Source organism: Nocardiopsis sp. NPDC006832 (assembly GCF_040635885.1).
Classification (GTDB): domain Bacteria; phylum Actinomycetota; class Actinomycetes; order Streptosporangiales; family Streptosporangiaceae; genus Nocardiopsis.
Genome location: NZ_JBEYLC010000006.1, coordinates 81790 through 167421, shown reverse-complemented (window position 1 = coordinate 167421; position 85632 = coordinate 81790). Strand labels below are relative to the sequence as shown.

Here is an 85632-nt window from a genome sequence, read left to right as displayed (position 1 = left end):
CTCGGCCATCATGTGCTGCTCACGCTCCAACCGCTCCGCACGCTCACGCAACCGCTCCACCAACTCACGCCGCGTACCGATCCACAAACCGGCGATGGTCGGTAGGACCAGGATGAACGTGGCCGTCATGACGAAGGAGATCACCGCGGAGTTGAACACGCTCGCCACGGCCAGGCACCCCAGGGCGAACCAGCCGGTGAGGACCTTGCGGTCATTGAAGTGGGCCGGGTAGGAGTACAGGCCCACCATCAGCGGGATCGGGTTGCCGTACAGCGCCAACATCAGCAGCCCGGTCAACAGCAGCCACCTCGGGGCACTGCGCCGCCACAACATCGTCAGCGAGGCCAGGACCCCGGGCACCACGAAGGCGAGGACTCCCCCGAGCAGGGTCCACCACATGCTCGGCAGGGAGTCCATGAACCTCCCGTAGACCCCGAACAGCGCCGAGAGGACGCCCAGTCCACCGCCGACCCCGGCCAGCATCGCCAGCCCACTGAAGGGCAGCGTGAACAGGGCGAAACACCAGTCGGCGATGCGCAGCCGACGGTTCCACCACCACATCCCGTTTCGCCGCGCCAGTGTCTTGGCACGGTCCACCTGTTCTCTCAGCGGGGTTCTCACGCGACCGAGTGTAGGCCGGGGCCGGGTCGTCGCCATCAGCCCCTCGGACCGTCGCCCCGTTCACCGGCCGGCGACGTTTCGCCTGCCCATAGGCGATCCGGGGCCGTGACGGTTCACCCGAGCCGACGGAACCCCCGACGAAAGTAGGGGGGACCGCCCCCCACTTAGGCGTCCCGGACCCGTACCAGGACATGCCTTTGGCCCATACCCGGTTCGGCCCGTGGACGGAGGTTTCGAGCGTTTCTCGAACCTAGCGTGACGAGCACGCCCGAACACGACCCCCGCCCCCGGCCGCACAACCCGGCCGCATGATCCAGGAGTCATCTCCGCTATGCTCCGCACCACCCTGGCCGGCCTTCGACTGCACAAGGCCCGCTACGTCACCACCGCCCTCTCCATCCTGCTCGGAGTCATGTTCATCTCCGGCACCATCGTCTTCGCCGACACCCTCGAAGCCGGTTACGACGAGTCCGTGATGGGGTCGGCCACCTCCGTCGACGCCATCGCCGTGCCCGCCCAGAGGCAGGACGAGGCGGGAGCGTTCCTGGAACCCGAACCGCTCACCGAGGAACACCTGGAACAGATCCGCTCCCTGGACGAGGTCGCCGCCGCGGACGGTGTGGTCGACGGCCACACCGTCCTGCTCGACGCCGAGGGACACGCCGTCGGCGCCGTGCCTCCCATGGGCGTCTCCGTGGGCGAGGCCACCCGTTTCACCGCGAAGAAGGGCGTCCTGCCCACCGCCGAGGACGAGGTCGCGCTGGGCACCACCATCGCCTCCGAGACCGGGTTCGAGGTGGGCGACACCGTCACCCTGCTCGACCCCGATAGCCGGGAACAGGAGTTCACCGTCACCGGACTGGTCGACTTCGGCATCGACCCCGAATACGGCTTCGGCGGCACGGTGGTCATGACCGAGGACGTCGCCCGGCGGATGACCGGGGCCGAGGGCTTCGGCGAGATCGACGTCCTGGCCGCCGAGGGCGCCACCGACGAACAGGTCGCCACGAGCGTCGCGGACCTCCTGGGAGACACGGCCCAGGTCCGGACCGGCGTCGCCTACGGGGAGGAGATCTCCGGGCTGGGAGGCGGCGAGAACGTGATCCTGCGCATCTCCCTGCTGTTGTTCGGCGTGATCGCGATGTTCGTCGCCTCCATCGTCATCTACAACACGTTCGCGATCCTCATCGCCCAGCGTCAGCGTGAGATGGCCCTGCTGCGCTGTGTGGGCGCCAAGCGCGGCCAGGTCTTCCGCTCGGTGCTGGTCGAGTCCTTCGTGGTGGGCCTGGTGTCCTCGGCCCTGGGTGTACTGGCCGGGATCGGCGTGGGCTACCTCGGCGCCTGGATCGGCGGTCCTCTGATGGGCGCCGACGTGGTCTCCTCGGTGGTGATCGATCCGAACGCGATCCTGGCCGGCCTGCTGATCGGCACCCTGATGACGGTGTTCTCCGCCTTGGTCCCGGCCCTGCGCGCCACCCGGGTGTCCCCGTTGGCGGCGCTGCGCACGAGCGCCACCGCGACCGGACTGGAGGAGGGCACCGGGTGCCTTCGCGCGGGGTTCGGTGTGCTGACCTTCGTGGTCTCGGGTGTGATGGTCACCGGGGTCCGGCTCATCGGGCCGAACCCGATGAACCTGTTCGTCGTGACCGCTGCGGCGCTGCTCGCCCTCCTCGGCGTGGTCGTACTCGGACCACTGCTGGTGCGCGCCATCGTGCGCGTCCTGGGCTTCCCGCTACGCCGCCTGGGTGTGCCGAGCAGGCTCGCGGTGGACAACTCCAGCCGCAACCCACGTCGCGCCGCCACCGCCATGATCGCCCTCACCGTGGGCGCCACCCTCATCACCGGTTACTCGGTGGTGAGCGCCTCGGTCGAGTCGACCCTGACCCGGTTGTTGGACGACGCGTTCTCGGAGGACTATCATATCGAACACCAGTTCGACCCGAATGCGGCGGCCACGGACGACACGTCGTTCGTACCCGACCAGGTGCGCCTGGACTTGATGGAGGAGCCGACCGTCGCGTCGGTGTTCGGTGTACGTCGCGATTACACCGAGTCCGACGCCGCCATGGAGGGGACCGACGGAACCATCCCGGTCACCGCCTACAGCGGCGCGGAGATGGGTGTGGACATCACCCCCGAACTGGCGGAGGGCGACCTGGCCGATGTGGGCCCGGGCACCGTGGCCATCTCCGAGGAGTTCGCCGGGGACAGGGGCGCGGGCGAGACCATCACTCTGGCCTCCCCCGAAGGCGACCTGGAGTTCGAGATCGTCGCGGTGGCCGAGAACATGCAGGCCGTCTTCGGGGTGGTCGTCACCGTCGAGGAGTACGAACGGATCTTCCCCGAGGGGACCGGTGACTCCTACTTGATGGTCCAGGGCACCCAGGACGCCGACCCCGCCGAACTGCGCGAGGCCGTTTACTCGTCCGTGGACGACCACCCGACGTTGCAGGTCGATTCATTCACCGAGGTCAAGAACCAGTTCTCCCAGATCATCGACACCGCCTTCTACACGATCACGGCGATGCTGGGTCTGGCCATCGTCATCGCGGTGTTCGGCATCTCCAACACGATGGCGCTGTCCGTGCTGGAACGTACGCGTGAATCCGCGATGCTGCGGGCCTTGGGGCTGACCAAGGCCCAATTGCGCCGGATGCTCGGTATCGAGGCCGTGCTTTTGAGCCTGATCGGCGCCGGGGTGGGCATCGTCCTGGGCGTGGTGTTCGGCTGGGCGGCATGCATCGCGGTGCTGCCCAACCTGGTGTTCGCTTTCCCCGGTGCGCAGATCGCGGTGTTCATCGCGGTGGCGATCCTGGCCGGCCTGCTGGCCGCGGTACTGCCGGCCCGCCGGGCCGCGGGCACCTCCATCACCGGCGCGCTCGCGAGCGAATAGCGCCACCGTGTTCGGTTCCGGTCCGATCGGGGCAGGAGGGACCCATGAGTGGATCGGTCTCGACGCCGTCATCCGCGGGGCGAGTGGCCTGGGGTACGCCCGCGGCGCGGTGGATGCTGACGGCCACGGTCCTGGCCTCGGGCATGGCGTTCCTGGACTCGACCGTGGTCACCGTGGCGCTGCCCGCCATCCAACAGGACCTGGACACCGGGTTGTCCGGGCTGCAGTGGATCGTCAACGGGTACATGGTGACGTTGTCGGCGCTGATCCTGCTGAGCGGGTCGCTGGCGGACCGGTTCGGTCGGGTGCGGCTGTTCATGATCGGGGTTGCGGTGTTCGCGCTCGCCTCGGCGCTGTGCACGTTCGCTCCGACGTTGGGGTGGTTGATCGCCGGGAGGGTCGCCCAGGGGGTGGGCGGTGCGCTGCTGACCCCGGGGAGCCTGGCCATCCTGCAGGCGGGTTTCCGGGAGGACGACCGGGCACGGGCGATCGGCGCGTGGTCGGGGCTGACCGGTGTGGCCTCGGCGGTGGGCCCGTTCGTGGGCGGGTGGCTGGTCCAGATCGGCGACTGGCGGTTGATCTTCCTCATCAATCTGCCGCTCGCGGTCGTGGTGCTCCTGATCGCCCACTTCAAGGTGCCCGAATCGCGAGGCGGCTCCGCCACGGGAGGCCTGGACTACGGTGGCGCTCTGCTGGGTGTGATGGCACTGGGCGCGATCACCTACGCGCTGATCCAGTGGGGCGCCGAGGGCGGTACCCCGGCGGTGTGGACCGGCGCGGTCGTCGGTGTGCTGGCGCTCGTCGCGTTCCTCCTGGTGGAGTCCCGAAGGCGCGACCCCATGCTGCCGTTGGACCTGTTCCGGTCGGTGCCGTTCAGCGTGACGAACGCGTCCACGGTGGTGATCTACGCGGCCCTCGGGACACTGCTGTTCCTGATGGTCATCTACCTGCAGGAGGTCGCCGGCTACTCACCGATCGCGGCGGGGGCCGCGTCCCTGCCGTTGACGATCCTGATGCTGACGCTCTCGGCCCGTTCCGGGAAACTGGCCGCGAAGATCGGTCCACGCCCCCAACTGGTGGTGGGTCCGCTGCTGTTGGCGGGTGGGCTGGTGTGGCTGTCGCGGATCGGCGAACCCGCGCCCTACCTGTCCGAGGTCTTCCCCGGTGTGCTGCTGGTGGCGTTGGGCATGTCCACGACGGTGGCGCCGCTGACGGCGACGGTACTGGCCTCGGTTCCCGAACGGCACGCCGGGCTGGCGTCGGGGGTGAACAACACGTTCGCGCGCGGGGCACAGCTGATCGGCGTGGCGGCGATCCCGGCGCTGGCCGGGATCGGCGGCGCGACCGGAGAGGGCGGTGGTTCGGAGGGGACCACGGGGTTGGCCGAGCACTTCGGCACGGCGATGCTGATCCTGGCCGCGTTGGCGGTGGCCGCGGCGTTGTGCGCGCTGGCGTTGCCGCGTGGTCGGATGCCGGCGGCCGTGGAGGCCGCCGCCCGGGGGTCGGTACCCGAGTCCGAGTCGGCCGCGGTGGAGGAGCTTCCCTACGATCGGCCACTGCGCTTTTGTGGTGTGTCGGGGCCGCCGATGCGGTCCTGCCCCGGATCCAGCGCGGGTGTGAGCGGGGATGGGGACCACCCCGGTTCGTCGGGTCAGTCCTCCTCGTAACCCTCGGGTGGCCGGTCGGTGACGGCGTCGGGGTCGGGGACCACGCTCAGGGCCGCCTCCTCCGCGCTGCGCTCACCGCCCCAGCGTTGACGCGGGATGGCCGCCCCCAGGTGTTCGGCGCGAAGACCGTCGGCGATCCCGCTCCGACCACGGCTGTCGTCGGCCACGAAGTCGTAGTCGAGGATGTTGAACTCGGAGTCGAGGACCATGTCGCGTTGGGCGACCTCCGTCGCCTGTGGGTCGTCCCCGAGGTCCAGGTCCACTTCGTAGGGGTGTTCCTTCACTTCGGTCTCCTCCCCCTTCTCCTACACCAGGTGTGACCTCGATCATCGCACCGGTTCCCGCCCGTGTGAAGGGTGGGGACGAGGAAGCGTCGGACCCCGGGTACCCGTGTCGGGGCCCCGGGGTCCGACGTGACCGATCAGGCGTCGGGTTCGTGGGGATCGGCGGGATCGTCCGCGTCCGGAACATAACCCCGCTGGTCCCGGGTCCGGTCCGGGCGCCCGTGGCGGGTCGCCGGCGAGAACTCGTCCCGCACCGCACCGGTCTCGGGGTCCTCGAAACGTCCGTCCCGGACGGCGGCTCCCTCTCCGGTGTCGCCGGCGGAACCGTCGTCGACCACCTGGAGGGCCTCCTCCTCGGTGGTCCGTGTCTCCCCACCCCAGTTCTCCTTGGGGTAGACGTCGCCGCGCTCGTCCCGCACGGCCTCGTCGATACCGCGGCCGCCACGGCTGTCATCATCCTTGAAGTCGTACCGCTGGATGTTGTGGTCGGGTTCGATGCGCCGCTCGATCTCCTCGGTCTGGCTCAGTTCCGGGTCGTCCCCCATGTCGGTGTCCACGTCGTAGTGCTTGTCGACCATCGCGTCCACCTCCTCCTTCTCCTTGGTACCCAGGTTCAGGGAGGTGACAAGGAAATGTGAGGACATCCACCGGACGTCGGCGTATCGACCGATCGTCCCCGGATCAGCGCCGGCGTCTGGAGTTCTCCGCGTGGCGCAGGCGCAGCGGACGCAGGGCCGCCTCCAGGGCCACCGCTCCATCGAGCTTGCTCTCGCCCATCACCCGGTCCTCGAAGTGGATGGGCACCTCCACGATCTTCTGGCCGCGGCGGAACGCCCGGTAGTGCATCTCCACCTGGAAGGCGTAGCCGGTGCTCTGGATGCCGGACAGGTCCAGGGTGCGCAGGGCCGAGGCACGCCAGAGCTTGAAGCCCGCGGTGACGTCGCGCACCGGGATGGCCAGCACCGTCTTGACGTAGGTGTTGGCCCAGCCACTGAGCAGACGGCGGCGCAGCCCCCAGGCCTCGGACAGGCTGGCGCCGGGCACGTAGCGACTGCCGATGACCACGCCGGCGCCGGTGGAGTGCAGGGTGCCCAGCAGTTGGGGGACGTACCCGACCGGGTGGCTGAGGTCGGCGTCCATCTGCACCACGTAGTCGGCGCCGCCGTCCAGCGCTCGGGTCATGCCCTCCACGTAGGCCCGGCCCAGCCCATCCTTCTTGGTGCGGTGCACCACGGTGAGCCTGCCGGTCTCCGCGCCGCCGAGTTCCGCCGCGAGCTTGTCGGCGATCTCCCCGGTGCCGTCCGGGGAGTTGTCGTCGACCACCACGATGCGCAGTTCGGGCAGGTCCAGGGCGACCAGGCGGGCGACCAGGCGGGGAAGGTTCTCGGCCTCGTCATAGGTGGGCACGACCACGGTCAGACGAGAGCTGCGCCAGGGCTCGGGGAGCGCCACGGGTTCGGGTGTGACCCGCACCGGCCCGGGCGGGAGGTGCGTCGGTTCGGAGGGCATGCGCGTCGGCTCCTGGCGTCGTGAGGGTCGTGTGCGGATGTTCTTACCGGCGAGTAAGTGTGTACAGGATCACGCATCGCACCTTCACCGCACAAGTCGGTTCGAATCGCAGGCTATGCGCCCTTCCGGAGGAATCGGACGGGCGCGCGTGCTCGCGCGAGGTCGTCACTGACCCCTTTCGTCGGCGGCCACGACGACGTGCACCAGGGTTCCGATCTCCTCCAACGTCATGATCACCTCAGGGTCGGCGCCCGAGTCGGTGACCAGGTGCGCGATGTTCTCCGGGGCGACGGTGGGCATCATGGTCTCCGCGCCGACCTTGGTGTGGTCGGCCAGGACGATGGTCTCCTCCGCGCAGGCCGACAGGGCCCGGTCGATGCCGGCCACGGCCGGGTTCGGGGTGCTCAGGCCTCGTTCGGCGCTGACGCCGTTGCCGGAGAGAAAGGCCCGGTTGACCCGGAGCCCGGCGAGCGCGCTCTCCGCGGCGGCGCCGACCAACGCCCGCATGGGGGCGTGCACCGTGCCACCGGTCATGACGACCTCCACCCCGTTGGCACCGGCCAGGGCGTCGGCCACCGGCAACGAGTTGGTGACCACCGTCAGGTCGCCGTGGCCGCGCAGCGCGCGGGCCAAGGCCTCGGCGGTACTTCCCGGGCCGATGGTGATGGCGTCGCCCGGACGCGCCAGACGGGCCGCGGCCACGGCGATGGCGGCCTTCTCCGCGGCGCACTGGTCGCGCTTGCCGGTGTAGCTCTGTTCGTGTCCGATCCTGCCGGGCAGGGCGACACCACCGCGGCGGCGGTCGAGCAGCCCTTCGGTCTCCATGGCGCGCACGTCACGACGGATCGTGACCTCCGAGGCCCGCACCTTGATGGCCAGGTCGCGCAGGGACATGCTCCCGTTGGCGCGGACCAGCTCCAGGATGCGCTCTCGACGTTCGGCGCCGAACGTCGGACGGCTCTCCTCGGCCATGTTCATCGGCCCTTCCTCGATCGATCGGTGGTGCGCGGCACGATCGCCGCCCCACCGTCGAACTAGAGTACGGACCGGTCACGCCGCTGCGCGTCCGGGGCCTCCGTCTCCTCCGACTCCCACGTGAGGGGCTTCTCGGTGAGGAGGGTCACCAGGAAGACCACGGTGAGGGCGACGAGCCCGACCAGGGCTCCGGCACCGAACATCATCACGACAGACATCTGAGCCTCCAAAGGGGGCGGGCCGACCTGCCACTTACCGAATGCCCACTTCGACACGGGCGCACACCCCCCAGGAACGGGAAGATCGGCCACAATGGAGGGCATGACCCTTGGTTCCTCGCCCCTAGAGTCCACGGTGTGGTGGGCCCACACCTCCGCCGCGAGCGGCCGTCTGCTCGACCTGCTGGACGAGGGCGAACGCACCCGCAACGCCCGGTTCCGACTTCAGGCCGACCGGGATCGCCATCTGGTCGGGCGGGCACTGACCCGTCTGGTGCTCGCCGAACGTGTCGGTTGCGCCCCCGAGGACGTCGTCTTCGACCTGCGCTGCCGATCGTGTGAGGACAAGGCTCGCACCGGGGCGGGTGGGGAGGACGCCTCCCCGCACGGCAAGCCGGTTCCGATCGGCGCCGCCGACGGCTGGGAGATCTCGGTGAGTCACTCCGGCGAGTGGGTGGTGCTGGCCCTGGCCGAGGGTGTCCCGGTCGGGGTGGACGTGGAGCGGGTGTCGGACTCGCGCGACCTGGACGGACTGGCCGCCTTCACACTGGCCGACACCGAACGTCGAGAGTGGAGCACGCTGCCCGAAGCCGGGAGGGTGGGGGCCTTCTTCGGCTACTGGGCGCGCAAGGAGGCCCTGCTCAAGGCCACCGGACTGGGGTTGTCCGGTGGCCTGCGTCGGGTCTCGGTGAGCCCACCGAACAGCCGGGCGCGACTCCTGGGTTGGGAGGGCGGCGGGGGTCCCGAGGCCGCTTGGCTCCACGACCTGGAGCGCGGCCCCGACTACCGGTCGGCCCTGGCGGTGCTCACCGACCGCGGGGTCGAGCCGACGGTGCACCAGGCGGAGATCGCCCTGGAGCTGCTGCGCCGTTGAGGCGGTGCGGTGCTCAGGCCTCGGCCTCTCGGGCCAGGTGGCGGCCGATCACCAGACGCTGCACCTGGTTGGTGCCCTCCACGATCTGAAGGACCTTGGCCTCGCGCATGAAGCGCTCGACCGGGAAGTCGCGGGTGTAGCCGTAGCCGCCGAACACCTGGACGGCGTCGGTGGTGACCTTCATGGCGGTATCGGTGGCCAGGAGCTTGGCCATGGCGGCCTGCTTGCCGAAGGGGCGTCCGGCGTCACGGAGGCGGGCCGCGGAGAGGTACAGCTCGCGTGAGGCGGCGATCTGGGTGGCCATGTCGGCGAGCATGAAGCCCAGACCCTGGAAGTCGCCGATGGCGGAGCCGAACTGGTGGCGTTCGCGGGAGTAGGCGACGGCGGCGTCCAAGGCGGCCTGGGCCAGGCCCACGGCGCAGGCGGCGATGCCCAGGCGCCCCGAGTCCAGGGCGGACAGGGCGATGGGAAAGCCCCGGTCCTCCTCCCCGACCAGCGCCGAGGTGTCGAGCTCGACGTCGTCGAAGAGCATCCCGGCGGTGGTGGAGGAGCACATGCCCATCTTGCGTTCGGGCGCGGCGGAGCCCAGTCCGGGGGTGTCGGCCGGCACGTGGAAGCAGCTGATGCCGCGGCCACCGGAGTCGGGGGCTCCGGTACGGGCGAAGAGCGCGTAGTAGTCGGCCTGTCCGCCGTGGGTGATCCACGCCTTGGCACCGTTGACCCGGTAGCCGGTCTCGGTGCGTTCGGCGCGGGTGGCCATGGCCGCGGCGTCCGAACCCGAGGTGGTCTCGGACAGGCAGTAGGCGCCGAGGAGTTCCCCGCCGAGCATGTCCGGCAGGAGCGCGGCCTTCTGGTCCTCGGCCCCGTAGGCGGCCAACGGGTAGCAGGACAGGGTGTGGACGCTGACGCCCAGGCCCAGGGCGAGCCAACCGCGAGAGATCTCCTCCACCACCTGGAGGTAGACCTCGTAGGGCTGTCCCCCGCCGCCGTACTCGTCGGGGTAGGGCAGCCCCAGCAGACCGGCGCGGCCCAGGGTGGTGAAGGCATCGCGGGGGAAGACGGAGTTCTCCTCGTCCTCGGCCGCACGCGGGACGATCTCCTTGTCCACGATCTCCCGGGTCAGCTCAAGGAGCTGTTCGGCCTCGGGTGTGTGCAGCGTGCGTTCGACCGCCATGAACTCTCCCACGGTTACGCGCCCTGGTGCGCGTGGGACCCACTTCGCGGACCGCGATTTAGTAGGTCGTCCAACTATATGGTGACGCTGGGCACCTTATCCCAAAGCCCCGCACTTTGGGCACCCCGGGGTTGGACGGTGAACGGCCTCCGAGACGTTCGCCCTGAACACGACGCCCACCACGAGCCTTCGGGTTCGGCCGCCTGTACACGGAGGGGTCATGCGGCTTAGATTCCACGCATGGACCTCGAACTCCGCCACCTTCGCACCGTCTGTCTCCTCGCCGACACCGGCAGCGTCACCAAGGCGGCAGCGGCACTGTCCACCTCGCAACCCGCGCTCACCACCCAGTTGCAACGCATCGAACGCGAGGTCGGCGGGGCGTTGTTCCACCGTGGCCGCTCGGGGGTGCGCCCGACCGAGTTGGGCGAGTTCGTCCTGGTCCGAGCACGTGCCGTGCTGTTGTCCATGGACGACCTGATGCACGACATCAGCGCGCGCGGAGCCTTCCCCACCGCGCTGCGCATCGGCGGGGTCGGCCAACTCACCGTGGAGCTGTCCGGACGACTCTCGGAGGTCTTCCCCGGGGTCCCGGTACACGTACGCACCGAGTACTCCCCCAAGTTGGTCACCGACCTGGTCCGGGCCGGCCGACTCGACCTGGGAACCACCATCGACTACGTGGACCGCGACCTGACCACGGACGGGCCGCTGGCGTGGGCGATGCTCGCGGTGGATCCGTTGCACGTGGCACTGTGGGTGGACCACCCGCTGGCCGAAAAACCGTCCATCCACCTGGAGGACCTGGCGGACAACTCCTGGGCGCTCACTCCCCCCGACGGAACCGGTTGGCCCGAGTGCTTCTACGTCGCCTGCCAACAGGCGGGGTTCAGCCCCGAGGTGCCCTACCGACTGCACGATCGGTCGGAGATCCGCGACCTGATCGCCGACCGCCGGGCGGTGGCACCCTGCCAGTCCGACTTCGACACCGGCCGGGGTGTGGTGGTCCGTCAGTTGGCGGGGGCCCCGATACAGCTTCGGCACCTTCTGGTCTGGCGCCGCGACGGCCCGGTGAGCCAGGTGGCGGACCGGATCGCGCGCGTGGCGCGGGAGATCATCGACCAGAGCGCCGAAAAGGTCTGAGCCGATCGGGAAGAATCACCGACTTCGATCCGCACATTGATCCCATGATCGGACTTTCCACGCGAAACACCCTTGCGCACCACGAAACCGTTACCCCATAAGAGTTTCTCGACAAAGGTGCGCCGACCCGCGCCACCTTTAACGCCGGAGACCCCCGGTCGGGCCTCCGGCCCATTCGCGCGCCTGTGACCTGGGACCGGCCGACTATGTGTTACCAGCGGTCGCAGCACTCGACCCCGTTCGTATGATGTTTACCAGTCGGTAACGTACTGATGAGTAGGAGTCCGCCCCCAGAGCCTTCTCCCGAGCTACGAAGCCGTCTTCCCCCACAGGCCGAAAAGCCTCCCGCTGCGCAGGCACCACCGAAGTTCAGGAAGACCACATGCGAACACTGAGAATCATCGCTTCGACACTCACCGTGGCGATTCTCGCGACCTCGTGCGGCGGCTCCGGGTCGAGTGAGGAAGAGTCCGCCGCGAGCGAGCTCACCACGGGGGTCACCGACGACAGCGTCGTCATCGGAACCCATCAACCTCTCACCGGTGCCGCGTCACCGGGTTTCGTACACGTCTCGACCGGCACGAGGGCCGTCTTCGACTACATCAACGACAACGGTGGCATCCACGGCCGCCAGATCGACTACCGCGTCGAGGACGACGTCTTCGACCCCGCGCAGACCATGGACGTCACGCGCGACCTCATCGACGAGCAGGAGATCTTCGCCATGCTCGGTGGGTTGGGCACGCCCACCCACGAAGCGGTGATCGACGACCTCAACGCCGAGGGAGTCCCCGACCTCTTCGTCTCCTCCGGAGCACTGGCCTGGGACTCACCCGAGCAGTACCCCTACAGCTACGGCTTCCAGGTGGACTACTCCAAGGAGGCGAAGATCCAGGGCGCCTACATCTCGGAGAACTTCCCCGACGACAGCGTCGGTCTGCTCTACCAGAACGACGACGTCGGCCCCTCCTCGCACGCGGGCATCGAGCAGTACCTCATCGACGACATCGTCGCCTGGGAGGACTACGACCCCGGCGTCGCCGAACTCGACGGTCAGATCGAGGCCCTGAAGGACGCCGAGGCCGATGTCGCCGTCTGCTACTGCATTCCGGCCTTCCTCGGTCTGGCCATCCTCCAAGCCCAATCCGTCGGCTACGAGCCGCAGTGGGTGGCCCCCAGTTTCGGTGGTGACGTCGAGGTCGTCACCGAACTGATCACGCGGTACGCCGAGGGAACACCCGCGGAGGACGTGCCGCCGGAGGCCTTCACCGACGGGCTGATCATCACCTCCTTCCTCCCGATGGCCGGCCAGACCGAAGACCCGTGGACCGCGTTCTTCCGTGAGATCCACGATGAGTACAACGAGGGCGCGCCCTTCACCGACACCACGATGTACGGCATGGTGCAGGCCACGCTGATGGCCCAGCTGCTCATGGAGGTCGGCCCCGACCTGGACCGGGAGACCCTGATCCAGACGCTCAACTCCCAGGAGTGGGAGGGCCCGGGGCTGGTGCCGTTCGTCGCCACCGAGGACGACCACAGCGGTTACTCCGGCGTCATGGTCGCCCAGAACCACGCCGGTGAGGAACCGGAGATCCTGCAGGAACCGCGGGTCACCGACAGCGATGGCGGGGAGATCCTCCCCTTCGAACTGGACCGGCCCGACCCCGACGAGGTCGCCCTGCACGACGGCGACCACTAGCGGGGCCCGCTCCGGGCACACCCGGAAGGCACAAGGCGAAGGAGGGCGTGGGTCGCATCGGGCCCGCGCCCTCCTCCCCTTCCGCCACTCCGGGTCAGCGCCGCTCCAGACGGGGGAAGACCACCTTCTTCAGCACCAGGGTGAGCGCTGCCACGGTGGGGATGGCCAACAGCGCCCCGACCAGACCGAGCAGCGCGCCGCCGACCAAGGCGGCGGTGATGTTGGCCGTCGGAGCCACGTCCACGGCGTGCCGCATCACCCGGGGAGAGATCACGTAGCTCTCGATCTGTTGGTAGGCGAGGAAGAAGACGAGGGTGGCCAGTCCCAGCCAGAGGTCGCCCACCCCCACCGCCAGGGCGGCCGCGAGCGCACCGATGCTGGTACCCACCAAAGGGATCAACGCGGTGACGGCGACCACCAGGGCCAGGGTGAGCGCGTAGGCCGAACCGATCGCCCACAGGAAGAAGAACGCCACGACCCCGCCGAAGGCCGCCACCACCAACTGTCCGGCGATGAACGCACCGATGCGTCGAACGATCTCGTCACCGATCTCACGGACCCCGTCGCGGCGCGAACGCGGCACGAACCGGTAGGAGACGTCCATCATGCCGGGCAACGAGGCCATGAAGAACAGGGTCAGGACGAACACCGTGGAGAGGGCGAACAACCAGTTGAACACCACCTGGCCCACCCCGACCAGGCCACCGAAGATCCGCTGTCCGAAGTCGCCGCCGGTGACGACCCCCTCCAGGCGTTCCAACACGTTGTAGCGGTGATCCACCTCGTGGAAGAACGCCGTGTTCCGCAGATGGTCGATGGCGCCGGGCAGCGCGGAGACGAAACCGCTCACCTGCTCGGTCAACGGTGGCACGATGGCCCACGTGAACACCGCCACGAAGGCCAGCAGGGCCAGGCACACGGTGACGATCGCCGCCCAGCGGGGCATCCGCAGCCCGCGGCGCAGTAGTTCGATGACCGGGTTCAGGCCGACCGCGAGGAAGAGCGCCACCAGGATGTAGACGAACACCGCTCGGGCCCCGGTCAGGGCCTCCACCAGCAGCCAGGCGCTGAGGACTCCGAGTGCGCCGACGAACCCGACGACGAAGTAGTTGGGGCGGTGGGCCCCTCCCCCGGAGGGGCGGGTGAGGGGGTCGACTCCGCCTCCCCCGCCGGCGGCCCCCGGCTCACGTTCGGCCTTCGGGTCCTCCTGCGGCCCCCGGGTCGTTGTTCCGGTCGCGCCCGTGGCCGGGGCGTCGACGCTCATGTGCGCTGCTCCGACTCGTCCTCGTCGTCCAGTTCTTCGGGGAGGCGCAGAGTGAACAGGGCACCGCCGAGCAGGTCGCTGTGGCCTGCCACGAGTGTGCCGCCGTAGGCGTGCACGATCTCCCGGGAGATGGCCAGCCCGAGGCCGCTGCCACCCGGGTCGAGCTCCTTGGAGTCGGGCAGTCGGGAGAAGCGTTCGAAGACGCGTTCGCGGTCCTTGACCGGGATCCCCGCGCCGTCGTCGTGTACCTCCAGGACCGCGGCCCCTTTGCCTTGTCCGACGATGATGTCGATACGGCTGTGGGCGTGGCGCTCGGCGTTGGCGACGAGGTTGGTCAACACCCGCACCAGGCGCATTCGGTTGACCACGACGTGGACGGGTTCGGCTGCGTGCACGCGCACCTGCGTGTGTCGGCGCGGGTCGGTGAACTCCTCCCGCACAAGGGAGCCCAGTTCGATACGTTCGCGGATCATGGCCACGTCGGTGTCCATCCGGGCCAGTTCCAGCAGGTCGGAGACGATGTTCTCCAACCGTTCGGTGTCGGAGAGCAGACCGTTGAGCAGGCGTTCGCGGGCGCGCTGGTCGGGTTCGGGATCGGAAAGTTCGACCTCCAGTTTGGTCCGCATACCGGCTATGGGATTGCGCAGTTCGTGGGAGGCGTCGGAGACGAAGCGCCTCTGCCGGACCATCGCCTCCTCCAGCCGGCCGAGGGTGGAGTTGGCGGTGCGGGCCAGGTGGGCGATCTCGTCGTCGCTGCGGGGGACGGGGAGCCTGCGGTGCAGGTCGCTGACCGAGATCCGGTCCATCTCGGCGCTGATCATCTCCACCGGGCGCATCGCCCGTCCCACCCCGTACCAGAGGATCAGGGCGGTGCCGACGAGCAGGACGACCGCCATACCGGTCAGGGCGGATTCGAGCGTGTGCCGCATGAGCACCTGGGGGGTGCGGGTAGCGGCGAGCACGATCACGTCACCATAGGCGGAGTCGGTGACGGTGTAGCCCACCACCTGGAAGCAGTCGTCGGGTTCGATCCCCGCCGCCTCATCACAGACGACCGTGTCCATGCGGAAGTCGTGTTCGGCCGGCGCCCGTTCGGTCAGGGCCGGCAGGCCCCTCACCGCGGCGCTGGAGGCGAGGACCTCAAAGGTCTCCCGGTCAACGATCTGCAACCGCAGGATCGGTTCGGTGGCGGGGATGGAGGAGTCGTAGCGGTCCATCATGATGTGCTCGACGACGGCACGTGCCGCCTCCGCAGCCCGATCGCTCAACTGGTTCTGTACCACTTCCCGGAGGAACAGGAAGGAACCCACGGAGATGACCAGTACGACCAGGGTCAGTATGGTCGTGGCCCAAACCGTCACCCGGGCTCGGATGGAACGGGGGCGGGGCCATCCCCATCTTTTCCGTTGCCGTTCCTGGGGTTCTGACACGCACTCATTGTCACCCAGTGTCATCCCAAAACCGAGAACTGGCGACGGTGTGGCGGGAGCGACGCCCCAACGGGCCGAGAGTCCCGGCCCCTACTCGTAGGGATCGGGCGGGTTGGTGACCTCTTCCATCCCCTCGGTGGCGAACTCGTGCTCGGAGACGTCGTACAGGTCTCCCTCGGGCTCCACCCAGGTGCCCTGGACCGTCCACCAGCTGTCCGCCTCGGGCGCCGGCCGATCGGTGATGAGGACCTTGTTGACCACGGCGTCCGCCGCGCAGCAGGCCATTTGGAGTCGGGCCAGGTACCAGCCCTCGCCCTCTTCGTTGGGAACGGCGAACCCGGTCAGTTCGATCTCGCGGTCGGCCATCTCGCGTTCCTCGTCGATCCAGGCCCGCATCACGAACGCCTGGATATCGAGTCGGACCGTCTCCCCCGGCGCCGCCTCGGAGAGGGCGTCGTTGAACTTGGAGTTCCCACCCTCATCCCGGGGTGGTGGACCCGCCGAACCACTCGTGCTCTCCACCGTGTACGAACCCAGGGCCGGCGGGGCGACCACGAATACCGCCAGCACCGGGAGCAGGAGCAGCCAGGCCACCCAGGGGGCGCGAGAGTGGTCGTGGCCGTGATCGTCGCCCTGTCCCGACGTGTTCGCCTCGGCCGTGGCGGGGGTGGTCTCCTCTTCGTCCGAGTCGTCCCTCTCCCCGCGGACCTCGGCCACGATGACCAGGACGCCGAGCCCGACCATGACGATCCCGGCGGCGATCAGGAAGGGCCCGAAGCCCGCCTTGACCCAGTTCAGGTACAGGTCGGTGGGCACGGTGCTGGTCAGCGCGGCGGCGCCGAGCAGGACGAGGGTGAGTCCCTGCGCGATGCGGTTCACAGGATCAAGGCTCCGATCAGGAACGTACTGAGGAGACCGACCACCAGGCACAGGGGGGCGAAGCGGGCGACGAAGCGCCAGCCGAACACTCCCGCCTGCATCGCGATGAGCTTCAGGTCGACGATGGGGCCGATGACCATGAACGCGAGCTTGGCGGTGGGCGAGAAGTCGGTGAGGCTGACCGCGACGAAGGCGTCGGCCTCCGAACAGATGGACAACAGGATGGCCAGCGCGGCGAGCACCAGCACCGAGACGATGGGTGCCTCGGCCACCGTCAGCAGCCATTCGCGAGGCACCATCACGTTGAGCGTGGCGGCCGCGAGGGCGCCCACCACCAGGTATCCGCCGGCGTGCATGATGTCGTGCAGCATCGACTCGCGAAAGACCCGCCACTTGGAAGCACCCGGGTCATGGGACTGCGCGGGAAGACGCAGCCAATCGGTACGACCGAACCTCACCCAGATCCAACCGATGACCACCGACGCCAGCAGGGAAGCCGTGAAGCGGGCGAGTACCATCTCCGGCTGTCCGGCGAAGGCCACCGCGGTGGCGATCATGACGATCGGGTTGATGGAGGGCGCCGCGAGCAGGAAGGTCAACGCCGCCGCAGGCGCCACCCCCCGTTTGATCAGGCTGCCGGCGATGGGCACGGACGCGCACTCGCACCCTGGCAGCAAGGCGCCTGAGACACCCGCCACGGGGACGGCGTGGCCCGCCTTGCTCGGGATGAACCGCCGGTAGACCGAGGTCGGCACGAAGGCGACAAGGGCGGCGGACAGGGCCACTCCGAAGACCAGGAAGGGCATGGCCTGGAAGCTGATGGCCGTGAAGATGGTGGCCCAGGCCAGGAAGGCCTGGCCGGTCAGGTCGTCGGAGAGCCACGCGTGGCCGAAGGCCATCGCGGTGATGATCAGGGCGAAGAGCCAGACCGTGCCGGTCCTGCGTGCTCCGGGCCGCCTTCCCCAGTCGGCGGGGGGCAGTTCGTCTCCGCGGTCGTCCCAGCCGCCGGCGAGGGAGTCGCCGAGAGAGGAGGACGGGGCGGAGTCGTGTGTGGTCCGTTCGGACACGGGTGTACTCCGTGAGGTTCGGTTGGGAACTACCCGAATGGTAACCGAAAACCGTTTTCGTTCGCGCGAGCAACGGCGAACCTGTGGATGGACGTTCCCGGGCGAAGACCACATGAGCGAGAACGCACGTATGGGTTCCACCCCCATGGTCAGAATGTGATCCAGGTCTCTATCGTTGGCGCCCATGGAACCGAGAACGACGCCGTCCCCCGCGGACGGAAGTGCTCCGAAAACCCCCTTCCACAAGGTCGTCACCGCCAGCCTCATCGGCACCACGATCGAGTGGTACGACTTCTTCCTGTACGGGGCCGCCGCCGCGTTGGTCTTCAACGTGGTCTTCTTCCCCGACTCCGATCCCCTGGTCGGCACCATGCTGGCCTTCAGCACCTACGCCGTCGGGTTCGTGGCCCGGCCCCTGGGCGGTGTGGTCTTCGGACACTACGGCGACCGGATCGGTCGCAAACAGCTCCTGGTGCTGAGTCTGTTGATGATGGGCGGCGCCACCTTCGCGATCGGATTGTTGCCCACCTACGCGGCGATCGGGGTGGGCGCTCCCCTGCTGCTCACCCTGCTACGCGTCATCCAGGGGTTCGCCCTGGGCGGTGAGTGGGGTGGCGCGGTCCTGCTCGTCGCCGAACACGGTAAGCCGCGCAACCGCGGTTTCTGGGCGTCCTGGCCCCAGGCCGGGGTGCCCTGCGGCAATCTGTTGGCCACCGCCGTCCTCGCGGTGCTGGCCGTGGTGATGGCCGACGAGACCTTCCTCGACTGGGGTTGGCGCATCCCGTTCCTGCTGTCCGGGATCCTGGTGTTCATCGGTCTGTGGATCCGGCTCGCGGTCACCGAGTCGGAGGTGTTCAAGGACGCCTCGCGCAAGGTGGGCGAGTCCAAGGGCACCGAGCGCGCCCCGATTCTCGACGTGCTGCGCCATCACTGGCGCGAGACCCTCGTGGCCATGGGCGTGCGGCTGGCCGAGAACGTCTCCTACTACGTGGTCACGGCGTTCATCCTCGTCTACGCCACCCAGCAGGCGGGCCTGTCCAACGAGGCCGTGCTGAACGCGGTGCTGATCGCCTCCGCGGTGCACCTGGTGACCATCCCGGCGTGGGGCGCGCTGTCCGACGTGGTGGGACGGCGGCCGGTCATCGCGGTCGGGGCGGTGGGGGTCTCCCTGTGGTCGTTCGCCTTCTTCCCGCTCATCGACCAGGGCACGTTCGGCTCCGTGACCCTGGCCGCGACCGTCGGGTTGATCCTGCACGGCGCGATGTACGGTCCGCAGGCGGCGTTCTTCTCGGAGTTGTTCAGCACCCGGGTGCGGTACTCGGGTGCCTCCATCGGCTACCAGTTGGCGTCGATCGTGGCCGGTGGTCTGGCCCCACTGATCGCGACGGCGCTGCTGGCGACCTTCGGTTCCAGCCTGCCGATCTCGGTGTACGTGGCGGCGGTCGGTGTCGTCACCGTGGTGGCGGTGGTGTGGTCCAGGGAGACCCGGGGCACCGACCTGGCCGCCGTGCCCAAGGGCGGTGAACCCGCCCCCGGCGCATGATCAGTCCTTCGTCTCCGGGCCCCGGTCGTCCTCACGGCCGGGGTCCTCGTCTTCCTCGGGGGGCCCGTCGCCGCCCTCGGATCCCTGGTCTCCGGCCGCCCGTTCGTCGCCCTCCTCGCCGGGCTCGCGCCGGTCCACCGACTCCCCCGACACCGGACCCCACGCGGTGACGTTCTGCAGGTCCGGCATCTTGGCCAGGGAGAACTGTGGGTCCAGGCCGTATCGCAGCTGTCGGCTGTAGTCGGCGAGCAGCCGGAAGGCGACGGTGGACAACGGGGCGATGGCCAACAGGTTGACCGTGGCCATGACACCCATGGAGATGTCGGCGAGGGTCCAGATGACGGTCAGCGGGGCGACGGAACCGAGGAAGATCGCGACCAGGACCGCCGAACGGAAGTAGGTCATGTGGTTGGGTTCGGCGTCCAGGAACTGCAGGTTGGACTCGCCGTAGTAGTAGTTGCCCAGGACCGACGTCCACGCCAGCAGGAACATGATGATGGTGAGCGCGTGGACGGACCAGCCGCCCAGCGAACTCTCCAGAGCGGTCTGGGCCACCTCGATGGGCGGGATGTCGGGGTTGAACTCGGTCCCGTACAGCAGCACGATGAACGCGGTCACCGAGCAGATCAACCAGGTGTCGAAGTACACGCCCAGGGTCTGGACCAGGCCCTGCTTGGCCGGATGGGACACCGACGCGGCCGCACCGGCGTTGGGCGCCGACCCCAGACCCGCCTCGTTGGAGAACATTCCCCGCCGCATCCCCCACAGGATGGCGGTGCCCACGCCACCCGCAGCGACCTCGCGCAGGCCGAAGGCGTGGCCGAAGATGGCGCCGAAGACGTCCGGGACGGCCTGGATGTTGATGATCACCACGGCGACGCCGAGCAGGATGTAGAGGATCGCCATCAGCGGGACGAGGGCCTGGGCGACGGTGGCGATCCGGCGCACACCACCGAAGATGACCGCGGCGGTGATGGCGACCAGGACCAGACCCACGGCCACGTTCAGGATCCACCCTCCGCCCCCGCCGAGGGCGCCCACCGAGGTGCCGATCGCCCCGGAGATGCTGTTGGACTGCACGGAGTTGAAGACGAGGCTGAACGTCACGGTGATGATGACGGCGAAGAGCGCGCCCATCCACCGTCGGTTCAACCCGTGAAGCATGTAGTAGGCGGGGCCACCACGGAATCCGGTTCCGGTACGCACCTTGTACAGCTGGGCGAGGGTGGACTCCACGAAGGAGGCGGCGCCGAGGACGCCGGCCATCAGCCACATCCAGAACACGGCTCCGGGCCCGCCCAGCATGATCGCCAGGGTGACGCCGACGATGTTGCCGGTACCCACGCGGGAGGCCGCGGAGAGCGCGAAGGCCTGGAAGGAGGAGATCTCCCTACCGCCGTCCGGAGCGGTCCCGGGGCTGCTGCGTATGACGCGGAACATCTCGGGTAGCAGCCGGACCTGGACGAACCCCGAGCGCACCGTGAAGTAGACGGCCAGGATGACCAGCAGCGGGATGACGAAGAAGGTCCAGAAGGCGTCGTTGAGGGCGACGAGAGCGTTGTTGAGGACGGTCACGCGTTCCCCTTCAGGTGGGCGTGGTGGTCCCGAGTGCGACTTCGGGGTTTCCCGCCCACTGTGCTCCTCCGGGTGATCGCGGCTTCTCCGGGACACGCGAAGAGGTGGTAAAGGACCGTAAACACCCATGTTCCGGACCATGACGAAGGGCCCGGGCCGGCGTGTGCCGGTCCGGGCCCCTCCTCAGTTCAGTCCCTAACGCTGGGGAGCGGAGTCGAAGCGCTCACCACGGCGGGGGCCGCCGCCACCGCGACGGTCGCCACGGAAGCCGCCACGGGGGCCACCGCCACCGCGACGGTCGCCGCCGTAGCCGCCCCGACGCTCGCCGCCGCCACGGTAGCCGCCACCCTCGGGACGGTCACCACGGTAACCGCCGCCTTCGGGGCGGTCTCCGCGGTAGCCGCCCTCACGGTCGTTACGGCCACCGCCACGGTAACCACCCTCGGAACGCTCACCGCGGTAACCGCCATCACGGTCGTTACGACCGCCGCCACGGTAGCCGCCGCCCTCGGGACGGTCGCCGCGGTAACCGCCATCACGGTCGTTACGACCGCCGCCACGGTAACCACCCTCGGAACGGTCACCACGGTAACCGCCTCGGTAGCCACCACCGTTACCGCGGTAGCCGCCACCGCGACGGGGGCCGCCACGGCCGCGACGCTCGCGAACGGGCTCCGGCGGCTCGATCCACGGCTCCCAGGAAGGCTCCTTGGCGCCGGTCACCTCGGAGAGCAACTCGTCTCCGGGGTTGACCAGGTGCTGCTTGGCCTCGACGCCGGCGTCGCTGAGCAGGCGGCGGGCCATACGACGCTGGTTGGGCGCCACCAGGGAGACCACCAGGCCGGAGGAACCGGCGCGGGCGGTACGGCCGCCGCGGTGCAGGTAGTCCTTGTGGCCGGTGGGCAGGTCGATGTTGACGACCATGTCGATGCCGTCGACGTGGATACCGCGAGCGGCGACGTCGGTGGCGACCAGGGCCTGGATCTTGCCCTCACGGAACTTGGCCAGGGTGCGGGTACGCACGCTCTGGGTCTTGCCACCGTGCAGGGAGGCGCAGGGCACGCCGGCCTCGATCAGCTGCTCGCTGATGGTGTCGGCGCGGTACTTGCTGCGCACGAACATGATGGTGCGGCCATCGCGCGCGGCGATCTGGGTGACGATCTTGTTCTTGTCGCGGGGCAGCACCTTGAGCAGGTGGTGCTCCATGGTGGTGACCTGGGAGACGGGCGGGTCGACCGAGTGGGTGCGCGGGTCGCTCATGTACCGGCGCACGAGCTTGTCGACGTCACCGTCCAGGGTGGCCGAGAACAGCAGCGTCTGCCCGTCCGGCTTGACCTGGTCCAGGAGCTCGCTGACCTGCGGCATGAAGCCCATGTCGCACATCTGGTCAGCCTCGTCCAGCACCGAGACCTCGACGTCGCCCAGGTCGCAGGCGCCCTGTTCGATCAGGTCGGTCAGGCGGCCGGGGGTGGCGACGAGGACGTCGACGCCGCGGCGCAGTTCGTTGATCTGGCGGGTGTAGGAGCTGCCACCGACCACGTCGCCCACGCGCACGCCCACGACGCGGGCGTAGCCGCGAAGGGAGTCGCGCACCTGGTGGGCGAGCTCACGGGTGGGCACCAGGATCAGGGCCCGGGGGCGGTTGGCGGCGGCGCGGCGCTCGGAGCAGCGCATCAGGACCGGCAGGCCGAAGGCCAGGGTCTTGCCCGATCCGGTGCGGCCACAACCGAGGACGTCGCGGCCCTCGATGGCGTCGGGAATGGTGGCGGCCTGGATCGGGAACGGGGTGGTCACACCGTTCTTGGCCAGCTCCTCGACGATGTCCTTGGGCAGGCCAAGGCTGTCGAAGGCAGGCATTACGGCAGTGTCCGTCGTCAAGTGACGTGTACCTTCCTCATCGTTTGGCGGCGTTTCGAGGAAGGCTTCACACGGTCACAGCGGACCCAGCGAAGAAATCACACAAACGCGCCTGATCACACGCGGAAGCGACCCCGTCTCGTGTGGGGTTCGTGTGCTCTTCGGGTCAAGAGTGACGTCGACCGGGTCGACACGCTCTCCGCGTCTTGGCGGCCCGGCGCGCTCTTATGCGCGCGGCATTGAACGACCGCTTGCAGCAGCGTACTAGAGATCATCTCTGAGCGGGGACGGGACGGGGGCATTTCCCCGGTGATACCGGTCTCCCCGCCCGCCCCGATCACCATCGGCCGTGCTCCGGGATCAGGAACCGGCGGCCATGGCCTTGGCCATGGCCGTGAGGCGACCGGCCTGGGCCTTGCGCTCGGCGGCGCACTGTTCTTCCAGGGTGTTGTCCGCGGCCTGCCACAGGAGCGCCTTGGTCGCGACGGCGGCGTCGGCGTTGACCGCGAGGAGCCCGGCGATGGCGTCGTCAACGGCACCGTCGAGTTCGTCGACGCCCACGACCAGGGTCGCGAGACCGATCTCGCGAGATTCCTCGGCACCGACCTTGCGGGCGGTCAGGCAGATCTCGACGGCGCGATGGACGCCGACGATGTCCACCAGGGGCTTGGTGCCGGTGAGGTCCGGCACCAAGCCCAGGGCGGGTTCCTTCATACAGAACTTGGCGTCGTCGGCGAGGATGCGCAGGTCACACGAGAGGGCCAGCTGGAACCCGGCGCCGATCGCGTGTCCGCGCACGGCGGCGATGGTGACCAGGTCGGGACGGCGCAACCAGCGGAAGCCCTCCTGGAGTTCGGCGATGTAGGCGTCCAGCTCGGCGTCGTCCGTGGTCCCCTCGGCCAGCCCGTCGATGATCGAGCGCTCCCCGTCCACCCCTTCGGGGGTGAACATGTTGAGGTCGATGCCCGCGGAGAAGATGTCGCCCTCCCCGGAGATGACGACGATTCGGACATCCCCGGGGAGCGTCTGGCCGATGTGGGCCATGGTCGTCCAGGTGCGACCGGTCATCGCGTTGCGGCGCTCGGGGCGGGCGATGGTGATGCGGGCGACCGCGCCCTCCACCGACAGCCGCAGTCCCGCGCGGGTCAGCTCCTCCTCGGTGGGCGCCTGCCGCGCGCCGGTCTCCTGCTGGGCCTGGGACATGTGTTCCTCCGTCGGATCGGTGTGACACCCCCGACCCTACTCGCGGGTAACCCCGGCGACGACACCGACCGTCACGCCTTGCGTGTCGCCCCACCACGCCCGCGCAGCTCCACGCCGGCCTCGCCCAACAGACGGTGCACGAAACCGTAGGAACGGCCCGTGGCCGCGGCCAGACCACGAATGCTCTCCCCCTCGTCGTAGCGGCGCTTGAGATCGGCGGCCAGCTCCGCGCGACCTGCACCCGAGACCCGGGCGCCCTTCCTCAACTCGTCACTCACAGTTCTCTCCCGTTCAAGACACTCCGGCACCGTGGGTGCCGGAACCACAGCCATGATCAGGCATGGGCGTCCCGGACCGCCACAACCGACGGTGGACACACCGAGTGACCGGGGTTTCGGAGACACACAAACCCTGTCCGAAAAAGAGGAGGGGTGAACCTCCCAGCCTTCTGGGCGTCCACCCCTTCCCTCACCGTGTTCCCACGGGCCGACTCAGGCCAGGGCGATGAGGTCCTCGAAGTCGGCGTTCCACATGTCCTCGACCCCGTCCGGGAGCATGATGACCCGCTCGGGTTGAAGGGCGGAGACGGCGCCCTCGTCGTGTGTCACCAGGACGATCGCGCCCTTGTAGTTGCGCAGCGCCGAGAGGATCTCCTCGCGGCTGGCCGGGTCCAGGTTGTTCGTGGGCTCGTCGAGCAGCAGCACGTTGGCGCTGGAGACCACCAGTGTGGCCAGGGCCAACCGGGTCTTCTCACCACCGGAGAGCACACCGGCGGGCTTCTCGACGTCGTCGCCGGTGAACAGGAACGATCCCAGGGTCTTGCGCGCCTCCACCTCGGGCAGGTCCGGGGCGGCGCTCATCATGTTCTCCAGAACGCTGCGGCCCACGTCCAGGGTCTCGTGTTCCTGGGCGTAGTACCCGAGTTTGAGACCGTGGCCCGGAACGACCCGACCGGTGTCGGCCTCCTCGACCCCGCCCAAAAGGCGCAGCAGGGTCGTCTTGCCCGCTCCGTTGAGCCCCAGGATGACCACCCGGCTGCCCTTGTCGATGGCCAGGTCCACCCCGGTGAAGATCTCCAGCGAACCGTAGGACTTGGACAGTCCCTCGGCCATGAGCGGGGTGCGACCGCAGGGGGCCGGGTCCGGGAAACGCAGCTTGGCGACCTTGTCGGCCTTGCGAACCCCCTGCACCCCGTCCACGATCTTGTCGGCGCGGTTGAGCATCTGCTGGGCCGCGCGGGCCTTGGTGGCCTTGTAGCGGAAACGCTCGGCCTGCTTGCGCAGGGTGTCGGCCTTCTTCTCCGCGTTGGCCAACTCGCTGCGGCGTCGACGCTCGTCGTCCTCGCGCTGGACCTGGTACTGCTTCCAGCCCATGTTGTAGATGTCCATGACGCTGCGGTTGGCGTCCAGGTAGAAGACCTTGTTGACCACGTGCTCGACCAGTTCGACATCGTGACTGATCACGATGAGCCCGCCCCGGTGAGACTTGAGGAAGTCGCGCAACCAGACGATGGAGTCGGCGTCCAGATGGTTGGTGGGCTCGTCCAGCAGCAGCGTGTCGGCACCGCTGAACAGGATGCGGGCCAGTTCGATGCGGCGTCGCTGGCCACCGGAGAGGGTGTGCAGCGGCTGGCCGAGGACCTTGTCCGGCAGGCCCAGACTGGAGGCGATAGCCGAGGCCTCGGAGTCCGCGGCGTACCCGCCCAGCACGTGGAGGCGTTCCTCCCACCTCGCGTACTGGCGCACGCCCTTGTTGCGGGTCTTCTCGTGGTCGCTGGCCATCTTCTTCTCGGCCTCGCGCAGCCCGTGCAGCGCCTCGTCGATCCCGCGGGCGGACAGCACACGGTCCTTGGCGATGACGTCCAGGTCTCCGGTACGGGGATCCTGGGGCAGGTAACCGATGGTGCCGGACGAGGTGACCGTCCCACCGGTGGGCAGCCCCTCACCCGCCAGGACCTTGGTCATGGTGGTCTTGCCCGCACCGTTGCGGCCGACCAGACCGATCCGGTCGCCCGCGGCGACCTGGAAGGTCGTCGGCTCCAGAAGGAGGCGGGCTCCGACGCGCATTTCGAGGTCGGTGGCGATCAGCATGGGTGGAGCTTCCTCAAGGTGGTGTGACGGTCGGTGGCTGCCCTGGACCGCGCGCGGCCAAGCCCTTGTTCGTGGGGCCGGCGGGTGGGGTCGGGTGGGCGGGAGCGCCCCGGCGGACCGACCCAGCCTAACGGCACGGGTGAGGGGGTCGGTGAAGGGTTTTTCCCGGAGCCCCCGGAGCACGGGGGCCGGAGCGTGCACGGCCACGCCCCCGACCCTCACAACGGGTTCGGGGGCGTGGCCATTCCCCGCGCCGCGGGCGCGGGCTCACATCAGGTCGTCATCCCTGTTCCCTGTCCTTGTCCGCCCTGTCCTTGACGGTCTTGTCCTTGGTCCCTTTGACCGGTTCGGTCGTCTCCTGGCCCTGGGCCACCACCACGACCGCTTTGTCCTTGTCCGCGGTCACCGGGCCGGACTCCTCTTGCCCACCCGAGTTGTTCTCGGTGCTGACCGGAGGACGGTTGCGCAGCAGCGCCGCCAGGACGGCGGCGATCGGGGTCGCCAGGAACATGCCGGGGATGCCGCCGAGGATGCCACCCGCGGTGATCGCGATCAGCACGACCGGCGAGGGCAGCTCCAGGGCCTGTCCGTAGATCCGGGGAGCGAAGAAGCTGCTCTCGGCCTGTTGGACCACGACGACCGCGATCACGATGATCAGCGCGATGACCGGGCCTTCGGCGACCAGGGCGACCATGGCCGCCAGTAGACCGGTGAGGAAGGCGCCGATGACCGGCAGGAACGCGCCGATGAACGTCAGCACGATCAGCGGGATGGCCAGGTTCACGTCCAGGAAGATGAACAGGAAGATGCCGATGCCGACGGCGTCGATGACACCGACCATCGCCACACCCCGCACATAGCGGCCCATCACCCCGTAGGCGACGCCACTGGCGTGGCGCAGGCCGGGGCGGGACTTGGGCGGCAGCAGGGTGACGACCCAGTCCATGAGCTTGTCGCCGGAGTGCACGAAGTACACGGTCATGGCGATGATCAGGACCAGGCCGAGCAGGAGCTGCACCACGGCCGTGCCGGCGGTCCAGGCGCCACTGAGCAACTGGTCGGTGTTGTCGGTGATCATCCCCTGGACCTGCGCCCAGGCGTTGTTCAGCATCTCCGTGAACAACGCCTGGTCGACGAAGGGGATCTCCACCTTCTGGAGCTCGACGAAGGCGCTGCTGACACTGGCGACCAGCCCGTCGAAGCCCTGGATCGCGGGAGAGACGATCATGGTGACCACGCCGCTGAGCACGACCAGTGCCGAGAGGACGGACAGCGCGGTCGAGGATCCCCGCCCCAGTCCCTTGCTCCGCAGCCAGTTGGTCATCGGCATGAGCAGGGCGGTGATGAAGACGGCGAGCACCACCGGCAGGGTGATCACCGACAGGTGGATGACCGCGTAGACGAACAGGCCCACCACGACGCCGATGAGCAGGATCCGCCAGGCGACGTCACTGACCATTCGCAACAGGTCGCCGGCACCGACGTCATCCTGCTCGGCCGCGACCCGCTTCTCCTGTTCCACCTTGGCCTCGACCTCGGCCCGGGCCTCTTCCTGCGCCTCCAGGTGGGCGAGGCGTTCGGCGCGGGCTCTGCGGGACACGAGCCACTTGTTCAGGAGCGCCCAAACTCCCGGCCGCTGGGCTTGCACATGGACTCCATTCTCCGGTGGTGACACCGAGGTCGCTCATCGACGGCGACCACCCGTATGCCGTTTCGTCTCGTTCGGGGGATGGAAGGCGGATGGTGCGTGGGTGTCGCAGTGGGGTTGATGCACGGTACAGGGTCCGGGTTCTCCCCGACCCTGTGAAGGACACAACTCCGTCAGAACTGCCAGGGTTCCCGGGCGTGCCCGCTCTCGACGATCTCGTTGCCGAAGGGGGCCAGGGCCACGGGGATCATCTTGATGGAGGCCCACGCCATGGGGATTCCGATGATGGTCACGGCCAGACCGGCGGCGGTGACGATGTGGCCGATGGTCAGCCACCATCCCGCGACGATCAGCCAGATGACGTTCAGGAGGGTGGAACCACCGCCGGCGCCCTGACGGCGCACGAGGTCACGGCCGAACGGCCAAATGGCGTACTTGGCCATACGGAAGGACGCGACCCCGAACGGGATGGTGACGATGAGGATGCAGCAGATGACGCCGGCGAACACGTAACCGAGCGCCAGCCAGAACCCGGCGACGAAGATCCAGATGATGTTGAGAATGAGCCGCAAGAGGGCCACGGTGATTCGTCTCCTTGAGTCTGTCCTGGGCGTGGGTGCCGTTCGTCGGGTATTCGATCGAACGCATCCTGTTTTCTATCGTCTGGGACGCTCGGACACCATGCCCTGTTCCACCTTGGATCCCTGGACCTACCCTTAGGGGACGCCGCGGGACACGAGCGCCACACCGGGCCTCGTCGGGTGCCGGCGAGCACTCGGTCGCTCCTCGCGGAGGGTGATGACATACGGTCCCACCCAATCTCGCAGATCTACAGCGACCAGAATGTGATGGGCGCATCAGGGGGACCCCCTAGGCAGGGGCGACATAGCGCCATACGATGTCCCTTGTCCTTCGCAAGACGGTCGTACATGTGATCTGCGACAAACTCGGACAAATACCCACAGAGCTGATGTCAGACATCAGGTTTCGGTAACAGTTGAACGAGTAATTTCCCCACCCCCCGTGCACGATCGGGAGTGGGGATGGCATGATTACGTACCGGCTCGGACGGAGGCTGTCACCGCCTCCGCGGCCGTTCGCGTGAGAGCACCCCTTCATCGACAGGCATCGCCTGCTGTGATGGTGCTTCTCGTGGTCTCAGCCACACCGGGGAACAACACCTGCACCGCACGACGTTTGCGTCGTGCGGGGTGCCTCGCGCCGCGTGACCGACTTGTTGGTGACTGAAGCTTTTTAAGACAGCTTACTAGTGATTTCAGTAGAGGTGGTTCAAGCATGTCTCAGGTACGTCGGCAGGCCGCGCTGCGCCCCCGCCCGAGCTGGGGGTGGCAGGATGCCGCCGCGTGCCGGGGCGAGGACCTTGTGCTCTTCTTCGGCCCGGATGGCGAGCGCCAGCCGGAGCGGGAGATTCGTGAGCGCAAGGCCAAGGAGATCTGTGCGGCCTGCCCGGTTCGGACCGACTGCCTGGACTATGCGATCTCGCGTCCGGAGAAGTACGGCACCTGGGGTGGTCTGAACGAGGACGAGCGCGCCTCTGAGCGCCGTCGTCGTATGCGACGCGCCAACGCCGCCTAAGTCCGCGTTTCATTCCCCACGCGGAACTCTTTCCGGAAGGCCCCGGCCCCGATGACCCGCGGCGCCCCGACGTTCATGTCGAGGGCGCCGCGGGTTTTCCACTGTCCGGGTCACGGAACGGACTCGAACGTCTTACTCGGAAGGCACCTTCGAGCGAGCCCCTGTAATCTCTTCGGCCCGGCCGCCCCGCCCTACTCGGCGCGGCGGAACAGGTGCCGGTCGAACCACTCCAGGGTGCGCACCGCGACCTCGCGCCACTGCCGCGTCCCGCCGAGGAGGCGGTCGGTCCCCGAGACCACGCCCAGCTCCGAGGAGCCTCCCAGGTGGGCCCTCGACCACTCCCCCAGCTCACGTACGAACGAGTCCTCGCTCTCCAAGAGCACGAGCGTGGGCGCGCGCACCTTGCCCAACGCCGGTTCGGCCAAGTCCACACGGCCACCGTGCGCCACGACCGACGCCACGTCCTGCGGCAGCTCCGCCGCGGCCACCAGGGCCGCGGGCGCCGCGTCTCCCCAACCCATGACGCCCAGGGGTTCGCTGGCCGCGTCGGTGGCCCGGCGCAACCAGGTGACGGCCGCGCCCAACCTCTCGCCCAGGACCTCGGTGTCCCCCTCGTCGTCACCGTCGTCACCGGTCATCAGATCCAACAGCAGGGTGGCGTATCCGGCCCGCTGCAACGAGGCCGCGATCGCTCGTCGTTCGGGGTCCCCTCGTCCACGGCCGAAGGCCATCACCACCACACCGCGCAGGGCCGTGGGCATGGTCAGGTCACCGTCGAGGTAGACTTGCCCGGCGCGGATGCGCACCGCGCGGGCCACCTCGGGCCGAGGGCGCGAGCGTTCCAGTTCGGTCAGGATCGTGGTGACGTGGTCGTCCGAGAGCTGGTCGAAGTCCCGGTACCACTCCCCCACGGCGCGGAAGTTGTCCGGTGCGCCGATCACCACCACCGCGTCGGCCTCCCCCTTGAGGGTCTCCAGCGCCTCGGGCGAGGCCACCGGGACCGCCAGGACCAGGCTGGAGGGGCCCGCCTGGCGCACCATCCTCAGCGCGGCACGGGCGGTGCCACCGGTGGCCACCCCATCATCGACCACCACGCAGTCGCGGCCGGTGATCCGGGGTAGGGACCGCTCGCCCCGGTAGATACGTCGCCGGCGGTCGAGCTCCTCGCGTTCGGAGGTGACGGTGTCGGAGAGCGCCTGGCGGGGAACGCGCATCCGTGCCAGGGCGAGGTCGTCGTAGAGGACGTGACCGTCCTCGGTGATGGCGCCGACCCCGGTCTCGGGCCGACCGGGCAGGCCGATCTTGCGCACCATGAGGACGTCGAAGTCCGCGCCGAGACCGCGCGCGAGTTCGGCTCCCACCGGCACGCCACCGCGTGGCAGGGCCAGCACGATCGGGTCTTCGACCGCGTAGGGGCGCACGCGATCGGTGAGGCGTCGGCCCGCCTCGGTCCGGTCGGTGAAGGGCAGGGATACGGGTACCGGGTTCATGTCGTCGCCTGTGCCGGGGCCATGGGACCCGACACCCCTCCTTCCGGCTGTCCGTGGATCACGCCGCTCGCAAAGTGCTACCGGCATACCCCGCCGTACACGGATTACAACCCCGGGTCCGGGCAAAACCCGCACCCTTCACCGGAAGATGAGAAACCGCCGATCGCCCGGTGTCAGGCCGGCCGGAAGCCGTCACGCAGCACCGCCATCAGCAGCGCGTCGTGTCTGCGCCCCTCCCACAGCAGTGATTCGCGCAGACGACCCTCGACGTAGAAACCGCAGGAACGGTAGACGGCGATGGCCCGCATGTTGAAGGCGTACACCTGGAGCCAGAGCCGGTGCAGGCCGATCTCCTCGAACGCGTAGCGCATGACCAGTTGGGTGGCCTCCCGGCCCAGCCCCTTACCGGTGAACTCGATGGCCGACAGCGCTATGCGATAGCCGGCGGTCTCGTTCTCCGGGGACACCGAGTAGATGGAGAGCTCACCGAGGTAACGACCGCCCTTGGGTTCGGTGATCGCCAGGTCCAGGCGGTCGTCCCCTTCGGCGCGACCGTGACACCACAGGCGCGCCTGCTCATAGGTCAGGTGCCCGTGCGACCCCGTGAGTCTACGGACCTCCTCGTCCAGTCCCGCGGCGAAGTAGGCGTCGGTGTGTTCCGGGCCGAGGGGGACCAGGGACACGTTCTCGCCGTTGAGGGTGGGCTTGTCTCGCAGCGCGCTCGTGTTGATCATGCGGGTCTTCCGGTTCCGGCCGGGACCGTGGGGCACGGCATTACCCGGGTGAGGGAGACGGTGGGCGGGGATGCCGCACGCGGGAACGGGACGCGGTGGCGTGGCCTGGGTGCATGGGCCTGGGCGGGGGACGAGGTGTGGGCGGGGCGGGGTGGGGCGAGGGCGGGGTCGAGCGGGTCCTTTCCGGGCTCTCGGTGAGGACACGGGTTCCCTATGTAAAACACCTCCGCTCCGAAAGGCAAGCCCGGCGGGACCGAGCGCGACAAAACACTGTTCATCCGATGACCGGACTGGATAGCATCGGCCCGCATCGAAAGCGCTTAGGGAGCCGCCCGTGAACACCCCGACCGATACGGCCACCACACCACCGCCCGAGGCCAGGCGTGCCCGGGTCGCGGTGTCGACCCTGTTCTTCGTGAACGGGTTCACCTACACCAACGCGGTGCCCTGGCTCCCCGTGATCAAGGACGGGCTGGGGCTGAGTAACGCGGAACTGGGATTGGCGATCGCGGCGATGCCGTTCGGCGCGATCCTCACCGGGATGTTCGCCGGTCCGCTCATCCACTGGTTCGGCAGTGGTCGGACCGCGGTGGGTACGAGCCTGATCAGCTTGGGAGCGCTCCCATTCATCGCGCTCGCGCAGAACTGGTGGATGCTCGCCGGTGCCCTCTTCGTCCTGGGCGTCGCCGACACCTGGACCGACTCCGCGCAGAATTCGCACGGCCTACGAGTGCAGCGACGCTATCGACGCAGCATCATCAACACCTTCCACGCGGTCTGGAGCCTGGCCGCGGTCTCCGGAGGACTGCTCGGTGCCGCCATGGCGGGCGCGGGGGTGCCCATCCTGTGGCACCTGTGCGGGGTGACCACCGTGCTCGTGGTGATCAACCTGGTGGTCTCCCGCATGCTGTTGCCCGGACCGGAGAACAGCGAACGCGAGGACGGGACCAACGGCCACGGTGGTGGTCGCGTCCGCATGTCCGGTCGCGCCGTGGTCCTGCTCCTTGCGCTGGGCATGTTGTTGATGATGGCGGGCGGCATCGAGGACTCCGCCGCCGCCTGGGGCGCGGTGTACATGACCTCGGAACTGGACGCGGCGCTGTTCCTGGCCGCCATGCCGTTCGTGGCATGCCAGGCGATGATGGCGTTCGGGCGGCTCATCGGCGACCGGGTCACCGACCGGTTCGGGGCGGTGGTCGTCGGGCAGGCGAGCGGGCTGCTGTCCGCCGGTGGCATGGCCCTGGCCCTGGCGTTGCCGCACCCGGTCACCACGATCATCGGCTTCGGGGTGATGGGACTGGGCGTGTCCACCCTGTTCCCGCTGACCCTGGCCGCCGCCGGGAACGTTCCGGGGGTGCGCACCGGTGACGGGGTGACCTTGGTGGGGTGGCTGGGCCGCGTGGGGTTCCTGGCCTTCCCCCCGACCGTGGGGTTCCTCGCCGACTCGGTGACCCTGGGCGGTGCCCTGTGGGTGATCGCCGTCGGGGGCGCGGCCGCCTTCCTCCTGGCACCGGCCCTACGTCCACGGTCGTGATCACATGACGGAGGGCCCCGACCATGCTGGTCGGGGCCCTCCTCACATCAGGGCCCACAGTCTCGTGGGCACGGACGCGGTGTTACTCGGCCAGGCCCGGACGGCGGCTGCCGGCCCACAGGGCCAGAGCACCGATACCGGCCACGACGGCGCCACCGAGCACGAAGCCCGACAGGTCGACGCCGGTCGCGGCGAGGTTCGGGTCACCGGCGTTCGACGCCGGAGCCGGCGTGGTGGGAGTGGTCGCACCAGGGGTCTGGCCCTGGTCACCCTCACCGTCGTCGCCTTCGCCGTCGTCGCCACCATCGTCGCCGTCGTCACCGTCACCGGGGGGAGGGGTCTGACCGTCGTCCGGCGGCGTGGTCTCGTCGTCGTCGCCGGGCGGAGGCGTCTCGCCACCGTCCTCGCCGTCGTCGCCGTCATCACCATCGTCGCCGTCGTCACCGTCACCGGGCGGGGGCTCCTCGCCACCGGGCGGGGGCTCCTCGCCCTCGTCCGGAGGCGTCTCGCCATCGTCCTCGTCGTCGCCGTCATCCGGCGGGTCGACGGGGTCCGGCGGCGGCTGCTCCTCCCCACCGTCGCCGGGGGGAGGCGTCTCGCCATCCTCGTCAAAGGGGAGGATGTTGAAGACGTTCTCGACGGGACGCTCCACGACCTCGCCGAGGTCGATCTCGAGCTCGACCGGCTGGGACTCGACCGTCTCCTCGGCCACCTCGGGGGTGACGTCAGGGGTGGTCTCGTCAGCGGTCACGGCGAACGCCGGACCGACGGAGAAACCGGCCATGAACAGACCCGCCGCGGTAACAGTGAGTACCCGATTCTTGGGGGACATCCGACTCCTTTCTTTTCTCTTGTGCAGTGATCACTCAGGGGAAAAGGCATAAAGGTGGCCGTCGTGGACCACCACCGCGCGGTCGCCGAGCAGGCCGCGCGGAGTCTCTGCGCCCTCGGGAACGTCGGTGGGCGCACCGGAGGCGTCGAGCGCCACCCTGGACCCGTCGAGTTCACCGAAGACCTGGTCGCCGAGTGCGACCTCGGGTTCGAAGCCCGGGACGACGTTGGTCTCACCACTGCCGGGGGCGAACAGCACCGGGCCGTAGGCCGCCAGGTCCGGGCCGAGGGGGCCGGTGCGATGCTGCACCTCCGCCAGGTCCTCCTCCTCGACCTCGGCGGTGCCCAGCACCGAACCGTCGGTGTTGTCGTGGAAGGCGAGGAGGTGACCGTCGCCGTCGTCCGTCTCCCAGTGGACGAGCGCGTAGCCGCGCAGGAAGGTCATGACCTCGGCCAGATCGCCGGCGCCGTCGGGCTGTTCGGGTTCCACTCGCTGAGGGTCCTCGCCCGGGGCGACCCAGTGCCAGGGCCCCTGGAGAACGCCGGCGAGCGCGCGGCCGTCCTCGGCCAGCAGCGCCGCGGAACCGCCGGGGGTCTCGACCTTGGCGAGTTCTCCGTCCACCAGGACGTAGGCGTTGTCGTCATCGCGCACCAGGACGCCGTCGCCGACGAACTGGGCGGAGGCGGACTCGGTCAACTCGACGTTGACGGCGGTTCCTCCCTCCTCCGGCCAGAGCCACAGGGCTCCGGGGGTCTCCAGCGCGACGTGGGTTCCGCCGTCGAACTCCACGAAACGGGGGCTGCCGAGCGCCTTACCCGCCTCGAAGGGCAGATCGACCGACCATTCGCGGGATCCCTCCGCGTTGAGCAGGTTGAGCCGCTCCGCCGGGTCGATGTAGGCGAGGCGCTCCCCCTCGCGGTCGACCGACGGCAGGGTGTCGGGAGCCAGTTCTTCGGTGATGTCCACCGTGGTGGCGAAACCGGGCGGCGCGGGGTGGTCCAGTTCCACCGTCGTGTCATCGCCTTCCTCGCCGGAGGCCTCGGTGGAGCCGGAGAGGAACCTCGCGGCGACCAGGCCGCCCCCGACCAGGAGCAGCAGGGCCAGACCGGCGGCGCCGACGCCCAAGAGCAGGCGTCGACGCTTGGCCCCGGCGGCACGGTCCTTCGGGGCGGTGGGGCCCGTGGCGGGCCCGGGTCCGGTCGGAGGCTGCCGCGGAGGTCCCTGTGGCGGCCCCGGCACCGGCTGGTCGGCGGCCTGGACGACCCCGTCGGGGGTGGCGAGCAGACGCCAGTAACCGTTGGCGTCACGTGCTTCCACGAGCACCGGCTGGCCGATGTGCGCCGCGTATCCGGTGGCGACGTCCAGCGCCGCGCGCCGGGTCTCCTTGGGGGCCTGGCCCTGGACGACCTGTCGCCGACCCTCGATGACGATTTCGGCGTTGCGTTCGTCCGGCGCGATGACGATGACGGCGGTGGGCCGGGGATGCCCCGGGCGGGACGCCCGGCTCATGGTGCCTCCGAAGGCATGTGGAACATGGACCTGTTCGTGTATTGGAGAGAGGAGATCGTGGTCGACGATGACGTGCGGTGGCGGCTCGGCGGGGTGACCGAACAAGGGGTTACGGCACAGACGTAGTCATTGCTGGACGTGATCATACTGATCCCCACAGGAGCCAGCCGACCGTATCTGATGCCGGGAAAACGGGCACGGTTCGCGATCACTCCCACAATTTCCACTTGACGTATCGGGTGACCTGCGTTGATCCGGAATCACTCGCCGCACACCGGGCACGCTTCGTTCCATCGGCACTGGTTCGGACACGCAGAAAGGTGTCGAAGTTGACGCCGAAACTGGCCGGATCCGGCCACTCCGCGTTTCCGGAGACTCACGAGTTCGATCCCCGCGCACCGTTCTCGAAACCGGCGACCGGCCGCTCCCGATGGGCGAGCCTGAGGTAGGCGCCGGGGGTGAACACCCGCGCCAGGGCCTCCAGGTCGCTTCCGTTCGGCTCCAGCACCAGATGGACCGGGCGGCCCTCGCTCAGAAACAGGCTCAGGAGCGGGCTGGAGCCCCCGGTCATCCGCCCCTGGAACACGTGCGCCCCCGTGGTGAGACCGATCAGCAGTGTCCGTCCCGGCCCGAGCTCTCCCACCCGGGCACCGTCCACGTACAGCCGGTAGTCGACGAGCATGTCGCGGTAGCGGCCACCCGGTCGGTGCACGTACACGGGGATCCAGCCGTCCGGAAGCCGAGCGTCGACGGGCATGCCAACGAGTTTGGGGGTGGGCTCGGGCAGCGGTTCGGGGAGAGCGCACCGCTCACGCTTCCAGAACACGAAAGAGAGGACGAGCCCCGCGAGACCGACCAACAGAATGGGGAGCAACGCCCACTGCCTGGTCCACATGATCAGGAACCCCGCGAAGGGAAGACCGCCCACCGACAGAAACAGGTTCACCAAGGCCATACCGGCGAGCGGGTTGGACCCCTTGGCCCGCTGCCGTTCCGACGGGGTCGTCTCCATAAGGCCGACGAAATAGGCCGTTCCAGCAAAGAAAACGAGAAGCACAGCCGTCCACAACCCCATCGGCACCGTCACTTGGTCTTGGATGAAGTGCGTCGTCAGGGCGGTACTGACCACGATGAGGACGGCCAGGTCCGGGACGTTCGCCAGCCACTGCCAGGGCCTCATCGCGCACACTCCTTCGTTTGGAGGATCCGGGCGCGCTCACGTCGATGGAGCCGGGTGCACAGAAGGGCGAAGGCCAGAGCCGCGACGGAGAACAGGGCGAGTGGCCACAGAGCGGGGAGGTAGCGCAGCTCCGACCCGAGCATCAGTGCCGGCACGACCACCATGACCCACGAGGTCCAGGTCATGATCCGGGGCGTCGACGGTGCCGGCGGTGGAGGATCCTCCGGTTCACGGAACGGCCTGGGCAACACGGGCCCGGCCAGGATGAACAGCACGGTGATCATGAGCAGCACCAGCAGCCCCGACATGAGGATCGAGGCGACACCGGGATCGTGCAGCGGGTGGTGGTCGGTGAGCACCAGGCGCAGCATCATGGAGAACTGACCGGACATCATGGCGCACACACCCAGGAGAAGGCAGTCCCTGGCCGGGGACGATCGGGGGGAGGTCACTCGGGGGCCTTTCGTGGGGGATCCGGCTCGGGGCGGCGAGCGCGCGGCCTCCCGCCGGAAACCGTGAGGGTACCGACAAAGCCGACGGCGTAAGAACTTTCGGCCGTTTGTGGTCAGCGACCGTTCTGTTCGTTGATGGTGTCGATGACCGCCTGTTCCCGGCGTTGGGCGATGCGGTCGGCGCGTTCGAAGTGGCGGTTGGCGAGGTCGGCGCGGGCGGCGGCGGTGCGCACGGTCGGCCACAGGGCGTCGATCTCGGAGTTGAGGGAAGACCCCACGAGCACCGCGATGGCCATGACGTACAACCAGGCCAGGATCGCGATCGGGGCGGCCAGTGACCCGTAGATGCTCACCTGGCCGAAGGAGGCGTCCAGGTAGGCGCGCAGCAGCGCCGAACCGCTCAGCAGGACCAGGGTCGCCAGCGCCGCCCCGGGCAGGTGGCGCCACAGTGGGGTGCGCACCGGGACGCTGAGCGCGTACAGCAGCGTCACCGCGGCGGTGACCATCAAGGCCACGAGAGGCCAGTAGAGGAGATTGAGTCTGCCCACGGTGATCGGCAACAGTTCGTGGACCAGGTCCGGCCCGGCCACCAGGATCGGCAGCACCAGCACGGCGAAGAACAGGCCGCCGAGGTAGGCGAAGAAGGCGAGCAGGCGCTGACCCAGCCAGCCGCGGAGCTCGTCCAGGCCGTAGGAGATGGTGATGGAGCGGATGAACACGTTCATCGCGCGCGAGCCCGACCACAGGGACACCAGGAACGTCACCGACAGCACCCCGCCCTGAACACCTCCGAGGAAGTCGTCCACGAGCGGTTCCACCACGGAGGCGACCGTGTCGGGGGTGAGGATGCGCGCGGCCAGGTCCAGCATCCACTCTCGGATCTCCACCACGAGGTCCTCACCGAAGACCATCGCCAACGGTCCGAGCGCGCCCAACAGACACAACAGGAGCGCCGGCAGGGAGATCAGCGCGAAGAAGGCCGACTCGGCGGCCAGGCCGACCACGCGGTCACGGGCGAAGGCGCGGATGGTGCGCAGGACCAACAGGGTGCCGTTGTGAACCATGGGGTGCCGACGGAGCCACACGTCGGCCGCTCTCCACAAGCTCTCCCAAAGACCCACCACAAGGAGAACGTTAGCGGTAATGGAGCAGCTCGGGCGCTTTCGCACCATGACCGGGGACACCGCGACATGACGTGGGTCACCCGCCTATGACGACCGCGCACCTGGACAACGACCCGACGGGCGTGCCATTCTCAAGGCATGACCGCTGTTATCGACCCCATGCTCCGCGTGCGCCGCCACGTGGACTTCCTTCGGGTCAGCAGCGCCATCTGTCGCAGCGTCGGATAAACCCTCGCCGCCTTGAGCACCCCGTGAACTCAGTGGGTGCCCGCGGCCCCGGCGCTCCACCCTCTTCTTGAACTCCCACACACGCGGACTTCACCCGTTGCACCTGTCACGAGGACGTGCGGTGCCGACGGGCCCTGCGGTGATGGCACCGGGACCGTGGTCACCCCCGTGACCCCATCGGAGACACCCGCGATGCCTCCCTCTTCCGCGCAGCCCGGCAAGGCCGCGACGGCCACCAAACCTCGGCGCAGTCGTGGCGAGGGCCAATGGGCCCTCGGCTACCGTGAGCCGCTGAACAAGAACGAGGAGAACAAGAAGAACGACGACGGGCTCAACGTCCGCGATCGGATCGTCAACGTCTACGCCAAGGGCGGGTTCGACTCGATCGACCCCGCCGACCTTCGAGGGCGTTTCCGCTGGTTCGGTCTCTACACCCAGCGGGCCCCGGGCATCGACGGCGGCAAGACCGCCGTACTGGAACCCGAGGAGCTCGACGACCGCTACTTCATGCTGCGTGTGCGCATCGACGGTGGGCAGCTGAGCGTGGCCCAACTGCGCGCGATCGCGGAGATCTCCCGCGACTATGGCCGTGACACCGCCGACGTCACCGACCGCCAGAACGTCCAGTACCACTGGATCCGGATCGAGGACGTGCCCGCGATCTGGGAGAAGCTGGAGTCGGTGGGGCTGTCCACCACCGAGGCCTGTGGTGACACCCCGCGTGTGATCATGGGCTGCCCGGTGTCCGGGGTGGCCGAGGAAGAGGTCCTGGACCCCAGCGAGCAGATCCGGCAGATCTACGACGAGCACATCGGCAGCCCGGAGTTCTCGAACCTGCCCCGCAAGTTCAAGACCTCCCTCTCGGGTTGCACCGTGCACTGCGTCAACCACGAGATCAACGACGTGGCGTTCGTGGGTGTGCGCAACGAGGCGGGCGAGGCGGGCTACGACCTCTTCGTCGGCGGTGGCCTGGCCACCAACCCGATGTTCGCCAAGCGCCTGGGCGCGTTCGTGCGTCCCGACCAGGTCAGCGAGGTCTGGGCGGGTGTGGCCGGGATCTTCCGCGACTACGGTTACCGCCGGCTGCGCACCCGCGCTCGGATCAAGTTCCTGATCAAGGACTGGGGCGCCGAGAAATTCCGCGAGGTGCTGGAGAACGAGTACCTCGGTCACAAGCTCCCCAACGGCCCCGAGCCGGTCCTGGACCCGGGCGTGCGCCGTGACCACGTGGGTGTGCACCGCCAGAACGACGGCCGGTTCTACGTGGGCTTCGCCCCGAAGGTGGGCCGGGTGTCGGGCACCTCGCTGCTGCGGGTGGCCGAGATCGCCGAGGAGCACGGTTCGGACCGCGTGCGCACCACACCCGACCAGAAGCTGATCATCCTCGACGTCGAGGAGGAACGCATCGCCTCGATCAGCGCCTCCCTGAAATCCGAGGGCTACGAGGTCGACCCGAGCGTGTTCCGTCGCCAGACGATGGCCTGCACCGGCATCCAGTTCTGCAAGTTGGCGATCGTGGAGACCAAGGACCGCGCCTCCACTCTGATCGACGAACTCGAAAAGCGCCTGCCGGACTTCGAGGACCCGATCAGCATCAACGTCAACGGCTGCCCGAACTCGTGCGCGCGCGTCCAGGTCGCCGACATCGGTCTCAAGGGCCAGTTGATGCTGAACGAGCGCGGCGAGCAGGTGGAGGGCTACCAGATCCACCTGGGCGGCGGTATGGGCCTCACCCAGGCCTTCGGCAAGAAGATCCGCGGTTTGAAGAGCACCGCGGACGACCTGCCGGACTACGTCGAGCGGGTGTTGCGACGCTTCCAGGCACAGCGGGTGGACGGCGAGAACTTCGCGGCGTGGGCGGCCCGCGCCGACGACGCCGACCTCAAGTGACGCCGTCCCGGTAACGAACGTACGGGCTCGACGAGCCCCGCCCGGCCCCGATTCCCCAGGGGGCCGGGCCCGATCCGAAGGAGGAGGTGCGCCGTGTCCGAGAGGGCCGCACCCTACTACTGCCCCTACTGCGGTGACGAGGACCTGGTGCCCGAGGAGGGCGCCGCCGTCAAGGGCGAGGGCTACCCCTGGGCCTGCCTGTCCTGCGCCCGGGTGTTCCGGGTCAAGTACGTGGGTCTGCGCTCCGCGTCGTTCTCGCCGGGCGGCGTCCCCTCCAGACCGACGGAAGGGAACGAATGAACGCCACCATCACCGAGGGTCCCGAACTGGCCGAGCGCGCCGCGCGTGAGCTGGAGGAGGCCACCGCCCAGGAGATCATCTCCTGGGCCGATGAGGCCTTCGGCGACCGTCTGTGCATGACCTCCTCGATGGCCGACGCCCTCATGGTCGACCTCGCCGCCAAGACGCTGCCGGGGATCGACGTGATCTTCCTCGACACCGGCTACCACTTCGCCGAGACCATCGGCACCCGTGACGCGGTGGAGTCCATCTACGACATCAACCTCATCACCGTGGAGCCGAAGCGGACCGTCGCCGGGCAGGACCTGGTTCTGGGTCCGCGGTTGCACAACCGCGACCCCGGTATCTGCTGCCACCTGCGCAAGGTGGAACCCCTACAGCGGGCGCTGGAGCCCTACTCGGCGTGGTTGACCGGTCTGCGCCGGGAGGACTCGGTGACCCGCCGCGGCACCCCCGTCGTGCAGTGGGACAAGCGTCGAAGGATGACCAAGGTCAACCCGATCGCACGATGGACCCAGGAGGAGGTGGACGCCTACATGGGTGAACACGGTGTGCTGGTGAATCCGCTCCAGTACGACGGCTACCCCTCGATCGGCTGCGAGCCGTGCACCCGTCGGGTCGCCCCGGGCGAGGACCCCCGCAGCGGGCGTTGGGCCGGCAGCGGCAAGACCGAGTGCGGAATCCACACATGAGCGGCGACGAGCGGGCCGAGCGAGGGGGCACGTCCATCCCCTTGCTCGCGGTGGCCCACGGGAGCCGGGACCCGAGATCGGCCGAGGCGGTCTCGGCACTGTTCCACCGGGTGCGCGCGCTGCGCCCGGAACTGGACGTTCGACTGTCCTACCTGGACCACGTGGCGCCCGGCGCCGAGGAAGCGTTGGACGAACTGGCCGCGGGCGGAGCCGGTGAGGTGGTGGTCCTGCCGACCCTGCTGACGGCGGCCTTCCACAGCAAGGTGGACCTGCCCGAGGTACTGGCCACGGCACGCGAGCGCAGTCCCTGGTTGCGGGTGTACCACGCCGACACCTTGGGGCCGCACCCGTCGCTGTCCTCGGCGGTGGAGCGGCGCTTGAACGAGGTGGGCGCGCGCGCCGATCCCGACACCGCGCTGGTGCTCTGTTCGGCCGGGTCCAGCGACGCGGAGGCCAACGCCGTGGTGGCACGGCTGGCCGAGGAACTGGCCGAGCGCGGCCCGTGGCGTGAGGTGGTGGCCGCCTACGCGTCGGCCGCCTCCCCCACACCCGATGAGGCGGTCACGGCGGCGCGGGAACGCGGGGCCGGGCGGGTGGCGGTGGCCACCTACCTGTTGGCGCCGGGGTTCTTCGCCGACCGGATCCATGATCGGTCGATGGCGGCGGGGGCGGCCGTGGTCTCCCCCGCCCTGGGCGACTCTCCCGAGCTCGCCCGGATCGTGTTGGAACGCTACGACGCCACGGTGACCGCCCGTCACGCGGTGGTCTGAGGCGAACCGAACACGAAGAGCGGGTGATCCCTCGGGGCCACCCGCTCTTGGTGTTCGGGGTCATCTCGCGGTGATCGCCGCGGTGACCAGGACCAACGCCGAGAACAGCAGGGCGCCGGGGGCTCCCACCACACCGGCGACACCGGCCGCCGCGGCCGGGATGGCCACCTGGCCCATCCGATTGCCCCAGATGCGCAGCGCCAGGGCCGCGCCACGGGCCCCTTCGGGGGCCAACGTGGCGACCTCGGCCATGGTGAGGGGTTGGCCCACACCGAGGAGGAATCCGCCCACCAGCAGGACCACCGCCAAGACGGCGAAACCGCTCGTGGGCAATGCCACCAGGGCCAGCGCGACGGCCGACACGGACGTGCTGGCGATGATGAGGGCCTTGCGGGACCAACGCCGCAGCATCCGCGGCAGGATCAGCCTGGAGAGCAGGGAGGAGCCCGCCCGCAGACTCAGCAGCACGCCGACGAGCATCGGGGAGATGCCGCGGGTCTCCGCGATGAGCGGCAGGTAGGCGGTGAGAAGGTCCACCGCCGTCAGCAACGCCAGGCTGGTGAGCAGCGCGGAGGGCATCCGGCGACGGCGCAGCAGGTCCCGGGTGGGCACCGGGGGCGCGGCCTTCTGCTCGGCGGTGCGTTGGATCGGTCGCAGGCGCGCCAGCGGCAGCAGTGGCAGCACGCCCAGGGACGCCACGACCCCGGCGACCACCAGGGCGGTGGAGGTGGCCGAGAGCAGGGCGGGGCCCGAGGCGTCGTCGAGGATGACGCCGGAGATCAGTGGCCCGGCGAGCTGGCCCAGGGACGCGGCGGCGGTGAACCAGCCGAAGTCGCGGTCCAGGTTCTCGGGACGCGAGTAGCGGGCGATGAGCGCCTGGGCCGCGACCATGCACAGCAGGTGGCCCACGCCCACGACGGTGCTCGCCAGCGCCAGCCCGAACAGGCCCCCGGAGACGGCGAGGGAGAACCCGCCCACGGACAGGATGAGCGCTCCCAGACCCGCGAGCCAGGTGATACGACCCGCACGGTCGGTGAAACGGCCCACGGAGACCGCCATGACCAGGGGCAACAGGGCGTAGGCGGCGGTGACCAACCCGACCTCGAAGGCGTCGCCGCCCACGGCGATGGTCCGATAGGAGATGAGCGGTCGGGCGAGGTTGAGCGCGGTGTGGGTGAGCATCACGCTACCCAGGAGGCCCAAGAGCCACCTCGCGCGTCCACGGGTTTCCTCGCTGGTCATGTTCCCCTTTTCGCTCCGTGACCATAGCGGCGGCACGGGAGTCGTCCCATCAGGGGATCACTGCTCGCATAGGACGCCGATCGGCGTCCGGCATCATATCGGGAGCCCGGGGTCGCCGCCGTCACCGGGTCGGTGTCCCACGAGTGGCCCCGGCCGCCGTCTCCCCTGTCCGCCTCGATAGATTCGACGTGTCGACGCCGACCCGAAGGGGGAGTCACGAAATGTCCGAGAGCATGCGAGACCTGTTGCGCGGGTTGACGGTGTTCGCCGGTCCCCTGGCGTCCTTCGATCCGCAGACCGCGCCGGCGGACCCGCTGGAGCTGTTCCGGGACTGGTTCGCCGGCGCGGTGGCCGCCGGGGTCGCCGAACCGCACGCGATGACGGTGGCCACCGTCGACGCCGACGGGGCACCCTCCGCCCGGGTCCTCATCCTGAAGGACCTCACCGAGCGGGGATGGTGGTTCGCCACGACCACGACCTCCGCCAAGGGGCGTGACCTGGCCCAGAACCCGAACGTGGCCCTGCTGTTCTTCTGGGGCCCGCAGGGACGCCAGGTGCGGATCCGGGGCCGGGCCGAACTCGCCGACGCCCAGGCCCGAGCGGCCGACTTCCGCGATCGGCCGTTGGAGGGGCGGGTGGCCGGGCTGCACGGTCGCCAGAGCGAATCCCTGAGTGAGACGGCGGAGATCCACCGCGAGGCCGAGCGGAGCCGCGCCCGGTTGGTGGCCGACCCCGACCTGGCTCCCGACGACTGGGGCCTGTACCTGGTGCGGCCGTGGGAGGTGGAGTTCTGGCAGGGCGACCCGGACCGCAGACACACCCGACTGCGCTACGAACGCGAGGGCACGGAGTGGCGTCGCGGGCTGTTGTGGCCCTGACCCGAAGGAGACCGAACGAGATTCTGTTCGAGGTCGGCGTGCGGATATGATGCGGCTCACCCACTCGCCGCCCTCGGACCAGGAACGGAGCCGGCATGTCCGCCACACACGAGGTGTTCAACCAGGCCACACCGCTCGGCGACCACGACGCCGCCGACGACCCCGCGCTCTTGGACGGTCTGCGCCGCGAGGGCGCGGGCTGGGCCGAGGCCGAAGTGCGAGAGGTCGGCTCGGCCGCGGGTTCGGAGCGCGTCCGCGCCTGGGGCGAGTCCGCCAACACCTACACCCCCGTGCTGCGCACCCATGACCGTTACGGCCACCGGGTGGACGAGATCGATTACCAGCCCGCCTACCACGTCCTGATGGACCAGGCGGTGGAACACGGCATGCACGCCGCACCGTGGGCGGACGATCGCGCGGGCGCGCACGTGGCCCGCGCCGCCAAGTTCTTCCTGTGGTCCCAGGCCGAGAGCGGGCACGGGTGTCCCATCTCGATGACCTACGCGGCGGTGCCGGCGCTACGCCACTCCCCCGAGTTGGCCGCCCGGTACGAGCCGCTGCTCACCGCCCGTTCCTACGATTTCGGGCTGCGTCCGCCGCTGGGCAAGAGCGGCCTGATCGCGGGCATGTCCATGACCGAGAAGCAGGGCGGTTCGGACGTGCGCGCCAACACCACGCGCGCGGTCGCCACCTCCGAGGGCCATTACCTGCTCACCGGGCACAAGTGGTTCACCTCCGCGCCGATGAGCGACGTGTTCCTGACCTTGGCGCAGGCACCGGAGGGGCTGACCTGTTTCCTGGTACCGCGGGTACTGCCCGACGGAACCCGTAACAAGTTGTTCGTCCAACGGTTGAAGGACAAGCTGGGCAACCGGTCGAACGCCTCCGCGGAGCTTGAGTACGACGGCGCGGTCGCGCACCTGGTGGGCGAGCCGGGGCGGGGCGTGCGCACCATCATCGAGATGGTCAACGGCACCCGCCTGGACTGCGTGATCGGTTCGGCCTCGGGGATGCGCGTCGCGCTGGTGCAGGCGCTGCACCACGCCGAGACGCGCAGCGCGTTCGGTGAGCGGCTGGTCGACCAACCGCTGATGCGCAACGTGCTCGCCGACCTGGCGTTGGAATCGGAGGCGGCCACGGCCCTCATGATGCGTCTGGCGGGGGCCGCCGACCGCTCCGTGCGCGGCGACGAGGGCGAGACCGCGTTCCGTCGGCTCGGTGTGGCCGTGGGCAAGTTCTGGATCACCAAGCGCCAGCCCGCGCACGCCGCCGAGGCGCTGGAGTGCCTGGGCGGCAACGGGTACGTGGAGGAGTCGGGCATGCCCCGGCTGTTCCGGGACTCGCCCCTCAACTCCATCTGGGAGGGCTCGGGCAACGTGGCGGCGTTGGACGTGCTGCGCGCGATGGCCAGGTCTCCGGAGTCGGTGGAGGCCTTCCTCACCGAACTGCGCGCCGCCGCGGGCGCCGACGACCACTACGACACCGCCCTCAAGCGTTTGGAGCAGGCCCTGGGCGACGTGGACGAGATGCAGTATCGGGCGCGTTCCGTGGTCGAGCTGATGGCCCTGACCCTGCAGGCGTCGGTGTTGCTACGGCACGCGCCGACCCCGGTGGCCGAGGCGTTCACCGCCTCCCGACTCGGCGGCGGGTGGGGGCACGTGTTCGGAACCCTGCCCCGTGGAGTGGACACCGGCCTGATCCTGGAAAGGGCCCGTCCACGTCGGTGAAATATTCACCATCGGTATTTTATCGAACGACCTCGCAAATCCGACACAAATCACCATAAGAAGACTCGCGAAACAGGCCGGCGCAGGAACGTCGGTCTGTTTCGGCATACTTTTGCCGCCTTGGCGGAAGGAAGAAGGCGCAACGCCAAAGCGCCCTTCCGGGCCCCGAACACAAGAGACTGACGACGCCTATGGTGGAAGTCTGGCCAGGTAGTTCCTATCCGCTCGGTGCGACCTACGATGGTTCCGGCACCAATTTCTCGCTCTTCTCAGAAGCGGCCGAACAGGTGGAACTGTGCCTGTTCGATGACGAGGGGGTGGAAACACGCATACCCCTGACCGAATACGACGGCTTCGTCTGGCACGGGTACCTTCCCGGGGTGGGCCCGGGCCAACAGTACGGATACCGGGTCCATGGACCCTACGCACCCGAACAGGGCCTGCGCTGCAACCCGAACAAACTGCTCACCGACCCCTACGCCAAGGCGCTCAACGGCGAGCTCACCTGGCATGAGTCGTTGTTCAGCTACCACTTCGCCTCCCCAGACCGAAAGAACACCGCCGACAGCGCTCCCTACGTGCCCAAGTGCGTGGTGGTCAGCCCGTTCTTCGACTGGGGCAACGAGTCTCGTCCGCGCACCCCGTACCACCAGACGGTGATCTACGAGGCCCACGTGCGCGGCCTGACGATGCGCCACCCGGGCATCCCCGAACACCAGAGAGGCACCTACTCGGGGCTGGGACACCCGGCGATGATCGACTACCTCACCTCCCTGGGGGTGACCGCGGTCGAGCTCATGCCGGTGCACCACTTCGTCCCCGAACACGCCATGGTGGCGCGCGGTCTGACCAACTACTGGGGCTACAACACGTTGGCGTTCCTGGCCCCGCACAGCGGGTACGCGGCCCGCGGATCCCGCGGACAGCAGGTCCAGGAGTTCAAGGCGATGGTGAAGTCGCTGCACGAGGCGGGCATCGAGGTACTGCTCGACGTGGTCTACAACCACACCGCCGAGGGCGACCACATGGGTCCCACCCTTTCCTGGCGGGGCATCGACAACCTGGGCTACTACCGGGTGGTGGACGAGGACCAGCGCTACTACCTCGACTACACGGGCTGTGGCAACAGCCTCAACGTGCGGTACCCGCACTCGCTCCAGCTCATCATGGACTCGCTGCGCTACTGGGTCCTGGAGATGCACGTGGACGGGTTCCGCTTCGACCTGGCCTCGGCACTGGCCCGGGAGTTCCACGACGTCGACCGGCTGAGCACGTTCTTCGACATAGTCCAACAGGATCCGGTGATCTCCCAGGTCAAGCTGATCGCCGAACCCTGGGACGTGGGCCCTGGCGGCTATCAGGTGGGCAACTTCCCACCACTGTGGACCGAGTGGAACGGCAAGTACCGGGACACGGTGCGCGACTTCTGGCGGGGTGAACCGGTCAAGGGCGAGCTGGCCTCCCGGTTGGCCGGGTCCAGCGACCTGTACCAGGACGACGGGCGCCGCCCCGTGGCCTCGATCAACTTCATCACCTGCCACGACGGCTTCACCATGGCCGACCTGGTCTCCTACGACCACAAGCACAACGAGGCCAACGGCGAGGGGAACCGGGACGGTACCAACGACAACCGTTCCTGGAACCACGGGGTGGAGGGGCCCACCGAGGACCCGGCCATCCTCACCCTGCGCCGCAGGCAGGTCCGCAACTACCTCGCCACCCTGTACCTGTCCCAGGGCGTGGTGATGCTCTCGCACGGCGACGAGGTGGGACGCACCCAGGGTGGCAACAACAACGCCTACTGCCAGGACAACGAGATCTCCTGGATCGACTGGGAGGGCGCGGGGCCGGCCGGGGAGTACCCGGAGAACGACCTGCTGGACTACGTGCGCGAGCTGGCCCGGCTGCGCAGGGAGCACCCGGTGTTCCGCCGCCGCAGGTTCTTCCGCGGCAGCCCGGTGGAGGGCGGTCTCCCCGGTGAGGGGTCCGGCGAGGACGGGCTGCCCGACATCTCGTGGCTGCGCCGGGACGGGTCTGCCATGGAGGGCAACGACTGGAACAGCGGCGACCGTGCCCTCGGCGTGTTCCTCAACGGGGACGCCATCACCGAGCCCGACCCGCGGGGGCGCACGATCCGGGACCGCTCGTTCGTACTGCTGCTCAACAGCGGACCGGACGCGGTGGAGTTCAAACTGCCCGGGACCGAGTACGGCATGGCGTGGGAGACGGTCCTGGACACCGCCGAACCGGACGTGGGAGGGCGTCCGTTCGTTACCGCGGGTTGCCCGGTGCGGGTGATCGACCGCGCCCTGATGCTGCTGCGGCGCGTCTCGCCCCACCACGGCTGAGGTACGGCCGGCCCCTCTCGGCAGCGCCCGCACGCGTGCCGGGAGGGGCCCGGCCCTCGGAGTGTGCCGGCGCCCCGAGAAGTCGGGAACGGGTTGGGGAGACACATCGGCGCCCACGGTGTGACGGCTCGTTCCTCGCGACCCCACCCCGGCGCCTCCCCCGCCACCTCCCCGGGTTTTTCGGAGAATCAGGACCTGACGGCGCCCGAAGGGTGACCCCCTGGTCGACGGAATAGAACCTAGCCTGGTGGTCATGTCGAACACTCACGCCGCGGGAAGCTCCGCGCCCGCACGGCTCCGCGAACTCCTCCCCGACCCCGAGCGCACGGACGTGCGACCGGAAGAGGCCTACACCTACCCCACCGCTCTGACCCGGCCCTGGGTACGCGCCAACATGGTCGCCAGCGCCGACGGTGGTGCCGTAGGACCATCAGGGCGCAGCCGCGACATGTCCTCGGAACCGGACCGCAGGGTGATGGCGGTCCTGCGGGGTCTGTGCGACGTCATCGTGGTGGGCGCCTCGACCGCCCGGCACGAGGGGTACAGGCCGGTGCGTCCGCGCGAGGTCTGGGCGGAGCTGCGCGAGGGCCGGCCCGCGACACCCCGGATCGCCGTGGTCTCACGGACCCTGGAGTTCGACGACGCACTGCTCACCACGGCTCCCGACGACGCCCGCACCCTGGTGTTCACCGTCGAGAACAGCCCCGCCGACCGGCGAGCGTTCGTGGCGAAGCACGCCGACCTGGTGGTGGTCGACGAATACTCCGTGCGGCCATGGCACATCCTCGACGCCTTGTCCGAGAGAGGCCTGTACCGGGTGTTGACGGAGGGGGGTCCACACCTGTTGGCGGAGTTCGTGGCGGCGGACCTGCTCGACGAACTGTGCCTGACGGTGAGTCCGCACCTCCTGGGCGTGGGGTCGCCCCGGATCGTGGCGGGAGGGCCACCGGTCCCGGGCGTTCCGGGCGTGGGCACGAAACAGACCACCCCGCTGCGGCTGGCCCACCTGTGGGAGGCGCAGGGAAACCTGTTCACCCGTTACCTGAGGGATTGAGGGGGTTCCCCGCAGGGGCCGCCATAACCGCTGTGTTTCGGTCACCCCACAATGACGCATGAACCATCCCGCAACCGGACATACCCGTGGTGTGCCATCCACTGAAAACGTTGTGACCGGACACACCGCATCAACGGGGCTCACCGGTGTGGTCCCCTGGGCGAGAGGATGAACGTAGTGCCGACGGCCGCAAACGGATCACCTCCGGTCTACCGGGAGATAGCCGAGGAACTTCGAGCACGGATCCGCTCCGGACGGTACGCCGACGGCGACCGCCTTCCCGGGGAGAACACCCTGATGGAGCGTCACGGGGTCGCCAGGGCGACCGCGCGTCAGGCGCTCTCCGTACTGATCAACGAGGGCCTGGCCGTGGCCGTCCGCGGCTCGGGCATCTACGTCCGTCTGTTCCGTCCCCTGCGAAGACACGGCGCCCGGCGTCTGTCCAAGGAATTGTGGGGCGGCGGGCGGGCCATCTGGCAGACCGACAGTGAAACCCGCGGCTACGAGGTGGAGGGCCTCGTGATCGAGGAGGTGATACCCCAAGGGCACGTCCTACGCGTCCTCGACCTACCGGAGGGGTCCACGGTGTTACGTCGTTCCCGGCGCTACCTCGTGGACGGTAGACCGGTGCAGAGCGCCGTGTCCCACTTGTCTCCGCGCTCTTGGGAGGGGCAGGAGACCTCCGACTCCGCGCGACGCCTACACGCCCACGACAGCGGGCCCGGCGGAATCTACGCCCGATTGACCGACCTCGGGAGCGGACCGGCCCACTTCACCGAAGAGATCCGGGTCCGCATGCCCACCCCCGAGGAGACCGTCGAACTGGAACTGTTCCCCGGTACCCCCGTGATGGAGGTCGCGCGCACCGCGCTGACCGCCGACCACCGTCCGGTGGAGTTCAACGAGATCACCATGGACGGTTCCGCGTACGTGCTCCAGTACGACTTCGACGCCTGACAGTCCCCGCGCACCCCCGCGACGTCCCGACCCCCGGCGCCGCCCCCCGAACGTGCTGGAGGGGCCTCGCCACGAGGCCCCTCCATCATCGTCTCCACCCGTTGGTTTTCCGTCTTCCTCGTGCCTCTAGCGTCGGCGACGCTGTCGTCTGGAGGCGAAGACCAGGTACGCCAGCGGTAGGAACACCAGTCCCACCGCCAAGGCCCCCGCCGCGGCGAACAGCATGGCGTCGGACGAGGTCATCGCCCACTGCGCCATTCCCGCTCCCAGGAGGACCGCCATCGCCACCGCGGCGACGGAGATCGCGCCGAAGAGCCAGATCAGCCCTCGGTCGCTCCAGGGTTCGGGGCGCGCGTGGTCGATCCCCGCCAGCGTGGCGCGGACACTGAGCTCGGCGGCCCAGCGCAGTTCCCGTCCCGCGGTGGCCGTACCGTCGGTGACGGCTCGGGCTCGCGTGCGGGCCCCCGTCGTCACCTGGTCCAGCCACCACAGTCCGTATCGAACCCTTCCAACGCGCAGTGGTCGCCGACTGACTCCGAGTGCCTGTTGAGCTGTAACAGCCATGCCACCTGCCTCAGTACACCTCGACCACTGACCCCTGCCTGAGCCCGTACCCACCGAGATCACCACCGAACGTCGCGAAGGGGTGAAGATAGGTGCATGTAGCCCCTAAGGATGATTTACCTACCTCCAGGGCGATCGTCCGATTCCGACCTATTCGGCCTCCGGTCTGCATCGTGGCCCGATTCCGGGTAGCGTCATCACCATGGCTGACGCATCGGACCAGGCACCGCGTTCCAACGACGGAGCCGCACAGGACCTGCCCACGACCGAACAGGAGTGGCGCGAGCGCCTGGACCCCATGGAGTACGCGGTACTCCGTGAGGCCGGCACCGAGCGCCCCTGGACCGGCGCCTACGTCGACACCAAGACCACGGGCGTCTACCGTTGCCGGGGATGCGGGACCGAACTGTTCCGCTCGGACGAGAAGTTCGACTCCCACTGCGGGTGGCCGAGCTTCTTCGACCCGGCCGACTCCGAAGCCGTGACCCTGCACGACGACGTCTCCCTCGGCATGGTCCGCACCGAGGTACGGTGCGCCACCTGCCGCTCCCACCTGGGTCACGTCTTCCGCGGCGAGGGCTACGACACCCCCACCGACGCCAGGTACTGCATCAACTCCGTCGCGCTTTCCCTCGAACCCACGGAGTAGGCTTACCTTTTCGGTTCGCCGGGTATCCCGTGGCCATGGCCACGGCGGGTCCCCGTACCTGCACCGATTCCCACCCCCGTGGGATCGGGGATAATCTCACCAACGCACCGACGATCGACCCCTGGTCGAACGGAAACCGCGCGCGGCGGGGATACCCCTCCCGGTGACCGCGCACCGCCCCGCCACCCGTACGGGGCCCGCTCCTCAAAGCGGTGGCCGATGTGCCGGCGAACAGACCGACCCGTGACGAAAGCGCCCCATGACCGACGACTCACCTTCCTCCTCCGTCTCCCCCCGGCCACCGGCCCGACCTCGTATGGGCATGGCCCAGGGATCGGCCCCCTGGTTGGTACCGGCGTTGGGCGCCGCCGGCGCCGCGGCCCTGGCCGCGCGAGGTTCCAGGGCACGCACCCTGGCCGCCGTACCCGTGATCGCGCTCGCGGCGGGGATGACCTGGTTCTTCCGCGACCCGGAGCGCGGCCCGGCCACCGGGCGTGTGCTGTCCGCGGCCGACGGGGTCGTCCAGAGCATCGATCCACGATCCGACGGAAGTACCCGGGTCGCGGTCTTCATGAACCCCCTCAACGTGCACGTCAACCGTGCCCCCCTCGCCGGTGTCGTGACCGGTGTCGAGCACCGCCCCGGGGGATTCCGTCCCGCCTTCGACAAGGACAGCGAGCGTAATGAACGCGTCATCTGGACCCTTGAAACCGAGATCGGTGAGATCACGGTCGTCCAAATCGCCGGCGCGATGGTCAGGCGTATCATCCCGTATCTCGCTGCGGGGCAGAAGGTCGAACAAGGCGAGAGGATCGGTCTCATCCGGTTCGGGTCACGCGTCGACGTCTACCTTCCGCGCGGGGTCGCCCCGGCGGTGGAGATCGGCCAGAAGGTCCGCGCCGGGGAAACCCGTCTTGACGCCGGCTGACACCACCGGTGCCTCCGATAGCGGTGAGGTCACCGAGGAGGCGCCCAGGCTCCGCCTGGGCATCGCCGACTACCTGACCTTGGGCAACGCCCTGTGCGGTTTCCTGGCGGTGTGGGCCCTGGCCGGCGCTCAGAGCGCCCACATGGCCGCCGGGACGGTCGGCCCGCTGCCCAAGGCGGCGTTGGCCACCGCGGTGGGCCTGATGATGGTGGCGGCCTTCCTGGACGTGCTCGACGGCCGCGTCGCCCGCAAGTGGGGCGGCAGTGGCATGGGCGCCGAGTTGGACAACCTCGCGGACGTGATCAGCTTCGGTGTCGCGCCGGCGTTCTTCTTCCTGGTGTGGAGCACCACCGCCACCGAGGGGGCCATGTGGCCCGTGGTCGGCGCGAGCGCCCTGCTGCTCGCGGTGATCGTGCGGCTGGCCCGCTTCTCCTGCCAGTCCCCCGGGGCCGACTACTTCACCGGTCTGCCCTGCCCGTTCGGGGCGATGGCCGTGGTGACCATCGTCCTACTGGACCCGCCGGTCCTCGTCGGCATGGCCGCGGCGCTGCTGGTGGCCTGGCTGATGGTGAGCCGTATGGAGTACCCCAAGCCCAAGGGCCGCAAGGCCTACGCGGTGCTGGGGATGCTCGCCGGCGGTGTGCTCCTCATCATCGCCTGGGGACTCGGCATGCCCGCCGGTGACGTGCTCATCTACCTGGCGAGCGCCATGGTGCTGATCTTCATCGTCACCGTCCCGTTCTACGTGATCGCCACGCGGCGGAGCGCCATCACGCCCCGGCGAGAGGCCGCCCCCATCGAGTAGGTCCCCTCGCTCTGGCCGGTGAACGAGGGGAGGGACCCCGCGCTCCATCGGAGCGCGGGGTCCCTCCCCTCGCACGCGGGCCCTGGGCCGGTTACGGCAGGGAGGCGACCAGCTCGGCCGCGCTCTTGCGACGGCCGCTGTAGAAGGGGATCTCCTCACGGGTGTGCAGGCGGGCCTTGGCGCCGCGCAGGGTGCGCATCAGGTCCACGATGCGGTGCATCTCGTCGGCCTCGAACGCGAGCAGCCACTCGTAGTCGTTGAGGCCGAACGAGGAGACCGTGTTGGCCCGCACGTCCGGGTACGGAGCGGCCATCCGGCCGTGCTCGGCGAGCATGGCGCGACGCTCCTCGTCGGGCAGCAGGTACCACTCGTAGGAGCGCACGAACGGGTAGACGCAGATGTTGTCGCGCGGCTCCTCGCCGGCCATGAAGGCCGGCACGTGACCACGGTTGAACTCGGCGGGGCGGTGCAGGCCCATGACCGACCACACCGGGGTGGAGGCGCGACCGATCCGGGTGCGTCGGAAGTCGGAGTAGATGTCCTGCGCCTGGTCGGAGCTGTCGGCGATCCACCAGAACATGATGTCGGCGTCGGCGCGGTAGCCCTGCACGTCATAGCTGCCACGCGTGGTGACGTCCTGTTCGGCCGCCTTGTCGAGGAGCGCCTGGAGCTCCTCCGCGGCGGCGGCGCGGTCCACGCCCTCCAGGCTGTCGACCTTGAAAACCGACCACATGGTGTAGCGGATGATCTGGTTGAGGTCGGTCCCGTCCTGCGTGATCGACTCGTTCTGCCGGCCTGTCACGGGTTGACTCCTTGCTCGTTCGTTCCCTCGGCGCTTTCGGCGCCTGGGCTGGTGTGGCTGTGGTCGATGAGCGTGTCGGCCAGACGCGCGGCCTCGCGACCGGCGTCGGCGACACAAGCGGGGATGCCCACTCCCCCGTAGGCGGCTCCGCACACGCCGAGCCCCTCGTTGGCCCGCACGTTCGCGCGGATCCGCTCCACCCGGCCGGCGTGGCCGACCCCGTACTGCGGCAGCCCGTCGGTCCAGCGGGTCACCCGGGTCTCGACGGGCGCGCCGGTCCGTCCGCTCACCTTCGTCAGGTCGGCGAGGGCGGCGGCGGCCAGTTCCTCGTCGGAGCGGTCCAGGACGTTCGCCTCGCGGAAACGTCCGATGGAGCACCGCAGAACGACCAGGTCCGCACCCGGATCGACCCTATCCAGCTCCTGGGCGATCCAGGGCCACTTGTTGCTGGAGAAGGTCGCGGCCTTGATGGTCGTCCCCTCTCCGGCGGGAACCAGGAAGCCGGTGCCGGTAAGGGGCTCGGGGAAGGCGGAGGCGGGCAGGGCGAAGGTCACCAGGGCCATGCTCGCGTAGTCGACGCCACGCAGCTCGCGGGCGGCGGTGGGCGCGGTGTCGGTGAGGAGTCGGGACGCCTCGGCGGCGGGGCAGGCCAGCAGCACCGCGTCACAGGCGAGCTCCTCGACCCCCTGGGCGCCTTCCAGTCGCACGCTCCAGCCCCGCGGGGTGCGCTTGAGGGCCTGGGCCCGGGTGCCGGTGCGCAGGTCCTTCTGTCGGGCGGCCAGGGCGTCCACGACCGAGGCGACCCCGCCGCGCAGGGAGGCGAAGACCGGGCCGGCCTTGGTGGGCGCCGTACCCCGCCCCTGGAGACTGCGGTGCACCGCGCGCATCAGCGAACGGTCCGATCGGGCCATCGGGGCGATCTGCGGCAGGGTGGAATCGAGGGAGAGTTCCTCGGCCCGTCCCGCGTACACACCGCCGAGCAGGGGTTCGACCAGTCTTTCCACCACCTGACGCCCCATCCGGGTGCCCACGTAGGTCGCCACCGGCACGTCCGAACGCACCGGGGTGCTCGGCCAGACCAGGTCCAGCGCGGCCCGCGCGGTCCCGGCCGGGGACAGCACCCCGCTGCGGGCCAGGGCACGAAGATCACCCGGCACGCCCATGAGCTGGCCCTTGGGCAGGGAGCGGACGCGCCCACGGCTGTAGACGGCGGCCGATCCGGGTCCCGGGTGGACGATCCGATCGTCCAGTCCGAGTTCGCGGAACAGTTCCACCGCCTCGGGTCTGCGGGCGAGCACCGCCTCGGCGCCGGCGTCGACGGACACCCCGGCCACCGGTGAGGCGCGCAGCTTGCCTCCCGGCACATCCGCGGCCTCCAGCACGGTGGTGGTGATCCCCCGGGCGTTGAGACGGTACGCGGCGGTCAGTCCGGAGACCCCGCCCCCGACCACGACGACATGCGGTGCTTCAGCCATGCCTCCAGCCTTCCAGATGCCGTGTGTCACAGCGCCTCGCCTCGCCCCTACGGGACCTCGGGCGCTCGGACGTGCCCCGACGACCCGTGACCGTGGGGCGTCCGACCCGTTGTCCTGCCGTTACCGGAAGGATAGAACGCGTCCGGGTCCCGCCCCGTCGAACGGGCATGGACACTTCAACGCCCGCGCGTGCGGGGCGCGTCGCCACGGTCATGACCTCCGCCGTCCTGGGTGCGCTGTTAATGACCTCCTGCGGCGCCACCTCGGAACAGGCGGACTTCGAGTCCTCCGGAGGTTCGGCGCCCGGGTCCCGGGACCTCACCGCACCCGAGAACGCCGACGCCGAGGCCCCCGAAGGAGCCGAGGGGGGCGAGCGAGGCGGTGAGGAGGCCGAGTCCGCCGACACGGTCGGCTCCGACGTGGAGATCGACGACCGACAACTCATCCACACCGCGCACATGACCGTGCGGGTACAGGACGTGGCCGAGGCCTCCCAGGACGCCAAGGAGCTGACCCGGGGGTTGGACGGCTACGTCGCCTCCGAAGAGCTGTCCACGCCCGCCGACGGCACCCCCGAGGGTTCACTGACCCTGCGCATCCCCACCGGGGAGTACGAGGGGGCGTTGACCGACCTGGCCGAACTCGGCGACCGCTCCGACATCGAACGGTCGGTGGAGGACGTCACCGAGGAGATCGCCGACGTCGAGAGCCGCATCGAGTCCTCCGAGACCGCGCTGGAGTCACTGCGCGGCTACCTGGAGGAGGCCGAGAACGTCGACGACCTGCTCCGGGTGGAGCGGGAGATCCAGGACCGGCAGGCGGACCTGGAGTCCTTCCAGGCCCGGTTGGAGTCGTTGCAGAACCAGACCTCGTACTCGACGGTGCACCTGTCGCTACGTCCGCCTTCCACCTATCTGGAGGAACGCTCCGGTGACGAGTCGATCGGCTTCCTGGGCGGGCTGGAGCGCGGCTGGCGAGCGCTGCTCTCGCTGGGCGAGGGCCTGGCCGTGATGGTGGGTTGGTTGCTGCCGTTCGCCCTGGTCGCCGTGGTGATCGGCGCCTGGCCGCTGTGGCGCCTGCGACGTCGTCGGCAGGAGAACCCGAAGCCGCGGGGCCGGGCCGGGGGCCGGTTCGGGCGGGTGCGTCCTCGCCGACGCCCGGCCATGGCGGCCACGCCCACCGGGACGACCTCGACGGTCGAGTCCCCAGGTGAGACCGACCCCGAGGACGCGGAGCGGGCCGACGACGCCTCGGGATCCGGTGACGAGGGTTCCGAGGGCAGGTCGGGCTCCTGACCCCGACCCACCCCGCACACGCCGACGCCCGGCTCCCATCACGGGGCCGGGCGTCGGCGGAACCTCGGCTGACGCGGCACTAGACCGCGGTCTCTTCGTGCACGAACGCGGTGAGGCGCTCCAGCATGGTCGGGTCGGTGGTCGGCAGCACGCCGTGACCCAGGTTGAAGATGTGGCCCTCGGCGGCGCGTCCGCGAGAGAGGATGTCGCGCGTACGGTCGGCGACGACCTCCCAGGGGGCGAACAAGGTCGCCGGGTCCAGGTTGCCCTGCAGGGCGATGCCCGGCTGGACCCGCTGGGCGGCCTTGTCCAGCGGCACCCGCCAGTCGACGCCCACCACGTCGGCGCCGGCCTCACCGAGCAGGCCGAGGAGTTCGCCGGTGCCCACACCGAAGTGGATGCGCGGCACCTCGTACTCGCTGAGCTGACCGAAGATCCAGGAGGTGTAGGGCAGCACCGAGGCCCGATAGTCCTCGGCGCTCAGCGCGCCGACCCAGGAGTCGAACAGCTGGACCGCGGAGGCCCCCGCCTCGATCTGTGTGCGCAGGAAGCCGAGCGAGATGGCGGCCAGACGGCGCATGAGCTCGTCCCACAGCTCCGGCTCGCCGTACATGAGCGCCTTGGTGTGCTCGTGGTTCTTGGAGGGCCCACCCTCGATCAGGTAGGAGGCGAGCGTGAACGGCGCGCCCGCGAACCCGATGAGCGGTTTGTCGCCGAGCTCGCCGACGATCTGGCCGACCGCTTCGGTGATGAAGTGGACGTCGTCGGGCTCGATGTCGCGCAGCCGCTTGATGTCGCCGGCGCCACGGATCGGGTCCTGGACCACGGGGCCGACCCCGGGCTTGATGTCGAGGTCGATACCGATGGCCTTGAGCGGGACGACGATGTCGCTGAAGAAGATCGCGGCGTCGACGTCGTAGCGGCGTACGGGCTGCATGGTGATCTCGGTGACCATGTCGGGGCGCGTACACGCCTCCAGCATCGGCACGTCGGCGCGGACCTGGAGGTACTCGGGCAGGGAGCGCCCGGCCTGGCGCATGTACCACACCGGGGTGTGGCTCACGGGAAGGCGCCGGCAGGCACGGATGAATGGAGAGTCTTGAGGCGTCACACCTTGATCGTGCCATGCCCTTCGCGAAGGTCCCACTCGGATCACCGGGTGCGAGCGGACACGGGTCGGCCCCGGCCGGCGGGGACGTGACCGGGAAGCGGGTCGAACCCGAGGGGGATTCGGTCGCGAACCTGCGCGGTTGACGGTTTCGCGGTCCCAAGATCATCACAAAACCCCGACACGCCGGGGGATCTGCGACCCGCCACCGGTGACTCGTGCCACCGTCGACCAGTGCCCACCATCACACCATCGGCGGGACACGTCCCGACGACCCCCGCCAGGACGTGATCACCACAATATGAAGGCTGACGTTTCCACCATGCCCGATGTCGGTAGCGCCGAGAACGCACAAGACACGTTCCGGCGAGCGGTCGAGGCCCTGCGGTCCCCTCTGCTGCGCCCCGAGATCGCCGTCCGGGAGATCCCCCCGCCCCAACGGTTGGCGCCGCACTCCGCCGCCGTCTCGGCCGAGGTCACCGTCCAGGACGAGGAGATCGCCTGGGGACGACTGATCGTCCTGTACGACCCCGAGAACACCCGTGACTGGCCCGGGCCCTTCCGGGTCGTGTGCCAGGCCAACTCGGAACTGGAGTCGGAGATCGCCACCGATCCCCTGCTAGGCCCGGTGGCCTGGAGTTGGCTCACCGACGCCCTGGAGGTCAACGAGGCCACCCATCACACGTTGAGCGGGACGGTCACCCGGGCCACCACGGAGGGTTTCGGCACCAAGGCGCACGAGGGCGCGAACACCGAGGTCGAGATGCGTGCCTCATGGACGCCGGAGTCGGACGATCTGGCGCCGCACGTGAACGCGTGGTTGGCCCTGCTGGCCTCGGCCTCCGGCCTACCGCCCCTGGACGTCACCGACATCGCCCGCCAACGCTCACGCCCCTGACGAGCTCTTCGGAAGATGCCCCGGGCGCCGTTCCACGGTCGCCACGGGGCGGCCCATATCCGCGTTCGGTGGCCACAGCGCATACCGTAGTGGTGTGGCGAACGCGTTGAACTCCAAGACAGAATCCCGCGAAACCGACAACGACGAATCGGAGAGGGCGCCTCTGCTACGGGAACCACGCGAGGGCCTTCCCGAGGTCACGGCGGATCCCGACGCCCTCGCGGGTGTGGTCGCGGCACTCGGCGCCGGCTCCGGCCCCGTCGCGGTGGACGCCGAGCGCGCCTCCGGCTACCGGTACGGCCAGCGCGCCTATCTGGTCCAATTGCGCCGTGAGGGTTCCGGTTCGGCCCTGATCGATCCGATCGCCTGCCCCGACCTGAGCGAGGTCAACGACGCGATGGGCGGGGCCGAAGTGGTGCTGCACGCGGCGCACCAGGACCTGCCCTGCCTGACCGAGGTGAACCTGCGCCCCTCCCGGTTGTTCGACACCGAACTGGCCGGGCGGTTGCTCGGCTACCAGCGGGTCGGTCTGGGCTTCATGGTGGAACGACTGTTGGACCTGCGGCTGGCCAAGGAACACTCCGCGGTGGACTGGTCGCAACGGCCACTGCCCGAGGACTGGCTGCGCTACGCGGCGCTGGACGTGGAGATCCTCATCGAGCTTCGGGACAACCTGGAGCGAGAGCTGGAGGAGAGCGGGAAGCTGGGGTGGGCTCAGGAGGAGTTCGCCTCGGTCCTGGCCGCACCTCCCAAGGAGCCGCGCACCGACCCCTGGCGGCGCACCTCCGGCATCCACAAGGTCCGCAACCAGCGTTCCCTGGCCGCGGTGCGCGAGCTCTGGTACGAGCGCGACCGCATCGCCCAGGAGCGCGACACCTCCCCCGGTCGGGTGCTGCCCGACGCGGCGATCGTGGAGGCGGCCACGGCCATGCCGCGCACCGTCCCGGAACTGACCAGGATCCGCCAGTTCGGCATCAAGCTGGCCAAGCGCTACCTGAACACCTGGATCAAGGCGATCAACCGGACCCGGGACATGGCCCAGACCGACCTTCCTCGCCCCAACGCCCCCGGCGACGGACCGCCCCCGGTGAACCGATGGGCCGACCGCGCGCCCGAGGCCGCCCGGCGGCTCGACGCGGCCCGTTCCACGGTGACGAGGATCGCTGAGGAGGTCGTGATGCCCACGGAGAACCTTCTGTTGCCGGACAGCGTCAGAAGGTTGGCGTGGGCACCCCCCAAGGCCGTGGACCCGGATTCGGTGGGTGAGTTCCTGCGCTCGCGCGGGGCCCGTGGCTGGCAGGTCGGGCTGACCTCGGAGGCCCTGGCCGACGCTCTACGCGAGGCGGACAAGGCGTAGCAATTACCCCATTGCGCCGCATCGAACCCTAACGTGATGGAAGTCACCACCCCTCAGGGGCGGTTCATGCCTGTTCCGTAGCCCGGTGTCCGATTAAGTTATAGAAGCGTGCCCCTGATCGTCAGGGGATCGTGATCTATTCGTTGGGTGTGTATCGGACCGTGGACCCACAAGGCCCCGGTTCGTGATCAGGGAAATGTGGTGAGTCCGCTTGTCGTTCTGGCGTGTGTTGCTGCACAGGGCCGGCTTGACGCGTTCTGCCGAGGTCGAGTCGACCCAGGCCGTCCAGCCCACCTCCACGGACCGCACGGAGCATCCCGAGGAACATGCGACGGCCTCCGAGGCCAGTGCGACCACGGTGCCGGAACAGGTTTCGCTGTCGGCCCCCGAGGAGCCCGCCAAGGCCCTGGCCACCGCGGTGCCCGAGCGGGCCGAAGGGTCGGCCGGCTCCGAGACGGGAACGACCTCCGTGAAGACGACCGCCACGGAGCGGATCGACACTTCCACGAGGGCGACCTCGGTGAAGGGCTCGGGCTCCGGCGCGATCGTGCCCACCGCCGGCAAGCGCGCCGTCGTCCTGGAGCGCACCCTTCAGTCCCTGGTGGAGCGACTCGGCACCGAGCACCCCGACACCATCACCGCCCGCAACAACCTCGCGACCAAGTACGCGCAGATGGGTCGGCGCCAGGCCGCCGTGCAGCAGTTCGAGCTGGCGTTGGCCGAAGCCGTCTCGGTCTACGACGAGGAGCACCCCCGCACCGAGATCATCCGGGAGAACCTGGCCTGGGCGTACGAGGACGCGGGGCGTCCGGCCGACGCCGCCGGTCAGTGGGAGACCCTGCTCTGCCAGCGTGAGGGTCAGTTCGGTCCGGCCGACGAGGACACGGTGGAGGCGCGCATGCGTCTGGCCGTGTGCTACCGACGTAGTGGTCGGTTGGACGCCTCGGTGGCCCACTACGAGCGGGCCATCGAGGACGTCGCCTCCACCAAGCGCCGCGAGGAACTGCGTCTGGGTCTGAGCGCCGCGCAGAGCATGTCCGGCCGCTATGAGGAGGCCATCTCCCAGCTGCGCATGGTGCTGGCCGCCCGTAGGCGCCGACTCGGCAAGGGCCACCTGGACACCCTGGCCGTGCACCACCGACTGGGCCGCTCCCACACCCAGGCGGGTCGCCCCGACGAGGCCGTCGAGGTGCTGCGCGAGGCCTACCGGGTGGCGCTCAACTCCTCCGGTGACCCGGAGGTGCGCCGGTTGACGGTGCGTCTGCGCCGCGACCTGGCGGGGGCCTACAACGCGGCGGGGCGCCACCGCGAGGCCGACGCCCTGCTCTGAACACCGAGAACGGCACCGGGCCGGGGACCCTTCGTGGTCCCCGGCCCTCGTCGTCCTCGGTACGACGCATCGGACATGGGCCGCCACGTGCGAAAACCACTCGCGTACCCGGGGCCCGGCCGGCAGTATCCGTTGGTCGGCTCCTCGTCGGCGCCATCTCACCGCGTCGACCACGTCGGGCCCCATCGACCACACCGAACGATCGGAGAGTGCCATGCTCGAACTCAGTGACGCGGAGATCCGCTCCTCGTTCGTCAACTGCCCCAAGGGCGAGACCAAGCGGATGACCTATCCCTCGACCATGCCCCTTCTGGATTGGGAGGACATGGACTTCCTGGGGTGGGTCGACCCCAAGGCGCCGGGCCGCGCCTACCTGGTGATCGACTCCGGCGAGCAACCGATCGGGGTCGCCCTGCGCCTGCCCAACGGCGGCCCCAAGACCGACTTCTTCAAGTCGATGACGTGCTCGTTCTGTGTGACGGTGCACCCCGCCGGTGGCGTGCGCCTGTTCAGCGCCCCCAAACCCGGCAAGGCCGGCCGACAGGGCGACACCGTGGGCCTGTACGTGTGCTCCGACCTGGCCTGCCCGCTGTACGCGCGGGGCAAGCGGGAATCCTCGTTGATCCAGCCGGCGGAGACGATCGGTCGGGAGGAACGGATCCAGCGCCTGCGCCTCAACATCGATCGCTTCGTGACCCGATTCCTCGACGGCCGGGGCTGAGTTCAGGCGGGCTCGCCCACCCTCGGCGGATCGTCTGATCGTGGCGACCGAATCGGCCACGATCACCGAAGGTCGGGTTCCTTCCATACTTCCGACATGACCGGCCCCGCCGCTCGCACTATTTGTTACTGGCGAGTAGCATGACCTCAACAGTCCACCCATCGCTTGAAGAAGGAGGGGCCATCGTGCCGCGAACCGCCCGCGAAGTCGTGTTCGTCGACGGGGTCCGCACCCCGTTCGGCAAGTCAGGCAAGGGCCTCTACGCCGAGACGCGCGCCGACGACCTCATCGTCCGCGTGATCCGCGAACTGATGCGCCGCAACCCGGGCCTGCCCCCGGAGCGCGTCGACGAGGTCGCCATCGCCGCGACCACCCAGATCGGCGACCAGGGTCTGACCCTCGGGCGCACCGCCGCGATCCTGGCCGGGTTGCCCAAGAGCGTCCCCGGTTACTCCATCGACCGCATGTGCGCCGGCGCGCTCACCGCCGCGACCACCGCCGGCGCGGGCATCTCCTTCGGTGCCTACGACGTCGTGATCGCCGGCGGCGTCGAGCACATGGGCCGGCACCCCATGGGCGAGGGTGTCGACCCCAACCCCCGGATCATCTCCGAGAAGCTCGTCGACCCGTCCGCGCTGGTCATGGGCAACACCGCCGAGAACCTGCACGACCGGTACCCGACCATCACCAAGGAGCGCGCCGACTCCTACGCGGTGCGCAGCCAGGAGAAGGTCGCCAAGGCCTACGCCGACGGCAAGATCCAGCCCGACCTGGTCGAGACCCTGGTCCGTTCCGCGGAGCAGGGCTTCGGTCTGGCCACGCAGGACGAGCCGCCGCGCCCCGGCACCACCATGGAAACGCTGGCCACCCTGAAGACCCCGTTCCGCGCGCACGGCAACGTGACGCCCGGTAACGCCGCCGGTCTCAACGACGGCGCCACCGGCACCCTGCTGATGGCCGAGGAGGTCGCCGAGGAGCTGGGCCTGGACGCCAAGATGCGTCTGGTCGACTTCTCCTTCACCGGTGTCGAGCCCGAGGTCATGGGTGTGGGCCCCGTCCCGGCCACCGAGAAGCTTTTCGCCCGCCAGGGCATCTCGATCGACGACATCGGTCTGATCGAGATCAACGAGGCCTTCGCCGTCCAGGTGCTGGCCTTCCTCGAACACTTCGGTATCGCCGACGACGACGCCCGCGTCAACCCGTGGGGCGGCGCCATCGCCGTCGGTCACCCGCTGGCCTCTTCCGGCGGCCGTCTGATGATGCAGCTCGCGCGCCAGTTCGCCGAGCGCCCCGACGTCCGCTACGGCATCACCACCATGTGCGTGGGCCTGGGCATGGGCGGAACCATCCTTTGGGAGAACACCAACTACGAGGGGGGCAAGTGAGCACCGCGATCGAACAAGCCCGCCCGTCGCCCACCACCACCCTCAAAGGAGAACGCGATGCGTTCCAGTGATATCTCCGAACTGTTCAAGGACGAGGTCGTCACCAAGGCGCTCTCCCGTGACATCGAGCTCCCCTACGGGGCCGGCAAGGCCGTCCTGATCACCCTGGACAACGGGCACGACCACACCAAGCCGAACACCTTCGGCCCCGGTGGTCTGCTCAGCCTGGACGCCGCGATCGAGGCCGCCAAGGCGCGCACCGACATCGTCGCGGTCGCCGTCACCGGCAAGCCGTTCATCTTCGCGGTCGGCGCCGACCTCACCGGCGTTCCCGCCATCCAGACCCTCGATCAGGCCAAGGCCATCGGCAAGCTCGGGCACGACGTGTTCCGCAAGCTCGGCGAGCTGGACGTACCGACCTTCGCGCTGATCAACGGCGCGGCCATGGGCGGCGGCGTCGAGGTGGGTCTGCACTGCACCTACCGCACCATCTCCTCCGGCGTACCGGCCTTCTCCCTGCCCGAGACCTTCCTCGGCCTCGTCCCGGGTTGGGGCGGCACCTACCTGCTGCCCAACCTGATCGGCGCCGAGAAGGCCCTCAAGATCATCATCGACAACCCGCTCGCCCAGAACAAGGTCATCAAGGGCAAGCAGGTCTTCGAGATGGGCATCGCCGACGCCATCTTCGAGCCGGCCGACTTCGTCGAGGAGTCCCTGCGCTGGGCCGCCCAGGTCCTCAAGGGCGACGTCCAGGTGGAGCGCCCCGAGGTCGACAAGGGTGAGGCCTGGGACAACGCGGTCAACATGAGCCGCTTCGTGGTCGAGGGCAAGCTGCACGGCGCCGCACCGGCCCCGGCCCGCGCCGTCGAGCTGGTCGCCGCCGCCAAGACCGCCACCCGTGACGAGGGCTTCGCGGCCGAGGATGAGGCGCTCGCCGAACTCATCATGAGCCCCGAGCTCAAGGCCGGCCTCTACGCCTTCGATCTGGTCCAAAAGCGCGCCAAGCGTCCCGCCGGCGCCCCGGACAAGTCGCTGGCCCGCAAGGTCACCAAGGTCGGTGTCGTCGGCGCCGGTCTGATGGCCGGTCAGCTGGCCCTGCTGTTCGCGCGTCGTTTGGACGTTCCGGTCGTCATGACCGACCTGGACCAGGGTCGCCTGGACAAGGGCGTGGCCTACGTCCACGGCGAGGTCGACAAGCTCCTGAAGAAGGGGCGCGTCAACCAGGACAAGGCCAACCACCTCAAGGCCCTGGTCACCGGCTCGCTGACCAAGGACGCCTTCTCCGACGCCGACTTCGTCATCGAGGCCGTCTTCGAGAAGATGGAGATCAAGAAGCAGGTCTTCGCCGAGGTGGAGGCCGTGGTCTCCCCCGAGGCGATCCTGGCCACCAACACCTCCTCCCTCTCGATCACCGAGATGGCGTCGGAGCTCAAGCACCCCGAGCGGGTCGTGGGCTTCCACTTCTTCAACCCGGTCGCCGTCCTCCCGCTGCTGGAGATCGTCCGCGGCGAGAAGACCGACGACGCCTCCCTGGCGACGGCCTTCGCCGTCTCCAAGAAGCTGAAGAAGACGTCGGTGCTGTGCAAGGACGCCCCGGCGTTCGTCGTCAACCGCCTGCTCACCCTGTTCATGGGTGAGGTCCTGGCCGCCGTGGGCGAGGGCACCGAGCCCGAGGTCGCCGACCGCGCGGTCGCGCCGCTGGGTCTGCCGATGTCGCCGCTGATGCTGCTGCAGCTGGTCGGCCCGGCCGTCGGTCTGCACGTCGCGGAGACCCTGAACGAGGCGTTCCCCGAGCGCTTCGCGGTCTCCCCGCAACTGGAGGCCGTGGTCGAGGCCGGCAAGTCGGAGATCTTCGCCCCGGACTTCACCATCGACCCCGAGGTGAAGGAGCTCCTCAAGGGCGGCGACAGCCCGTCCGAGGAGCAGGAGATCCTGGACCGGGCCCTGCGCGCCCTGGCCAAGGAGATCCGGATCATGCTGGACGAGGGCGTGGTGGCCGAGGCCGCCGACATCGACCTGTGCCTGATCACGGGCGCCGGTTGGCCCTTCCACACCGGTGGTATCACCCCGTACCTGGACAAGGTCGGCGTGTCCACCGAGGTGAACGGCAAGCCCTTCCACGAGGGTGCCCCGCAGGCCGTCTGAGGTCTCACCCGTAGTGCCCGAACGGGCCCGGTCTCCAACGGAGGCCGGGCCCGTTTCATGTCTTCCATGGCATTACCCGGAAACCATTCTCAAATCGCATTCCGGCGATCACCGACCCGAAGCAGATCGAAGCCTGGGCCGACAAGGTCTTCAACACCACCATCACCCGCGTCGACGAGCTCCTCGCCGAGTGAAGTCGGGTCGGGCCGATGGTCGAATTCGGCGACCATCGGCCCGATCTCCGCGAGAACTCACACGCCCACGCGCGACCGTTCGGGGTCGACTCCGATCGGAGTCGATTCCTCCTCCTCGCCGCCCTCGGAGATGCCGACGCGGTCGTGCAGCCAACGCAGCGGGCGCGGCAGCCACCAGTTCCAGCCGCCGAGCAGGCGCATGGTGGCGGGCGCCATGATCGCCCGCACCAGGGTGGCGTCCACCAGGACCGCGATCGCCAGGCCCACCCCGATGATCTTCAGGAAGAGCAGTCCGGAGGTGCCCATCGCCAGCAACACCACGCCCAGCAACAGCGCGGCGCTGGTGATGATGCGCCCGGTGCGTTGCAGGCCCAGCGCCACCGACCGGATGTTGTCGCCACTGCGCAGATACTCCTCCCGGACCCGGCTGAGCAGGAACAGCTCGTAGTCCATCGCCAGACCGAAGGCCACGATGGTGACCAGCACCAGGTAGGTGGGGTCGATGGTGCCGACCGCGTCGAAGCCCAGCAGGGCCGAGAAGTGCCCCTCTTGGAAGCCCCAGATCACCACGCCGAGTGACGCGCTCAGGGACAGCGCGCCCATGAGCACCGCCTTGATCGGCAGCACGAGCGACCCGAAGGCCAAGAAGAGCAGGACCATCGTGGACACGATGATGAAGGCGATGGTGGTGGGCGCGTTGTCGACGATGGCGTCGAGGTTATCCAGCTGCATGGCGGCCACACCGCCCACGAGGGCCTCCTCGGCGCCTACGGGGGCCGCTTCGGCGCGTACGTCCTCCACGAGTTCTTGGACCTCGGTCGAGTCGGTGGCCCCTTGGTAGCCCACCTCGACGTGGGCGATGCCGTCACCGGTGCGTGCCACGGTGACCAGCGCGGCGCCGGGCAGGGCCTCCAGGCGTTCGACGTACTCGTCGAGGTCCTTCTCGGTGGGGTCTCCCGTCACGGCCACGTGCAGACGGCCGATCCGACCGGCGGGAAAGTCCTCCCCCACCGTCTCGGTCGCGATCCGGGAGTCGGCATCGGCCGGCAGGTAACGCTGGTCGGTGGTGCCCAGGTCGGTCGAGGCCAGCCCGGAGCCGAAGGCCACCAGGACGCAGGCGACCGCGACCAGTGAAACGGCGGGGCCCCGCATGACGGTACGGGCCAGGCGGGCCCAGGTGCCGGCGTTCTCGTCGAGGGTCCCGGCGACGGTGCGGCGCGGCAGTGGCAGCTTCATTCGGTCGATCCGGTGGCCCACCACGGACAGTAGGGCGGGCAGGAAGACGAGCGCGGCGACGAGGTCGAAGGCGACGACGGCGATGCCGCCCCAACCGATGGACTGCAGGATGGGTTGGGGGAAGAAGAGCAACCCGGCGAAGGCGATGCCGACGGTGACGCCGGAGAAGGCGACGGTGCGTCCCGCGGTGTCCACGGTCCGGCCGACCGCCTCACGTACGTCGCGGCCCTTGTTCAGTTCCTCGCGGAAGCGGCTGACCATGAACAGCCCGTAGTCGATCGCCAACCCCAGCCCGAGGAGGGTGGCCACGTTGATGGCGAAGACGGAGACCTCGGTGACGTGGGTGAGGGCCCGTAGCACGGTGAGGGAACCGAGGATGGCCAGACCTCCGACGGCGAGGGGCATCAGGCCCGCGACGAGGCCGCCGAAGATCAGGACCAGCAGGAGCAACAGCACGGGCAGGGTGAACATCTCGGCGCGGACGATGTCGCTCTCGGCGGTCTCGGAGAGTTCGTGTTCGACCGCGATGGGGCCACCGAGGTGGGTTTCGAGGGGACCCGCCTCCAACACGGCGGCCGCCTCCTCGTACTGGTCGAGTCGTTCCTGGTGGCTCTGGCCGGTGAGGGTGACCGGTATGTACGTGGCGTGCATGTCCTCGGACACGAGCATGCCGCGTTCGATGTCGGTGAGTTCCTCGTCGAGGTAGACGTCGTGGTCGGCGACGACGTCCTCGGGCAGATCGTCGGAGACGCGCTGTACCGCCTGGGCGAAGGTGGGGTTGTCGACCTTGATCTCGTCACTGCGGAACACCGCGATGATGTCGATGTCGGCGTGGCCCAGTTCGTCCTCGATGAGGTCCATGGCCCGGGAGGACTCGGCTCCGGGGTCCTCGAAACCGCTCTCGCTGACGTCCTGGAAGACCCCGAGTCCCCAGAACACGGAGAGCACCGCGAACAGGCCGGTCACGGCGATGACCCACCATCTCCCGCGGTGGGCTCCGAGCCCCAGTCGGCCGAAGAACCCCGTTTTCGTCGACATTCCCGCTCCTTCGCGCGAACACGAATCATGTCCGTTAACGCCGTTTGCTAACGGCGTTCACTCAAGCGTGCACCAGTTACGATGTCAACGTCGTCGACCGAACAGAGCGGTGCCGCGGAATCGGCGCCGAGACGGGGTGGACCACTGAACATGACGAAACCGCCGGTCACGAGCGAGCCGCGATCCGAGGCCGTACTCAGTCGCCGCGATCGTGTGCGAGAAGCCACACTCACGGAGATCAAGTCGATCGCGCGCAGACATCTCGTGGAGCACGGTGTCGCCGGGGTCTCCCTGCGCGCGATCGCCCGCGAGATGGGCATGACCGCGCCGGGACTGTACCGCTATGTGCCGGGCATCGACGCGCTACTGGTGGCGATCACCGCAGACTTGTTCGACGAGTTGGCCGACACCGTCGCCGCCGCCGACACCTCGGTCCCGGCCGAGGACACCGAACTGCGCCTGCACGTCGCGCTACGGGCGCTGCGAACCTGGGCCATCACCCATCCCGCCGAGTTCTCCGTGATGTTCGGGCCGAGCAGGCGACTCGAATTGGACGCCGACCTCACCCCGGCCCTGGAGACCGGCAGGCGCTTCGCGTCCACCTTCTTCGCCCTGTGCGATCGCCTGATCAAGGAGAAGGACATCCCGCTACCCGCGGACGAGGAGATCGGACCCGAACTCACCGCCGAGCTGAGTTCCTTCGTCGACACTGTGGGTCTGTCCGCGCACGCCATGCCCACGGGAGCGGCCCTGATGCTCACCCGGTGCTGGATCCGCATCTACGGGGTGGTGTGCATGGAGGTGTTCCAGCACCTGGGATTCGCCGTAAACGACATGGAACCTTTCTTCGAGTCCGAGCTTCAGAACCTGATGACCGGCCTCGGTGTCCGGTATCTCCCCATCGAGCGCCTGGGGAAGCCCGTCACGGACACCCCCGGTTGACCCATACTGGGGGCATGGGGCAGTTGTCCGTTTCATGGGTACAAAACGGACATGCCCTTTCCCTGGCGGCGCGATGACGAGGATGGCCCCGTGGACAACCGAACCGGAGACGAGGCTCCCGGGGACCTCCCCCGGACCGACCGGCACGGCACCCACCCCGGAGACACCCCGGGAGCGGAGCCGCCGTCCCACACGCCCCGAGAGGCCGCCCCGGCCCCACAGACGCCCGACGGCACGCACGCCCCGGGCACCACACGGGTTCCCGGCACCACCCCGTCACCGGAGGCTCCGCGGGGGCCGGACACCATGGGACCGCCCCGGGCACCACAAGGGCCCGAGGTGACGCGTACGCGTCACGCCCCGGGTGAACCTCGGGTACCCGGCGCCACCCATGCCACAGGCGTCCCAGGGACTCCCGGGGGAAGCCCCGCGACGAACGCTCCGGGCGACGCGCGGCCACGGGGTGCGCCCGGGGGTCCCCCGCAGGGGATGTGGGCGGCGCGAGGACCCCACGTTCCGGTCCCGCAGGGCCCCCGGCCCCCTTGGCCGCCACAGGCGTTCCCCGGGGCGCACCCTCGATCGGGATGGGCGCCCCCGCAGGGTCCACCGTGGCATCCCTATTGGGGGCCGCCACGGACGTGGTATCCACCGCCTCGACGGGCGGACCGGGGCAAGGGCATGCTCATCGCGGCCTTCGCCGCCGCGTCGATGGCCCTGGTCGCCCTCATCGCCGGCGTGGTGGTCGTGGTCAACACACCACAGCAGCAGTCCTCCCCCGGTGGCGCCGACCTCTCCGCCTTCCGGGACCAGGAGCTGCTCGCCCGGCCGGCGCCCGCGGAGATCGACCTGGTCGACCACCCGCTGTACGACATGAGCACGCCACCGCCGATCGACTGCGACCTGCCCGACCTGGACGTGGACTCCGACGACTCCTGGGAGGGCTTCTCCCGGGAGGCCGGTGACTGCCTGGACGAGCTGTGGGCACCGGTGATGGACGAACTTCGGCTCGCCCCCCACCTGCCCGATGTCACCGTCACCGACCAGGGCCTGGACAGCGACACGGAGGAGGCCTTCACCCTGGCCTACTACGAGAGCGACGTCGCCACCATCACCGTGGTCCTGCCCAACGTGCGCGAGGTGTCCCAGGTCATCCCCGCGGACGAACGCGAGGTCGTGTGGCTGGCCCTGATGGGCCACGAGTACGCCCACCACGTCCAGAACTCCACCGGTATCCTGCGTATCTCCCACGACCTGCGCCGGAGCGCGGGCAGCGAGGACGACGAACTCGACACGCTGCGCCGTACCGAGCTCCAGGCCGAGTGCATGGCCGGGATCGCGCTGCGCGGGATCGTCGACCCCCGGGGCGACGCCCTCGACGTGGTCAACCGGCACTTCAACGACGGCGGCGACCTGGACACCCACGGCAGTGCCACCAGCCGCGCCCAGTGGTTGGAGGCGGGTTGGGACGGCGGCACCGTGGCCGGTTGCAACACCTACGGCGCCGAGGCGGACCAGGTCGGCTGAGGCTCACCCGCGGCCCAACGCCTTGCGGTAGGCCTCCCATCCGCCGAGTTTGACCCGTGCGCCCCGGTCGAGCTCGGTGGCGAGCCCCTCCTCGGCCTCGTCGATGCGCAGCCAACCCTCGTAGTCGCCGACGGTCAGTCCCCGTTCGGCCAGGACGTCGACCAGCCCCACCGGTTCGGGCACCCCGGCGCGCAGAACGTCGGCGTCGGCCAACAGGGAACGCACGGTCGCGGCGGCGTCGGACTTGTTGGTGCCGATCACCCCGGTGGCGCCGCGCTTGATCCATCCGGCGACGTAGTCACCCCGCACGACGCCACCGCCGTTCAGCACCCGCCCCTCCTCCTGGGGCACGGTGCGTCCGCGCTCGTCGAAGGGCACACCGGTCAAGGGCACACCGGCGTAGCCGACCGAACGCAGCACCATTCCCACGTCCAACGTCGAACCCACCCCGGTGTCCACCAACCGTTCCCGTTCGTCCAGGCGGGTGCGCTCCACGCGCAGCCCCTCCACCCCCTCCGCGCCCACGATCCGCTCGGGGCGGGTCCAGAAGTGGAACTCGATGCGCCGTGGGCGTCCCCGCGGCGCACGCTCCGCCTGTTCGCGCAGCAGCTTGAGGTTGGTGCGGGAGGCTTTGGCGACCTCACGGAACCCGGGCCGGTCGGTGCCCACGTCGGCGAGGTCGATGTCGACCTGTTCGGGACGCACGAGCACGTCCACGCCGGGCAGCCTCATCAGATCGCGCAGCTCGGGCGCGGTGAACCTGGCCTGGAGGGGCCCGCGTCGGGCGAGCACGTGCACTGTGCGCACGCGGCTTCGAGAGAGGACGTCCAGGGCGGGTTGGGGGATGTCGGTGTGGCGTAGCTCCTCGGCGGTCTTGGCCAGGATGCGGGCCACGTCCAGGGCGACGTTGCCGGCCCCGACCACGGCGACCTCCTCGGCGTCCAGGACGAACCGTTCGAGCTCGCTGTCGGGGTGGCCGCAGTACCAGTTGACGAAGTCGGTGGCGGCCACGCTGCCGGGCAGGTCCTCGCCGGGGATCCCCATGCGCCGGTCGACAGCGGCTCCAGTGGCGTACACGACGGCGTGGTGGGTGCGGGACAGGTCCGCGCGGGTCAGGTCGGAACCGAACTCGACCCCACCGACGAAGGTGACGTCGGGGTGCTCCAGGACCCGCCGCAGTGTCCTGGCCACGCCCTTGATCTTGGTGTGGTCGGGGGCCACACCGTGGCGGACCAGCCCGTAGGGGGTGTACAGCCGGTCGAGGACGTCCACGCGGACGGGTACCCGACGCTGGCGGGTGAGCGCGTCGGCGGTGTAGATGCCCGCGGGGCCGGAGCCGATCACGGCCACCCTGAGCGGGGCGGCCTCCTCCGGTTCGGGCGATTCGAGGTTCTGCTCGGGTTCGGAAGAGGTCATGGTCCCATTCTGGCAGCACCGGAGCTTCCGTCCGGTGCTGCCAGAGCCCGAGGTCAGGCGGTTTCGTCGGCCAGTTCGCGGGCGGCCCCGGCCCCCTCGCCGCGACGGGAGACCGTCTCGGTGAGTTTGCGGGACAGTTCCTGCGGGGTCAGGCCCTGCTGCTGGAGGATCCGGTCGCGCTTGGCGTGGTCCAGGAACTCCTGCTCGATGCCGAAGGTGCGCACGGGCACGTCCACCTCGTGGTCGCGCAGCAGGCGGGCCACGGCGTCGCCCACGGCACCGGTGCGGCCGTTGTCCTCCACGACGGCGACGACGGAGTGCGCGGCGGCCTCGGCCACCAGGGCCTCGTCCAGAGGCTTGACCCAGAGCGGGTCGACGACGGTGACGCCGATGCCCTGGTCGGCCATGCGGTCGGCGACCTCACAGGCGACCTGGGCCATGGTGCCCACGCCCACGATGAGCAGGTCCTTGGTGTGACCGCTGTCGGTGGCGCGGCGCAGCAGGTCCATGGAACCGACCTTGCCGATCTCGGGCAGTTCCTCGGCGACGGCGCCCTTGGGGTAGCGCACGACGGTGGGCGCGTCCTCCACGGCCACGGCCTCGCGCAGCAGGGTGCGCAGACGGGTGGCGTCGCGCGGAGCGGCCAGACGCAGCCCGGGCACGACCTGGAGGATCGACATGTCCCACATGCCGTTGTGGCTGGCGCCGTCATTGCCGGTGACGCCGGCGCGGTCCAGGCAGAAGGTGACGCCCTGGCGGTGCAGGGCGGCGTCCATCAGGACCTGGTCGAAGCAGCGGTTGAGGAAGGTCGCGTAGACGGCGACCACCGGGTGCAGCCCGTTCATCGCCATGCCGGTGGCGGCGGTGGCGGCGTGCTGTTCGGCGATGCCGACGTCGAAGACGCGGTCGGGGTAGGCGTCGGCGAACTTGTTGAGGCCGGTGGGGTGGAGCATCGCGGCGGTGATGCCGACGATGTCCTCACGTTCGGCGCCCAGTTCGACCATGGTCTCGGCGAAGACACCGGTCCACTTCTCCACCTTGGGTCCGGGTTTGGACTTGCCGGTGTCGATGTCGAAGGGCCCGGGGGCGTGGAACTGGTCCTCGACGTGGTTCTCGGCCGGGGCGTATCCCTTGCCCTTCTGGGTGAGGACGTGGACGATCACCGGTCCGCCGAAGTCGCGGGCGCGGCGCAGCGCCTTCTCCAGGGCCTGTTCGTCGTGACCGTCGATGGGGCCGAGGTACTTCAGACCCAGGTCCTCGAACATCATCTGTGGCTGGATGGTGTCCTTGAGGCCCTTCTTGAGACCGTGGAGGGCCTCGTAGATGGGCTGGCCGACCACCGGAGTGCGGTTGAGGGTGCTCTTGGCGAGGTCGAGGGCCTGCTCGTAGCCGGGGGTCATGCGCAGCGAGGCCAGGTGGTCGGCGATACCGCCCGTGGTGGGCGAGTAGGAGCGGCCGTTGTCGTTGACGACGATGACCAGGCGGCGGTTCTTCTTCTCCGCGATGTTGTTGAGGGCCTCCCAGGACATTCCGCCGGTGAGCGCGCCGTCACCGATGACGGCGACGACGGTCCGGTCGGTGCGGCCCCGGACCTCGTTGGCCTTGGCCATGCCGTCGGCGTAGGACAGGGAGGTGGAGGCGTGGGAGTTCTCGATGAAGTCGTGCTCGGACTCGGCCCGGGACGGGTAGCCCGACAGTCCGCCCTCGGACTTGAGGTCGCTGAAGTCGTGCCGGCCGGTGAGGACCTTGTGCGCGTAGGCCTGGTGGCCGGTGTCGAAGAGGATCGGGTCATCGGGTGATTCGAAAACCCTGTGCAGTGCGATGCTCAACTCGACGACGCCCAGGCTGGGGCCCAGGTGTCCGCCGGTCTCGGCGCACGACCGGATCAGGAACTCCCGGATCTCCCGGGCCAGCACAGGGAGCTGATCGGCCGAAAGCCTCTTGAGCGCTTCCGGATTCTGTATCGACTCGAACAGTGTCACTGTCTCGTCAGTCCCCTCGTCCCGCGTGTCCGCTTACGTTTGCCAGAAGCGTCCCCTGACTTGGGACGGCCTTGGCTACCGGCAGGTATACATACCCGAGTTTATGGGCCATCGTCCATGGGTTCCGCCCGGAACCCCCGAAGTCAGGGATCCGACGCCACCCGTGGCAAACACGATGGCGTCCTTTCGTGACGCGTCACGATGGGCTCCGCCCTCACACCGGTTGCGGCGTAGATTACTCGGTTTCGCCACCACCTTCGCCCCGGGACGCCGGAGCGGGGGCGCCGAGATCGGGGCCACGCGTGCCGAGGCTATCCGAGCGCGGCCTGCACGAGAAGGCCCACGGCGGAGATGGACACCACTATGAGTAGGACGGTGCGCGTCCGGGCCGGGTTCACCCGGCGGCGCAGCCGGTTCCCGATGAGGAACCCGAGGGCGATGAAGGGGATCACGGACAAGCCGACGACCGTGGTCCGGGCGTCGATCTGCCCGCCCACCGCCAGGGCTCCCAGGGAGAACAGTCCGCCGAACAGGAAGAACACGGCCAGGGTGGCGCGGACCCTCTCCGGCGGTTCGTTCTGGTAGACCAACGCCATCGGTGGGCCGCCCACGGAGGTGGTGGTGCTGGAGAAGCCCGAGAGCGTTCCCGCGACCACCAACGAGAGCGGGGTGACACGGACCTTGAAGGAACGCACGGTCAGCGCGACGGCCACCAGGACCATCACCCCGACGAACGCGGCCAGGGCCCGGGGTTCGAGCAGGGCCACGACCCATACGGCCACCAGGGTGCCCGGAACACGGGCCGGGAGCCCCCACGCCATGCCGCGCCAGTCCACCTGACGCCACTCCTGGAGGAGGGTGAGCACCGGAAGGACGCTCGCGCTGATCAGGAGGGCCCCCGGCATGAGCGTGGGGTCGAGGAAGGAGATGACGGGGGCGGCGACCAGGCCGAGACCGAGTCCGACCATGCTCTGGACGGCGGCCCCGACCATGACCGCGGCCGCCGCCAGGAGGAGGAAGACCCACGCGTCGACCTGGCCGAACAGTGCGTGGGTGGTGGGTGTGAGGAGTTCATCGAGCATTAGGAGGCGAAGCTATATCTCCCCTCACCCGATCGGGATCACGTGGTAGGAAGATGGGACGAAAGATCGGTGCCGCGCCGGACCCCGTCCACGTACTCCAGCGCCCGTTCGGGGTGCAGGAACCAGTCGATGAGCCCGGTGGGGTCACTGAAGGAGTTGGCGAACCGGTCGGCCGTGGGTTGGTGCCGCTCGGCCAAACGGTACAGCTCCCACACGTGGGGCGGCCCGGACAACATCACCCGACTCCAGGCGGTGACCTGGCGGGCGCTGTGCCAGTAGGTGCCGAAGGCCCCGCGCATGAACGCCTCGTCGAAGGGGCGGCCTCCGTGGTCGACGATGGCGCGCCGGTACACGTCGGCGCACAGCGACGCCATGTTGGCCCCCTGGGCGGTGATGGGATCGTTGGCGACCACGGAGTCGGCCATGCCCCACACGAGCGCCCCGCCCGGCGTTCGGGCGACGGGGTCGCGGACCACCGGAGCGTAGCCGCCGTACAGGGCGGCCATGGGGTCGGCCAGGTGAGCACGGGAGAAGCGTTCGTACTCCCAGGGCGCGTAACGGCGCAGCACGTCCAGCAGGCCGGCGAGCACGTCGTCTCCGGTGGCGCCCTCGGCCAGGGGGCGATCGAGTGGTCCACCGGGCACCGCCTCCACCATCACCGCGTGACAGGGGCCGTTCAGCGACAGGGTGGGCAGGGTGAAGGCCTCACCAGCGCCGGGGACCACGGTGCGCGAGAGGACTCCCCCGCCCGGGTGTTCCTCGCCCCCGCTCACGTAGGCCAGCGCCAGCCGCCGCTGGGGTCCCTTGAAGTGGAAGCGTCGTGTGTCGCGGGGAAAGATCTCGGCGAGCTCGCCCCGACCCGCGGCGACCACCACGAGGTCGTACTCGGCGCCGAGCGCCTCCAGCTCCTCCCGGCTCACGCGGTGGCGCAGGAACCGGCCGCCGCCCTGGACGAACAGTTCCAGCCAGGATGCGAGTTTGATCCGCTGATCGACCGATCGGGCGGGTTCGTCCAAGCGTCCGACCCAGTCCACCTCCGGGACGGGACCGCCCCGCCGCTCCGCCACCCGCACTCCGACACCGGTCACCTCGGGCGCCTCGTCGTCCCAGAAGGCGAGTCCGTGGCGGCGTTCACGGCGCAGCGCCGGCCCGAAGAGACACTGTGTGGACATCACACGACCCGCCCTGATCTGGTCGGGGCTCCGGGGGTCCACCAGGGTCACGTCGTAGTCCTCCGAGAGCAGGCCGATGGCCAACTGGAGCCCGGACTGTCCGGCACCGACGACGAGGATCTTGCGCATCTTTCTCCTTCACACCCGCGCGCCGGAGAGGTCACGGGGCAGGGTGGTCTCCAAGCCCGGGTCTCGGGCACGACCGGGCGGGGCACGTCGTCATGGTGGGCGACGTCCCCGCAACGGCAGGTGGCTTCACCGATGGAAGCTAGCAGCGCTCGCGTCGGCCACCACGGCGCCCCAGGGCATGGGACCTTCTCCCCTATCGCGGTGGGACCAATGGATCCCCCGGGCGGGCCATGGCGGGCATGTGGCCGCGGAACCGCTCATCCGGCACGCGCCTCCGCATCGCCACAGGTCAGAGCGACCACAGGGGTTCATCCGGTGTTCACCACGAAGTTCGGCGCCCCGAACTCGGTGTCGGGCACGACGGCCGCCGCGCGCGTTGAACGCCCCGATCCCCCTCGCCCGGGAAAGGGACGCAGTTCACACCGCCCCCTTCCCGACCACCCCTTCCGCCGGCGGACACGACGAAGGCCCGGGCCGGTGGGAGTGTGGCCGGCCCGGGCCTGGAAGGACGGTCCGGGGTGAACCGGTCCTTCTCATCCTCCGGGAGAGGTCTTGCGGGCGACGCGAGAGCGTCGCCCCGAGGTGGTCCCTCAGCCGCCGCCCCGGGCGTGGGTCTTGCGCCCACGGCGGGAGACGGCGTCGAGGATGACCGCGATCAGCAACACCGCGGCGGTGATCATGAACCGCACGGAGGTGTCCATCTGCAACAAGAGCAGGCCCGAGGTGATCGCGCCGAGGACCAGGCCGCCCAGCAGCGCCGAGTAGGCGTTGCCACGGCCACCGAAGAGGCTGGTGCCACCGATGACGGCCGCGGCGATGGCCATCATGAGCTCCGCGCCACCACCGGTGGAAACGCTCGCCGCGAAGTTACGGGAGACGAGCATGATGCCTCCGATGGCCGCGAGCGTCGAGGCGATGCCGAACACCGTGATCCGGATGAAGTCGACCCTGATGCCGGCGCGCCGGGCCGCCTCGGAGTTACCGCCCACGGCGTAGACCATGCGCCCGTAACGGGTCTTGCGCAGGACCAGGTCGAGGACGACCACGAAGCCCACGAAGATCAGGAAGGCCAGCGGCACACCCTTGTACTGGTTGAGGATCCACACGCCGCCCACGAGCGGCACGGCCAGCAGGGCGGCGCGGAAGAGCACCTCTGCGAGCGGCTTGTAGGGCAGGCCCGCCTGCCCACGACGACGCTCGGCCGCCAGAACGGACACCAGGTAGGCGAGCAGGGCCACGATGACCAGGAACCAACCCACGACCGGAACGAAGTAGGTCTGGGTCAGCATCGCGATGGGACCGGTGGCGCTGGTGTTGATGCTGCCGTCGCTGCCCATGAGGTTCAGGTGCAGCCCCTGCCAGCCCAACAGGCCGGCGAGGGTGACGACGAAGGCGGGAACGCCCATCTTCGCGAAGACGAAACCGTGGAGCAGACCGACCAGCAGGCCGATGCCCACGGCCACTCCGATCGCGACCCACTCCGAGACACCGTGGCGGACCGCCAGGACCGCCAGGACACCGGCGGACAGACCCGCGACCGAACCGATCGACAGGTCGATCTCGCCCAGCAACAGCACCATGATCACACCGGTGGTCATGAGACCCACCGCGGCGATCTGGACGGTCAGGTTCGACAGGTTCTGCGGCGACAGGAACCGGTCGTTCATCGACTGGAAGACGATGCCGATCAGGATGAGGCCGACGACGACCGGGACGGGCCCGAGCTCGCCTCCTTTGAGACTGCGCTTGACCGCGTCCCACCACCCGCGGGGCGAGGCCACCGTGGCCAGCAGGCGAGGGTCGCGTCGGGCCGCGGTGTTCTCCTCGCTCACCTCGACGCCTTCCGTTTCATGAGTCTGCTGGCTCATTCCTTGTCCTTCGTGGCCGTGGCCGATGAGCCGGTGCGGGTGGAACGGCGGGACACCGGATTGTCCGAGGCGCCCGTGATGGCGGCCACGATCTCCTCGTAGGAGGTGTCCGCGATGGGGAAGTCCCCGGCGTTGCGCCCCAGGCGCAGGACCACCGCGCGGTCGGCGACAGCGCGGACGTCGGCCATGTTGTGGCTGATCAGGACCACGCCCAGGCCCTGGTCGCGCAACCGCTCGATGAGGTCGAGCACCTGCGCGGTCTGGGCCACGCCCAGGGCGGCGGTCGGTTCGTCCAACATGACCACGCGGGGCTGCCCCAGCAGGGAGCGGGCGATGGCGATGATCTGTCGCTGACCACCGGACAGGGCCGCGACGGGGACCCGCAGGCTCGGGATGCTCACCGACAGGGAGTCGAGGAGCTCCACCGCGCGGCGCTCCATCTCGACCTCGTCGAGGGTGCCGGGGAAGTGCAGTCGCTCGTTGCCCAGGAACAGGTTCCCGACGATGTCGAGGTTGTCGCACAGGGCGAGGTCCTGGTAAATGGTGGCGATGCCCAGGCGCTGGGCGTCGGCCGGGGTTCCGATGCCGACCGGCGCACCGTCCCAGGAGATGACGCCGCCGCTGTCCGCGGGGTGCGCGCCCGCGATGACCTTGACCAATGTGGACTTGCCCGCGCCGTTGTCGCCGAGCAGGGCGACGACCTCTCCGGCGTCGACTTGGAAGTCGACCTCGCTGAGGGCGCGTACGGCCCCGAAGGTCTTGGAGATCCCGGACAGTTCCAGGATGGGTGTGCTCATGCTTTTTCGTCTCTTCTCTCGTCCCGGCGGGGAGGTCGCGCCTCCCCGCCGGGGCGTCCCCCGAGGGACCGGCCCCGACGGCACGGGCCGGGGCCGGCCCGGGTTACCCGGTCCTTAGAGGGCTTCCTGGCAGAAATCGGTGTCCTCGTAGTCGGAGGTGCAGATCTCCTCGATGCTGTAGAAGCCATCGGAGACGACCGTGTCGCCGATGTTCTCCTCAGTGACCGCGACGGGCTCCAGCAAGACCGACGGGACCATCTCGCCGTCGGCGTCCTCGACGTCGGTGACCACGTGCTCGCCCGATTCGAGCTCCTCGCCGGTGGCCAGGGAGACGGCCATGGCGGCGGCGAGCTCGGCCTCGGGCCGGATGGCCTTGTAGACGGTCATGTACTGCTCACCGGAGATGATGCGCTGGATGCCGTGCAGTTCGGCGTCCTGACCGGTGACCGGGGGCAGGTCCTCCACCGAGACTCCGGCGCTGCGCAGCGCGGAGACGATGCCCGCGGCCATGCCGTCGTTGGCGGAGTACACGCCCACGATCTCGTCCAGTCCCAGGGAGGTGATGGCGCCCTCCATCTGGCTGTTGGCCTCGTCCGGCGACCAGTCGGGGGTGTCGAACTCCTGACCGATCTCGACCTGGCCCTCGAAGATCTCGTGGGCGCCGGCCTTGAAGTCGCCCGCGTTGGGGTCGCTGGGCGAGCCGTTGATCATGACGATGGAACCGTCGCCGGCGGTGCCCTCCTCCTCCAGGGCGCCGATCAGCGCCTCGGCCTGGACCTGGCCGACCCGGACGTTGTCGAAGGAGACGTACATGTCGGCGCCGCCCTGGGCCAGACGGTCGTAGGCCACGACCGGCACGCCCTGGGACTGGGCCTCGTTGACGGTGCCCGCGGCGGCCTCGGAGTCGACGGCGCCGAGGACGAGCACGTCGACACCGTCGGTCAGCATCGCCTGGGCCTGCGTCTGCTGCTCGTCGACGTCCTGGTCGGCGTTGGCGTAGGAGAACTCGCAGTTGGGGCAGAGCTCTCCGAGCGCTTCCTCGAAGTAGGGCCGGTCGAAGGCCTCGTATCGGGCGGTCTGCAGCTCGGGCAGGAGGAGTCCGACGTGGAAGCCCTCCTCCAAGGTCTGCTCCTCCACCTCGGTCTCGGAACCATCGGTGGTGAGCGAACCGCAGGCCGAGGTGAGCAGGGCCAGGGCTGCGCCGGCCGCGGTCAGCCATAGGGCGACCGCGCGTCGGGGGTGGAGGCGTTGTGTGTTCACGACGCGTTACCTCTCAAGGATGCCTGTACGGGGTGGGAACTCGCGAGTGCTGGTGTGAAGTAGAACCCCGCGTAGGCCTTGCCGTCAACTAGTGAACACATAACCGATACGTCACGGACATTAGGTTCACCACATGAAGGCAATATATGGGCAGGTCAATGCCGCTTTGAGGGTATGTGATCATCTGTTAACGCCGATCAGGAACCCGACCGAACCGTTCAGTTCACGATGACGGGTGCCCTTGGGTTCACGACAGGGAGTGAGAGGCCGTGATCAGGGCGCCACGTAGCGCCGCGTCGGCGCCTTGGGTACTGGCCACCACCCGAAGGTCGGACAGCGCGCTGCCCAGCGTGCCCAGCTCCATCGCCCTGCGCATCGGATCGAGCAGGAGGTCGCCGGCCGCCGCCAGCTCCCCGCCGACCACGATCATCTCCGGGTTGAACAGGTTCGCGATGATCGCCGTTCCCTGTCCCAGGGCCGTCCCGGCCTCGGCGATCACCCGGCGGCTGCCCGGGTCGCCCTCCAACGCGGCACCGACCACATCCGTCAGAACGGCCGTTCCGGGGCTCGGTCCGCGGAAGGAGTCACGCGGCAGCATGTGCATCAGGTACTCGGTCCCGACGAAGGTCTCCAGACAGCCGCGGTTGCCGCAACGACACACCGGCCCCCGCTGGTCCAGGCCGATGTGCCCGACCTCGCCCGCGGTTCCGCCGGCTCCTCGGAAGAGCCGCCCCGACATGACGATGCCCGCGCCGACCCCCACGTCGAGTACCAGTTGGATCACGTGGTCGACGCCTTGGGCCACGCCCGAGGCGCGCTCGGCCGTCACCGCGAGGTTGGCGTCGTTCTCCACCAGTACGGGCGAACCCAGCCGTTCCGACAGGGCCGGACCGGGCCGGAACCCGGCCCAACGGGGCACGCAGGAGATGTCCCCGACCACTCCGGTGCGCGGATCGATGGGCGCGGGCACCGAGGCCACGACCGCCCCGATCCGACCCGGATCGATCCGGGCACGGAGCAGGGTGGTCTCGGCCAGCCAGGCGGCCCGGCGCACCGCGCGCTCGGGATCGGCCGGCACGTCGTACTCGATCTGTTCGCCGGCCAAGGGGTTGCCGTCGCTGTCCCCCACCGCGACGGAGATCCGGTCGACCGTGAAGGCGAGGGCGACCACCGTTCCCGGTGGGCGCAAAAGCGTGACCGCACGCGCGCGGCGACCGTTCGAGGAGGTATTGCTCACCGAGACCGCGCCCGCCGAGCGCAGTCCGCGCACGATGTTGGAGACGCTCGCCGCGGACAACCCGGTGGCACGTGCCAGTTCGGCCTGGGTTCGGGTCCCGTCACGTCGCAGAACCTCGACCACACGGCGCTCGTTGGCCTGACGCAGCGCTGACTGCGACCCGGGGGTCGTGTCGGCCTCGGTCACCGCGTACCCCTTTTGTGGTCGACTGTGCTCGGCACTGATGCTCGATGGAATGTTACAAGCCTTAAAGACGGGCGGGGACGCCTGGTCACCCGCAGGCGTGGGGAGTTCGGGATCGGAATGATGGTTCGGGTGGGAACGGGCGAGGCGGGCTGGGCGGCTCGGGTGGCGCGAAGGATCTCCGCGGCGCCACGACGGGGACGGCGGGTGCGCGTCGTGTCGGTGGAGGGGCACTCGGGTTCGGGGAAGAGCACGGTGGCCGAGCGTGTACGGCGCGAGCTGGCCGCGATCGGCGAACCGGTGGCGACACTGACGATGGAGGACCTCTATCCGGGTTGGGAGGGGCTCGAACAGGCCCCCGAACTGCTGCGCACCTGGGTACTGGAGCCCCTCGCCGAAGGGCGGTCGGCCGCGTGGCGGCGCTACGACTGGGAACGCGGCGTCTTCGAGGAGCGGTGGCGGTCCCTGCCCGAGGGGCTCGACGACGGCGGGACCTTGTTGGTGGAGGGGTGCGGGTCCGGAGCGGGCGTCGTGCGCGACTCGATCGACGTCCTGGTGTGGGTGGCCGCCCCCGACCGTCTGCGCCGGGCACGGTTGGACGCACGCGAGGACGCCGACCTGTACGCGCCCTTCCGTGCTCTGTGGGCCCGTCAGGAGGAGTCGCTGTACTCCCGCGACCATCCGCGCGAACGCGCGGACCTGGTGGTGGACAACCCCTGATCCGCGTGCGGCCGGATCGAACGTCGGGTCCGGATCAGCGCCGCGCGGGAGGTCCCGAACAGATCCGTCGCGCCCGCGCCAGGTCCTGGTCCATCATCCGCAGGCCCCGGTCGTAGTGCTCTCGCGCGGACGAGTTCCGCTTCTCCAGGTCCTGGCCTTGTGAGTGGGAGCGGAACTCCGTGATCGCCCAACCCGCCAGCAGCAGCACGAACGCTCCGAACGCCAGGGTCCCGAGGGCGATGGCGGGTCCCACGTTCGCGACGGCCCCCGACACACAGGAGACCAGGGAGAAGGTCAGCGCCAACGACACGATCCACAGCATGCCCCAACGAGCCGCCTTGCGGCCGTCCTCCTCCGGGAACGCGGCCCGGTGCGTGGAGAGTCCGTTCTCCCAGCGGTGCCGTTCGGCGGCCAGGGCCGCCACCGTGCTGGAGGAGCCGTGGACGGCGGCTCCCACCCCGGCACGCTCCGCGCCCGTGCTCGCCATCACCCGGATCCAGAGGATCCCGAACCACTCGCGGGCCCAGGGGCTCGCCCCGGGATCCGGGGCGGCCAGCGCCGTGGGGTGCAGCAGGAAGACCAGGGCCAGCGCGGGATCGACCTGGGAGCGAAGACTTCCCCAGCCGGTGAGGTTCTCGGTGAGTTCGCGAAGGATGCCCGTACCCGCCCGTTCGGCCCGGGCCAGCTCCTCGGCCAGCGAGCTCAGCCGGGCGGAGTCCTCTCCCTCGTGCCGTGCCATGATCCGCAGCACTTCGGGGCGGGCGAGCAGGAGGAGTTCGTTGTCGACCGGGTCGCCGGTGGCCAGGGGTCGGGGGTCGTGGAAGAGCCCGGACAGTCCGGCGATGGACGCGTCGTGGTCACGGAAGCGGGGCGGCAGCGCCGGGTTCGCCTCCGCGATGAAGGTGGCCAGGGCGAGGTTGACGTCGCGCGTCTCCCTGCGGAACAGGGCACGATCGACCTTGGTGTCACCCAGGTCCCGCATCACCCAGGAGCCCAGGGCCTCGAACTCCCCGCGGTCGGCGAAGAGCCGCAGCGCGTCCGGCCACTGTCGTTGGAAGGCGGCGGCCAGGTCCTCCACGTTCGTGAAGCGGGCACCGGCGAAGTGGTAGGGGGTCACATGTGTACCGGCCGCGTGGGCGACGGGCGGGGCCGGGGTGTCCTCGGACCGCCCCTTCGCCGGAGTGGTCCGGACGGGGGCAGTGCCCTCCACCAGGTGCCGCAGCAGGGTCCGCGCGTCGGGACGATCCGCGGGTCTCTTGGCCAGGCAGGCCAGGATGGTCTCCAGCAGCGGCCCGGACAGGTCACCGGTGTCGGGTTTCCCGCCCAGGACCCGGGCGATGCGGGCGGCCTGGCTGGGCCCTGGGAACGCGTCCTTTCCGGTGCCGGCGAACACCATCACCGCGGCCCAGGAGAACACGTCCACCGAGGTACCGATGCGTGTGCCCTCCAGCTGTTCGGGGGCCATGTACCCGACCGTCCCGACGATGCCGCTGGCGGTCACCGACGTGGCCTCGATGGCCCGCGCGATACCGAAGTCGATCACCCGGGGGCCGTCCGACCCCAGCATGATGTTGTCCGGTTTCAGGTCCCGATGCACCACACCCGCGGAGTGGATCGCCGCGAGCGCCGTGGCCGTGGACACCGCCAACCGGTGCATGTCGGTACCGGTACGGGGGCCGTCCTCGAAGACCGCCCGTTGCAGGGTGGGGCCGTCGATGTACTCGGTGGCGATCCAGGGTCGGTCCGCGTCGGGGGCGGCGTCGAGGATCTCGGCGACGTAGGAGCCACCGACGCTGCGCGCCTGCTCCACCTCCGCCGCGAAGCGCCGTCGCATCTCCTGGTCACCGGACCAGGTCGCGTGCAGCAGTTTGACCGCCGCACGGGTCCCGTCCTCCGCCTCACCGAGGAAGACCTCACCGAATCCGCCTCTTCCCAGCCGTCTGACCAGCCGGTATCGGCCGACCGTATGTTCGGGGTCGACCTTCTCCGTGGCCTCGCTCACGAAGCAGCCTCTCTTGGATCGTTCGTTACGGTACGTGTGGCCCACACGATCGGGTCAGCCCGAGGTGATCTGCCGGGCCCGTTCCAGGTCGGAGCGGATCCGGCCCACCCCGGTGGTCAACTGGGGCAGTTGCTGACGTGAGTGCTGGAGTTCCATGACCCGTTGGGCCCGGCGGGCGGCGCCACCGCACATCACCCGGTTGGTGAGGTTCACACCGAGGGCGCCCACCAGGGCGAGCACACCGAGCCCGAACAGGAACTCGGCGAACCCTCCCCCGTCGGCCAATCCGAGTACGAAACCGACCGGCAGGGCCACGATCCCGTACTTGCACGCCTGGGCGGCCCCGTGCATCCGCCGCTGGAACGTCACCTTGTCCTCCAGGGCCTCGTGCGTCGCGGAGACCTCCGAGTAGCGGCCCTCCCAGTAGCGGCGCTGACGTGCCAGCGCTTGGACGGTGGGCATGGCGGCGTGGACGGCGGCGGCGTATCCGGCGGAGTCGGGGAGTTCGGCGCCGATCACGGACCGCCACAGGATGTCCACCCAGTCCGCCACCGCGCTGTCACGGCCGTCACCGGGCGGGGTCATCCGGTCGGGGTTGAGCATGAAGGCCATGACCAGCGCCGGGTTGACGGTGACCCGGGTCGAGCGCCAGCCATCGAGTTCCTGGGCCAGGCGGGCGCACAGTGAGTTGCCGACGCGTTCGGCCCGGTCCAGGTTCTCGGCCAGATCGCGGTGGGCCCCGGGTTCGGGACCGCGGTGCGCGTCGAGGATCCGCAGCAGCTCGGGGCGGGCCAGCAGGACCATCTCGTTGGCCTGTGGGGCGCCCGTGAGCAGGGGGCGCGGGTCGGCGAACAGGGAACGCAGGTCGCTCATGGCGGCGGCACGCCCACGGAAGACCGGGGGCAGGTCGGGGCGCAGCTGGGAGACGAAGGAGGCCACGGCCAGGTTGGCGTCGCCCACCTGGCGGCGGAACAGGGACCGGTCGATCGTGGTGTCGCCCAGGTCGTCCATGATCCAGGCACCCAGGACGGAGCGTTCGGCGGGGTCGTTGAAGACCCGGACCGCGGCGGCCCAGTCACGTTGCATGGCCTCGGCCAGGGTGCCCGCGTCCTGGAAGCGGGCACCGGAGAAGTGGTACGGCGGGGCGAAACCCGAGGGTGGTGGTGTTGACGGGGCCCGGAGGGGGGCGCTCGGGTTCCGGGAGGGGGTGATCGCTCCCTGGGCGTGCGCGGCGG

Annotated in this window: 72 protein-coding genes and 1 pseudogene (1 of these 73 only partly in view); 31 read left to right on the top strand and 42 right to left on the bottom strand. The window is 69.3% G+C overall.

Going from position 1 to position 85632, the window contains the following annotated elements; translation table 11 throughout:
• A pseudogene (locus ABZ717_RS05080) lies at positions 1-621 on the bottom strand (sensor histidine kinase); the annotation flags it as partial.
• A gap of 331 nt (positions 622-952) precedes the next feature.
• Between ABZ717_RS05080 and ABZ717_RS05075 the strand changes: the two are divergent.
• Together ABZ717_RS05075 and ABZ717_RS05070 are read left to right on the top strand one after the other, a co-directional pair.
• A complete protein-coding gene (locus ABZ717_RS05075) occupies positions 953-3514 on the top strand; it encodes an FtsX-like permease family protein (RefSeq protein WP_358505798.1) in 2562 nt (853 codons plus the stop codon).
• Positions 3515-3558: 44 nt separating this feature from the next.
• On the top strand, positions 3559-5181 hold the full coding sequence (locus tag ABZ717_RS05070; protein ID WP_358505795.1) for an MFS transporter: 1623 nt from the start codon (positions 3559-3561) through the stop codon (positions 5179-5181).
• On the opposite strand, the gene ABZ717_RS05065 is transcribed toward ABZ717_RS05070, so the two are convergent.
• The 5 genes from ABZ717_RS05065 to ABZ717_RS05045 form a co-directional block, all read right to left on the bottom strand.
• On the bottom strand, positions 5166-5465 hold the full coding sequence (locus tag ABZ717_RS05065) for a hypothetical protein (RefSeq protein WP_358505792.1): 300 nt from the start codon (positions 5463-5465) through the stop codon (positions 5166-5168). The genes ABZ717_RS05070 and ABZ717_RS05065 overlap by 16 nt on opposite strands.
• 137 nt (positions 5466-5602) lie before the next feature.
• Positions 5603-6109 carry a hypothetical protein gene (locus ABZ717_RS05060; protein WP_358505789.1) on the bottom strand — a complete coding sequence of 169 codons (507 nt, stop codon included), beginning with the start codon at positions 6107-6109 and terminating at the stop codon, positions 5603-5605.
• A 37-nt stretch (positions 6110-6146) separates the two neighbouring features.
• Positions 6147-6974: a polyprenol monophosphomannose synthase gene (locus tag ABZ717_RS05055; protein WP_358505786.1), complete on the bottom strand. Its 828-nt coding sequence runs from the start codon at positions 6972-6974 to the stop codon at positions 6147-6149.
• A gap of 165 nt (positions 6975-7139) precedes the next feature.
• On the bottom strand, positions 7140-7946 hold the full coding sequence (locus ABZ717_RS05050) for a DeoR/GlpR family DNA-binding transcription regulator (RefSeq protein ID WP_358505815.1): 807 nt from the start codon (positions 7944-7946) through the stop codon (positions 7140-7142).
• A gap of 62 nt (positions 7947-8008) precedes the next feature.
• Positions 8009-8167, bottom strand: coding sequence for a hypothetical protein (locus ABZ717_RS05045; RefSeq protein WP_358505783.1), 159 nt, complete (start codon positions 8165-8167; stop codon positions 8009-8011).
• Between the two features lie 103 nt (positions 8168-8270).
• Between ABZ717_RS05045 and ABZ717_RS05040 the strand changes: the two genes are divergently transcribed.
• Entirely contained in the window at positions 8271-9041 is a 771-nt protein-coding gene (locus tag ABZ717_RS05040; protein WP_358505780.1) for a 4'-phosphopantetheinyl transferase superfamily protein, read from the top strand.
• Positions 9042-9054: 13 nt separating this feature from the next.
• On the opposite strand, the gene ABZ717_RS05035 is transcribed toward ABZ717_RS05040, so the two are convergent.
• A complete protein-coding gene (locus tag ABZ717_RS05035; RefSeq protein ID WP_358505777.1) occupies positions 9055-10215 on the bottom strand; it encodes an acyl-CoA dehydrogenase family protein in 1161 nt (386 codons plus the stop codon).
• Positions 10216-10455: 240 nt separating this feature from the next.
• Here ABZ717_RS05035 and ABZ717_RS05030 point away from each other — a divergent pair, with 240 nt between their 5' ends.
• On the top strand, positions 10456-11358 hold the full coding sequence (locus tag ABZ717_RS05030; protein ID WP_358505774.1) for a LysR family transcriptional regulator: 903 nt from the start codon (positions 10456-10458) through the stop codon (positions 11356-11358).
• A gap of 382 nt (positions 11359-11740) precedes the next feature.
• Positions 11741-13060 carry an ABC transporter substrate-binding protein gene (locus tag ABZ717_RS05025; protein ID WP_358505772.1) on the top strand — a complete coding sequence of 440 codons (1320 nt, stop codon included), beginning with the start codon at positions 11741-11743 and terminating at the stop codon, positions 13058-13060.
• Between the two features lie 94 nt (positions 13061-13154).
• On the opposite strand, the gene ABZ717_RS05020 is transcribed toward ABZ717_RS05025, so the two are convergent.
• The 4 genes from ABZ717_RS05020 to ABZ717_RS05005 all read right to left on the bottom strand — a co-directional run bounded on the left by ABZ717_RS05020 (position 13155) and on the right by ABZ717_RS05005 (position 17700).
• Entirely contained in the window at positions 13155-14324 is a 1170-nt protein-coding gene (locus ABZ717_RS05020) for an AI-2E family transporter (protein ID WP_358505769.1), read from the bottom strand.
• Positions 14321-15754 (bottom strand): HAMP domain-containing sensor histidine kinase, encoded by a 1434-nt coding sequence (locus ABZ717_RS05015; RefSeq protein ID WP_358505766.1) that lies wholly within the window; start codon positions 15752-15754, stop codon positions 14321-14323. The genes ABZ717_RS05020 and ABZ717_RS05015 overlap by 4 nt, the downstream gene beginning before the upstream one ends.
• 90 nt (positions 15755-15844) lie before the next feature.
• Positions 15845-16633 (bottom strand): TIGR03943 family protein, encoded by a 789-nt coding sequence (locus ABZ717_RS05010; RefSeq protein WP_358505763.1) that lies wholly within the window; start codon positions 16631-16633, stop codon positions 15845-15847.
• A complete protein-coding gene (locus ABZ717_RS05005; protein WP_358505760.1) occupies positions 16630-17700 on the bottom strand; it encodes a permease in 1071 nt (356 codons plus the stop codon). The genes ABZ717_RS05010 and ABZ717_RS05005 overlap by 4 nt, the downstream gene beginning before the upstream one ends.
• A gap of 184 nt (positions 17701-17884) precedes the next feature.
• On the opposite strand from ABZ717_RS05005, the gene ABZ717_RS05000 reads away from it, so the two are divergent.
• The gene (locus tag ABZ717_RS05000) at positions 17885-19243 is read left to right on the top strand and encodes an MFS transporter (RefSeq protein ID WP_358505757.1); all 1359 of its coding nucleotides are present in this window, start codon (positions 17885-17887) and stop codon (positions 19241-19243) included.
• Here ABZ717_RS05000 and ABZ717_RS04995 read toward each other — a convergent pair whose 3' ends face one another.
• The 7 genes from ABZ717_RS04995 to ABZ717_RS04965 all read right to left on the bottom strand — a co-directional run bounded on the left by ABZ717_RS04995 (position 19244) and on the right by ABZ717_RS04965 (position 28197).
• The gene (locus ABZ717_RS04995; RefSeq protein ID WP_358505754.1) at positions 19244-20818 is read right to left on the bottom strand and encodes an alanine/glycine:cation symporter family protein; all 1575 of its coding nucleotides are present in this window, start codon (positions 20816-20818) and stop codon (positions 19244-19246) included.
• A gap of 195 nt (positions 20819-21013) precedes the next feature.
• Positions 21014-22675: a DEAD/DEAH box helicase gene (locus ABZ717_RS04990; protein WP_358505751.1), complete on the bottom strand. Its 1662-nt coding sequence runs from the start codon at positions 22673-22675 to the stop codon at positions 21014-21016.
• A 360-nt stretch (positions 22676-23035) separates the two neighbouring features.
• A complete protein-coding gene (locus ABZ717_RS04985; RefSeq protein ID WP_358505748.1) occupies positions 23036-23878 on the bottom strand; it encodes an enoyl-CoA hydratase/isomerase family protein in 843 nt (280 codons plus the stop codon).
• 71 nt (positions 23879-23949) lie between these two features.
• Positions 23950-24156 carry a helix-turn-helix domain-containing protein gene (locus ABZ717_RS04980; RefSeq protein WP_067599734.1) on the bottom strand — a complete coding sequence of 69 codons (207 nt, stop codon included), beginning with the start codon at positions 24154-24156 and terminating at the stop codon, positions 23950-23952.
• A gap of 213 nt (positions 24157-24369) precedes the next feature.
• Positions 24370-25968, bottom strand: coding sequence for an ABC-F family ATP-binding cassette domain-containing protein (locus tag ABZ717_RS04975; protein ID WP_358505744.1), 1599 nt, complete (start codon positions 25966-25968; stop codon positions 24370-24372).
• 280 nt (positions 25969-26248) lie between these two features.
• On the bottom strand, positions 26249-27616 hold the full coding sequence (locus ABZ717_RS04970) for an AI-2E family transporter (RefSeq protein ID WP_358505741.1): 1368 nt from the start codon (positions 27614-27616) through the stop codon (positions 26249-26251).
• Positions 27617-27789: 173 nt separating this feature from the next.
• Positions 27790-28197 (bottom strand): YccF domain-containing protein, encoded by a 408-nt coding sequence (locus ABZ717_RS04965; protein ID WP_358505738.1) that lies wholly within the window; start codon positions 28195-28197, stop codon positions 27790-27792.
• A gap of 715 nt (positions 28198-28912) precedes the next feature.
• On the opposite strand from ABZ717_RS04965, the gene ABZ717_RS04960 reads away from it, so the two are divergent.
• Positions 28913-29212: a WhiB family transcriptional regulator gene (locus ABZ717_RS04960; RefSeq protein WP_017588640.1), complete on the top strand. Its 300-nt coding sequence runs from the start codon at positions 28913-28915 to the stop codon at positions 29210-29212.
• Between the two features lie 191 nt (positions 29213-29403).
• Here ABZ717_RS04960 and ABZ717_RS04955 read toward each other — a convergent pair whose 3' ends face one another.
• Together ABZ717_RS04955 and ABZ717_RS04950 are read right to left on the bottom strand one after the other, a co-directional pair.
• The gene (locus tag ABZ717_RS04955) at positions 29404-30702 is read right to left on the bottom strand and encodes a phosphoribosyltransferase family protein (RefSeq protein WP_358505735.1); all 1299 of its coding nucleotides are present in this window, start codon (positions 30700-30702) and stop codon (positions 29404-29406) included.
• A 173-nt stretch (positions 30703-30875) separates the two neighbouring features.
• Complete coding sequence (locus ABZ717_RS04950; protein ID WP_358505732.1) at positions 30876-31436, bottom strand: GNAT family protein; 561 nt, start codon at positions 31434-31436, stop codon at positions 30876-30878.
• 334 nt (positions 31437-31770) lie between these two features.
• On the opposite strand from ABZ717_RS04950, the gene ABZ717_RS04945 reads away from it, so the two are divergent.
• The gene (locus tag ABZ717_RS04945) at positions 31771-32970 is read left to right on the top strand and encodes an MFS transporter (RefSeq protein ID WP_358505729.1); all 1200 of its coding nucleotides are present in this window, start codon (positions 31771-31773) and stop codon (positions 32968-32970) included.
• Positions 32971-33052: 82 nt separating this feature from the next.
• On the opposite strand, the gene ABZ717_RS04940 is transcribed toward ABZ717_RS04945, so the two are convergent.
• The 5 genes from ABZ717_RS04940 to ABZ717_RS04920 form a co-directional block, all read right to left on the bottom strand.
• Positions 33053-33802: a hypothetical protein gene (locus ABZ717_RS04940; protein ID WP_358505726.1), complete on the bottom strand. Its 750-nt coding sequence runs from the start codon at positions 33800-33802 to the stop codon at positions 33053-33055.
• A gap of 30 nt (positions 33803-33832) precedes the next feature.
• Complete coding sequence (locus ABZ717_RS04935) at positions 33833-35311, bottom strand: hypothetical protein (protein ID WP_358505723.1); 1479 nt, start codon at positions 35309-35311, stop codon at positions 33833-33835.
• A gap of 376 nt (positions 35312-35687) precedes the next feature.
• Entirely contained in the window at positions 35688-36491 is an 804-nt protein-coding gene (locus ABZ717_RS04930) for a hypothetical protein (RefSeq protein WP_358505720.1), read from the bottom strand.
• Positions 36488-36943 (bottom strand): hypothetical protein, encoded by a 456-nt coding sequence (locus ABZ717_RS04925; protein ID WP_358505717.1) that lies wholly within the window; start codon positions 36941-36943, stop codon positions 36488-36490. Before ABZ717_RS04925 ends, ABZ717_RS04930 begins: the two co-directional genes overlap by 4 nt.
• Before the next feature lie 113 nt (positions 36944-37056).
• A complete protein-coding gene (locus ABZ717_RS04920) occupies positions 37057-38067 on the bottom strand; it encodes a YihY/virulence factor BrkB family protein (protein WP_358505714.1) in 1011 nt (336 codons plus the stop codon).
• A 138-nt stretch (positions 38068-38205) separates the two neighbouring features.
• Between ABZ717_RS04920 and ABZ717_RS04915 the strand changes: the two genes are divergently transcribed.
• The 5 genes from ABZ717_RS04915 (at position 38206) to ABZ717_RS04895 (ending at position 41947) form a co-directional block, all read left to right on the top strand.
• The gene (locus ABZ717_RS04915; protein ID WP_358505711.1) at positions 38206-38295 is read left to right on the top strand and encodes a putative leader peptide; all 90 of its coding nucleotides are present in this window, start codon (positions 38206-38208) and stop codon (positions 38293-38295) included.
• 192 nt (positions 38296-38487) lie between these two features.
• Positions 38488-40185: a nitrite/sulfite reductase gene (locus tag ABZ717_RS04910; RefSeq protein WP_358505708.1), complete on the top strand. Its 1698-nt coding sequence runs from the start codon at positions 38488-38490 to the stop codon at positions 40183-40185.
• A gap of 93 nt (positions 40186-40278) precedes the next feature.
• A complete protein-coding gene (locus ABZ717_RS04905; RefSeq protein ID WP_358505705.1) occupies positions 40279-40485 on the top strand; it encodes a hypothetical protein in 207 nt (68 codons plus the stop codon).
• Positions 40482-41177, top strand: coding sequence for a phosphoadenylyl-sulfate reductase (locus ABZ717_RS04900; protein ID WP_358505702.1), 696 nt, complete (start codon positions 40482-40484; stop codon positions 41175-41177). Before ABZ717_RS04905 ends, ABZ717_RS04900 begins: the two co-directional genes overlap by 4 nt.
• Positions 41174-41947 (top strand): sirohydrochlorin chelatase, encoded by a 774-nt coding sequence (locus ABZ717_RS04895; protein WP_358505699.1) that lies wholly within the window; start codon positions 41174-41176, stop codon positions 41945-41947. Before ABZ717_RS04900 ends, ABZ717_RS04895 begins: the two co-directional genes overlap by 4 nt.
• A 60-nt stretch (positions 41948-42007) precedes the next feature.
• On the opposite strand, the gene ABZ717_RS04890 is transcribed toward ABZ717_RS04895, so the two are convergent.
• Complete coding sequence (locus ABZ717_RS04890) at positions 42008-43189, bottom strand: MFS transporter (protein WP_358505697.1); 1182 nt, start codon at positions 43187-43189, stop codon at positions 42008-42010.
• A 221-nt stretch (positions 43190-43410) separates the two neighbouring features.
• On the opposite strand from ABZ717_RS04890, the gene ABZ717_RS04885 reads away from it, so the two are divergent.
• The 5 genes from ABZ717_RS04885 (at position 43411) to ABZ717_RS04865 (ending at position 50153) form a co-directional block, all read left to right on the top strand.
• Positions 43411-44067 (top strand): pyridoxal 5'-phosphate synthase, encoded by a 657-nt coding sequence (locus tag ABZ717_RS04885; RefSeq protein WP_358505694.1) that lies wholly within the window; start codon positions 43411-43413, stop codon positions 44065-44067.
• A gap of 95 nt (positions 44068-44162) precedes the next feature.
• Positions 44163-45794, top strand: a complete 1632-nt coding sequence (locus ABZ717_RS04880) for an acyl-CoA dehydrogenase family protein (RefSeq protein ID WP_358505691.1) — start codon at positions 44163-44165, stop codon at positions 45792-45794.
• Between the two features lie 191 nt (positions 45795-45985).
• Positions 45986-48142 carry a glycogen debranching protein GlgX gene (gene glgX / locus ABZ717_RS04875; protein WP_358505688.1) on the top strand — a complete coding sequence of 719 codons (2157 nt, stop codon included), beginning with the start codon at positions 45986-45988 and terminating at the stop codon, positions 48140-48142.
• Between the two features lie 253 nt (positions 48143-48395).
• Positions 48396-49196, top strand: a complete 801-nt coding sequence (locus ABZ717_RS04870; protein ID WP_358505685.1) for a dihydrofolate reductase family protein — start codon at positions 48396-48398, stop codon at positions 49194-49196.
• A 168-nt stretch (positions 49197-49364) separates the two neighbouring features.
• Entirely contained in the window at positions 49365-50153 is a 789-nt protein-coding gene (locus tag ABZ717_RS04865; protein WP_358505682.1) for a GntR family transcriptional regulator, read from the top strand.
• 126 nt (positions 50154-50279) lie between these two features.
• On the opposite strand, the gene ABZ717_RS04860 is transcribed toward ABZ717_RS04865, so the two are convergent.
• Positions 50280-50717: a hypothetical protein gene (locus ABZ717_RS04860; protein ID WP_358505675.1), complete on the bottom strand. Its 438-nt coding sequence runs from the start codon at positions 50715-50717 to the stop codon at positions 50280-50282.
• A gap of 202 nt (positions 50718-50919) precedes the next feature.
• Here ABZ717_RS04860 and msrB point away from each other — a divergent pair, with 202 nt between their 5' ends.
• From msrB to pssA, 3 genes are all read left to right on the top strand, one after another.
• Positions 50920-51366, top strand: coding sequence for a peptide-methionine (R)-S-oxide reductase MsrB (gene msrB / locus ABZ717_RS04855; protein WP_067599785.1), 447 nt, complete (start codon positions 50920-50922; stop codon positions 51364-51366).
• Positions 51367-51625: 259 nt separating this feature from the next.
• Complete coding sequence (locus ABZ717_RS04850) at positions 51626-52294, top strand: phosphatidylserine decarboxylase (RefSeq protein ID WP_358505672.1); 669 nt, start codon at positions 51626-51628, stop codon at positions 52292-52294.
• The gene (gene pssA / locus ABZ717_RS04845) at positions 52281-53099 is read left to right on the top strand and encodes a CDP-diacylglycerol--serine O-phosphatidyltransferase (protein ID WP_358505669.1); all 819 of its coding nucleotides are present in this window, start codon (positions 52281-52283) and stop codon (positions 53097-53099) included. Before ABZ717_RS04850 ends, pssA begins: the two co-directional genes overlap by 14 nt.
• Positions 53100-53190: 91 nt before the next feature.
• Here pssA and hemQ read toward each other — a convergent pair whose 3' ends face one another.
• Positions 53191-53901, bottom strand: coding sequence for a hydrogen peroxide-dependent heme synthase (gene hemQ / locus ABZ717_RS04840; protein ID WP_358505666.1), 711 nt, complete (start codon positions 53899-53901; stop codon positions 53191-53193).
• Complete coding sequence (gene hemG, locus ABZ717_RS04835; RefSeq protein WP_358505663.1) at positions 53898-55376, bottom strand: protoporphyrinogen oxidase; 1479 nt, start codon at positions 55374-55376, stop codon at positions 53898-53900. Before hemG ends, hemQ begins: the two co-directional genes overlap by 4 nt.
• A 167-nt stretch (positions 55377-55543) precedes the next feature.
• On the opposite strand from hemG, the gene ABZ717_RS04830 reads away from it, so the two are divergent.
• Complete coding sequence (locus ABZ717_RS04830; protein ID WP_358505660.1) at positions 55544-56671, top strand: DUF4349 domain-containing protein; 1128 nt, start codon at positions 55544-55546, stop codon at positions 56669-56671.
• A gap of 79 nt (positions 56672-56750) precedes the next feature.
• On the opposite strand, the gene hemE is transcribed toward ABZ717_RS04830, so the two are convergent.
• Complete coding sequence (gene hemE / locus ABZ717_RS04825; protein ID WP_358505812.1) at positions 56751-57758, bottom strand: uroporphyrinogen decarboxylase; 1008 nt, start codon at positions 57756-57758, stop codon at positions 56751-56753.
• Between the two features lie 343 nt (positions 57759-58101).
• On the opposite strand from hemE, the gene ABZ717_RS04820 reads away from it, so the two are divergent.
• From ABZ717_RS04820 to ABZ717_RS04795, 6 genes are all read left to right on the top strand, one after another.
• A complete protein-coding gene (locus ABZ717_RS04820) occupies positions 58102-58677 on the top strand; it encodes a DUF3000 domain-containing protein (RefSeq protein WP_358505657.1) in 576 nt (191 codons plus the stop codon).
• Positions 58678-58771: 94 nt separating this feature from the next.
• Complete coding sequence (locus tag ABZ717_RS04815) at positions 58772-60034, top strand: ribonuclease D (RefSeq protein WP_358505654.1); 1263 nt, start codon at positions 58772-58774, stop codon at positions 60032-60034.
• A gap of 211 nt (positions 60035-60245) precedes the next feature.
• The gene (locus ABZ717_RS04810) at positions 60246-61364 is read left to right on the top strand and encodes a tetratricopeptide repeat protein (protein ID WP_358505652.1); all 1119 of its coding nucleotides are present in this window, start codon (positions 60246-60248) and stop codon (positions 61362-61364) included.
• A gap of 214 nt (positions 61365-61578) precedes the next feature.
• Positions 61579-62085, top strand: a complete 507-nt coding sequence (locus ABZ717_RS04805; protein WP_358505649.1) for an FBP domain-containing protein — start codon at positions 61579-61581, stop codon at positions 62083-62085.
• Between the two features lie 185 nt (positions 62086-62270).
• Positions 62271-63470, top strand: a complete 1200-nt coding sequence (locus ABZ717_RS04800) for an acetyl-CoA C-acyltransferase (protein ID WP_358505647.1) — start codon at positions 62271-62273, stop codon at positions 63468-63470.
• Positions 63471-63527: 57 nt separating this feature from the next.
• The gene (locus ABZ717_RS04795; RefSeq protein WP_358505644.1) at positions 63528-65615 is read left to right on the top strand and encodes a 3-hydroxyacyl-CoA dehydrogenase NAD-binding domain-containing protein; all 2088 of its coding nucleotides are present in this window, start codon (positions 63528-63530) and stop codon (positions 65613-65615) included.
• An 89-nt stretch (positions 65616-65704) separates the two neighbouring features.
• On the opposite strand, the gene ABZ717_RS04790 is transcribed toward ABZ717_RS04795, so the two are convergent.
• Positions 65705-65845 (bottom strand): hypothetical protein, encoded by a 141-nt coding sequence (locus tag ABZ717_RS04790; RefSeq protein ID WP_358505641.1) that lies wholly within the window; start codon positions 65843-65845, stop codon positions 65705-65707.
• 21 nt (positions 65846-65866) lie between these two features.
• Entirely contained in the window at positions 65867-68083 is a 2217-nt protein-coding gene (locus ABZ717_RS04785; RefSeq protein WP_358505638.1) for an MMPL family transporter, read from the bottom strand.
• A gap of 150 nt (positions 68084-68233) precedes the next feature.
• Here ABZ717_RS04785 and ABZ717_RS04780 point away from each other — a divergent pair, with 150 nt between their 5' ends.
• Together ABZ717_RS04780 and ABZ717_RS04775 are read left to right on the top strand one after the other, a co-directional pair.
• On the top strand, positions 68234-69025 hold the full coding sequence (locus ABZ717_RS04780) for a TetR/AcrR family transcriptional regulator (RefSeq protein WP_358505635.1): 792 nt from the start codon (positions 68234-68236) through the stop codon (positions 69023-69025).
• Between the two features lie 678 nt (positions 69026-69703).
• Complete coding sequence (locus ABZ717_RS04775) at positions 69704-70549, top strand: neutral zinc metallopeptidase (RefSeq protein WP_358505632.1); 846 nt, start codon at positions 69704-69706, stop codon at positions 70547-70549.
• A 3-nt stretch (positions 70550-70552) separates the two neighbouring features.
• On the opposite strand, the gene ABZ717_RS04770 is transcribed toward ABZ717_RS04775, so the two are convergent.
• The 8 genes from ABZ717_RS04770 to ABZ717_RS04735 form a co-directional block, all read right to left on the bottom strand.
• A complete protein-coding gene (locus tag ABZ717_RS04770) occupies positions 70553-71965 on the bottom strand; it encodes an FAD-dependent oxidoreductase (protein WP_358505629.1) in 1413 nt (470 codons plus the stop codon).
• Positions 71966-72018: 53 nt separating this feature from the next.
• Positions 72019-73947 carry a 1-deoxy-D-xylulose-5-phosphate synthase gene (dxs, locus tag ABZ717_RS04765; protein WP_358505626.1) on the bottom strand — a complete coding sequence of 643 codons (1929 nt, stop codon included), beginning with the start codon at positions 73945-73947 and terminating at the stop codon, positions 72019-72021.
• Between the two features lie 311 nt (positions 73948-74258).
• Positions 74259-75029, bottom strand: a complete 771-nt coding sequence (locus ABZ717_RS04760) for a sulfite exporter TauE/SafE family protein (protein ID WP_358505623.1) — start codon at positions 75027-75029, stop codon at positions 74259-74261.
• Positions 75030-75067: 38 nt separating this feature from the next.
• Complete coding sequence (locus ABZ717_RS04755) at positions 75068-76330, bottom strand: styrene monooxygenase/indole monooxygenase family protein (protein ID WP_358505621.1); 1263 nt, start codon at positions 76328-76330, stop codon at positions 75068-75070.
• 590 nt (positions 76331-76920) lie between these two features.
• Positions 76921-78198, bottom strand: a complete 1278-nt coding sequence (locus ABZ717_RS04750; protein ID WP_358505619.1) for a sugar ABC transporter permease — start codon at positions 78196-78198, stop codon at positions 76921-76923.
• Positions 78195-78995, bottom strand: coding sequence for an ATP-binding cassette domain-containing protein (locus tag ABZ717_RS04745; RefSeq protein ID WP_358505617.1), 801 nt, complete (start codon positions 78993-78995; stop codon positions 78195-78197). The genes ABZ717_RS04750 and ABZ717_RS04745 overlap by 4 nt, the downstream gene beginning before the upstream one ends.
• 114 nt (positions 78996-79109) lie before the next feature.
• The gene (locus ABZ717_RS04740; protein ID WP_358505615.1) at positions 79110-80255 is read right to left on the bottom strand and encodes a sugar ABC transporter substrate-binding protein; all 1146 of its coding nucleotides are present in this window, start codon (positions 80253-80255) and stop codon (positions 79110-79112) included.
• A gap of 247 nt (positions 80256-80502) precedes the next feature.
• Entirely contained in the window at positions 80503-81678 is a 1176-nt protein-coding gene (locus ABZ717_RS04735) for an ROK family transcriptional regulator (RefSeq protein ID WP_358505613.1), read from the bottom strand.
• Between the two features lie 120 nt (positions 81679-81798).
• Between ABZ717_RS04735 and ABZ717_RS04730 the strand changes: the two genes are divergently transcribed.
• Entirely contained in the window at positions 81799-82395 is a 597-nt protein-coding gene (locus tag ABZ717_RS04730) for an AAA family ATPase (RefSeq protein WP_358505809.1), read from the top strand.
• A 34-nt stretch (positions 82396-82429) separates the two neighbouring features.
• Here ABZ717_RS04730 and ABZ717_RS04725 read toward each other — a convergent pair whose 3' ends face one another.
• Together ABZ717_RS04725 and ABZ717_RS04720 are read right to left on the bottom strand one after the other, a co-directional pair.
• Positions 82430-84397 (bottom strand): serine/threonine-protein kinase, encoded by a 1968-nt coding sequence (locus tag ABZ717_RS04725; RefSeq protein WP_358505611.1) that lies wholly within the window; start codon positions 84395-84397, stop codon positions 82430-82432.
• Positions 84398-84451: 54 nt separating this feature from the next.
• Positions 84452-85632, bottom strand: the 3' portion of a protein-coding gene (locus ABZ717_RS04720) for a protein kinase (protein ID WP_358505609.1). It continues 1081 nt past the right edge of the window; 1181 of the gene's 2262 nt are visible here — the last part of the coding sequence; its start codon lies beyond the right edge, outside the window — the gene reads right to left on this strand; its stop codon occupies positions 84452-84454.

Coding starts and splice junctions, on each gene's coding strand:
- ABZ717_RS04795 (WP_358505644.1), top strand. CDS start 63,528: ATGCGTTCCAGTGATATCTCCGAACTGTTCAAGGACGAGGTCGTCACC.
- ABZ717_RS04780 (WP_358505635.1), top strand. CDS start 68,234: ATGACGAAACCGCCGGTCACGAGCGAGCCGCGATCCGAGGCCGTACTC.
- ABZ717_RS04775 (WP_358505632.1), top strand. CDS start 69,704: ATGCTCATCGCGGCCTTCGCCGCCGCGTCGATGGCCCTGGTCGCCCTC.
- glgX (WP_358505688.1), top strand. CDS start 45,986: ATGGTGGAAGTCTGGCCAGGTAGTTCCTATCCGCTCGGTGCGACCTAC.
- ABZ717_RS04900 (WP_358505702.1), top strand. CDS start 40,482: ATGAACGCCACCATCACCGAGGGTCCCGAACTGGCCGAGCGCGCCGCG.
- ABZ717_RS04750 (WP_358505619.1), bottom strand. CDS start 78,198: ATGAGCCAGCAGACTCATGAAACGGAAGGCGTCGAGGTGAGCGAGGAG.
- ABZ717_RS04850 (WP_358505672.1), top strand. CDS start 51,626: ATGACCGACGACTCACCTTCCTCCTCCGTCTCCCCCCGGCCACCGGCC.
- hemG (WP_358505663.1), bottom strand. CDS start 55,376: ATGGCTGAAGCACCGCATGTCGTCGTGGTCGGGGGCGGGGTCTCCGGA.
- ABZ717_RS05055 (WP_358505786.1), bottom strand. CDS start 6,974: ATGCCCTCCGAACCGACGCACCTCCCGCCCGGGCCGGTGCGGGTCACA.
- ABZ717_RS04955 (WP_358505735.1), bottom strand. CDS start 30,702: ATGAACCCGGTACCCGTATCCCTGCCCTTCACCGACCGGACCGAGGCG.
- ABZ717_RS04820 (WP_358505657.1), top strand. CDS start 58,102: ATGCCCGATGTCGGTAGCGCCGAGAACGCACAAGACACGTTCCGGCGA.
- ABZ717_RS04985 (WP_358505748.1), bottom strand. CDS start 23,878: ATGTCCCAGGCCCAGCAGGAGACCGGCGCGCGGCAGGCGCCCACCGAG.
- ABZ717_RS04950 (WP_358505732.1), bottom strand. CDS start 31,436: ATGATCAACACGAGCGCGCTGCGAGACAAGCCCACCCTCAACGGCGAG.
- ABZ717_RS04910 (WP_358505708.1), top strand. CDS start 38,488: ATGCCTCCCTCTTCCGCGCAGCCCGGCAAGGCCGCGACGGCCACCAAA.
- ABZ717_RS04915 (WP_358505711.1), top strand. CDS start 38,206: ATGACCGCTGTTATCGACCCCATGCTCCGCGTGCGCCGCCACGTGGAC.
- ABZ717_RS05045 (WP_358505783.1), bottom strand. CDS start 8,167: ATGTCTGTCGTGATGATGTTCGGTGCCGGAGCCCTGGTCGGGCTCGTC.
- ABZ717_RS05040 (WP_358505780.1), top strand. CDS start 8,271: ATGACCCTTGGTTCCTCGCCCCTAGAGTCCACGGTGTGGTGGGCCCAC.
- ABZ717_RS04785 (WP_358505638.1), bottom strand. CDS start 68,083: ATGTCGACGAAAACGGGGTTCTTCGGCCGACTGGGGCTCGGAGCCCAC.
- ABZ717_RS04760 (WP_358505623.1), bottom strand. CDS start 75,029: ATGCTCGATGAACTCCTCACACCCACCACCCACGCACTGTTCGGCCAG.
- ABZ717_RS04895 (WP_358505699.1), top strand. CDS start 41,174: ATGAGCGGCGACGAGCGGGCCGAGCGAGGGGGCACGTCCATCCCCTTG.
- ABZ717_RS05075 (WP_358505798.1), top strand. CDS start 953: ATGCTCCGCACCACCCTGGCCGGCCTTCGACTGCACAAGGCCCGCTAC.
- ABZ717_RS05050 (WP_358505815.1), bottom strand. CDS start 7,946: ATGGCCGAGGAGAGCCGTCCGACGTTCGGCGCCGAACGTCGAGAGCGC.
- ABZ717_RS04805 (WP_358505649.1), top strand. CDS start 61,579: ATGCTCGAACTCAGTGACGCGGAGATCCGCTCCTCGTTCGTCAACTGC.
- ABZ717_RS05025 (WP_358505772.1), top strand. CDS start 11,741: ATGCGAACACTGAGAATCATCGCTTCGACACTCACCGTGGCGATTCTC.
- ABZ717_RS04975 (WP_358505744.1), bottom strand. CDS start 25,968: ATGCTGATCGCCACCGACCTCGAAATGCGCGTCGGAGCCCGCCTCCTT.
- ABZ717_RS05070 (WP_358505795.1), top strand. CDS start 3,559: ATGAGTGGATCGGTCTCGACGCCGTCATCCGCGGGGCGAGTGGCCTGG.
- ABZ717_RS04940 (WP_358505726.1), bottom strand. CDS start 33,802: ATGTCCCCCAAGAATCGGGTACTCACTGTTACCGCGGCGGGTCTGTTC.
- ABZ717_RS04830 (WP_358505660.1), top strand. CDS start 55,544: ATGGACACTTCAACGCCCGCGCGTGCGGGGCGCGTCGCCACGGTCATG.
- ABZ717_RS05020 (WP_358505769.1), bottom strand. CDS start 14,324: ATGAGCGTCGACGCCCCGGCCACGGGCGCGACCGGAACAACGACCCGG.
- msrB (WP_067599785.1), top strand. CDS start 50,920: ATGGCTGACGCATCGGACCAGGCACCGCGTTCCAACGACGGAGCCGCA.
- ABZ717_RS05030 (WP_358505774.1), top strand. CDS start 10,456: ATGGACCTCGAACTCCGCCACCTTCGCACCGTCTGTCTCCTCGCCGAC.
- ABZ717_RS04885 (WP_358505694.1), top strand. CDS start 43,411: ATGTCCGAGAGCATGCGAGACCTGTTGCGCGGGTTGACGGTGTTCGCC.
- ABZ717_RS04865 (WP_358505682.1), top strand. CDS start 49,365: ATGAACGTAGTGCCGACGGCCGCAAACGGATCACCTCCGGTCTACCGG.
- ABZ717_RS04935 (WP_358505723.1), bottom strand. CDS start 35,311: ATGAGCCGGGCGTCCCGCCCGGGGCATCCCCGGCCCACCGCCGTCATC.
- ABZ717_RS04730 (WP_358505809.1), top strand. CDS start 81,799: ATGGTTCGGGTGGGAACGGGCGAGGCGGGCTGGGCGGCTCGGGTGGCG.
- ABZ717_RS04890 (WP_358505697.1), bottom strand. CDS start 43,189: ATGACCAGCGAGGAAACCCGTGGACGCGCGAGGTGGCTCTTGGGCCTC.
- ABZ717_RS04990 (WP_358505751.1), bottom strand. CDS start 22,675: ATGCCTGCCTTCGACAGCCTTGGCCTGCCCAAGGACATCGTCGAGGAG.
- ABZ717_RS04870 (WP_358505685.1), top strand. CDS start 48,396: ATGTCGAACACTCACGCCGCGGGAAGCTCCGCGCCCGCACGGCTCCGC.
- ABZ717_RS04880 (WP_358505691.1), top strand. CDS start 44,163: ATGTCCGCCACACACGAGGTGTTCAACCAGGCCACACCGCTCGGCGAC.
- ABZ717_RS05035 (WP_358505777.1), bottom strand. CDS start 10,215: ATGGCGGTCGAACGCACGCTGCACACACCCGAGGCCGAACAGCTCCTT.
- ABZ717_RS05060 (WP_358505789.1), bottom strand. CDS start 6,109: ATGTCCTCACATTTCCTTGTCACCTCCCTGAACCTGGGTACCAAGGAG.
- ABZ717_RS05000 (WP_358505757.1), top strand. CDS start 17,885: ATGGAACCGAGAACGACGCCGTCCCCCGCGGACGGAAGTGCTCCGAAA.
- ABZ717_RS04745 (WP_358505617.1), bottom strand. CDS start 78,995: ATGAGCACACCCATCCTGGAACTGTCCGGGATCTCCAAGACCTTCGGG.
- ABZ717_RS04770 (WP_358505629.1), bottom strand. CDS start 71,965: ATGACCTCTTCCGAACCCGAGCAGAACCTCGAATCGCCCGAACCGGAG.
- ABZ717_RS04930 (WP_358505720.1), bottom strand. CDS start 36,491: ATGAGGCCCTGGCAGTGGCTGGCGAACGTCCCGGACCTGGCCGTCCTC.
- ABZ717_RS04755 (WP_358505621.1), bottom strand. CDS start 76,330: ATGCGCAAGATCCTCGTCGTCGGTGCCGGACAGTCCGGGCTCCAGTTG.
- ABZ717_RS04860 (WP_358505675.1), bottom strand. CDS start 50,717: ATGGCTGTTACAGCTCAACAGGCACTCGGAGTCAGTCGGCGACCACTG.
- ABZ717_RS04960 (WP_017588640.1), top strand. CDS start 28,913: ATGTCTCAGGTACGTCGGCAGGCCGCGCTGCGCCCCCGCCCGAGCTGG.
- ABZ717_RS04790 (WP_358505641.1), bottom strand. CDS start 65,845: ATGGTCGCCGAATTCGACCATCGGCCCGACCCGACTTCACTCGGCGAG.